Genomic DNA, 106,279 nt, shown 5'->3' on the forward strand with positions numbered 1-106,279 from the left:
TTCTCGCAACATCGTTCCGTCCTGCCGGACAGGAACGAGCTCCGAAATCCGCAACGACAACTTACAAGTGACCGTTACCACCCATTAAAAATGAAAAAATGAAAAAAATCCAGATTTTAGTACTACTTGTAATAACATTAACTGCTTGTAATACAAAGAAAGAGAATGTGATTATTAAAGGAACAGTGATAAATAAAGAAGATATTGAGCTTTTATATTCGGCAACCTTTAATGAGACTTTTAACAATTGGTTTAAAGATTCCGTAACAATTGATTCTTCTGGCCAATTCATTATCTCGCTTAAAATTAATAAACCACAAATGGTTAGCCTATTGAGTGAATCAAATTATAAGTTATTGATTATAGAACCTGGTAATGATTATGAAATCGAAATTGGAAATAAAAAAGAGCCCATAAAATTAATTCATAAAACTGAAGCACAGCTTTATTACGAAAAATTACCTCAAACGCATCCCAATGCTGGGGTAGGATTTTTCCCGAATAATCTCACAAATTATGATAGTATCTACAATAAATTAATAGAACTCCGGGACAAAGAACTCATTCATTTAAAGGAAAGAAATGTTTCAATGGATGTGTACAATTTAATCCGTGCTGATAGACATGTATACTATAATATTGCAATATCTTCCCTTGCTTCAAGAATAAATATTACTTCCTTCAGAAATAATGAAACAACTCCAAAGGAGGTTATGTTAATGTGGGGAAATGCTGTGGCCGATACATTACTGACTAACCCACTAAATAAACAAGCCAATTATTTTTATGAATTATTGGATATGGCATTTTGGTATAATTTATATACAAAACTTGACTATGACTCAATAAGTGTAATCAGAAAAGAAAAAAGAGAACAAGGACTTATTCATTCATATAATATTGAACTTGCGGAAAGACTTTTACCAAAGGAGATATTGGAGTATTATTCTGCGACATATATTCAATCACAAGCAGCACAAAAGATATTTGAGAAAGAACTTATAAACTTATCTGAGCAATTTAAAACTGATTTTCCAAACAGTAAATACATAAGTTACATTCGTCCAAGCATTGATAAAATTGCAAATTTTTATTTAAAAGTTGCAGCTGCTTCTAAAGAAGAATACAAATTTGTTGATAATTACAAAAACCTAAATTCTCTATCAGACTGTTTTATGCAGTTAAAAGGAAAGAAAATTTATGTAGACATTTGGTCAACATCTTGTGCACCTTGTAAAGAAGAATTTGAATACAATGAAAAATTAAAAGAAACATTAAATAATAAAGGAGTTGATATATTATATATTTCCTTGGATGGTGACCAAAATCAGGATAGATGGAAAGATATGATAAAATATTATAACCTAAGAGGAAATCATATTCGTGCAAATCAGAAACTAAAAACTGACTTGAGGGAGAAGTTAGGGAGTTTTGGAATTCCACGCTATTTAATCATTGATGAGCAAGGTAATATTATTAATAGAGATGCTCCACGCCCCTCTAACCTGAAAAAATTAGAGAAGCAGTTATAAATGAAAAACGGGTGGTAACAAAGTGCCTTATTTTATGGTGGGGTTTGTGCAAAATTTAGGGCATCTGCTCCGCAATCAAGTCAGCATCGGCCGACAGTGACGCGCTCCGCAAATCCACCACGAAAACAAGCACGTGACCGTTAGCCACAATATTAAAAAAACCTGAATCGAATGATATTTAAACTTAAAAAAAAGAAAATTCAAGAGTTAATTGAATCTTTTGGAAAAATAAAAGATGACTCATTCAATTTCAATTTGATTGAGAAGTATTTTAAAGCAAAAGACAATTCTGATTCATTTCAAACTCTATCTGACAGGACATGTAATGACTTGGATTTTCATGAATTATTTATGTTTCTTGACAGGACTGCTTCAAAGGTTGGGCAACAATATTTATTTCAAAGACTTAGGACAATCCCAAAATCAACAGAAAACGTAAATGAGAAATTAGTAGAACTTCTATCAAACTCGCCTGAATTAAGAACGTCAATACAACTAAAATTAGGACGACTTACAAATGATGACGCCTTTTTTATAACTACCCTTTTTCAGGATGAACACATGAAAAAACCAAAATGGTTCTTTATTACAAAATTGCTTTCATTCACAAGTTTACTCTCAATTATTCTAATTCCATTTAATCCGCAAATGGTATTTGTTCTGTCGGGAGTTTTTGTAGTTAATCTTGTAATTCATTTTTGGAATAAACGAAATTTATATCAGTACCTGGATTCAATTCCTCAATTACTCCGACTGATAAAAGTTGCACGCGAATTATTTTTTATCGAATCACTGAAAGTTCTGAATCCAAATCTTCCAAAATCGCTTGATATTACAATAAGCATTAAAAACAGGATGTCATTTTTCAGAATGGAATCAAAAATGGAGAATGACATTTCAGCTTTCTTTTGGGGATTTCTCGAACTCTTTAAAATCGCCTTTTTACTTGAGCCATTATTTCTTTTTGGAGTATTAAAACGTCTCGATTCCAAAAGAAAAGAAATTGAAGATATTTTCCGCTTTGTGGGCGAAATAGATTTTTTGATTTCAATAGCTTCACTAAGAAACGGTTTATCAACTTATTGCCAGCCAACAATTATTAATGAGTATAAAAAACTAATTGCACAAGACATTTATCATCCGCTTATATACGACTGCATTGAAAATAACCTAAAAGTCAACAAAAAATCCATCCTTTTGACAGGTTCAAATATGTCAGGAAAAACTTCATTTATTAGGACAATTGGTGTTAACACTATCACAGGATTAACATTAAATACCTGCTTTGCTAAAAGCTTTTCAATGCCAAAAATGAGGTTATTTTCTGCAATCAGAATCAGTGATGATTTAATGAATGACAAAAGTTATTATTTCGAGGAAGTTCTGACCATAAAAGAAATGATTGATAAAAGTGAAGATGATAAACCGAACTTATTTCTACTTGACGAAATTTTTAAGGGGACTAACACAATTGAAAGAATTTCGGCAGGAAAAGCGGTCCTTTCATCATTGACAAAAAATGAAAATATCGTTTTTGTCTCGACACACGACATTGAATTAGCGGAATTATTAAAATACGAATTCGACTTGTATCACTTCAGTGAAAAAGTGGATAATAATACGGTTGATTTCGACTATAAACTGAAGACTGGAAAACTAAAAACGAGGAATGCTATTCGAATACTCCAAATCAATAATTATCCTGATTTGATTGTAAACGAAGCAATTGAAATATCTAAAGAATTTGATAAAAATACTGTGGCTAACAAATTGTAAATTGCATTGCGGGGTCAGTGCGGTGCGTTGTCTCCGCTCCTTTCTTGACCGTCTTTGTCCTGCGGACACTGACGCTCTTCGAAATCCGCAACGACAACTTACAAGTGACCGTTACCGCCAATTGTAAAAAAAGACAAAGCAATTTAAAATGAGACTACTAAAATGACAATTGACCAGATACTTTTAATACTTGCATTAATTATAATTTTTGGACTGATTTTCGGTAGCGTATATTTTCTTCCAATATTAATGACAAAGTTGAGAAGCCATCAATATGGACTAAAGCTTGATTTTCGACAAAGCAAGATTCTCGCAAAAAATTATTGTGCACACAAAGACTTTTTAATTGGGACAAGAGAAATTTGGGAAATTTATCCAGTACAACTTGAGAGATTAGTGAGTTATTTTAATGCTGGAGGGAATATGAATAATTTAAAGATTGGAATTTCGGAAATGTTACTTAAAGAAAAAGAACCAGATATAACTATGTTGACTGCTTTAAGTTTGGCAAAACAAGACTTGAAAGTAGCAGTTGAGAAAGCAGAAAAGAACAATTGGAAATTTACATTTTAATATGAGCGTTTGGTCTATAATAATTGGAGTAGGATTTTTAGGTGCAGGTTTATACTCACTATTCAGAGTAATAACAAAAAAAGCATCTGAAAAAGACAGACTGGTTTTTTATAATCAAATTTTTCCATTCGAGCTTTTGTTTGGTAAAAAGCATGCTTACAATTCATTGGTGATTTTTACTTCAATAATTGAGATTGGCGCTGGACTTGCATTCTTGACTGGATTAATTTCATGGTAGTAATGACAAAATGGAAAATAAACAACAGGCGGTAACAAAGTACATATTGCAGGGCGGGGCTTGGTGGTACGCCAACTGCGGATTCTCGTTTCGCAGTTCCGTGTCCTTCGGACAGGAACGCTCTCCGAAATCCGCCCCGACAACATGTACCAACCGTTACCGCCAATTAATAAAAAGACTAAATAATGAAACTAAACAAATTCATTGGAACGAATATTCATGGTTATTTAAACTATGAAATTGATTTTAGAGAAGACATAACCTTTCTAATTGGTATAAATGGAACCGGAAAGACAAGTGTACTTAAACTTATTTTAGGGTTGATTTCTCCATCATATAACTATTTGAATCAAATTGAATTTGATGAAGTAGTTCTGGAGAGTACTGATTCAGTTCCAATTAAGTTAAGTGCAATTAAAGATTCAAATACAATAAAAATTCTGTTGTCGATTAATGGAGAGGATACAGATGGTATATTAACCAAATACAATATCAATATGCCAGATAGTAGCTTGAGTAGAGATGAGCACAGAGAGAAGCTAAATACTTACAAACAGTTATTTGAAGAAGAAGAAGTCTATGATAAGATTAAGAAATTAGCAACGCCTCTATTTCTTGGAATCGATAGACGTGTGTATGAAGGGCATAATATCGATAGGAATAGGAACTCTTTCATGTTGAGAAAGAAGATGAGTCAGTTCGCACTAAATGACCCATTAAATGTAAGTTTGATGGATGTACAAGGGCTTCTTTATGATTACTATAGAATTATTGCAGGAAAACAACCGACTATAAATGAAAAATTTAAAAATAAGATACTTGCACAAACATTTGAATTTATTGAGAATCAAGATGTCAAGCTACTAAATGACTTTAAAGAATTAAAAAAGAAAAGACAGGATACTTTAACAGCGATTGAAAACTTAAACGTTGGAGACTTTGAAGAGAAAATAAAATTATTCTTTGATAAAATGGAGAATGTCTTAAGAGAAATTCAAGATGTAGAAAAGCAAGATAAGAGTAAAGCAGTTGTAGAAGAAAGAATAGAGGTATTTCAAAAATGGTTTACAAATCAGCCTCAGCTTAAGCGTATTAATGAAATAATAATGTTTAGCCAGAGTTATCAAAATGAAATTGATGCCTTATTTGAGCCTGTTAATAAATTGAAATCATTGATAAATCATTTCTTCCTAGAAAGTAAGAAAAACATAGATATAGATGAACGAGGGGATATTAGTATAGTTTTTAAAAATGGTAACACTGTTGAACCATATCAATTATCATCAGGTGAAAAACAAATTATATCAATGCTAGCTCATTTAGTATTTTTTCAATTAAGATATGAAAAAGACGGAGGTATTTTTATCATTGATGAACCTGAACTATCACTTCACCTTGCCTGGCAAGAAATTTTTGTAAAAAGTTTGATGAAAGCCAGCCCTGAGACACAATTCATATTAGCAACTCATTCACCTGCAATCATTTCTGAGTTTGGAGGTAGTTATTGTGAAGACCTATTAAAATTGAATTAGAATGTTGAAATATAATTATAACACACTCAGTGTTCTAAGTAATTTTTTTAAATATCGTAATGATATTGATATTTTTACAGAAGATAAAATTGAGGATAAGGAATTCTATAAGCTGTTGTTCAATAGACTTGTTGGTGAAGAAATAAAAATAAATGACATTACTCCTTTGGGATGTAAAACCAATGTGCTGAGGAAATATGATGAATTAAAAAATGAAAATTCAAGAAGACGACTATTTATAGTAGATGGAGACTTAGAGTTAATCAATGGCGAAAATAGAAGTAATGACGAATCTCTTTTTGTTCTAAACGGGTATTGTATTGAAAATTTTATTATTTGTGAACAGGCAGCAATTGAGCTACTTTATCTAAGTAATTCGGAGGATAAGGAAGTTCTTAGAAGTCGCCTGTCCTTTTCAAATTGGTTAAAGTCACTTGAGCCTGCTCTAATTGATTTGTTTTTGCACCTTGCATTACTTCGAGTACTTGGAGGCGGTCCGAAACTTAAAAAAGCTTCGGATTTTTTAGTGCAGAAAAAAGGTAAACCAACGTTTGATTTAATAAAGCTTCAACATTACAGAGATACAATTATTGTTGATATTATTCTAATAATTAGAAATGCAGGTGAGGCTGACCCACTTTCAATTTATATTTCAGAATTGAATCGCCTAAGAGCAATTTGGACTAACAATACAACTACGTTGTTGCAAATTGTCTCAGGAAAGAATTATCTATTGCCTTTATTAAACTTTCATATAAAAGCTTGTATTAATAAAGGTAGTAGCTTATTTGATACAAAATCATTCAAAATGGTACTAGCTAGGTTTTGCAACTTAAATAGATTAGATGATTTACGTGCTGCAATATTAAAATAAGAGGCGGTAACACGTGCTCATAAATAATTGCCGTTTAGTAGGTTATTCAAGGTTTGTAGCCCACTTTAAGTTTAGTGTATCTTGACAGGGTCGTAACCTGCAATCGGCAACTATTCATAGCACCATACGTTACCAGCAAGGCAACAAGAGCATAATTTAGAAACATATATTTAATGGCAAAACTTAAACAAACGGATAAATTATTATTGGAAAGTCAATTTGAAATGAGTAATGGTTATGTGTTGGACTTTTCAAATCCTTCTTTTCAGCAATTTATATTTGATACATGCAAAATTGACATTTACAATTCAAAATATTCTACATATGGTGACTCAAAAGCTAAACGGTTAAGAGTTTTTTGGCAATTAGAAACTGACATGATAGTTGGCAAACTAACAAATGAAATGCTTGCATATTGGAGAGCGAAAAAGAAATTAAAAAATGAAGAGTTAACAAGAGAAGAAGCTTTATTATTCAATGATTGCCTAGCCATTGCCAATAAATTAAGAGGTGTATCTAGAACTAAGAAGAAATCTTCAGAATCATCAAAAGAAGATTTTCTCAGAAAGGAATTTAAAAGTCTGGAAATTGATAAACTAGGAATTGACAGTAATGTTATTGCAATTATCAAATCTAGGCTTGAAGAAATTAGAATAAGTTTAGAAAATAATTTATCTCTTTCCGCAGTGATTATGTGTGGGAGTGTTCTGGAAGGTATTTTATTAGGAACGGCTACATCAAAAATGAAAGAGTTTAATCAGTCAACGTCAAGTCCAATAAATAAGGAAACAGGTAAAGTAAAGCCATTTCATGAATGGTCTTTAAGTAACTTTATTGATGTATCATATAACCTTGGTTTAATAGGATTAGATGTTAAGAAATATAGCCATTCTTTGCGTGATTTTCGAAATTATATCCATCCTTACCAGCAGATGAGTAGTCAATTTTCTCCAGATATAAATACAGCAAAAATATCTTGGCAAGTATTACAAGCTGCAATAGATGATTTGATAAATAATCAAAAATAAAAATGCCCAGCTGGTAACAAAAGCTATATGTAATGCGGGGTACAGAGGGTAATTTAACCGCAGTTCTTCGCTGTAACAACGCCAATTCGTCTTTGACGATTTGGCTATAAGAACAAAAATATGAATAAACGAATTGGCTCAGTGGCAGCCTGACAATGAAGCGTTTCAAAGTCCCGCACTCCACATAGCCAAACCGTTATGCACAAGCATAAATGAAGAACCTAATAAATAAGTTATGATTGAAAACGAAGAACATAAAGGTTTTTGGTTTTTGCCTGAGAACATCGAAAATAAAGTTCCAGGAATTTTATATTTCGAAAAAAATAAGGAAATAAGATTAGAACTTATTGGTGGTTTTGAAACTAATGTTAAAGATGTACTTTTAAACATACTCGACAATAAAACAGTAGAAATAATACATGGAGTAAATAATAAAAATGAAAAAATAAGTTTACTTTTTTGCAATGGTCGGAGAAGTGTAAATTTTCCAAGTCCTTTTCAGACAACCAATTATTTCTGTCAATATTTTATAAAGGGTAAACATTTATTGGACATTCATGAATTGACTTTTAATAGGATTCAAGCAGACTTAAGCAATTTATATGATTGGTTACCTTCTGGAATGCTAAAAAATACAATTAGCCTTACCGAGGATAATAAACTATCTCAAACTACTGTCTCGTTGGACAAAAATGATTCATGGGAAAAGGACTTCGAAATTGGTTCTGATTATGAATTAAAAATATTTGGTTTTGGGAATTTTTCCGATAGTGGTGACAACTCAGAATACCACTTCTATCAAAATACTATTGTTGAAATTACTCACAAGACTTCAAGAAAATCATTCGCTGATTTATTAAATAAATTAGGACTATTTAGACAATTTTTATCTCTCGCAACACTTTCTTCAATTAACTACCGAGAATTAACTCTTTTCGATAATTCTGACTTCTATGAATATAAAAATGGTGATACAGAAACAAATCGTGTTTCTTTGTATTTCATTGAAGATAAGGAAATAACATCAAAAAATAAATCCTATCATTTTCTGTTTAGTTTTCAAGATATTGAACCTGTTTTTCCAAACATTATTAAAAAGTGGTACACTTCTAAAAAAAGCCTCGCACCAATTAGAACTCACTTAATTTCAAGCATAAAACCAAAAGTTAAATTTACCAGCCTTGATTTTTTAATAATCGTACAGTCCCTTGAAGGATATCACCGTAGATTTATTGACTGCAAGGATAAGACATTAAAAACCAGATTAGACGAACTAATCAAACTTTTTAATGGAGTAAACAAAATAAAAAACAAACCAATCAACTTAACACATGTAGTAAACTCTCGAAATTATTACTCACACTTTTTTGATAAAAACAAAAACGTTCTTGACGGGAAAGAATTATACTTTTTGACAAAACAACTACGAAATCTACTCATTTGTTGCGTGTTAAATCTAATTGGATTTGATGACAATTTGATAAATAGACTTTTAAACAAAAACGAAAAATTATAAAAAAGAAAATGCCAGTGCATAACACAGTACATATTGCAGGGCGGGGTTCGGTGGTACGCCAACTGCGGATTCTCGTTTCGCAGTTCCTTGTCCTTCGGCCAGGAACGCGCTCCGAAATCCGCCACTACGCATACACTCAACGTTAACCACCAATAAGCAATGCGTACACTGCCAACGAAATATTTTACGGACAGAAAGGATTGGCGGAAATGGCTGGAAGCCCATTTTGAGACGGAAGACGAAATTTGGTTGGAATATCCCTTAAAGAAGACGGGCCGAAAACGAATTTTGTACAATGACGCGGTGGAAGAAGCCTTGTGTTTTGGGTGGATTGACAGTACGGTTAAATCGCTGAACGAAGAGACTACGATTCAACGGTTTTGTAAGCGACGAAAGAACTCGTCGATTTCGCAACCCAACATGGAGCGCTTAAATTGGCTCTTTGAAAACAGGTTGATTCACGACTCTATTCGGCATGAGGTTTTAAAAATAATTCAACAGGAATTCGTGTTTCCCGAAGACATCCTCGCTCAGTTAAAAGCCGAGCCGCTGGTTTGGGAAAATTATCAAAACTTTTCGGAACCCTATAAGCGAATTCGAGTGGCGTATATCAACAGTGCCCGGAAAAGGCCCGAAGAATTTGAAAAGCGCCTGAACAACTTTATCGCCAAAACAAAAGAAAATAAGCAGATTAAAGGCTTTGGCGGAATTGAGAAATACTATTGAAAAATAAATGATTTGCTTTTTTTTGAAACGCGTTAAAATTTAAAACCATGGATTACACTTGGATTGGTATCTTTGTCGTTTATATTGTGCTGACTCATTTAATTGCAAAATACATTGGTGCAAAGCGAAAAATAGGCTATGGAAAATCCGTTTTTTGGTCATTGGTGCTCACTCCAATCCTGGGGCTGCCAATAGCCTTGATGAGTAAGCCCATTGATGCACCATAAACGGTACGAAACAAGCTGATGGGCGGCAGGCCTCCTGGTTTAACCCGTCAAGCCTTTCGGTCGCAGAGAAGTGTCCGATCGTTTGATGAGCATCGTGCTGCAACTAAAAATTTAGCGCAACAAGTCGACATTACTTATGCCCAATCAGAATTACATTTATTCGTTTAAATACGACATTCATAACAGTGAATTATGCAAGTTGGAATCCCGGCAGCTATTCAATCGGGAAGAAAACAATAATTGGCTGTTTTCGAGTGTTGAGGTTGATCCGTCGATCAGCCCATTCATTAAAAGCCGGCTGGAGATTATTTCCTCGTCCGAAGACTATTCCGTCCTGTTGAAAAACATCGAGAACGAAAATATTCAATGCGATGGGTTTAAGGCGGAGTACCTGATTCTGAATGGTGATTTGACCCAATATACCGAACGGCTTGAAAAATTGCGGGATGTTGGCTTGCGGATTGAAGGGGACCCCGATTACGTGACACCCTCGGTCATTTACGCGATCGGCTATTGTGAAAACACCTGGTACTTCGGGGTGTTGCTCAAACACAATTCGGACTGGTTTAAACACAAAAATAAACCGTGTTCGTTTAGCAGTGCGATCAATATGGACATTGCTAAAACGCTGGTCAGTATTGCTTCGAAGGGCGATCGGAGCAATCGCTTGTTGGATGCTTGTTGTGGCGTTGGTACGGTCATGTTGGAGGCCTGCATTTCAGGGTTCCAGATAGAAGGATGTGACATTAACTGGAAAGCGTGTAAAAGCACAAGGGAAAACCTGGCGCACTATAATTATACGGCGAAGGTGTACCGCTCAGACATTCAGGAGCTGGATAAGCCGTACGACACGGCAATCGTTGACCTTCCCTACAATTTGTACTCCTTTTCGAATGACGAAATCACCCTGAATATTCTGGAATCAGCCGCTAAATTAACCTCCCGGGTCGTAATTGTATCCACTTCGGATATTCAACCATTAATCCGGAAATCGGGACTGACAGTTTCAGATGGCTGCTCGGTTGGGAAAAAAGGGAAGAAGTTTGCACGGACAATCTGGGTTTGCGAGAAAATTAGTGCCAACTGAAACAAAAGCGAAAGAACCGCTATCGTAGCCCAAGGAGGGCGTGCACCTTGAAAAGCAGGAAAGGGAAAACGCCTTTGCGCCGGATGAGGATGCGCCCGGGGAGAGCCTTGAATGCTCAATTCCTTATTCTTGGCTTCAGCAGCCTTGTTTTTCTTGTGTTAACTTCCTGCAAAATGCTGTTGCTTAGGTGTCGGTTTTGGCGCTAACTTTCTTATCTTGTAGTCATGGATTTCAGTTTTGTACAATACATACAGCAGTTGCTTCAGCGCGATTTGCCGGGCGAGCAGGCACATCGGAAGCTGCTTCCGCCGGGCCGTAAACTGCGGGCTGGTTTTAAGGAGGTGCCGGAGGTGAAGTACAGCAGTGTATTGCTTTTGTTGTTTCCGCACGAAGGGCGTATTTACACCTGTTTAACCCGTCGCAATTCGAACATGAAAGATCATCCGGGGCAGGTCAGTTTCCCGGGGGGCAAAATTGAGGAAGGCGAAAGTCCGGAGCTGACGGCCATGCGCGAGGCGCAGGAAGAAGTGGGCGTTTCGCCGCTGGATGTGCGTTTGCTGGGCCGCTTGTCGGAGTTGTTTGTGCCGGTAAGCGGGTTTACCATTTTTCCGTATGTGGGCTGGCTCGACTACAAGCCCGATTTTGTGCTGAACCATGACGAAGCTGAAAAACTGATTTTACTGCCCATTCAGGATTTTGTGCAGGAAGAGCGGGTTGAGCATACCGAGCTGGACACCTTGCGTGGACGGCTTACGGTGCCATGCTACCCTTACGAAGGCGAAATTATTTGGGGGGCCACCGCCATGATTTTAGCCGAATTTTTTGAACTGCTTCGCGAAGGAAGCCTTACTCTGCAATGATGTTTCGGTAATCGCGGTAAGTTTCCAACACACGGTTCACATAGTTGTAGGGTTCTTCGCCCCGGCAATAGCCCCAGCGCACCACCGGATCCTTAAAAAATTTCGAGGCCGACTTATTCAGCAGGTAGTAGTCTACATTATCGTCCCAAATCTCCGGATCTTTATTGTATTTCTTGGCCAGCCGCTGGGCATCTTTCACGTGTCCCAAGCCGACATTGTAAGCAGCCAGCACAAACTTCACACGTTCGGTGGAGTCGGGCACTTCCGGCTTGAGGTTTTTATCGAGCCATTGTAAAATGCGCACGCCCACCCGGATGTTTTGCTCGGGTTCTTCAAATTCGTTCATGCGCACCAGGTCGGCCGATTCGGGCATGATTTGCATCAGTCCGTAAGCGCCGGCCCACGATTCGGCTTCGGGGTCAAACCGCGATTCGCGGTAGATGATGGCCGCCAGAAAACGCCAATCGAGCCCGGCTTGCTCGGCGCTGGCCTTAATCAGGTCGTCGAAAGGCGAAATGTTGCCTCCGCCAATGGAGTGGTAACTGCTGTTGACCATGCTGCTGGAGCGGCTGTTTTCAAAATACTTGTTGTAAAGTACGGCGTAGAGAGTCGTTTTCCGAAAGTGGCGAATCCAGTTGTTCAGGTAGTTCAGCCATTCTTCGGAGCCATTGCGGACGGCCCAGGCAATGTTTTGCGGAAAGCTGACCGGGGTGTCAATGTCAAGGTTCGGGTAAAAAGTCTGGTTGACTTTGGCCACATTTTCATCGCACACGGTGTAGTCAATTTCTCCGTTGGCAACCATCGAAACCAGTTGCTCCACTCCGTACACCGAGTCCTGAACAATGTTGATCTCTTCCCCAATCTCATCCGACAGGTTCACCAGGCGACGGTAGTAGGTGGTGTTTTTCTGAACGTAGATGGTTTTGCCGGCCAGGTCAAGCTGGTTACGAATCATGGAGTCTTCCAGGGCGTACTTAGGCAGGCTGCGCCAGTTGTCGGGTTTGCGCTGCACCAGCACTTGCCGGGTTTGCTCCAGCGGTAGGGTGAAGGAAATGGTTTCGTCCCGTTTTTTGGTGATGGTGAGGTTTTTGGCAACCAGATCGTATTGGCCGCTGTTCAGCCCGTCAAAGGTTTCTTCCAGGTTGTTACTGACTGAAATGTTCAGCTCCACATCCATGTCTTTGGCCAGCTGTTTCAGCAATTCATACTTAAAGCCCATGGGTTTTCCCCGGTAAATAAAGTAGTTGGTCGAGTTGTAATCCACCACGGCTTTCAGTTGTCCGGATTTCATAATCCGGGTCAGGTCATTTTTTCGTTGTTGGTCGTCTTGCAGGTCGGAATCTTTCTTGCTTTTGCAGGAAAAAAGAAGAGCAACGAGCAGAAACGAAACAAATTGAATGTATGTATGGGTTTTACTCATGCATTTGGTAAACTGCTGACTAATCGTAGAACGTCCAGGCTACTCCCAGCCTGAAAGTCCGTCGATAAAGTGGATGCTTCGGTGCCGCCCAAAAACCGCCATCTAAAAGCCCGGATGCGGCATTCAGCCATTGAAAAAAGACCCGGGTTCGTTTTAGTTTCAGGTTGACGTGTGCATCAACGAAGGGGAAGTTACCAATTTTATCTTGATTTTGCCAATAGAAACGTCCTGTTGCAGGATCATAGGCATCAGCATAGAACTCTGTATTGTAGCGCACATCGGCACCAATTTGAGTGTATAGGACTTTGGAAATAATGGTTTTGTAATTCAGACTGAAGTAACCACTGAAGTCCGGCAAATGAAGGTAACTTTCCTGGTTGCCTTTTTGCCACAGCAGTTGTCCGCGCAACAGCCAATGTTTGGATTCGATGGTTTTATTCAGGTAAGCCGATACAACGAGTAACTCCGATCCGCCTTGTGTGGGCAGGGCTTCGGCATTGTTGTAAATGTAGTTGCCAATCAAGGCATAATTGGCTCCCAGGGTCAGCTTGTATCTTTGCGAATTGATCTCTGCATTCAGGATCATTTCATTGATGTTGTCAAAGCGGTTGTTCCAGGCATAGTGGTTCGAGCTGAAGCGCTGTTCGAAATAATCGGGAACAATCGTGTTTAGTTCGCCCGACAAACGCAGGCTGGTCGTGTCTTTCCCAATGCGCATGGGTTTGTAAATAAAGGCGTTCAATTCGGTTTGCCCCGAGCGGTAACCCGTCAGGTAGAATTTCCCCTGCGCGCCCCACTTCCAGAACGTACCTTCATCGCGCGAGATGCCGCCACCTACAAAGGTGTTGCTGTGCTTGTACAGTTGCTGAATGGTGTCCACCGGCATTTTAATCCGGATGAGGTCGTGCCCGATATAGGCCCGTTTGGTGAAGGTGTACTTCCGGTCGGGGGCCTCGTAAAATTTTAGTTGAAAGGTATTGGTCAACCGGTTGTAGCGAATGGTGTCGCCGGTTCGTGTGGAATCGATGTAGGTATACCGGTAGAAATTCCGGTTCGAGTCTTCATCCTCGTCGTTGTAGGTTTTTTGGTTGCCTGAATATTCCACCTGGTAAAAGAAACCGGTGCGTGGAATAAATTCATCCATAATATTGCCCAGTGAATCTTCCACCTCGACGGTTTTTCCCAGCCGGTATTCCGTGTTCCAGTAGAAGTTGTTGTTGCGCAGCGATGATTTGGCCTGATCCAGGTTGACAATGTAAATGTCGGTTTCTTCAAACTCGTTTAAGTCCACATCTTCTTCAGCCAACCCTCCGTTTTCCTGGTTTTTGATTCGGTTGAACAGCAGGTTGAAATGCGAAACCCATTGGTCGGATTCGTAGCTGGAGTAAAGTCCAACGGTGTGAAATTTATTTTCCTGGTATTCGTAATGGCCGGTTGACTTGGCCTGATCAAAAAAGAAGGCGAAATTGAAGTCTTCATTTACATTTTGCGAATGAAAGGCATTGAAGCGGGTTTCATTCTTAATGTTTTTGTTGCCACTTTGGCTGTAGTCCAGCAGGGTGTAGGGCGTGGTGGTATTGAAGTAACGGATGTCCGTCGGAAACTTGGCATACAGGTCAAAGTTCCGGTAGAAGTAGAAATCCGAATCGCCCTCGCGCTTGAAAAAGTTATTCGACAGGTACGCGCCGCCTAAGTTCCCGGTAAAGGTATTGCTGATGCTTTGCTGGTAAATGGGATTGTACAGGTGAAAGAAATTCAAGACCGTATCCACTTCGGCAGCTTCCAGTAAAGCGCCGTTGTTTTTCAGCTTCCAGCTATGAATGTAGGACGGAATTTTTTGGTCATGGTCGTGCTCATCAACATCCATACTATCCGCGGGCTGCTGACTGGTGTCCATGTTGTATCCTCCAAAGTTTTGGAGTTCTCTTTGAGCGAAAAGTACGTTTATCGCGCTCAGTAAAATGACTATGGTTAACTGTATCTTCTGAAACATGTAGCGGCAAAGATAATTAAAAGTCAATGTTTGATTGAATTTTGCACTTAAAAAAGTTTATGGCAGTTCATTGGCTCTTAAAAGTTGCTTGTGCATTTTGCAATTGCCTATCGAAATAACAGGCGGAGATGCGATTTGTTGTGGTTGCTCGTTGGGCTTCGGATGAAAAAGACCTCCCTTTTTTGTCCGATGCTCACTGGTACTGTCGTGTTAAGGAACTATTTTTTATGGGGAATAATCCTACGGATGTGATTGCTGGCTTATGAAAAATTGATAACTTGAAAACCTTGGCAGGAGGGTATTGTTGTTATGTTCAGAGGGCGGAACCTACCGGGTGCAGAATTCAGGAACAGGGCTATGAAAGCCTTTTAACCAAAGTGCATCGATGAAGAAAAAACTGGAAAAACAAATTGAAGAAATTGCCGGAATTATCAGTCAGCTTGACCATCAGGACATTGACGTGGAGTCGTTGATGGAGTTGGATGACTTGCTCGAACTGCTGAGTAATAAGATTAAGTCCACCAAGCTGGGCTACCCGCTTACCCGCGAATCTCAAAACCTGGATTCAGTCAGGCATGAAGCCATCTTTATTTTCGACCGGAGCTATACGGTTTTTAGGTATACCGGTATTTTCGACCACCTGTTTTACCCAACCAGAAGTGGCTCTTTGCAATTGTTCGACCTACTGAAAGTGGAGCGGCAGGAGGTTTTCAAAGAGAAGGTTGACCGCTTGCTTTCCAGCAAGGAAAATCAGGAGTTTGAAACGATCATTAATTCTGCCCAGGGTATTCCTTTGGCGGCAAACATCAGCCTGGAGTTGCTTGCCGAAGCTGGCGGTGATGAGCTGATTATGGGGGGTGTTAATTTCTCGAACACCACCATGACCGACATTAAAAACTACCAGCAGATTGTGATTGAAAACCTGCCCGATATTGATGTTTACTTGTTTGATTCGGACTACCGCTATGTGCTGGCAGGCGGGCGTGAAAAAGAACGCTTTGGCTTGACCAATAGCTATTTTGCCGGCAAAACCTTGTTTGAAGCCTTTGATGAGAAGATTCACAAGCGCCTGTTCCCGTTTTACCACAAAGCCCTAAGTGGCGAGATGGGCGATGGCGAAATCCGGATTGAGGATCAGGTGTATTACATTTGGGCCACGCCGGTAAGGAATTTCAATGGTCAAGTGGTTGGGGGAACAGCTATTGTGCAGAATGTGACCAAGGACAAGGAAGTGGAAATGCGCCTGAAAAAAGCGAAGGACGACGCACAAAAAGCCGATCAGGCCAAGTCGGTATTTTTAGCCAATATGAGCCACGAAATCCGTACCCCGCTCAACGCCATCATCGGTTTTGCCGAACAACTCGGGAATACCGAACTCACCAAGCAGCAGGAAGATTTCATTCGCTTCATCAGCGACTCTTCCGAGCACCTGCTTTCGCTGGTCAATGAAATTCTGATCCTCTTTAAGCTGGGCATGGGAAAGGTGTATATTGAAAAAATTCCTTTCAACCTGACCAGCGAACTGAATGTGATCTACAACCTGTTCATCATTAAAGCCAATGAAAAGAAATTGCGCTTGTCGGTGCAGATTGACCCGCAAATTCCGGAGACCTTGATTGGTGACCCCTTTCGGCTGCGGCAGGTGATGATCAACCTGATGTCGAATGCGCTGAAATATACGGATGAAGGGGTGGTTGAACTTCGTTGCCTGTTGGTTGAAGAGGAGCCTGGTCGCGTAAAGTTGCGGTTTGAAGTGGAAGATACCGGCATGGGGATTTCGCGGGACTTGCAGCCGGTTATTTTTGAAGAGTTTACTCAGTCTTCCGCCAACCTGGACAAAAAACGCAAGGGAGCCGGCCTGGGGCTGACCATCTGCAAGAAGCTGATTGAGCTGATGAATGGTCAGATTCAGGTGAGCAGTGAACCCGGAGCGGGCAGTTTGTTTTCGGTGACCCTGCCTTTGCAAAAAGCACGGAAAGAGGACGAAGCCGAACGCGAGAGCCATTATTCGCTGCGGGATAATCAGCTGGAAGGCAAAAAAATTCTGTTTGCCGATGATGATGAGTATAACCTTTTGCTGGCCGAAACGGTCTTGTCAAACTGGAAGGCTGATTATGAGCTGGCCCGTAATGGCAAAGAAGCTGCAAGCTTGCTTCGCGCATCAGCCTACGATATTGTATTGCTCGACATTCATATGCCCCATAAAAATGGACTGGAGGTGGTGAGTGAAATCCGAAACGATGCCCGGAACCCGAATTTTGACACCAAAGCACTGGCTGTAACGGCCAATGTGCTGAAAAGTGATATTAACTTGTATATGGATCATGGATTTGATGGTTATGTGCTCAAGCCATTTAAGGAAACGGAGTTGTATAATAAGATCTGCAATATTTTGCAGCTAACCCGAAATGAGGCGCGTCCCCTGCAGGTCAATGCACCTGTGGATACTTTAAGCCCTTTGGAGGATAGGTTCAGTACGGATAGCCTGTGGCAAACGTCGAATGGCGATGAGGCATTTTTCAATAAAATGATTGATACATTCGAGAAGAATTCACACCGTTTTGCGGTCGGATTTGAGAAAGATCTGAATGAGCAAGCCTGGCAACGATTGGGTGAGAGTGCCCATCGGGCCATCCCTTCCTTCAAGTTTTTTGGGTTGAATCGATTGGTGAAACAACTGGAAGAACTGGAAGACCTGGCCTTGCGGGAGCAAGCCTATCAGAAACTTCCGGATAAAACCAAAGAGGTTATCAGTAAGTTGCAGGATGTGAAGCAGGAAGCCCGAAAGGCGCGTCGAAAATATTAAGCCAAATGCATAAAAAGACTATAAATAAGCAGAACCTATGAGTAAGATACTAATCATTGATGACGACACGTTTATTTGCGAAATTCTGAAAAAGCAACTGACAAGTAACGGCTACCAGGTGGAAACAGCCTTTTCAGGCAGAAAGGGGATGGAAGCGGTCAAGAGTAAAACCTTCGACTTGGTGCTTTGTGATTTTAGGTTGCCTGACACCGATGGGCTGGAATTGCTGCAACGCATCAAAGCGATTTCCCGATCCACCATCGTGATTATTATTACCGCTTATGCCGATGTTCGCCAGGCGGTGAAGCTGATGAAAATGGGAGCTGAAGATTACATCACCAAGCCTTTGCAGCACGAGGAGATTCTGGCTCTTGTCAAGCAAAAACTAACCGACGAGAAAAAGGAGAGCGCGCAGGCCGATGATCACATTTACACCGATGGTGACTTTGTGATGGGCAAGAGTGATAATATGCGTTCGGTCATTAACTTGTCGCGGCGTGTGGCACCAACCAATATGTCTGTGCTTATTCAAGGGGAAACCGGAACCGGCAAAGAGTATATTGCCCGGTTTATTCATCAGCACAGCAAGCGTAACAACAAGCCTTTTGTGGCACTCGACTGCGGGGCAATTCCGAAGGATCTGGCCAACAGCGAGCTGTTTGGGCATATCAAAGGATCGTTTACCGGCGCGGTTCGCGATAAGGAAGGGGTTTTTCAGCAGGCCAACGGTGGGACCCTTTTTCTGGATGAGATTGGGAATCTGACTTATGACATTCAGGTACGTTTGCTTCGTGTGCTGCAGGAACGTACCGTTTCGCGGGTGGGCGAAAACAAATCACAGAAGGTTGATGTGCGCATTATTACGGCTACCAACGATGATTTGTTGGATGAAGTGAGCCAGAACCGTTTTCGGGAAGATTTATACCACCGGGTGAATGAGTTTAAAATTAACCTGCCTTCGCTTCGGGAGCGGAGAGAAGATATTTTGTTTTTTGCCAATCACTTTCTGCAGGCCTCCAATGACGAGTTGGGCTTGCAGGTAGAACAAATAGCGCCGGATGCTGAGTTGATTTTGCAAAAATACCCGTGGCACGGGAACCTTCGGGAGTTGAAAAATGTGATTAAGCGGGCCACTTTGCTGTCAGGCGGTACGGAGATCACAAAAGACTGCCTGCCGCGCGATATTGTTTACCCATCGGAATCGGAAGTGAAGAGTGAAACGGTGGAAATTGGCGAATCCAAATTGAAAGATGCCTCGTCTGAGTTTGAGAAACAGCTTATTTTGCGAACCATTGAAGAGGCCGGGTACAATAAGTCGAAAGCAGCCCGACTGCTGAAAATTGATCGAAAAACATTGTACAACAAGATCAAGCAATACGGAATTGAGATTTAGTGTGCGCCTGATTCTTTGGAATGGATATTGAACATTGGGGGCATTGAGGAGGATGCAAAATGTGCCAATCAAATTTATTGAAGAAAATAGCCATTGTGGACGAGAATCAGGACTGTCTAGGCGTGAAAGGGGGAAGCCTGAGTCAGGAGACCTTGAAAAAACAGGTCCAATGTTTTTCAAAAGCAGCCGGCCTGTTAAGTTACCTGAAACAACTTAAGCAAGAAGGATTGTTTGAAAAATTCCCGGATTATGTGTTGATAGACATTCACTTGCCCGATATGGATGCCATAACGTTTTTGAATAGCTTTGAGGAGCTTGTTGCCAATATTGAAACGCCGGAAGTCTTTATCCTGTCAAGTTCAGGGAGCAAGAAAAGCCGGGACCTGGCCATGCAATATCCCTTTGTGAGTGCCTATTTGAAGAAACCGGTTTCGGCTGATTTAATTGAAGTGTTGATTGCCGGCAGAGGTGTGGATGATTCCCCTCATTAGTTTGTGGATATTTTTGCCCATTGATCCGCTCAGCCGATAGGCGTTGCAGCAAACTTTTTTTTTCGTTTAATTTTATAGCTGAAGTTGCTGTTTTTAGAATGAACCTCTCAAGTCGATTTAGTGGGCTGAGCTGTAAGCGCAGACAGAATCTCATTGAAGGAAGACTTGTAATATAAATTAAATACCACTGATCACGATGAATTTTCAACTGTCCGACAAATCATCATTGAGCTATGTGAGAGGGATTGTCATGATCCTTTTAGGAGTAGCGCTTTTGTTTTTTCCGGGTTTCACCTTGCTGTCCATTACCCGCTTTGTTGCCGCTTTCCTTTTGGTGAAAGGAGCCTTGTCGGGCCTTGTTTTGCTGCTTTCCAAAAACCGACCAAGACGCTCTTCTTTTGTGTTCGAGCTAATTTTTGATCTTGGTATCGGGCTCCTGATTTTGTATAACCCTAGTGGAACAATTTCATTCTTTGTTATTCTGCTGGCCATTTGGGCCTTATTGGGGGGATTGCTTATGGCTTTTTCGTTTACAAGCTTGCGAAGAGCCGGCATCACCAATTGGGGCTTATTTCTCAGCAGCGTCATTGCCTTGTCTTTTGGGTTGGTGCTTATCTTCGAACCTTTACGCAGCGGATTAACGCTGGCTACGGTTATTGGGGCTTTTGCCCTGGTGTATGGGGTAGTCAGTTTGCTTTCCAATCTTTCGCAAAAACACCTTCAATAGCCCTTGGTGTTCCTACCTGTTCTGTCGGTGGTCGAAAAATTTGCATCATTTTCTTCAGCTTCTCGGTGCTGAGATTTTGCTTCTGTTTACGAACCGGCTTACCAAGGTGTTTTCACTCACGTTAATCAGGTGCATTTCCGCAAGCCTGCACTTTGTAGGACAACTTCGAATAGAGGAATGGGCTGCCTGGCCTTCTCCTTAGGTTAATGAATTGATTTTCCCAAGGCTTAACTCTTGATAAGGTTTTTCCACAAGTTGTGGAACATATTCTACTTCTTTAAAGCCGTTTGTTTGATGGGAGATGTTTGTAAGCTCTTGTTATTCAGTAAATGGTGGGGTGAGGTTGTTGGCTGGGCCTTTTGGAATGGTTTTTTCTCTTTTGTAAGTAAATGCTGAAAAACAAAAATCATGAGGAATCTGAAGAAACGAATTGAGAATATGAATCTTTATTTGAATTCCAAGTCGTATTCAGCTAAAGATAAACAGACCATCCGCGGAAGCAATTCCCGAATGCGGTCCGGACGAATAACAACGACCCGTGATAATAACACAAATACGCGGACGTCGGATAAGTGGAAGACGTCTATTTAGATAACTTAATTATTAACCATTAAAAAATGAAGCCATGAGTAAAGCAACACGAAATGCCCTGTTGGGATTTGTTGCCGGTGCTGCCGCTGGAGCATTAGCCGGAGTTTTATTAGCCCCTGAAAAAGGTGAAAAAACAAGAAAGAAAATCCAGAAAAAAGTGAAGCGAGTATCTGAAGACATGACCGATGTGATCGGAGAAAAAGTTGACCATTTGAAAGATCAGGTTAATGAAATGATCGATCAGGTCAAGGAGAAAACAAACGAAGTGGAAGAGAAAGTTAAAAAAGAAGCCAAAGCGCAGGCAGATGCCGGTGGAAAGTAAGCTAATCATTAAAATTCTCTAATCTTATGAGCAAAAACCTATCAGATAATGTCAATGAACTGAGTGAAGTTACAAAGAAGTATGTTCAGACACGCATTGAGCTGTTGAAGCTTTCGGTGCTTAGCAAAGTAACCCAGGTTACAAGTTATTTTATCAGCACCCTAGTGTTGATTACGGGTGTAGCAATGGTGGTGTTTTTCTGCTTTGCTGCATTTGTTGCCTGGTATGGGCAGGTTTATCATGATTATCTGACAGGTTTGCTGCTTGTCATCGGAGTGCTTGTTGTGCTTGTTGTCCTGTTTGCCTTACTGAAAAAACAGTTGGTTACCTCGCTGGTTTTAAGAAAGTATTCCTCCTTGTTGTTTGACGATGAAGAAGAGGAGGTAGAATTATGAAGGACATCAGAAACATGCGTGAATTGAAACTGAAAAGACAGAACCTACGCTTTAAGTCGCGCTATTTGGAAGATAAATTGAAAGATCAATCCGGCGAGGCGATACAAGCCTTTACAGGGTATGTTAAGAACCTGGCTTTTGAAACAGGTTTAAAGATTGCCCTGCAGTTGTTTTTTCGACATCGAAAACATCAAAAAGAAGCGGATCCCGAATCAACGACAAAATAAAATAAGGGTTAGTTGTCATTTTACGATGATTGCCCTGCAACAATAGAACTCAAATCAAAAAGTCATGAAAACAAATTTATTGCTACTGGATACCTCAAAAAATATGGAACCCCTCATTTTTTCGGGCTTCAACTTAAGTAACCAGCAACAGCGAAAACTTAAAATAAGCTATGTGCTGGACTTTAATTGGATGGGAAGCGGTGCTTTTATTGAGCCAACAGGCTCTAATATTGATGCTAGCCTCCGCGTGGCCGAGAAAACATTGAGAAAAGATTTTGAACAAGCCCGAACAGAAATGCAAAGCATTGTGGCAAAATACCTGGAGCTTCACCCACAAAACGTTCCTTATGAGCTGGATGTGGTGGAGAATGACCGGTTGAGTGTTGTTAATAAAACGATAGAGGAAGAGAAAGATGTTTTGCTGCTAATGAGCAATTACAACAGCTATTCCGGACTGGACACCGGAGCAATCAACTATCCCAATATCATTGATAAAGTAGCTTGCCCGGTTTTAATTCTTCCCGACGATACTCCTACGGCGGGCATCAATACATACTTGTATGCTACAGCCTTTCACCCCGAAGATTTTAAGGCCATGCGCCACTTGAAAGAATTGACAGAAGGCCTGAGCCAACGCAGTCTGACCGTTTTTCACAACCTGGAATCCACCAATTTTGAATCGATTTTGAAATGGACCGGATTTAAAACCATGACCAAGGAAAGTATCGAGGGATTTCAATTGAACTTTGCCCATTCGCATGAGAAAAATGTACGCGAGGGATTGAAAAAATACCTGGAAGATGAAAAACCAGACGTCCTTGTGATCATGAAAGAAACAAAAGGCTTTTTAGCTGACCTGTTTTCTTCATCGGAAACACATTATGTGCTCACTCATTTTAAACGACCGGTATTGGTCTATCACGAAGAAAACCTGAAATAACGAATTCATTAAAAGCGAAAGAGGAAGACCATGGAAACAAAAGAAAAAACATTTGTAAGACTAGGATTTAACCAAAAAGATACCTCAGAACTGATCGAGCAAATCAATCGTTTAATCTCCAGTTACCATGTCCATTACCAGAAATTACGCAATTTTCATTGGAATGTAACCGGCAAAGACTTTTTTGATTTGCATGAGAAGTTCGAGGAATTATACGATTTTTCCAAAGTGAACATTGATGATTTGGCTGAGCGGGTGCGGGTATTTGGAGCCCACCCAACGGCAACCTTACAGGAATACCTGACCATTTCCAAAATTCAGGAACCCGAGGGAATTCCCGGCCCCGAAGAGATGGTTGGACAAATTCTGAGTGACTTCGAGATTTTGTTGTCGCAAATGATTAATGTCCTTGAAACGGCCAATGATTTGGGAGATGTGTCCACCATTGACTTGGTAAACTCAATGGTAAAGCAGACCGAAAAATATTTTTGGATGTTCACTTCCTGGATGGAAGACAAATAGTCGAATTTAAATTTTATTTATAGAAAGCTGTTGATTTTTCAACAGCTTTTTTATTGCCTGAAAACACCGACCGGCGCTGTTTCTAACCGTTAAATCCTAATTAAGAGTGAAAGTAAATAGCGATGAATTAATGACTTTTTAAGCAAAGGATCAAGGTTTATGACTATTTTTACAAACTTGGCCTCCCAAGGAAGTTTTCAACCGTGGTTTGTTAATTATTGACAAAATCGAGGGACTTCAAGGGTGTTTTGTTTTCTTTATATTTGTGACAAATAGCAATAAGTATGACTCCTAATTACGATGAAGGTTCGATAAGAACGCTTGATTGGCAGGAACATATCCGGAAGCGTCCCGGAATGTATATCGGAAAGCTGGGTGATGGAACTGCCTCTGACGATGGAATTTATGTGCTTCTAAAAGAAGTCATGGATAACTCAATTGATGAGTTTATGATGGGCTTTGGTAAGAGAATCGAAGTTCATGTTTCAAACGAGTTGGTAAGTGTACGCGATTTTGGACGTGGAATTCCTTTGGGCAAGCTGCTTGATGTTGCTTCGAAAATGAATACCGGGGCCAAATACGACTCGGAAGTTTTTAAAAAATCAGTTGGACTGAACGGAGTTGGTATAAAAGCGGTGAATGCCTTGTCGACCAGCTTTGTCATCAAGGCATTTCGGGAAGGACAGGTCAAAGAGATTGCTTTTTCAAGAGGACAGGTCGTTGAGGAGAAAGAACTGGGAACAACTGAGGAACCCAATGGAACAATGGTTTCCTTTGTGCCGGATGGAGATATTTTCAGAAGTTTCCGCTTCCAGAAGGACTATGTGGATAACATGATGAAGAATTACTCGTTCCTGAATGCCGGATTAACCATCTTGTGCAACGGAGAACGGTTTCAGTCAAAGAATGGACTGAAAGATCTTCTGGAAGAAAATCTGGATGCCGAGCCTCTTTACCCGGTTATTCATCTGAAAGGCGAAGATATTGAAGCGGCTCTTACCCATGGCAATCAATATGGCGAAGACTATTATTCGTTTGTAAACGGGCAGCATACCACGCAGGGAGGAACCCACTTGGTCGCTTTTCGTGAAGCCATTGTGAAAACGGTGCGTGATTTCTACAAAAAGGATTTTGATCCTTCCGATATCCGGGCATCCATCATTGCGGCCATCAGCATCAAGGTGGAAGAGCCTGTGTTTGAATCTCAAACCAAAACCAAATTAGGATCACGCGACATTGGCCCTGACGGCCCCAGCGTGCGTAACCATGTGGTCTCCTTTATTCAGAAGGAACTGGACAACTACCTGCATAAAAATCAGGAGGTGGCCGAGGTGTTGCTGCGACGAATTCAGGAGTCGGAGCGTGAGCGAAAGGCTATTTCCGGGATCAAAAAACTGGCCAAGCAACGGGCGAAAAAATCGAGCCTGCACAATAAAAAATTGCGCGACTGTCGAATTCATTACAACAAAAACCATGAGCGCAAAAGCGAATCATCGATTTTTATCACCGAGGGAGATTCGGCCAGTGGATCGATTACCAAGTCGCGCGATGTGAATACGCAAGCGGTGTTCAGTTTACGTGGAAAACCGCTGAACACCTATGGAATGACCAAAAAGGTGGTCTATGAAAATGAGGAATTTAACTTGTTGCAGGCTGCTCTGAATATTGAGGAGAGCATGGAAGATTTGCGCTACAACAAGGTTATTATCGCCACCGATGCCGATGTGGACGGTATGCATATTCGCTTGTTATTAATCACGTTCTTTTTGCAATTCTTCCCGGAGTTGGTCAAAAAAGGACACCTTTATATTTTTCAAACCCCCTTGTTTCGTGTTCGGAATAAGCAGAAAACCTTTTATTGCTATTCCGAAGAAGAGCGTTTGGCGGCCGTAAAAGCGGTGGGAGCCAAGCCAGAAATTACCCGATTCAAAGGATTGGGGGAAATATCACCCGATGAATTCAAGAAGTTTATTGGTCCGGATATTCGTCTGGAGCCCGTTCAAATGAAAAAACATGAATCTGTTTCGCAGATGCTTGATTTTTACATGGGGAAAAATACCCCGGACCGGCAGGAGTTTATCATCGATAACCTCTATGTGGAAAAAGACGAAGTGTAATTCATTCGCGTGATTGATTGAACCTAAAGTTTTACCTATAATAAAATCGTTGTGGCAGAAGAGGAAGTAAACAAAGATAGTCAGCAGGCTGATAAAAGTGATGGCATTACCTACTTGTCAGGGATGTACCAGGATTGGTTTCTTGATTATGCATCATATGTTATTTTAGAACGTGCAGTGCCTTATGTCAATGATGGATTGAAACCCGTTCAACGACGTATTTTGCACGCTATGCGCGAGATGGATGATGGACGGTACAATAAAGTGGCCAACATCATTGGGCAAACCATGCAATATCACCCACACGGTGATGCCTCTATCGGCGATGCTCTGGTTCAGCTGGGACAAAAAGATTTGCTGGTTGACAGCCAGGGAAACTGGGGAAATATTTTAACCGGCGATGGGGCAGCTGCTCCACGTTACATTGAGGCTCGTTTGTCAAAATTTGCCCTCGATGTAGTGTTCAATCCCAAAACGACCAACTGGAAATTGTCTTATGATGGGCGGAAGAAAGAGCCCATTACTCTGCCTGTTAAGTTCCCTTTGTTGTTAACCCAAGGTGTAGAAGGAATTGCAGTTGGGTTGGCATCGAAAATTCTTCCTCATAACTTCAATGAGCTTATTGATGCCTCGATCGCCTATTTGAAGGGAGAGGAATTTGAAATTTTTCCGGATTTTCCAACAGGCGGATCGGCCGATTTTTCGCGTTACAACGACGGACTTCGCGGAGGAGCTATAAAGGTGCGTGCCAAGATTGAGAAAGTGGACAACAAAACTTTGGCCATCACAGAACTGCCTTTTGGAAAGACCACTTCAAGCCTAATCGAATCGATTATTAAGGCCAACGATAAAAATAAAATCAAAGTAAAACGCATTGATGACAACACTTCTGATCGGGTGGAGATTCTGGTGCATCTTGGCGCCGGAGTATCTTCTGATAAGACCATCGATGCCTTGTATGCCTTTACTGATTGTGAGGTTTCCATTTCACCCAACGCGTGTATTATCGAAAATGATAAGCCGCTTTTCATTGGCGTGAGCGATATTTTGAAACGCAACACGAATCAAACGTTGGCTTTGCTTAAGCTGGAACTGGAGATCCGCAAGGGGGAGCTTGAAGAAGCCTGGCACTTTTCCTCTTTGGAGAAGATTTTTATTGAAGAACGCATTTACAAGGATAAAGAGTTTGAGCAGGCCGAAAATATGGACGAGGCGGTGGCTCATATTGATCATCGGCTGGAACCATGGAAGCCTAAGCTGAAGCGGGAGATAACGCGGGATGATATTCTGAGGTTGATGGAAATCCGCATGGCGCGTATCCTTAAATTCAATACGGATAAGGCCAACAATCATATTCAGTCGATTGAAGATGAAATTGAAGAAATCATCCGGAAAATTCAAAACATCGTTCCCTTTACGATTGAATATTTCCAACGGATAAAAGATAAGTACGGTAAGGAACGGGAGCGCAAAACGGAGATCCGAAGTTTTGAAAGCATCGAAGCCAGTAAGGTGGTTGTTGCCAACGAAAAACTCTATTTCGACCGGGAAGAAGGCTTTATGGGAACAAGTTTGCGCAAGGCCGAATACGTTTGTGATTGTTCCGATATGGACGATATTATTGTTTTCCGGAAAGATGGAACGTATTTCGTGACCAAAGTGTCGGAAAAAGCGTTTGTGGGCAAAAACATTCAGCACCTTGGCGTATTCAAAAGAAACGATAAACGGACGATTTACAATGTGGTTTATCGTGATGGACGACAAGGAACGTTCTACATGAAACGTTTTGCCGTTACCGGCATGACCCGTGATAAAGAATATGACCTGACTAAAGGAACAGCGGGCTCCCGAATTTGGTATTTCAGTGCCAACCCCAATGGCGAAGCCGAAGTGTTGCGGGTTACCCTGAAACATAAGGCACGCCTGAAAAAACTCAACTTTGAAGTGGACTTTGGCGAGTTGGCCATTAAAGGCCGTGGAGCCATGGGGAATATCCTGACGAAGAACGATGTGCACAAAATCAGCCTGAAGGAAAAAGGGGTTTCGACCCTTGGTGGACGGAAAATATGGTTTGACCCGGATGTGTTGAGGATTAATTCCGATTCAAGAGGTAAGTTCCTGGGCGAGTTCCAGGGGGAAGACAAGATTTTGGTTCTTTACAAGAACGGAGAGTATCAGTTGTATAACTTCGACTTGTCAAATCATTTTGATCCGGACATCCTGGTGATTGAGAAGTTTGACCATGCCAAGATATTATCGGTAGTGTATTACGATGCCCAGCAGGAATATTACTACGTTAAGCGTTTTGAAATAGACGAAACCATGGGACGACGCATCAGCTTTATAGGTGATCATCCCGACAGCAAGCTGGTTAGCTTAACTTGGGTGCATTATCCCCGTCTGGAGATTGAATTTGGCGGAAAAAATTCGGCGCGGGAAAATGAAATTATTGAGGTGGCCGAGTTTATTGGTGTAAAATCGTACAAAGCGCGAGGCAAGCGGTTGACTAATTACGAGGTTGAGAATATTACCGAGATTGAACCAGTTGTGAAGGATGAGGATGATAAGCCGGCTTCGGATATCGAACCGGAAGAAGTTTCGGACGATGTGCCTTTTGAAGTGAAGCCTACGGACGAAGAGGAAGAAGACGATAAAAATCAAATGTCACTGTTTTGATGAAAGTATTTTTGATCGGATATATGGGCTGTGGAAAATCAACCTTGGGGAGAAAGCTTTCGGAGCAGTTGAATATTCCGTTTGTTGATTTGGACAAGTATATTGAGGAAAAATACTTTAAGTCGATCCCACAGATTTTCGCAGAAGAGGGGGAGACGGCATTCCGAAAAAAGGAACAAAAAGCACTGATGGAAGTTGCCGATTTTGACCGGGTTATTGTTGCTACCGGAGGTGGGGCTCCCTGTTTTTTTGATAATATGGAGCTGATGAACCAAGCCGGGTTGTGTGTTTTTTTAGATGTGCCAACAGCAGCGTTGGCCGACCGGCTGAGTCAATCAAAAACAGAACGTCCGCTCATCAAAGGGAAATCCAATGAGGAGTTGCTGGCCTTTATCGAAAATGCGATGGCTGTTCGTCGGCCATTTTACGAAAAGGCAAAATGTATTTTAAAAGGAGATCAGATTTTACCAGAGCAAATTATTGCTGAAATAAAAAATTGAACGTGAGTCAACTTGAAATTTGTGCATTGGCGTCGGGAAGCAATGGAAATTGCTATTATGTGGGGAATGAAAAAGAAGCGGTTTTGGTTGATGCTGGCTTGTCGGCCAGGCAAATTCAACTTCGGTTGGAGCAGAAACAGATTGATCCTTCCAAGTTGAAGGCAGTTCTGATCACGCATGAGCATAGCGATCATTGTCGGGGTGCCCGCGTGTTGGGCAAGCGCATGGGGATTCCGGTGTACCTTACTAAAAAAACGTTTTTGGCCATGCGTAAGGCTGTCCGGCCTGAAACGCCCCGCTGGTTTGAACCCAATGAAGAATTTCAGGTTGGCGAGTTTTCCGTTTTACCCTTTTCCAAACAACACGATGCAGTGGAAGCTTGTTCTTTTCGGGTTTCCTATGCCGGCAAACATGTTGGTGTGATGACTGACATTGGAGAAGCCTGCGAACGTGTGAAAGCTGAGTTTGCCCGCTGTCATGCTGTTTTTCTGGAAAGTAACTACGATGACGATATGCTGATGAATGGCCCGTATCCTTATTACCTGAAACAGCGCGTGGCTTCTGATAGGGGACACTTGTCCAACGAACAGGCTTGTTTGTTATTGAAGGAGCATGCCGGGGAACAGTTGCATACCATCCTGCTGAGTCACCTTTCAGGCGAGAACAATACGCCGGAGAAGGCCTATGCGGTTTTTGAAAGCCTTAGCCAAACCTATCGGATTGAGTTAACCTCCAGGCACGCACCCACCGAAATAATTGCAATTTAGCTGTGTCTTTTTAGTTTTTTGATCTTCCGGTTTGCTTTGTAGAAGTATTCTGAAGAGCAATTGCCTATTGCTTATTTTTGGAAAATCATGGACGTACTAAATAAAAAAAGCCTGACCGAAGCCAGGCTTTTAATAATACAAGTAGTGATAAATATCGTTAATTGAAGGAGCTGACTTCGAAAAGTACCCGCTCCAATCGCAGAATTAGTCTACTTTAGTTACGTTCGTTGCAATTGGTCCTTTGTTTCCTTGACCAATTTCAAATTCTACAGTCTCGTCAGTGTCAAGACCAGCGTAGGCATCAGCTAAACCAGAACGGTGAACAAAGATGTCTTTGTTGTCCTCGGTCAGGATAAATCCAAAACCTTTGGTTGCGTCATACCATTTTACAGTACCTTTCATAATCAAGCTCCTAATTAGTAGTTTGATCTGAAGTTGTTGTCTCTACGGCCGTAACCGCCGCCACCGCCACGGTTGTTGCCACCACGGAAGCCACCGCCGCCACGGTTGTTGTCTCTCTTTTTCTCGATAGACTCATTAACAACCATAGAGCGTCCTTCTACTTCTGCACCGTTCAATTCTTCAATCGCTTTTTGAGCTTCTTCAGCATTAGCCATTTCAACGAATCCGAATCCTTTACTTCTACCAGTAAATTTGTCTGTGATTAACTTTACAGAAGTCAGCTCACCATACTCCTCAAAGATCTCACGCATATCATCTTCAGTAATTGCGTAATTGAGGTTTCCTACAAAAATGTTCATAATCAGTATTAAAATAAAAATGTGAATGGCAAATGTAGACTAATTTTGCTTTAAAAAAAATAAAATGGGGAAAATAAATGAATTATTTTCGATTTTCTTTTTGTTGATAATCAATATGAAAGCGGAATTAAATGCTGAAAAAGTTAATAACAAGGAGCATTTTTGCCTGAATGCGCTTGTTGTAGGCCGAAGGAAGGCCTTCGCGTGATTTTTTTTGAGGAATGGGAGGAGAACTGCTTGGCTTATTGAAATTGAGGTGCCCTAAAAAAAATGGCGTTTGAATGTGAAGCTTGAGAGGCGTAGCTAATTACGCAGTCGGCTCCAAAGTTGAAGGTGGTTTATTGTAGGGCTTCACCTCCCGTTTTTGGAGCCGACTGGTAATTGGTAACTTAATGTTGTTAGTTCTCCAGCAGGTTGTCGCTTATGGCCTGCAATGTTTTTTGCTTGAAGGCTGTAGGAACCAAAACGGAGATATTGTGACGGCTTCCACCGTAAGAAATCATACGAATTGGAATGCCTTCCAAGGCATTAAATACTTTTGATGCAAAACCACGCTCTTCACCAATGATGTCACCAACAATACAAATAATGGTTTGCTCTTCGTCAACCAAAACTTCACCATATTCTTTAAGCTCTTTCAGGATGTCTTTCAGTTTGCTGGTGTTGTCGATGGTCAGCGAAACGGCTACCTCTGATGTGGAGATCATGTCGATTGGCGTTTTGAAAAACTCGAAAATTTCAAAAATACTTTTCAGGAAACCATAAGCCATAAGCATACGGTCGGAACGAACTTTAATGGCTGTAATGCCGTCTTTGGCTGCCACCGCTTTAATGCCACTGCCGCTGGTTTCTGATGTGATTAGTGTGCCCGGATCACTTGGGTTCATGGTGTTTTTCAGGCGAACCGGAATGTTGTGCAACTTGGCCGGAAGAACAGTTTGCGGGTGCAGAATCTTGGCTCCGAAATAAGCCAGCTCGGCGGTTTCGTTAAACGATAGCTGTTCGATCTTTTTGGTGTTGCTAACATAGCGGGGGTCGTTGTTGTGAAACCCATCAATGTCGGTCCAGATTTGGATTTCTTCGGCATATAGAGCGGCCCCAATCAAGGATGCGGTGTAGTCTGATCCACCACGCTGCAGATTGTCGATTTCGTCTTTGTCGTTGCGGCAAATAAAACCTTGGGTAATGTAGTAGTCGGCATCGCCAACTTCTTTCATCACTTTTTCAATATTGACCGTAATGGCATGCAGATCGGCTGATTTTTCTGCATCGATTCGCATGAAGTCGAGCGCAGGCAAAAGCTTGGTGTTGTATCCGTTTTCAAGCATAAGCTGGGTGAACAGGCCGGTTGACATGAGTTCTCCTTGCGCCAGAATGGCTTGTTCGTTGGTCTGGTCAAATGCTCCGCTAGCTTCTTGACGAATCGTTTCGAAGCATTTTTTGATGATTTGCAGGCCTTCCTTTTTTCGGGCTTCTTCCTTGAAAAGATTGGAAACAACTTCCTTATATTGTAGTTCGAGCTTACCGATCTGAGCTCGTGCAACGTCCTTGTTTTTCTTGTGTAAGTAGTCAGAAATTTCAACTAAAGCATTGGTCGTTCCTGACATCGCGGACAGAACCACCAGCTTTTTTTTTCCATCAGTAATTAAGTTCATAACAGCGTTCATATTTTCAACGCTTCCAACTGATGTTCCTCCAAATTTTAAAACCTTCATAGTCTGATTTTTATTCATTAAAAGTTTTGTGTTTTGAAACACAAAGATTAAAATTTTTTTTCTCAAAATTTAGGTTTTAGACGAAAGTGGTGAATATTTATGCGCAAGAAATGAATAAATATTAATCGTCAGATTTTATGAAATAATACGTTTGGGGTGGATAGGAAGTTTTGTTTTTGATAGCTAGTGTTTTATGGGGCTTGTGACGGCATCTCTTGTTGTACATATTGTTGATTTAAGCGCAAAAAAAGACTGCTGATTAGGTGTTGTATAATAGTTAAGATTTTATGAAATTGTCATTAACTTTGTAATCAAAGACTTTTTGGTGGATATCCAGTCTCTTCTCAAGAGATTTATGTGCAGCTAGGGGTGGATGCACGGATGTCCACCTTTCTTTTTGTATAAAGGATCGAGATTTTTGACTTGCCTCTTTGTGCTAGAAATTACCGAAAATCGCGTGCTTCTCCGAGTTGAAGTAGATGGTGGAGTAGATGTGAAAACCATCGCGGTTGGTCGATAGTTTCCGCTCGACATAAAGTACCGGTTCCCCTTTTTTGATATTCAGCAGCTGGCTTATTTTATCATCTGCTTTAATGGCTTTTAGCTTTTGCTCGCCTCCTTTAATTTCAATCTGGTAGTGTCCTCTTAAAATGTCAAAGAGTGATTTGTTCTCAAATGTTCGGCTGGTAAAGCGCGGCAGGTTGATGTTGGGAATGTGGTTGATGTCGTAAAATACAGCTTGTTCATTCACAAAACGAAGTCGTTCCATGTAAATACATCCAAAGTCCTTTTCCGCTTCCGAAAGGTCAAAGTTGAAAGGCGTAGGCCAGGCTTTAATCGTGGGTTTTTGCAGAATTTGTGTCTGCAGGTATTGTTTCCCAATAGCCGATGATGTACCGGATATCGATAAAATACCAATGTCTTGAGGAGGCTTTTGGACAATGCTTCCTTTGCCTTGTTTCTTGTAAATGAAGCCATCCTGCACCAGGGCTTCCAGGGCATGGCGCACTGTTGGGCGTGTCATGTTGTGAACCGCGCACAGTTCATTTTCCGAAGGAAGTAAGCTGCCTTCTTCATAAACGCCGGAGAGAATATGCTTACGCAGAATTTCGTATAATTTTTTGTACTGCGGAATTCGGAGTTCTTGCACCATAGCTTGTTGAATGAAAATCAAAAGTAAGAAAAATATTTAAATTCTTAATTTCAACTTGTAATTACAAGTTGTATGATGTAAGTTTACAACCGTAAATTTGTCAAAGCCATGTGCTGTGGTAGTTGTGTATGGCTGTGAATGGACGAGAAATCGAACTTATGTATTAACAAGTGAAATAAACGTATATGGCTATTCCGGTAATTATGCCTCGCCAGGGGCAATCTGTAGAGACTTGCATCATCGGAGAATGGTACAAGCAGGTAGGCGATCAGGTGAAAGCAGGTGATTTGCTGTTTTCCTATGAAACGGACAAAGCTTCGTTTGAGGAAGAAGCGAAAGAGGACGGAGAACTTCTGGCTGTCTTTTTTGAAGAAGGCGACGAAGTTCCTGTATTGATTAATGTGGCTGTTTTGGGTCAACGTGGCGAAAGTGTGGATGAATTTCGTCCGGGGGGAGAACAACCTGTTGATGCTGCCGCCGAGGCAGAAACGGCTCCTGAAGTCGAAGCAATTCCGGATACCGAAGAAAAACCGGTGGTGTTAAGCGGGCAGCCTGAAGGCAACGTGAAAATCTCGCCCCGGGCCAAAGTGATGGCCGAGAAGCTGGGGGTTCCGTATGAACAGGTACAAGGCTCCGGGCCTTATGGTCGCATCATTGCGCAGGATATTGAAGGGGCTGCGGAGGCTTTGCCCAAGCTCACTCCCTTGGCTCAGGAAAAAGCAAAAGCTGAAGGCTTAACTCCTGCTGCTGAAACCACGGGATTGGGCGGTCGTGCAGCAGCTGAAAACCTGATTTCGTACAACCCGGTTTATGGGGATGACTTTGAAGTGAAAAAGCTGACCAATATTCGCAAGCTGATTGCTAAAGCCATGCATCAGTCGTTGCAGAATTCGGCCCAGCTCACCCACCACATGAGTGCCGATGCCCGTCAGATTATGGCACTGAGGAAATCCTTTAAAAAGAAACTGGAGGCTGGAGAAGTTTCTCAAAATATTACCATCAATGATATGGTTTGCTTTGCAGTGATTCAGGCGTTGAAAAAGTTCCCGCAGGTGAATACACATTTTATTGGCGACAGCATGCGCTGGTTTAAGAAAGTGCACCTTGGGCTGGCTGTAGACACCGAACGTGGTTTGATGGTGCCGGCCATTAAAAATGCCGACGACCTTTCCATTGAAGGGCTTTCGTCGCAACTGGCTACTGTAGCCGGGCAGTGCCGCAAAGGCAATGTTGATCCTGAGTTGCTGAAGCCTGAAGCGGCCAGCTTTACTGTTTCCAATTTGGGTAATTATGGGGTTGAGTTGTTTACGCCGGTTATTAATCTGCCACAGACGGCTATTTTGGGGGTCTGCACCATTGTTCCCCGTCCAAAGGATTTAGGCGACGGTGTGTATGGTTTTGTGCCGATGATGGGGCTTTCACTGACCTACGATCATCAGGCGCTGGATGGCGGCGAAGCCACCCTGTTCCTGAAAGAAATTAAAGAACAAATTGAAAACCTGACGCTGTGAGCTTTCCGGGAAGCCAGTAATCTGAAAATCTAAAACATGAGTAACAAATTTGATATAGCAATTTTAGGCGGTGGTCCCGCTGGATACGTTGCTGCCGAGCGCGCCGGTGCCAAAGGAATGCGCGTTGTAATTTTTGACAAAAGAGCTTTGGGTGGGGTGTGTCTGAATGAAGGATGCATCCCAACCAAAACGCTTCTGAATTCGGCTAAAGTTTTGGAGTATGCCCACGAGGCGGGCAAATATGGTATTGCCATTGAGTCGCCTGTCTCCATTGACTTCGGCAAAATCATGAAGCGCAAGGATAAAGTGGTGCGCAAGCTGGTTGCCGGTGTTGGCGCCAAGATGAAACATGCCAAAGCCGAAGTGGTGATGGCTGAAGCTGTCATCAAGGAAAAGCGTGGCGATGTAATTACCCTTGCGGCTGATGGAAAGGATTACCAGGCAACACGCCTTTTGATCTGCTCCGGCTCGGAAGCGGCTGTTCCTCCCATTCCGGGATTGGATCCAAACATTGTTACCACCAACCGCGAAATTCTGAAGTTGAAAACCCTGCCCCAAAGTTTGGTGATTATTGGCGGAGGGGTGATCGGAACGGAGTTTGCCGATTTCTTCAATGCCATGGGCACCAAGGTAACGGTTATTGAAATGTTGCCGGAAATCCTGACTGGGGTGGATGAAGATATTGCCGCTTTTGTGCGCAAGGAATTTACCAAGCGCGGGATTGATTATCATTTGAACGCGAAAGTGACTGAGCTGAAAGGCAAGGAAGTCATCTTTGAGAAAGACGGGCAGGTGCAATCGATCACCGGTGATGAGGTGTTGTTGTCGGTTGGGCGCAAAGCCAATGTGGATGGCATCGGACTTGAAAACATTGGGGTGGAGTTTACCCCCAGGGGAATTAAAATTGATCAGCATTGTCGTACCAATGTTCCCAATGTGTATGCTGCAGGTGATGTTACCGGTTTTTCGTTGCTGGCACACACGGCTAGTCGCGAAGGCGAAGTGGCCATCAACCACATGTTGGGACGTAAAGATGTCATGCGATACCAAGCCATTCCGGGCGTAGTTTATACCCACCCGGAAATAGCCGGCGTTGGCCTGACCGAGTCCGCTGCAAAGGCAAAAGGAATAGCGGTGGAGGTGCGCCAGTTGCCGATGGCTTATGCCGGACGTTTTGTGGCCGAGAATGAAGGGAAAGATGGATTCTGCAAGGTGATTGTGGGTAAAAAATACAAGGAAATTCTGGGAGTTCACCTGGTTGGAGGAGCCTGCTCCGAAATGATCTGGGGTGCCTGTGCCTTAATTGAAGCCCAGCTGCGTGTTCAGGATGTGGAGGAAATTGTGTTTCCGCACCCAACAGTCAGCGAAATCATTAAGGAAACGATATTCCAGTTTTAAAAAGTTCCAAATTTCATGTTTCAAATTCCAGGTTATGGCAACGGTTGAGCGTTTTGAAGATTTAAATGTTTGGAAGGCTGCACGTGAGTTTTGTAAGTTGATTCATCAGTTTACGTTAAGAAATGATTTCTGCAATGACTTCAAGCTGGTAAGTCAAATTCGGGCTTCGTCTGGTTCTGTAATGGATAATATTGCTGAAGGGTTTGAAAGGGATGGAAATAAAGAGTTTTGTCAATTTTTGTCTTTTTCAAAAGGTTCTTGTGGTGAAGCCCGTTCTCAGCTTTATCGTGCATTGGATGCCGGCTACATTTCAAAAGCCGATTTTGACCAGGCTTATGACCAGGCCATGGAGATCAGTAAGATGCTCAGCGGATTTATAGCCTATCTGAAAGAGACTGAGTTGAAAGGGCGAAAGTTCAAATAGTTGTTGAGTCTAATTTGGAACATGGAACTTTGAATTTGAAACTGTTTACAGGAAGCTCAATATCAGAATAACAAACTAACGAAAGAGTAAAGCAAATAGAATAAAACTGATTAAATATGCCTAAAGTACAATTTATTGATCCGCAAGATGTCAGGAAGGCGGGGGAGGTAAGCTTCCAGCCGATTCCTGTAAACCAATACAGCAAAAGTATTGAAGATGAGAAAGCCAATTTCTCGAAAGAAGATTTTCTGCGCATTTATCACGACATGGTTGTCATTCGTGAGTTTGAAACCATGCTCAACGAAATTAAAACCAAAGGGGAGTACAACAGTGTTCCTTATAACCATCCGGGGCCGGCTCACTTGTCTATTGGGCAGGAGGCTGCTGCTGTAGGAATGGCGTACACGCTGGGAGTTGAAGATTTTATCTTTGGTTCGCACCGTTCGCATGGCGAAATCCTGGCGAAAGGATTGTCGGCCATTCATCAACTGACTGATGAGCAGCTGATCGATGTGATGGAGAATCATTTCGATGGAAAAACATTTGCTCCGGTAAAAGCAAACTTCCAGGGAACCACCAAGGAATTGGCTGTTCGCTTTTTGATTTACGGAACACTGGCTGAGATTTTTGCCCGCGAAACTGGATTCAACCGGGGCTTGGGCGGATCGATGCACGCTTTCTTCACGCCATTTGGCGTTTATCCGAACAATGCCATCGTGGGAGGTTCGGGTGATATTGCCGTTGGTGCTGCACTTTTCAAAAAGGTGAACCGCAAAGAGGGCATTGTCGTTGCCAATATTGGTGATGCCTCCATGGCTTGTGGTCCTGTTTGGGAAGGATTGACTTTTGCGACCATGGATCAGTTCAATCAGTTGTGGGAAGGCGATATGAAAGGTGGCTTGCCGCTGATCATTAATATCATGAACAACCAATACGGTATGGGAGGACAAACCTGTGGCGAAACCATGGGCTATAAAGTAGCCGCGCGTATTGGTGCCGGCTTGAATGCCGACCAGATGCATGCCGAGCGTGTGGATGGTTACAACCCGCTGGCCGTAATTGATGCCTACAAGCGCAAGCGCGAGATACTGAAGGAAAAGCGTGGACCGGTTTTACTGGATGTGTTGACTTACCGCTTTAGTGGTCACTCGCCATCCGATGCTTCCTCGTACCGGTCTAAGGAGGAAATTGAAGCCTGGCAAGCTGTGGATTCTATCATCTGGTTTGGCAACGAACTGGTTGAGGCGGGTGTGGCTACAGCCGATGAGCTGGATGCGGTGAAAGCCAATACCACCGATCTGATCACCTGGGGCTTGAAATTGTCCATTGACGATACTGTTTCACCGCTGATGGATATGGAGAAATATCCGGAGTTGATTGGTGAAATGATGTTTTCCGATTCGCCGGCAGACAGCATGGAGCCGGGACGTGAGCCGGAAGTAAACCATCCGATGGAGGAAAACCCACGGGTGAAACAATTGAAAAACAAAGAGCGTTTTGCCTTCGATAAGGATGGCAAGCCGTTTTCTAAAATTAAACAATACGGTTTGCGCGATGGTTTATTCGAAGCCATTGTTGACCGCTTTTACAAAGACCCGACTCTGATTGCTTATGGAGAAGAAAATCGCGACTGGGGTGGTGCCTTTGCGGTGTATCGCGGATTGACCGAAGCGCTGCCTTATCATCGTTTGTTTAACTCACCCATTTCTGAAGCATCGATTGTGGGAACGGCTATTGGCTATGCCATGTGCGGCGGACGTGTGATTCCCGAAATCATGTATTGCGACTTCCTGGGCCGTGCCGGCGACGAGGTGTTTAACCAGTTGCCCAAGTGGCAGGCCATGAGTGGGAATGTGATTAAAATGCCGGTGGTGTTGCGTGTTTCTGTTGGTTCGAAGTATGGGGCCCAGCACTCACAGGACTGGACCGCTTTGCCCGCTCACATTCCGGGCTTGAAAGTGGTTTTTCCGGCCACGCCTTACGATGCCAAGGGTTTGATGAATACGGCCTTGCAAGGCACTGATCCGGTGATCTTCTTCGAGAGCCAGCGGATTTATGATATTGGCGAGCAGTTTCACGAAGGCGGCGTGCCCGAAGGCTACTACGAAATTCCGTTTGGTGAGCCCGATGTGAAGCGTGCAGGTAAAGATCTGACCATCCTGAGTATTGGAGCTACGCTATACCGGGCCTTGGAAGCAGCCGACCAGCTGCAGGAAAAATATGGTATGAGTGTTGAGGTGATTGATGCGCGTTCGTTGGTGCCATTCAACTATGAGCCGGTGATTGAATCGCTGAAAAAGACCGGACGCCTGGTGATTACCGGAGATGCTACCGCTCGTGGCTCGTTTATGAAGGAGATGGCTTCGACCATTACCGAGCTGGCCTTTGATGAGTTGGATGCTCCGCCGGTAGTGGTGGGCTCGCGCAACTGGATTACTCCGGCTTATGAGCTGGAAGATGCATTCTTCCCGCAAGCTGACTGGATCATTGATGCCATCCATGAAAAAATTGTTCCCCTTAAAGGGCATGTGGTGAAAAGTAACTTTACAACACCCGAGCAAATCCGAAGAAATAAATTAGGTATCTAGCCCTGTTGGGCTGTTGTTACTTATCATCTTCCTATGATAATTCTAAAAGTCTCATGCTTTTGATGGCATGAGACTTTTTTATTTATATGCAAACAAAATAGTTGAAAAATGGGTAGACTATTTTGTGTATCATAAGAATATTGAGTTCGAAAAAATAAATAAAAGGTTGAAATGAAGATCGTTGAAGATTGTCAGGAGCACTATTCTAAAATCATCAAGGTGGTTTCTGCAAAATACATTGGCGACTTTGTCGTAAGGATAAGTTTTGCTGATAGTCATGAGACGCTGGTTGATTTCAAATCTTTTATCATGAATGCCAGTCATCCATCTGTGAAAAAATATCAGAATGAAACCCTTTTTAAGAATTTTCATATTCTGGACGGAAACCTGAATTGGAACAATTACGACCTTATATTTCCTGTTGAGGACTTGTATAATGGCGATATTGGAGCATAGCCTGATTGGTTTCTTGCTGTCACTCGTTTTTCGATTTCTTTCTCCACATTTTTCTAACACCAGCCGCATGGGTTTTCAATCATTTTTCTAAATTCATTGCCGAAACAGGCACTTGAAAATTGATTGGCTATCTCCAGGATTTTGCTTCTAATTTTGAAGTTGTCTGCAAATCTGAGTATCTGAAAATCTAATGTCCAAAAACTATGAATGAATTAGCAGTAGGCACACGGGTTACGCACCCCGTATATGGCGAAGGAATTATTGCCCGGTCTCATTTAACGATTTATGAAATCTTTTTTGAGCGTGGAGGAAAGTCGGAAATGAGCAAGTATAACGAGGATCTGGAGGTGCTTGAAGCACCGGAGACCGAGCCTCGAACCGGCTTGTCGCTTGCTGATATTGAGGAGGTGATGAGCTTTGTGCTGGATAAGTACCAGGGGATTACACACACGGTGAAGCTGGGCGAAAAGTGGAAAGACGGCGTGATGGAGCTAAAGCCCGGAAACCGGGACTTGCAAACGAAAGAAATTCCCATCGACAACTTTTTCCATAAGATAGTCATGCTGCGTGACCGCTTGCGGGTGCTGGAGCAAAACATCAACAGCCATCCCAAGCTGGATGATGCCGATAAGGTGCATTTGCAGCAGTATATTACCCGCGCTTACGGTAGCCTGACCAGCTTCAATATTTTGTTTGCCGAAAAGCAGGATTACTTCAAAGGGCAGGGGAAATAAGTGCTGGGCTTGTGGGTAGGATGAAGCGGAATGAGCCTGCTTTGTTTGTTGCGCCATGTGATCTGTTTTATTAACTTGAGGCTTCATTTGCACCAATAAATAAACTTATGGCTGTTTTTCAACCGACCACCGAGCATTTGGATGCCTTGAAGGGCATTCCGTCCAGGCAGGTCAAACGTCCGGCAATACCCGTCCCAACTTGCCTGCAGGAGGCCCATGATTTATATGTGTGGAGCCAGGAAGACCGGGAGGAGTTGCTGGAGGTTGGTTTGTCGCCCGTCGTTTTTGATGAGCTCCTGCTTGGAATTGACTTGTTGAGTTATTACCAGGGAAAGTGGAAGAAGGAGCAGAAACAGGTGGATCCGCAGGCTAAAGCATTGCGGGAAAAACAGCAGGAGGCGCGGCATTTGCAGCAAAGTGTGGCGGCTAACATGCGTTTTGCTTTCAGGCGCCAGCCCGATTTGCTGAAAACGCTCAGGGCATCGGTCAAAAGAACGCCCTATTCGGCCTTGTACCAATCATTAAATGATTTGGCCGTGCTGGGCGAGGCACATTCCGGCCTGCTTTTAGCCATTGGCTTCAACTTTGATGGGTTGGCGCAAGCCCGGCAGCTGGCCAATGATTTACCGGCATGGCATGCTTCGGTTTCGCCCAGAACGAACCCTGCCAAAGAACTTCGCGACCGGGCCTATGCTTACCTGAAAAAGCGGGTGGATGAGTTACGCACCTGTGGTAAATATGTTTTTCGGCAGATGCCCTCCCGGCAACGGGGCTATGTCAGTCCGTTTATGCGCAGGAAGTTTCAGGCTGAACAACGAGCCAGAAGTAAGCAAAAAGAATAAGCAGAAGGTTAATTTACAAATGCAGCATGCTGTTTTAATGCTGCAGCATATTGTTTTGCTAGTGCAGAAGGCTTCTGTAACTATAAAAAGGCATGCTGCATAGTTATATTTAAATGCTGCATTTATAAATCAGCCTGCTGCAAGCTGTTTTCAGAAAAAGGAGGTTGGAGGATTTTAACAGTGACCAGCCGGTTTGTGTGCGGGAATGAGCTTCGCATAAAACCTTTTTGTTTGTTGCCAGTTATTATCAAAAGAATTGGAACTTTGTAAAAAATTAAATCGGATAGGATGACAACGTTAAACGAATTCATACACGACCTGCCTAAGGCGGAATTGCACTTGCACATTGAGGGGACGCTTGAGCCCGAATTGCTTTTTAAACTGGCCGAACGTAATCAGATTGAACTGAAGTACCCTTCGGTTGAGGCTTTGAAGCAGGCTTACAATTTTTCGAACCTGCAGGAGTTTTTGGATTTGTACTACGAAGGAGCCAACGTGTTATTGGAAGAACAGGACTTTTACGACCTCACCTGGGCTTACCTGTTGAAATGCAAAGCGCAGAACGTGGTGCACACCGAAATCTTTTTCGATCCACAAACACATACCGACCGTGGGGTGCTGTTTGCAACGGTCATTAATGGTATTAACCGGGCCTTACAGGATGCGAAGGAGAAGTTGGGCATTAGCAGTCAGTTGATCATGTGCTTTTTGCGCCACCTGGACGAGGCTTCGGCTTTTGAAACCCTCGAAGAAGCGCTCGACTATAAAGACCTGATTGTGGGGGTTGGGCTCGATTCATCCGAGAAAGGCAATCCGCCAGCGAAGTTTGAACGCGTGTTTGCCAAAGCTCGCGAGGAAGGCTTTCTGACTGTTGCTCATGCAGGCGAAGAAGGACCGGCAGCCAACGTGAAGGATGCCTTGGATTTGTTGAAGGTGATCCGGGTAGACCATGGGATTTCATCAATCAATGATCCTGAACTGGTGGCCGAACTTGCTCAAAAACAAATCCCGCTAACCGTGTGTCCGCTTTCAAACCTGGCCTTGAAGGCTGTGGATAAACTGCAGAACCATCCGCTGAAAAAACTGATGGATCAAGGCGTATTGGTGACCATCAATTCGGATGATCCGGCTTATTTTGGCGGATACATGAACGAAAACTACCAGGCTTCGGCCGAGGCTCTTGGGCTAACCAAAGCGGAACTGGTTCAGCTAACCAAAAATTCATTTGTGGCCAGCTTGCTCTCTGAGTCGGAAAAAGAAAGACACCTGGAGGCTATCGAACAGTATGCCGATGCAAATGCCTGATTAGCCTAAAGCTCTTTAGGTTTTTTGCGTCGCTGTTTCGGGTACAGGACACCCAAGGATGGGTTTGGTTACTTGTTTCGCTTTATTTGCAGTATCATTAAAACAAAGCAAAAGATGACGAGCGAATCAATTTTTAATCAATATCCTGAAGAGCGTAAACTGTTGGCTGAGACAGTAGATGTGAGCCAAAACATCCTTCAGGTAAACGGGCATTTTCATACGCCTTATTCATTCAGTGCTTTTTCAGAAATCATTCAGGTTTTTGAAATGGCTAAAAAGGAAGAGGTGAAAGTGTTAGGCATCAATGACTTTTATACCACGGATGGGTACACTGAATTCAACGAGCGGGCCAAGCAGTTCAATATCTTTCCTTTATTCAATATTGAATTCATGGCCTTGCAGAAGGATTTACAGGCTCAGGGTGTCCGCGTGAATGATCCCAACAACCCGGGGCGAACGTATTTTAGTGGCAAAGGACTCAAGTATCCGGTTGAGCTGAATGCCGAAATGGTGGAGCGCTTGCTGCGTGTGCAGGATGAGAGTAATCGCCAAACCGGTGAGATGATTGACAAGCTGAATGCGTGGTTGAAGGAATTGGGTGAAGATTTTGTTTTCTCGTTCCAAGCCATGCGTGAGCAGTACGCGAAAAACCTGTTGCGCGAGCGCCATATTGCCAAAGCGTTGCGTGAGGCGGCGGCTAAAAAATATATTTCAGAAGAAGACCAGAAAGCATTTTTTGAAAAGGTGTTTGGCGGAAAAGCGCCTAAATCGGCCATGTCGGATTTTGCCGGATTGGAAAATGAGATTCGTGGCAATCTGTTGAAAGCCGGAGGAAAAGCCTTTGTTCCGGAAGATGATAAAGCCTTCTTAAGTCTGGAGCAAGTCATTGAATTGATTGTTCAGGCCGGAGGGATCCCTTGTTATCCGGTTTTGCTGGATAATCCCAAAGGAGAATTTACCGATTTTGAAGGGGATTATGAGAAATTGTATGAAAGCCTGGTGGATAAGAAAGTGTATTCGCTGGAGCTGATTCCGGGACGGAACAAGCCGGAAATTCTGGAAGAATTTGTCAACTTCTTCAACGAGAAAGGCTTTGTGATTACCTTCGGTACCGAACACAATACGCCAGCTTTAGACCCGATTACCGTTTATGGTGGCGATGGCAATCCGCTCAGCGATAACCTGAAGCAAATTGGTTACGAAGGAGCTTGCATTATTGCTGCCCATCAGTATTTGCTGGCCAAAGGGAAGGAAGGCTTCCTGAATGCCTACGGAACAGCCAAATTGGATCGTCGGAAGGAATTCATTGCCATCGGTCATGCGGCCATTCAGCATTTTGTACACTAAAAATTAATCAGTACAGTTTTCAGTCGCAGGTTTGGGTGTATTTTGCATGCAATGGCCTATGCCTTTTGAAAGCTGGAATTTGAACCCCGGAAATTGATAACATGGAACAAGGAATAAAAGACCTCATCGAAGTATCCCGGTTTTATGGTCAGCAAAAGGATTATGTGTTGGCTGGCGGCGGAAATACTTCCTATAAAAATGATAAACACCTGTGGATAAAAGCCAGTGGTTTTGCTCTGGCTACGATTGACGAAGCAGGCTTTGCCAAGCTTGATCGGGCGCAGCTGGCCGAAATAAACACCAAAACGTATTCGGACAATGTGCTGCAGCGCGAGGCAGAAATTGTGAACGACCTGATGAAAAGCCGGGTGGAGCCCGAAAAGGGACAACGCCCTTCGGTGGAAACTTCGTTTCACAACCTGATTGACTTTTCGCTGGTAGTGCATACCCACTCCACCAAAGTGAATGGATTGATGTGTAGCCAGCAGGCTGCAGAGAAAACCGCCGAATTGTTTGGCGACAGCGTGCTTTACATCCCTTACGAAGATCCGGGTTATATTCTGTTCAAGGTGGTTGAAAAGGCCGTTTTGAATTACCGGAGAGAAAAAGGGAAGGAGCCTGCAATTATTTTCCTGCAAAACCACGGCGTATTTGTTGGTGGGAACACGGTAGAGGAAATCCACCAAAACTACAACTTTATTGAAGAAAAGCTGGATGCTGTTTATGGCGAGGAGCCGAAAAACGAGGCCTTGGAATTGTCCGCAGTGGCAGACCAGATTGTACCGGCCATTCGGATGATGGTATCAGGTGAAGGCCTGAAAACAGTTCGTTTGGTGAACAGCTCGTTGCTCAATAAATACCTGCAGAAGGAAAATCAGCAAGCCATCACTGCACCTTTCACGCCTGATGGAATTGTTTATGCGAATTCGGCTTTTGTGTATGTTGATTTTAAGGGGGATGTGGACGATTTCTTGAATACAGCAAAAGAAGAAATTACAAAATATACCGCCGAAAAAGGCAAAGCACCCAAAGTGATTTTTGCGGCAGGGCTGGGCGTTCTGGTCATGGCTGATCATGCCGAGGGAGCCGGGATTTTGGTGGATGTGGTAGCCGATCACTGCCGAATTGCTCAGTTTGCTGAGTCGTTTGGCGGGGCGCACCCGATGACACCGGCGCAAATTGCTTTTATTGAAAGCTGGGAAGTGGAGCAATATCGCTCTAAGATTTCGTTGGGAGGAACAACCGGACGCGCTGATCGAAAAGTGATTATTGTGACTGGTGGAGCCCAAGGATTTGGTGCCGGAATTGTAGAACACCTGATGGAGCATGGCGCCAATGTGGTGATTGCTGACTTGAATGCCGAAAAAGGGCAGGCCTTTGCCAATGCGCTGAATGCTGTTCAACGGAAAAATAAAGCGCTTTTCGTATCGGTTGATGTGGCCAATGCCGAATCGGTTGAAAACCTGGTTCGCCAAACGGTTATTCATTTTGGAGGGCTGGACACGTTTATCAGTAACGCCGGAATTCTTCGGGCTGGGGGCTTGGATGAAATGACTCCTGAAACTTTTGAGCTGATGACCAAAGTGAATTATTCAGCCTATTTCATTTGTTCCAAATATGCCTCGGCCGTCATGAAATTACAAAACCGCTTTAAGTCGGATCACTTTGCGGATATCATTCAAATTAATTCGAAATCGGGCCTGAAAGGAAGCAATAAAAACTTTGCATATGCCGGCGGTAAATTCGGAGGAATCGGCCTGACGCAGTCGTTTGCACTGGAACTGATGCCATTCAATATTAAGGTAAACTCCATTTGTCCCGGAAACTTTTTTGACGGGCCGCTATGGGCCGATCCCGAAAATGGTTTGTTTGTGCAATACCTGCGGGCCGGGAAAGTGCCGGGTGCGAAAACACTGGAAGATGTGAAGCAGTTTTACGAAGCCCAGGTTCCTGCCGGACGTGGATGTACGCCACTGGATGTGATGCGTGCCATTTTTTATGTGATGGAGCAGGAATACGAAACCGGGCAGGCTGTGCCGGTAACCGGCGGACAGAACATGTTGAATTAGGCGGTCTCTTTTTAAAGCGTTATCCTGAAAGTGTTTCAGAGACGTTTAGCTGGCAGATTCCGGAGAAGATCCGGAACAACTGGTGATCAATAAAATTTAAAAAACAGATTAATATGAAAACAAAAGCAGTTCGATTATACGGTAAAAAAGATTTGCGATTGGAAGCGTTTGATCTTCCCGCAATCAAAGAAGATGAGATTTTAGCCAAGGTTGTTTCTGATAGTATTTGCATGTCGTCGTACAAAGCGGCAACGCAAGGAACCGACCACAAACGGATTCCGAATGATGTGGCTGAAAAACCGATTATGCTTGGGCATGAGTTTGCCGGCGAGTTGGTGGAGGTTGGTGCCAAATGGCAACATAAATTCAAAGCCGGACAAAAATTCTCCATTCAGCCAGCCATCTATTATAAAGACGGTCCGGTAGGCGTGCTCAGTGCTCCGGGCTATTCTTACCAATACATTGGTGGTGATGCCACTTATGTTATTATTCCTAAAGATGTGCTGGAGCAGGATTGTTTGCTGGCTTATGATGGCCCTGGCTATTATCCGGCATCTCTGGCTGAGCCCTTAAGTTGTGTAATTGGTGCTATGCATGCCAATTACCATACTACACCGGGTTCGTATAAGCACGACATGGAAATAGTGGATGGTGGTAAGATGGCTATCCTGGCAGGCGTTGGTCCAATGGGACTGGCTGCCATTAATTATGCCGTGATGCGTGAAGACCGCAAGCCTTCTTTGTTGGTGGTTACCGATATTGACCAGGCACGACTGGACCGGGCAGCTTCCATCTATTCGCCAACATGGGCAAAATCGAAAGGTATTGAACTGGTTTATCTGAATACAAGCGGTGATGATCCGGTGGCTAAGTTGCGCGGACTAACAGAAGACGAAGGCTACAACGATGTATTTGTGTTTGCTCCCGTTCCGGCTGTGATTGAGCAGGGCGATGCGATTTTGGCTAACGATGGTTGTTTGAACTTCTTTGCCGGCCCAAGCAATGCTGACTTTACGGCGAAGATGAATTTCTACAACGTGCACTATGCATCAACACACATTGTAGGAACTTCCGGTGGAAACAATGATGACATGGTGGAGTCGCTTGAAATGTTTGGTAAAGGCCTTGATCCGGCTGGTTTGGTGACCCATATCGGGGGACTGAATGCGGTGATCGATACCACCTTGGATCTTCCAAATGTTCCCGGAGGAAAGAAATTGATTTATACGCACAAAGACATCCCATTGACAGCAATTAGTGAATTTGAAGAAAAAGGAAAATCTGATCCGCTATTTGCACAATTGCATGAGATTTGTGAGCGAAATAACGAACTTTGGTCCGTCGAAGCAGAAGAGTACCTGTTGGCAAATGCCAAAGACATTTAACACGGGGCATAATCTTCCGCTGACAATAAACGGACAGCTATTTGATAAACTATAAATAAACGAACTAACGCAGGAATCTCTTGAATGATGTAACTCTTTCAAGAGATCTTGCGTTTTTTTTGGTAAAAAAGAGACCTTATGATTTACATGGCAGACACGGCCGATCTTTCGGCATTGAAGGAGTTGTATGATTTTTTTCCATTGGAAGGTGTAACGACTAACCCTACCATCCTGAAGCAATCAGGAATGAAACTTTCGCAGGTGGTCGATGAAGTGGCCAAAATTGTTGGCAACGGAACTTTGCATATTCAGATGATGAGCACGAAATCGGATGACATTGTGCGGGAAGCGAAAAAGTATAAATCCTATTTTGGTCTGGGCGATAATTTTCACGCTAAGATTCCGGTATTCCCGGAGGGTTTTAAAGCCATGCGTATTTTGAAAGACAGTGGTATTCGGGTAACAGCTACAGCTATTTTTACACAGCAGCAAGCTTTGGTTGCCGCTAAGGCCGGAGCCGATTTTGTTGCTCCCTATGTGAGCCGTCTGGATAATATTTCGTCACACGGAATTGAGGTGGTGCGTGATATTGTGAAAAATATGAATGACTACAAGCTGAACACGAAAGTGTTGGCGGCAAGTTTTAAAACTGTTGACCAGATTCACCGGGTAAGCATGTGTGGTTCGCATTCGGCTACCATCGGACCCGATCTGTTGATGCAGTTGATTAAGCACCCGATGACCGACATCAGTGTTGATCAGTTTTTGATAGATGGAGCGGACTATTACGATATTGCGTATTAGTCGGGCAAAAATAATTGTTCGCAATAGATGCTGTTGAAAGCATTAATCGAAATTGAAGGGGCTCAGTGAGCCCCTTTTTCTGTAATTAAGGTTCTGCAATGACAGTTTGATCGCTTTCCGGATTTTAGAGGTCCCATTCTGTCAGGTTAGAATCTTTACTAAGACCTATAAGTCTTTTCCCCAATGATTTCCTTGTTGTATAAATCATGATCCAATTGGTATGGTGTCTAATAAAAATGATACTTTTGAGGTGTAGATTATAGGGACTACATATGTGTAAGGAGATCAATGGTGATTATCTTTTGTGGGAAAAGTTGAAGAAAGGGGATACTTCTGCATTTAATGAATTGTATGAACGGTATGCCGGAATACTTTTTTCGTTTGGAATGATTTACTCCAGCGATAAAGAGTATGTGAAGGACTGCATACATGATTTATTTTTTGAGCTTTTTAAGTATCGGAAAAATCTTTCAGAGACAAATAGTATTAGGAATTACTTGTTTAAGTCCTTGAAGAGAAAAGTGTGCTCAAAACAAAAAGGCCGGCTGCAATTAATATATACCGCTGAATCGCTGGAGAGAAATGAGGGTAATTCTGCTGGAAGTGAGGAGGATCCTTTGCAAGAGGATATTCAAAGGCTGCTTAAAGCCATTCAGAAATTACCCGAACGACAGCAGGAAGCATTGAACTTACGTTTTATCGTGGAACTGTCTTATCCTGAGGTTGCCAGTATTATGGATATTTCGCTCGAATCAGTTCGCACGTTGGTGTACCGTTCTGTGAAAACCTTGCGGGAAGATTTAAAAGGCAAGCAAGTAACGGTTTTGTTTTATTTAATGCGAAGCTATTCATCCAACGATATATAATGGACTAAACCTAAGATGACCAACAACACCTATAATAAGCGAGCAGAAGATATATTGACTGATGACAGGTTGCTGAATCAAGCAGATGGGCTTCGACCTATGCCGGGAATTGATGAGGCAGAATTGTCATTGGCAAAGAATATTCAGCAGGCGCTAAAAAGACAAAAAAAGGAGTTGGATGAGACGGAGCAGGAAATGCTTCAGACCCGATTGAATACCTCTATTCACCAATTCAACAGGAAGCAACGGATTATTCAACTTGCTTCGGTTGCTGCTGTTTTGTTAATGGTCTTTTTTGCAGTTACGCTATTGGACACCAGTCGCTCCCAGTTTTTACGGTTTGCTTCAAATTTCTCCGTTGAGCCCCAATTGGGTCAAACAAGACTTATTCTAGAGGAAGGGAATGATTTAGAAATCTCTGCAACAGAAGCGAGTATTCAATATTCCCCGGCAGATAATTCCATTCAGGTCAATTCTATTGAACAACAGACTACAACGCTTATTGAAGGCGAAAAGAATCTTCACACATTGCTTGTCCCTTTTGGAAAGCGAACAAAGATTACCCTTTCAGACGGCAGTATTGTTTGGGTGAATTCAGGCTCAAAATTGATTTACCCATCTCGCTTTGATGATGATAAACGAGAGGTTTATCTTGAGGGAGCAGCAATTTTCGATATCACTCACCGAGCAGATCAGCCTTTCTACGTTTATACTGATGATTTAGACGTTCGGGTTTTAGGAACCATGTTTGCTGTTAGTGCTTATCCGGATGATGAGAATGTTAATACAGTCCTGGAGCGTGGAAAGGTGGAGCTAAAATACAAAGGAACAAGGCTGATTGGTTATGAAAAAGACATTATTACTCCGGGAACAAAAGCAACTTACCTGCCCGAAGCAGGAACGATGACACAGACGCAGGTGAACACCCGCAATTATACGTCGTGGAAGGATGGTTATGTGTTTCTGGAGAAAAAGACCTTGGGCTATATTGTGAAAAAAATAGCGAGGTATTACAATGTTACTATTCATGTTGAAGATGAGCAGTTGGCTTCGGAAACTTTCTCGGGTATGTTGGACTTACGAAATAATGCCAGTCAAATACTTGAAATAATCTCGGAAGTCATTAATATTGACATTGAAAAAGACCATGACCAGATTGTAATCAAGCGAAAACAGAAATGGTAGCAGGAGAAAAACCTGAAATAGCCTTGGTCTGGGAACTTTAAAATATGAATGGGAATTTTTTCGGGTGATGAATACATGAGGTTTATAAAATATATTATTTTATTCATTTTTATCTGTTTGTGTACAGTTGGGAAAGCTCAAGATCAGAAGATGTCTATTCGTTTGAAAAAGACTTCCATGGGAGATGTGTTTGAGCTTATTCAAGAGCAGAGCGACTACATTTTCTTTTATAAGGATGATCAGGTTGATCTTGATGCCAAGGTCTCGGTTAACGCTGAAAACCAATCGATCGATTATATTCTGAACCAGGTTTTATCGGGTACCGATTTGAAGTATAAAATCTTTGACCGCCAAATCATTATTATTCCCAGACATGAATCCGGAGATGAGGGAAATATCTTTATGAAAATCCGGGTTGGAACAGGACAAAGAACAATTTTTGGAACTGTTTCCGATGAGGATGGAATTCCTATTCCCGGAGTCTCCATTATTGTAAAGGGAAAATACTTCGGCACTACCACCGATGATGACGGCAATTATTCGTTTGAAATACCGGAGGATTGTGAACACCTGGTTTTTCATTACATCGGCATGCAAACAAAAGAAGTTCCTTTAGGCGAGCGCGATGAACTTAACGTTACGCTTAGTTCGGAAGTGTTTGGTGTGAACGAAGTGATCGTATCTGCACTGGGGATCAGACGTGCTGAAAAATCGCTGACTTATGCCATGCAGACCATCAGTGGCGAGGAATTAACCAAAAGCCAGGAATACAACTACGTAAGTTTGCTTTCAGGAAAAATATCAGGCATTGAGATAACCAAGAGTGCTGCCGGAGCCGGAGGGTCTACCAAAGTTATTCTTCGGGGAAATAAATCCCTGAGTACCACCAGTGAGCCACTCTTTGTTATTGATGGAATTCCGATGGCTAATAATAAAGGTCGACAAATGGGCATGTTTGGAGGGAAAGACGGAGGCGATGGCTTGTCTCAGCTTAATGTTGATGATATTGAAAGTATCAGTATTCTGAAAGGAGCCAATGCTGCTGCACTGTATGGTAGTCAGGGGGCTAATGGAGTTGTTTTGGTAACTACCCGAAGTGGTCAGAAAGGTCGGTCGGAGGTTACCTTTAGCACAAGTTGTGGTGTTGAAAGTATTCTGGAATTGCCCGAACTTCAATACAAATATGGAAGCTCAGGAGGCGCCAAGGAAAGTTGGTCTTACACGCCTGGGAGTTATGATGATAATTTTGTACGCGATTTTTTCAAGCCAGGAATAAACCTGATCAATACCGTATCGGCAAGTGGTGGGAATGGCAAGTCAGTGGTGTATTTTTCGCTCTCGAACAATAATATTACCGGAATTATTCCGGAGAACGAATACAACAGGACTAACCTGACTTTAAAGCAATCGACTTCATTGCTTGAAGGGTTGCTGAACTTCAGTTCCAATGTCATGTTGTCCAATGAAGTTGTGAAAAATAAAAATGTTGCTGGTTACTATCTTAACCCGTTAACCGGACTCTATTTTTTTCCTCGCAATTTCAATTACCAGGATTATGCGGAGAATTACCAGGTTTTTAATCCGGTGAGAAATATGTATTTACAGAATTGGTTTGTGGAAGACCATTTTCAATCGAACCCCGAATGGATTATTCATAACCAGAGAAATGATGATCAGGTTCGGCGTGGAATAGTGAATGCCGCGCTTGATTTTCAATTTAGTCCAAGCTTAGCGCTTCAGACCCGCGGAAGCTATGATTTCGCGATACGCTCGCACGAACAAAAGAACAAAGCTGGTTCAAATGGGACCAATGTGCATCCGAATGGATCATGGGAGTATGAGAAATTTTCGGATGAATTAGTCTATGTTGATGCAATTCTTTCATACCATACTGAAGTAGGTAAGTTCAGGCTTGACGCTATGTTTGGGGGGAGCTATCAACAGCAGAAGTACGGTCTGGGGACGAGTGTCAATACCGGGCTTGATGGGTTAAAATATCCGAATGAGTTCTTTTATCAAAACATTGCTGATAATGTGATGGTCAATTCAATACTGCAAAGTAGTTTGATCAAGGAGGCTGTTTTTGGAACCTTGCAATTGTCGTATAAAGAAAAAATATTTGTGGAGCTGCTGGGGCGTAATGATTGGGCTTCAAGTTTGTATGGGACGGGGAATGACTCTTATTTTTATCCGTCAGCCGGCATTGCCGTATTGGTGAATGAGCTTGTGACCTTGCCTGAGGTTATAAGCTATGCCAAACTGAGGTCATCGTATGCCATGGTGGCCAATGAAGTTCCTTTCAACTCGGTAAGCCCGAACAATACCATTTCTCCGATTGGGATTGAAATCAATACGACCAAGCCCTTTACCAACTTAAAACCAGAGATGATTCGAAGTTTCGAGTTTGGAGGTGATTGGCGGTTTTTGGGTGGTCGGTTCGGAATTGACCTGACCTATTACAACATCAATAGCCGGGATCAGTTTATAGCCTTGCCGGCTCCTTATGGTTCAGGCTATACCGAGTATTTTGTGAATGCCGGGGAGGTTGTTAACTCCGGGCTGGAAATGTCGTTGAATAGCGAAATAATCAAAAGAAAGAATGTAGGATGGTTGTCGCGCCTGAACTATTCGCATAACCGGAATCGGATTGTGGCTCTGCATCCTAACCTGAAAAACCCCATCAGTTTGTCAGACAATGAAGGTTACCAGCTGATTATCCAGGAAGGTGGCTCGTTTGGTGATTTGTATGTTTACAAGTTTCAACGCGACGAGCAAGGACGCATCATGCTTGATAAAAATGGGAACATCACGAAATCGGGTCGTAAAGAGTACATCGGGAACTCAAATCCGGATTGGAGTTTGGGCTGGAATAATACTGTTAGCTATAAGAATCTTTCCTTTAGTTTTCTGTTTTCCGGGAAGTTTGGAGGAAAGGTAATCAGCCAAACGGAGGCCATGCTTGACGGATACGGGGTTAGCAAGCGAACTGCTGACGCCCGCGATAATGGAGGTGTTGCCATTGATGCTGTTGCTTATGATGGAAGTGTGATAACACGAATGGACCCCCAAAAGTATTACACTTACATTGGTGATCGCAATGGAATTAAAGAAGCTTATACTTACAATCGGACCAATATCCGACTCAGCCAGGTGAATCTTTCCTATGCGTTTGACTTAACTCATTCCCGTCTTAAAAAAGTAGCCTTTTCCCTGACAGGACAAAACCTGTTCTTTCTGTATAAAGATGCTCCGTTTGATCCGGAGGTTACTATGAATACAAAAAATACGGATCAGGCTTTGGATAATTTTAGCTTACCCATTACCCGGACGATTGGGGCTGCCGTAAAATTTACTTTTTAACTGAATCGAATTTTACCCAACTGGTAGCTCACTGGATTTTGGGTGGTGGTACCTTTTTCTGAAAAAATAATAATTTTCATATTGCCTTATTTACAGTGAGTTGGGATTGGAATGATGGAAGAAGTGAAAAAAAGTTTCTTCTGATCGTCTATATTTTTCAAAAACTGTTCTTATGGTTTTTGAATTAGCACCACGACAAAAGTAATGGCAGCTTTATGAGTAGGAAGAAACAGGATAGAGAGAAATTGATTGCAAAGGAAGGCGATGCAGAAAGAAGAAAAGCCGGCCCTGCTTATTTGTCGGGTGCTGATATTTTTCCGACAGATGAATTTAACGATGCGGAATCTCTTTTGAGCAGTCTTTCAAAATTTCGAAACGACTTACCCGAAGAAGAGAAGAGACTACTCGGAAGTCAAATCAATCAAAGTATTTATAAGTATCAGAAGCAAAGACGGTGGGGAAAGTTAGGAATTGCTGCATCGATCTTGCTTATTGTCGGTTTTGCGGCTACACTTCAAATCTTGCAAATGTCTGATTTTAGGGTCTATGTTAAAAATATAGCTCCTGTTGAAAAGAGCGCTTCAACCCGTTTGTTCCTTTCCGGAGAACAAGAGATTGTTATCGATACGGAAGAGTCAAAAATAGAATATACCCAAGCTGGTGATCAGGTTAAGATTGATGCCGTACAGGCGGTCGACCAGCAGTTAACAGACAAAAAAATGGCTTTTAACACCGTGGTTGTTCCTTATGGAAAACGCACCATGTTGCTTTTGTCTGACAGCAGCCGGGTTTGGCTGAATTCCGGTTCGCGTTTGGTTTATCCAGCCCGGTTCGAAACGGCGAAAAGAGAGGTTTATTTGGAAGGCGAAGCTGTTTTTGAGGTGAGTCACAATCCAGCTCAGCCATTTCATGTGATTACACAAAATCTGGAAGTAAAGGTTTTGGGGACTGTTTTTAACCTGACAGCTTATACAGACGAACAGACGACACAAACGGTGTTGGAAAGTGGCTCTGTTGAGTTGGAATTTGATGGAGATGAATTTTGGGGAAAATCACAAACGGTGATTGAACCCGGAACATTGGCTGTTTATGATTCACAAAACAAGCTTATGGAACAAAAGCAGGTCAACACCAAGAGCTATACCTCGTGGCGCGAAGGTTTTTTGTTTGTTGAACATCAGCCATTGAAAGATATTCTAAGAAAAGTAGCCCGGTACTATAATGCCGATATTCAAATTAAAGAACGAGACTTGGGAAATGAAACTTTCTCCGGGTATTTAGACCTTAGAAGTTCGGTGGATCAGGTATTGGAGGTTATTGCTGAGTTTATGGCGATTAAAGTGGAGACGAATAATGAGCAAATTATGATATCAAGAATATAAAAAAGCCGGAAAGTGCTGTAACACCGCCCGGCAAGAGTAAATAACATCGTGCAAACATTATTAACCCAAAACTTCAAATTTATGAAAAAAATGAAGCAAAGTGAACCCTCTGTTCCTTTGAGGACAGTTCGGAGCCGAAAATTTAAAATTCAGAGAATTTTCGTGCTGACGCTGTATGTATTAGGATGCTTTAGCTTGCTGGGAACAGCCAGTGTTAAGGCAGCTTCTCCTAATTCGGGTATGTTCCAAACGGAACAGGAGAAAAAAACAGTAAAAGGTGTTGTGACTGATAATGACGGAGAACCCATCCCAGGCGTGTCCGTATTGGTAAAAGGCACTACCGTTGGGCAAATTACCAATTACAATGGTGAGTTTGCGCTCGATATTCCCGTAGCTAACGATACGCTTGTATTTTCATTTGTTGGCTTAGTTACGGTTGAAGAAGTTGTTGGCAATCGTACTGAGGTTAATGTAACGATGGAAAGCGATGCTTTTGATGTCGATGAAGTGGTTGTAACAGCTTTGGGTATTCAGCGTGACAAAAAAACACTGACTTATGCTTCTCAACAGGTTTCAGGTGAAGAGTTGCTAAAGTCACGCGATATTAACTTCATGAACAGCCTGAGTGGAAAGACGGCAGGTCTTGAAATCAGAAAGAGTAGTTCCGGAGCCGGTGGTTCTACCCGTACCGTGTTGAGGGGGAGCCGTTCGGTGAGTGGGTTGACAGAACCGCTCTACGTTATTGATGGTATTCCCATGGTTAACCACAAAGGTGGACAACCAGGTATGTGGGGAGGAACAGACCAAGGTGATGGTTTGTCTCAGATTAACCCGGAAGATATTGAAAGCATCAATATTCTGAAAGGTTCCAATGCGGCGGTACTTTATGGTAGTCAGGGAGCAAACGGGGTAGTAATCATTACCACTAAAAAAGCCAAAGAAGGACGCGTGGATGTTACGTTTAGTTCTAGTTCTGTTTTCGAAAGCATTTTGGCGGCTCCTGAGTTGCAATTTGATTATGGAAGTGAATCTGGTGCGAAAGAAAGTTGGTCGTATACAAAAGGGAATTATGACAGCAACTATGTGGACGACTTTTTCCAAACAGGATATAACCTGGTGAACAACTTGTCAATCAATGGAGGAAATAATAAAACTTCGGTTTATTTCTCATATGGAAATACAGCCTCATCAGGTATTGTTCCGAATAATGATTACTCCAAACACAATGTCATGTTCAAGCAATCGACAAATTTGTTTAATGACAAAGTTCGGATTAGTTCCAATGTGATGTTGATTGCTGAAAAAACAAGCAACCGTAACACTGCTGGGTATTACCTAAACCCGCTAACTGGTTTGTATCTTTTCCCACGCGACAAGGATTTCCAATCGTATAAGGACAATTACGAGGTGTTTAATGCAGACCGGAATATGTATTTGCAAAACTGGTTTGTCGAAGATCACTTTCAGTCGAATCCTTATTGGGTAATTAACAAGGAACCTAAAAAAGACTTGGCTAAGCGTTTGATCTCGAGTGCAACAATTGAATATTTTATTACCGATAAATTGAAGTTCCAGGCTCGTGGAAACATTGATTACGCGGTGAAGTCCTACGAACAAAAGCATGCGGCAGGATCGAATCCAACCAACGTGTCTGCAAACGGCAGATGGCAGTACCAAAAGTATGAAGACAAGTCGGTTTATACCGATGGAATCTTTACTTATCAAAATGACTTCGGTGCATTTAATTTGGATGCAACCTTAGGTGCCAGTTACCAGGAAACCGTTTTGGGAGACGGAGTTGCTGTTGATAACGGAACCAACGATCTGCTTTACCCCAATGAATTTTTCTTCCAAAACTTGCCTTTCAATGTTCAGGTACGCTCAACTTACAGCGGGAAAGTGATTAAAGAGGGTGTTTTTGGTAACTTCCAGTTAGGTTTCAAAGAAATGTTGTTTCTGGACTTGTCCGGAAGAAATGACTGGGCTTCGACCTTGGCAGGAACCGGAAACGATTCCTATTTCTATCCGGCAGTGGGGCTTACCGGTATCATCAGCGAGATGGTAACATTACCTGATTTTATTAGCTTTGCTAAGGTTCGTGCTTCCAGCACAACGGTTGCCAACGAGGTTCCTTTTAACCGAATTCATCCTCAGCATACCATTAATAGTGGTGGAGGTGTTGACCGGAACACGCAACTACCATTTAGAACCTTGAAACCTGAAATGCAGACCAGTATGGAATTAGGTGCTGACTGGAGATTCTTTAATGGCCGATTTGGTTTTGATTTCACTTACTATCATGTAGATAGTAAAGATCAATTCATACCTCTTCCTGCTCCATCTGGCTCAGGGTACACCACTTATTTTATCAATGCGGGTAAAATTGTGAATAAAGGGGTGGAGTTAACGGTTAATACCATTCCTGTAAAAACCAGAAACTTCACCTGGAATTCAACTTTCAACTACAGCAAAAACAACAGTGAAGTGGAAGAACTGGTTCCTGAATTTGAAGATAAAAGGATTGACTTGGGAAGTTCTGAGGGGTATTCAACTTATCTGTTGGCCGGAGGTTCTTTCTATGATTTGTATGGGTATAAGTTTCAACGAAACGAACAAGGACAAATCATTCTGGATGAAAAAACAGGCAAACCTCAAAAAACAACTGAGCGCGAGTATTTGGGCAACCTGGAGCCAGATTGGAGTTTAGGCTGGAATAACAGCATGAGCTACAAAAACCTTTCGTTAAGCTTCCTGATTAATGCAAAAATTGGTGGGAAAGTTGTTAGCCAAACAGAATCGATGCTGGATGGATATGGTGTGAGCAAGCGTACTGGTGATGCTCGTGACAACGGTGGTGTTGTTGCCATCGATGCGATTCAGGGGACCACTCCTGTAACTGAGATTGATGCCAAGACTTACTATACAACAGTGGGTGACCGCAACGGTATTTTGGAGGCCTATGTGTATGATCGTACCAACATTCGGTTAAGCCAGTTGGCTTTAACTTATGACTTTGATATGACAAAACTTAGCTGGCCTTTCAAAGCAGCTTCTTTCTCTTTAGTTGGTCAAAACTTGTTCTTTATTTATAAAGATGCTCCTTATGATCCAGAACTGGCAATGAATACCGGATTAAACTCTCAATCGCTGGATAACTTTAACTTGCCTTCTACGAGAACGTATGGTTTTAATCTAAAAATTACATTTTAATAATTCGCGACTATGAAAAAGATATTTTTTACCATGATGCTTGCTCTTGCTTTGGGAGCTTGCACCGATCAATTTGAAGAAGCGAACACCAATCCTTATGAGATTAGCGGGGAGTCGCTGAAACAGGATTTCAACCATGTTGGGGCTTATTTTTCTTCTATGTTGGGGAATATTTTTGGACACCAGATTGAAGAAAACCTGGTTGCTGAGTCTTTTGCTGATTACATGGCAACACCAACTCCGTTTGTGAGTAACGTCAACAACACGACGTACTACATTCGTTGGAATACCTACTGGAACCGGATCTATAATAACTTGATGGCTCCATCAAAACAAGTGATTGAAATTGCTGAAGAGGATGGTTACGAGGTGTTTGCACAATGGGCACGCTTAGTTCGTATCCTTGGTGTATCACGCTTGACAACTTATCATGGTCCTGTGATTTACTCCAATTATGGTTCATCTGAATCAACGGTTTACTACGATAGCGAGCCTGAGCTATATGACACATTCTTTAGCGAATTGGATAAGATTCAGGAAGTGTTCCGGGCGAATGAGGATTATGTGGGGATGAAAAAGTTTGATGCCAGTTACAATGGAGATGTCCTCAAGTGGATGAAGCTGGTAAACTCCTTGCGTTTACGTTTGGCTATTCGTATTTCTAAAGCCGATCCTGTGCTGGCAAAAGCTGAAGGCGAAAAAGCAATTAGTGATCCTGCGGGTTTGATTTTAAGCAATGAGGATAATTTTACGATTTCGCTGTATGGCGGTAAATTGTATTTGGCCATTATTTGTTTCGAGTGGAATGATACCAGAATGTCTGCAGCGATGGAATCATTCTTGGTAGGCTTGAAAGACAACCGTATTGCTAAATATTTCCAACCCGCAACGGACGAATCGTTATATCCGGATCATCCTGAATATCCGTATAAAGGTATCCGTAATGGAGCTGAGTTGGTTGCCAAAGATGATCGTACTTCTTTCTCAATGATTAATGAGAGCTTTAAAACAATTACGAAGCGAAATTACCTGGAAGCGGCTGAAGTTTATTTTGATTTGGCTGAAGCGAGTTTGAGAGGTTGGGAAGGTGCCGGAGATGCCCAGGAAAACTATGAAAATGGTGTTCGAGCGTCTTTCGCAAACTGGGGAGCCGCTGGTGTTGACGAGTACCTGGCTGATGATACCAGTAAGCCAATCAACTACAATGATCCTAAAGCAACAGGTGATGTTAATGATTTTATTTCTCGGTCTACCGTTACTGTAAAGTGGAATGAAGCCGATTCTGATGAGCTGAAGCTGGAGAAAATTATTACACAAAAGTGGATTGCAGGATTCTTTAATCCCAATGAGCCTTGGGCTGATTTTCGAAGAACCGGCTATCCTAAAATTCCAACGGTGTATAAAAATGACAGCAGTTCTGACTGGGGAATTATTCCTGAGGGAGAATGGATCAAACGGATGCCATTTGTTGAAGCTGAAAGAACCGGAAATGTGGAAGGTATTGCTGATGCTACTCAAAAACTGGGTGGCCCGGATGCAATCAGTACACGTTTGTGGTGGGATACAGGTGGTCCTAACTTTTAAATATGTGTTTTTGAGATATTGTAATGTTTGACAATGAAGAGGTGCTCCACTATACAGGAGCACCTCTTTTTCTTTAATAAAGAACGTATGGATACGATTTAAATAGAAGGGGTTATTGCTTGAGTTTAGCTGTATTCTAACTTTTAGACCAAAGGACTTTTTTCGTCTAAAGTTCTTTAATTAGCTGATATACAGCATAAAAGCTTTTCGGAGAAATAAAAAATTTTATTTTTGCCAGTTACAACTAATCTTTAATTTGGATGAAAAGTACAACTTTACTATTTGTTGCATGTCTTTTAGGCATGCAATCGGTGTTTGCTGGGGGCTTGCTGACCAATGCTAATCAGAGTGCGCAATACATTCGAATGCTCTCCAGAAATGCTTCTACTGATCTGGATGCAGTATATTTCAATCCAGCTGGAGTGATGGAAATGCAGAATGGCTTTCATTTTGGTTTTCATAGTCAAACCCTCTACCAAACCCGAACCATTACCACCACGGCACCTTTGAATAACCAGGAATTTATTGGTGAGTTGGAAGTGCCGGTTTTTCCAAGTGCATTTGCGGTGTATAAAAAAGACAAGCTGGCTTTTTCGCTGGGCTTTGGTCCAAATGCCGGGGGAGGCTCGGTTGTTTTTGATGAAGGAATTCCTTCGTTTGAAGGAAGAATTGCGCAGATGGCTACAGGCTACGGAATGTTGGCTGATGTTTTTTCTGCTGCCAGTGGTGGTCAGATTCCAGGAGTGACGGGGTATGATAGCGACATTGCTTTCGAAGGCCAATCCGTTTTCTGGGGATTTCAGCTTGGAATGAGTACGAAAGTGAATGAAATGGTGTCGGTATATGGAGGTGTTCGGGTTTTGCCGTCGGTGAATACCTATTCGGGAACGATTGCCAACATTCAGGCTATAACGGCAGCCGGTGCCATGCCCGCTTCACAATATCAAGGTATGGTAAAGCCAGTGCTTGATGGTTTGATTGGTACACTGAATACCACGCAAAATAATCTAAAAACGGCAATTGGGGTTGGTGCTCTTGATGGGGATGCTGCTATTGAAGATCCACAATTACTTCAGGTTTTAGGGATGCTGGGTTCTGATGCCAGTACCTATGGTGAGGCTGTTGGTGTTTTAGAAGCAACAGAAGGGCAGTTAGCTCAGCTGAATAATTCAAATTTGCTGGATCAGGAGTTGGATACCAAACAAAAAGGAACTGGCTTTACGCCAATTTTTGGGGTAAACATTTCGCCTAATGACCGATTGAATATTGGCGCGAAATATGAATTCCAAACGGTATTGAAGCTGACCAATGAAACCAAAGTGGACGATACGGGCTTATTCCCGGACAAAGCAGAAACGCGTACGGATATTCCTGCCATCCTTATGGTGGGTCTGGACTACAAGTTGACTTCGAAGTTATCAAGCTCTGTGTCTTTCAATAATTATTTTGACAAAGGCGTTAACTGGGGGAGAACAATGTCAGGCGATGAACGCGTGATTGAAGATAACCTGTGGGAAGTATCGCTTGGGGTGCAGTACGATTTTTCAGATCGTTTTGCTTTGAGTGCCGGAGCCATGCAGTCAACCACTGGTGTTAGCGAGCAGTACCAAAGTGATTTCAGTTACAGCAATTCGTCCAATTCATTTGCGGCAGGCCTTCAGTGGAAAGCCACCAAGCAACTGACTCTGGATGCCGGAGTGCTTTATACGACTTACACAGATGAGGATAAGGCGTTTCCAACTTATACAGAAACCTATGACAAGGAAAACATTGCCATTGCCATAGGCTTGCAATACAGTCTTTTTAAATAGGCATATTCGACCAATTCAAAAATAAGAGAAGAGGCACCGGAAAAAGGTGTCTCTTTTTTTTGGCTTGAATAATGGCTATTTTTGGTGCTTATCAACTTAAATATAGATTTCAATCCTATGAAGAAATGGACCTTTATTCTTGGTCTGATGTTGCCATTGTGGAGCGTTAGCCAGTCGATTGATCAAAAGGACCTGGATAAAATCCGGTCAGGTTTTGTGAAAGATAATTATACGGTGGGCATGCAAAATGCACTTTCCTCCAATCCGATAACTGACTTGGCCTGGAGCCGGGAAAATGAGGGAACAACGGATCATTATTTTACTTACCGTGTTGAGGTGTCGGGAATTACCAATCAAAAGAAATCGGGGCGTTGCTGGCTGTTCACTTCATTGAATATTTTTCGTCCCATGGCGAGTGAGAAATTCAATACCCAATCGCTTGAGTTTTCTGAAAACTACCTTTATTTCTGGGACTTGTTTGAAAAGGCCAACTTATTTCTGAATAATATTGTTGCTACGGCTGATTTAGCCATTGATGATCAGAAAGTACGTTGGTACTTCCGGTCGCCGGTGGATGATGGAGGACAATGGATCAATTTTGTAAACCTGGCCAATAAATATGGTATGGTGCCGCGCGAAGCCATGGAAGAAACGTATTCCAGCGAAAACACCAGCTGGATGACCAAGTTGGTGAACCGCAAACTGCGTGAGCAAGCTTTGGCGCTGCGTGAAATGAAAGCGTCGGGAAAAAGTGACAAGGCCATTGAAAATGCCAAGGTTGACATGATGGCTGTCATTTACCGCATGCTGGCCTTGAACCTGGGCGAACCTCCTGTTGAGTTCGAATTCAGATACAAGGACAAAGAAGGGAAGTTGGTTGCAGCCCAAAACTATACGCCACAATCATTCATGAAAGCGGTGTTGGGCGATATTCAGCTGAATGATTATGTGATGTTAATGAATGATCCCACACGACCTTTCTGGAAGCATTATGAAATTGAGAATTACCGCAATGTGGAAGAGGGTGAAAACTGGCATTATGTCAATCTCCCCAACGAGGCGATTAAGGCATTTTGCATTGAATCGATTAAAAATAATGAAGCCATGTATGCCTCGTGCGATGTAGGCAAACAGCTACGGCGCGACTACGGCATTCTGGATGTGGATAACTTCAACTACGAAGCGGTTTACAATGTGCCTTTCCAGATGTCAAAAACAGAGCGGATTCAGAGTCGTGAAAGTGGTTCGAGCCACGGAATGGCTTTGATTGCAGTTGAGGTGGACAACGATGAACAGCCGCTGAAGTGGCAGTTTGAAAACAGCTGGGGCGCGCAGTCGGGCGAAAAGGGGTATCTGACTTTTACCGATCAGTGGTTTGACGAATACATGTTCCGCATTGTCGTGCATAAAAAATATGTAAGTCAGAAAGTCCTGGATGTCTACGGTGAAAGGGCAGAAATGCTACCACCATGGGATCCGATGTTCTAAGAAGCTGACAAAATTTGAAACGGGCAACATCGTGAGTGTGTTGCCCGTTTTTTTTGGATTAATTAAGAACGATTGTGAAAACTAGGTGTTGTTTGATTAATTAAAATGTTCCTCCGGGAATCCGGATTCGCCCCGCACTTCAATCAGCCATTCGGTGAGGATATCCGAAGCGGGGCTCGTGTTTTTTTGGTACCAGTCGCCACGTTGCTGCAGCAGGTATCGGGTTAGTATCGGACTATCCTTTTTAGCCAGGTAGATGGCGTAAATTTCCGCGCCGGCATCGGCCATCACCGATTTCCCTTCGCTAAGTCTTCCTTGGCGGGCTTTTAAAGCCAGTTGCTCCATTTTTTGAAGCGTATTTTCATTCAGGAGTGTGTCCCGAGCTGTAGCTTGCAACAGGTTGCTTTCAAAATCTTCAATCTTAATTAGGTCGTTTTCCGGCCAAATCCAGTTTTCCGGTTGATTATAGTCGTATAGGGTTCCCTGCTGATCGATGATGAAGCCCCTGTGCTGATAGCCCCAGGCGTGGTTCACATGGTCAAACTGAAAATAAATGGTAAAATCTTCTGGATTGTCCGGCACTTCCTCTTCGGTGCAGGAGGCTGCAAACAGAAAGGGGAAAAGTAGCAGGAGTAGTTTGACTTTATTCATGGCGCAACGGATTATTCACTTTTCCTAAAAACAACAAGGTGTTGGTATCTTTTTCGCGAATGGCGAAAACAAAAGGACGGTTGACATTGAAAACCGGCTCTGCCCCGATTGAAGTAACACCAACGGTTACGCTTGTTACGGCGGCTGCTTCTGTTCCTTTCTCATCTACCTTGATGTAGCTTTTGTGCTTTACCTCAGAAAGAAACAGGTCTGATCGGTTTGAGATGCCTGAAAAATCAGCAAGCATCGGCGAAAAAGCATCGGTCATTCCCAGTGTATTGAGGGCATCCTGCAAGCTTGTTTCAAAGGCGAATTCAAACTTCGGAAAGTATACCTTCAGGTTTCGTTGATGCAGGTTCCCAAGCAACTCATTTAACCCGGCAGAACCAAGCCCGGCAATCACCTCATTGGTTGAATGGTTCTTATTCGGAAGAAAGATCAGCATGCTGTATTTCTCTTTGCCATAAGGAAGCTCCAGCAGTTCAAACTGCTCAGTGCTGGCGTAATTCAGTGGCACTTCTTCCAGCATCATGCTTGGTACTTGCAGCTCGTTGCCACCTTCGGTGTAGAATGTCCGGTTTTCTGTTTGGTCTTTGTCGAAGCGGTATGTCCATTCCCCGTTAAAGTAAATGGCGTTGAGCAAATACATAACATCGTTGGGCGAAACGGAGTCGATAATTTTTTCAATCTTATTGCGGGTTTGGTCGTTTACCCACTCATTAACCTGTTTTTTGCTGGCTTCTGGCGCATTGAAATTTAGTGCTTCTACTTCGGCTTGGTAATACTCTTGATTGGTTGAAATGAAGTTGGAGTTTACCTGGAAGTCATCGCGATGATAAATGGCGTTGGCAATCGAAAGGTCAACTTTGGAGTCGTGGCTTTTTAGGGCTGCAACCAATTGTTGATACGCGTTATTGATTTCCTGAGACGAGAAACCGGCTTTGTGCAGAGTCTCTTCCATCTGTGATTTGGTATTCCCCTCAGCCCCGTTGTAGGTCATGGCTAAAGCCAGCGAAGTGCTGAGCGGTGAAAGCATCAGGTTTTTATCTTCCTCCAGGCTGGCATTGACAGCTTTGAAAAGCTCCAGTCCAAAGGCGTTATCTCCCTCAATAAGTTGTTGTGATTTTATATCAAGCTCGATGGTGTTTACAGCGCTGTCATCAACAGGCGTGTTGGTGCAAGACTGTGGGGACAAGCCGAGAAGAGCAATGCTTAAAAATAGACTAAGAGTTTTCATGACTCAATGATTTTGTACAAAGATGTCGTTCATGTAATCTTGATTGGTAAATCAGTGTAATGGTTGCGTCAAAAAACAGAGAAACTGAAAAATGAATAGGCTAACGCAACCTTTAGAGGCCTACTTGCATCTGCTAAGTGAAATCACCCATCATGCCTGTTTTTTAGGTGTACTTATAGAACAAACCAAAGAATGAATTGCTATTTGTGCAAGGATTCTGCTAATTTTGATCTTAAACCAATTGAAACGATTTTGAAAGATCTGAAGCAACTCATTATTGATAGTGCTGCAGGAAAAGCAAAAGCGCAGGCCGAGCTTTACCGGTATATGGCACCCAAGATGTATGGGGTTTGTCTTCGCTATTCGAAAGATGACACGGAAGCGGAAGATAACTTGCAGGAAGGTTTTTTGAAGGTCTTTGAAAAAATTGGTTCTTTTCGGCATGAAGGCTCGTTTGAGGGATGGGTGCGACGAATCATGGTAAATACTGCCTTGGAGCGTTATCGTAAAAACAATTTAATGCACCCAGTGGAAGATATGGGCGTGTATGATGGTCCGGAATTAAGTGACCAGGTGATCTCAGAGCTGTCGGCTCAGGATCTGATGAAGCTAATTCAGGAGTTGCCACCGCGCTACCGTATGGTGTTTAACCTTTATGCGTTTGATGGGATGAACCACAAGGAAATTGCCGATGAAATGAATATTTCGGTAGGGACCTCAAAGTCGAACCTGGCGCGTGCGCGGGGGATCTTAAAGGAGAAGGTTGTGAAGTATTTTGGTGAAATAGAAAATAATTATTCTGCATGACAAAGAATAATAATCAAATAGATGAACTGTTCCGTTCGAAGTTGGAGCATTTTGAACAAGAGCCACCGGCTTATGTTTGGAATCGAATTCAGGAACAGCAGGTGGGGGACAAACGTCGTGTACTATTTCGTTACCTAAAAGGAACGGGGATTGCAGCTGCCGTTTTGCTGGCTTTTTTCTTGGGTTGGCAAATGCAGCATCGTGATGGGGAATTAGCTCCGGTTTTATCAGACCGGCAGGTTCCGGTTAGTGAACAGGAAATGAGCACAGTTCCCGGAGACTCCGAAGGAGAAACCAAAACTGAGACAGGGATTGCCATTCCGCAGAAACCGGATGAAATAGTTTATGCGCAGGAAGTCGCTAAGTCGAATGTGCCGGCAGCCCAGCAAGCGGGAGGTGCAAAGAGAAACGAGTTGAATGCCACGGCTACTCCAGCGTTTGTTTCAGGGACTGCTTTGTTTGCCCAAGAGGATGCTCCGGCAACAGAAGCTTTAATCCGGTCCACTGAAGGTGCTAGCCCATTGCGCTTGTTGGATTTGCTTAAACTGGAATTGGACGATTCATTTGACCGGCAGACTGCCTTGGTGGAGATGAACAAAAAGCAGCGGGAAAACGCATCAGAACTGAACCTGCTGGATCAGTACCGGATGCAGGAGAATGCCCGGATGCTTGCGATGAATCAAGAGGCTGGCGACGAGCAAGGCTGGGCGCTGGGTGCGATGCTGACACCGGGAATGGCTGTTAATCAAAGTTCACAGAGCCAGAATTATTCCCGCAGTATGACTGTTGCCAATTCAAAAGATCATTTCCAGATGGGAGGAGGACTTGCCGTTGAGTACAAAACAAAGAAACGCTGGAGTATTCAGAGTGGTGTTTACTACAGCAAGCTGGAGCAAACATCTTCCAATCAGGTTTTTCAACCCGCAGGCATTTCTAACGATGTGGTTAGCGGAGAATCGGCGAAAGGGGACCCCGCTTATTTCAATACAACCGTTGCTGTCAGAGCGGGTGAGATGCTGATGAACACAGCTGCTGGAGTTATCTCTATCGATCGCCTGCCAACCAACGCCAAGCTGAGTAATGGTTTTGAGTCGTTTGCAGCCAGTGATGGAATTTTACTGACCGAGACCGAGTTTGAACAAAACTTTGAATACATCGAGATCCCTTTTCTTTTACGTTACCAGTTGATCGACGCTACTTTTGATCTACAGGTACTTGGTGGTTTCAGTACCAGCGTACTTGTGGGGAACAACGCTTACGCCAACAGCCAGTTCGGAAATGAACGTATCGGCGAAACCCGGGATATGAACCGTTTGAATTACAGCACCACTATTGGGCTAGGAGTGGGCTACGGAATTTCGAACAAAATTAGTTTGCACCTTGAGCCCCAGTTAAGGTATTTCTTAGGTTCGTTGAATAGCAATCCTGATGTTGATTTCAAACCCTACACCATTGGAGTGTCAACAGGGCTGAGCTACCAGTTTTAGTGCAATTCTGGACTTTTGTCTTCAAGTGTAGTCGGAACTGATTCAATTGACGCAATCATTTTTTGATTCGAATCAAAAGTTTAAAATTCATTCATCCAGGAAAAAGGCTCTTTTTGAAGGACTAAAATTGAGGAAAGACGTGGCCATAAACCGACAAACTTCAGCAGGCAGCTTAGAGGAAAATAGGTAAGCTGTCCGGCGAATAATCCAGCGCACAAATCCCCGTATCTTTTAAGCTTCCGGTTGTCATGTAGATAAACCATTGGAAAACCAACGAGCGATAGCGGAATTTTTATATTTTTGTGCCTTAATTCAGAATACGTTAAAAATCACATAACTAATGGAAATTCCAAGCAAGTATAATCCTGTTGAAGTAGAGGATAAGTGGTACCAGTATTGGTTGAAACAGAACTACTTTCACTCCGAACCCGATGAGCGTGAGCCTTACACCATTGTAGTTCCCCCACCAAATGTGACGGGAGTGCTGCATATGGGGCACATGCTAAACAATACGATTCAGGATATTCTGGTGCGCCGGGCGCGTATGCTCGGAAAAAATGCCTGCTGGGTGCCCGGAACAGACCACGCTTCCATTGCAACGGAAGCCAAAGTTGTGGCTAAACTGAAAGGCGAAGGAATTGCTAAGAAAGACTTGACGCGAGAGGAATTTCTGAAACATGCCTGGGATTGGACGGATAAGCATGGTGGAATCATCCTGGAGCAGCTGAAAAAGCTGGGTGCTTCCTGCGACTGGGAGCGTACCTGCTTTACCATGGATGAGGCGCGTTCCGAATCGGTAATTAAGGTTTTTGTCGACCTATACAACAAAGGGTTGGTTTACCGCGGCGTACGTATGGTTAACTGGGATCCTCAGGCTAAAACCGCTGTGTCCGATGAAGAGGTAATCTACAAGGAAGAGCAGTCGAAATTGTACTATGTCCGTTACCAGATTGAAGGCGAAGACGACTATGTGACCATTGCCACCACGCGTCCGGAAACAATTCTTGGAGACACCGCTGTGTGTGTGAACCCGGAAGATGAGCGTTTTAAGCACTTGAAAGGCAAACGCGTATTGGTGCCGCTTGTTAATCGCAGTGTTCCTGTGATTATGGACGACTACGTGGACATGGAATTTGGAACAGGTTGTTTGAAAATTACCCCGGCGCATGATATCAATGACTACGAAATTGGGATGCGTCACAACCTGGAAACCATCGATACCTTTAACGATGATGGCACACTGAGCGAAAAAGCACAGCTGCTGGTGGGGGTTGACCGTTTTGATGCGCGTAAGCAAATCATCCCCATGCTGGAAGACGCCGGCAATCTGGTTAAAGAGGAAGACTATAAAAACAAGGTTGGTTATTCGGAACGTACCGATGTTGTGATTGAGCCCAAACTGTCGGCCCAATGGTTTTTGGCGATGGAAAAACTGGCCAAGCCTGCTTTGGAAGCGGTGGAGTCTGACGATGTGGAATTTCACCCTAAGAAATTTAAAAACCTTTACCGCCACTGGATGGGCAATGTGAAGGACTGGTGTATCAGTCGTCAATTGTGGTGGGGGCATCAAATACCCGTGTATTACCTGGCTGATGGCAGCTTTGTGGTAGCCGAAACGGTTGAAAAAGCGCTGGAGGCAGCCAAGGAAAAAACAGGCAACGCTCAGCTGACAATGGCTGACCTGACTCAGGATGAAGACGTGCTTGACACTTGGGCTTCTTCCTGGTTGTGGCCGATCTCGGTGTTTGATGGTATCAACGATCCGAACAATAAGGATATTCAATATTATTATCCGACTGATGATTTGGTAACCGCGCCGGAAATTATCTTTTTCTGGGTGGCCCGAATGATTATTGCCGGCTACGAATACCGTCAGGATAAACCGTTCAAGAACGTTTACTTTACGGGAATTGTACGCGATAAGCTGCGTCGGAAAATGAGCAAGTCGCTTGGGAATTCACCTGACCCGCTTGACCTGATTAAGCAATATGGTGCCGATGGTGTCCGGGTGGGCATGCTGCTGTGTTCGCCTGCAGGAAACGACTTGCTGTTTGATGAGGCGCTGACGGAGCAGGGACGTAACTTCACGGCTAAAATCTGGAACTCTTTCCGCTTGATTAAAGGATGGGAGGTTGCCGGCTTTTTGAAACAGCCCGAGCATTCGCGCTTAGCCCTCGACTGGTTCAACCATAAATTGAACGAACAGATTGCAATAATTAATGATCACTTTGAAAAGTTTCGGATTTCGGATGCCTTGATGACGGTTTATACTACCATTCGCGATGATTTCTCATCGTGGTTGCTTGAAGTGGTGAAGCCGGCTTACCAACAACCGATTGATCAAAAGACTTATGAAGAGGTGTTGGAAGCATTGGATAAAGTGCTGCGGATACTGCATCCGTTTATGCCTTTTATTTCAGAAGAAATCTGGCAGTTGCTCCGCGAACGTCAGGACGGCGAAAGCATCATGATCAGCCAATGGCCGGAAGCCGGAGTGGTGGATGCCAGCGTGCTGAACGATTTTGAATCGGTAAAAGAAGCCATTGCCGGAATTCGGAATATTCGGAACAACAATAACCTGCCGATGAAAGATCAGCTGGAGCTGAAGATTCAGTCGGGCGATAAAGGTTATAACCAGCAGTATGATTCGGTGATTGCCAAAATGGCAAACTTATCGGCCATCAATCTGGTTAACGAAGAAGTGAAAGGCGCTGCTTCATTCCGGGTGTATTCATCCAGCTATTTTATTGATTTGGGTGATTTGATTGATGCCGAAGAAGAATTGAAGAAACTGGAAGAAGAACTGAAATATACCCAGGGCTTTTTAAATTCGGTGATGAAAAAACTCAGCAATGAGCGCTTTGTTAGTGGAGCGCCTGAAGCGGTTGTGGCCAAAGAAAAAGCCAAACAAGCCGATGCTGAGGCCAAGATAAAAGTTCTGCAGGAGCAAATTGCCAACCTGAAGTAGGTTTGCCGGCAGATACTAAATTGAATACATAAAAAACCGGCTGATTCATGAAGAATCAGCCGGTTTTTTTATATCGCTAGTTGAACGGAGTTAGTTCCCCATTTCTGACATAAACTTAATGCGCATCAGACGAATGTCTTCCTCGGTGTATTCATCTTCGCCCAGCTCTTCAATGGCTGCCTCGATGGAGTCTTCCTCGGCTTCGCGGAAATAGTCAAACACTTCTTCCTGATGGTCTTCATCCATTACATCGTTGATATAATAGTCAATGTTGATTTTCGTTCCTGAATTGACAATGGCTTCCAGTTCGGTTATCAAGTCTTTCAACTCAAGTCCTTTGGATTCGGCAATGTCATCCAGCGAAAGTTTGCGGTCAATGCTTTGGATGATGTAAACTTTCATTTTTGACTTATTGGCGACCATTTTTACCACCATGTCTTGAGGGCGCTCTATTTCATTGTCCTCGACATAGCTCTTGATCATGGCGACAAATTCTTTACCGTAGCGCCGGGCTTTTCCTTCGCCCACTCCCTGAATGAATTTCATTTCTTCCAAGGTAATCGGATACTGGATGGACATATCAGCCAACGACGGATCCTGGAAAATTACGAAAGGAGGAAGCTTGTGTTTTTTTGCCACCTTTTTCCGCAAATCTTTCAGCATGGCAAACAAGGCCGGATCGCCACCGGAGCCTCCTGATGGTCCCGAACCCGATGCAGATGCTTCTTCTTCCAGTTCATCGTAGTTGTGGTTGCGTACAAGCATGAACGATTCGGGTTTCTCCATAAACTGGCGTCCCTTTTCATTAATCTTCAGCAAGCCATAATTCTCGATATCCTTGTTGATTAAGCCGGCAATCATGCTCTGGCGAAAAACGGCATTCCAGAAACGGTCGCTGTGGTCGTCGCCCGAGCCAAATGTTTTTAGTTGATCGTGCTTGAATGATTTGACAGCTGCGGACATTCGTCCGGTCAGGATGTCTGAAATGTGATCGGCTTTGTATTTCTCATGCACCTCGTCAATTACTCTCAGGGCACGAACCACTTCATCGCTGGCTTCCACCTGCTCTTTTGGGTTCAGGCAGTTGTCGCAATTGCCGCAAGGCTCTTCCAGGTTTTCGCCGAAATAGTTTAGCAGCATAATTCGCCGGCAAATGGCTGTTTCAGCATAGGAAGCTGTATCGAGCAGCAGTTGGCGACCAATTTCCTGTTCGGCCACTGGCTTGCCCTGCATGAACTTTTCAAGTTTCTGAATATCCTTATACGAATAAAAGGCAATGCACTGTCCTTCGCCGCCATCGCGTCCGGCTCGTCCGGTTTCCTGGTAATAGCCTTCCAGGCTCTTGGGAATATCATAATGCATAACAAACCGAACATCTGGCTTGTCAATACCCATCCCAAAAGCGATGGTTGCAACAATGACATCCACTTCTTCCATCAGAAATTTATCCTGATTCCCGGAACGGGTAGCGGAGTCCATGCCAGCGTGGTAGGCCAGGGCTTTGATGCCGTTAACCTGCAGCGCTTCGGCCAGTTCTTCCACTCGTTTGCGGCTTAGGCAATAGATGATGCCCGACTTTCCTTCATTTTCCTTGATAAACCGAATGATTTGAGTTTCCGGTTTGATTTTGGGCTTGACCGCGTAGTAAAGATTTGGCCTGTTAAAGGAGGCCTTGAACACGCGCGCATCCAGCATGCCCAGGTTTTTCTGGATGTCATGTTGTACTTTGGCCGTGGCGGTAGCCGTCAACGCCATAATTGGAGCCGCCCCGATGTCCAGGACAATGGGGCGAATTCGTCGATACTCGGGCCTAAAGTCGTGACCCCACTCAGAGATACAGTGTGCTTCATCAATGGCATAAAAAGAGATATTGACTTTGGCTAAAAAATCAATATTGTCCTGTTTGGTCAATGACTCCGGAGCGACATACAACAGTTTTGTCTTTCCGGCAAGCACATCATCTTTCACATTTTGAATAGCCACTTTGGTTAATGAAGAATTTAAAAAGTGGGCAATTCCATCGTCCGTACCAAAACTTCGGATTGAATCAACCTGATTCTTCATTAGTGCTATCAGTGGTGATATAACAATAGCAGTCCCTTCCATTATTAACGCAGGCAACTGATAGCACAATGACTTTCCTCCCCCCGTAGGCATCAGCACAAAAGAATCCTTCCCATCAAGAACACTTTTGATGACCTCTTCCTGCTGACCCTTAAACCGATCAAAACCAAAATACTTTTGGAGTTGCTCGGTTAATGATAGCTCATTCTTCATAAAAGCCTGAATTTGTTTACGTTAAACCTTTTTCTTTTTACAATCGCAGAATCTAAGATAGATAAAATATGCTTCATTTCGCAATGATTTTTTTAAATAACGCCAAGTTGAAAGAGCGTGAGTAGTATTCTGTTGGTATTTAGTTGGTTGTAGTCCTTGAGACTGCCCGAAGCATGTGTAGGCTGGAGAAGTGATTGAAAGCAATCATAAATCATTCTTTTTGCGCTTTCTATTCGTTAATCACTCAATTTGAAAGTCTGAGGTTGTCAGGTTGATGGCTGGAAGGAGTGTGTCAAAATTTGGGATTTTCTTTTTGTCAGGTAAAAATTAAGACCTCACACAAAAGCTTAATCCGTAATATAAACTATATTTGTCGTGATTTTTAAACAGCTAATTTTAAATCTTTTTTCTGAACCAAATTGCCGATAATGACTGAGACAAAATATTCTGAGAATCAAAAATCCAATAAGAAAAAGAGCAAAAAAGACCCACAGGAAGAAATGTCGTTTCTTGAACATCTGGAAGAATTAAGGTGGCATTTGATCCGTGCTTTTCTGGCCATTGTCCTGTTTGCGGTCTTAGCTTTTATCAACAAAGATTTTATTTTCGACACGGTGATTTTCAATCCGAAAACAGCCGATTTTTGGACCAATCGGATGTTTGCCAAGCTGGCAGAACTTACTGGAACCGATTCGCTTCGAATTAACAATACCGAGCTGCAGCTGATTAGTATAAAAATGGCCGACAACTTCATGACCCACGTGATGACCTCGATCATTGCCGGCTTGATTGTTTCGTCGCCTTATGTTTTTTATGAGATCTGGCGGTTTATAAGCCCGGCGTTGTATGACAAGGAACGCCGTCATTCAGGTGGTGCTGTTATTTATATGTCCGTTTTGTTTATTCTCGGCGTATTGTTTGGCTATTATTTAATTGTTCCGCTTTCCATTCACTTTTTAGGGTCTTATTCCATATCGAGTGAAGTGATCAACCAGATCAATATGCGGTCGTATATCGGTACGGTGACCTCGATCAGTCTGGCCAGCGGGGTTATTTTTGAATTACCTATCTTTGTTTATTTCCTGAGTAAGATTGGGATTTTAACTCCTGAATTGATGAAAAACTACCGGAGACATGCTTACGTGGCGCTGTTGCTGTTGTCAGCAATCATCACGCCTCCGGATGTGTTCAGTCAGATTATGGTTTGTATTCCTTTGGCTTTCCTGTATGAAATAGGTATCATTATTTCGCGCCGGGTGAACAAAAAAGCAGAGGAAAACCTGGAATCGATATAGTAGAATTACACAACAAGCGATAAGCGAATAGATATTATGAAATTACGGGGCGAGAACATTGTCAAGAAGTACCGAAAAAGAACTGTTGTAAAAGGAGTTTCCATTGAGGTAAACCAAGGGGAGATCGTTGGATTGCTTGGGCCCAATGGGGCCGGAAAAACAACCTCTTTTTATATGATTGTTGGCTTGATTCAACCGCTTTCGGGGAAAGTGTTTTTGGACGACCGCGATATTACCAAACTTCCGGTATACAAGCGTGCTCAGCTGGGCATTGGGTATCTGGCGCAGGAAGCATCCGTCTTTCGGCAACTGAGTATTGAAGATAACTTGCGGGCAGTGCTCGAAATGACTAGCTATTCGAAAAGTTATCAAAAGGAAAAGATGGAATCGCTGCTGGAAGAGTTTCGATTGCAGCATATCCGGAAAAGTAAAGGCTTTCAATTGTCCGGAGGGGAGCGTCGCCGTACGGAGATTGCACGGGCCTTGGCCATTGACCCGAAATTTATTTTACTTGATGAGCCCTTTGCAGGGGTAGACCCCATTGCCGTGGAAGATATTCAGGAAATTGTGATGACCCTGAAAGAAAAAAATATTGGGGTATTAATTACCGACCACAACGTGCACGAAACCCTGTCGATTACCGATCGTTCTTACCTATTGTTCGAAGGATCAATTATGAAGGCTGGCTCCGCCGAAGACCTGGCCAATGATGAAGATGTGCGACGGGTTTACCTGGGACAGAACTTCACCTTGCGGTAATGGAAAAAACAAGCCATTTTTTTTCAAGAAAACTTTTAAAACTGTTTGGCGAATAAAAAAAATAACATACATTTGCACCGCAATTAGCGGGCGTGGCGGAATTGGTAGACGCGCTAGACTTAGGATCTAGTGTCTTTGACGTGGGGGTTCGAGTCCCTTCGCCCGCACCAAACAACAAAAATAACCGTAGTGCTTGATTGAAAAAAATCTGAGCATGCGGTTTTTATTGATTTATAGGCTTTAGTTTAACTTGACAATAAGAGTTAACTATTTGGTTACTTGAACTTTTTCCAAAATCATAAGCGGATTTATATGAATATTACAAAAGAGAACATCAACGAGCTAAATGCGATTATTACTGTTAAAATTGAAAAAAGCGATTACGAAGCAACAGTAAACGAAAAACTAAAAGAATATCGTAAAAAAGCCAACATGCCTGGATTCAGACCAGGGAAAGTACCTGCCGGTTTGGTTAAAAAGATGTACGGAAAAGCAATTCTGGCTGAAGAGGTAAATAAGATGTTGTCAAATAACTTGTCAAAATTCATTGTTGACGAGAAATTGAATATTCTTGGAGAGCCCCTTCCAAACGAAGAAAAAACACCTGAGTTCTCTTGGGAAACAGCTGAAGATTTCGAATTTGCTTTTGATGTAGCCGTTGCTCCTGAAGTTGAAGTGAAATTCGATAAGCGCAAAAAATACCCTTACTACCAGATCGAAGTAGATGATAAAATGATCGATCAGCAGGTAGATTCATATACCGGACGTTTTGGAGAAAATGAAACGGTTGATGCCGTTGAAGAAAAAGATACTATCCGCGGAAACTTTGTGCAGTTGGATGCCGAAGGAAATGAGCTGGAAGATGGTATCAAAGCCGAGCAAGTAATCATCGCAGTTGATGTGATGAAAGACGAAGAGGTTAAACAAGCCATTCAAGGTAAAAAAGTAGGCGATACAATTGTGTTCGATCCAATCAAAGTTTATGAAAATAAACACGAAGTGGGTCATATGCTGAATATCTCGCACGAAGAAGCTGAAAACATCGAAGGAGACTTCAAATTCACCATTTCAGAAATTCTGCGATTCAAAAAAGCCGAAATCAACGAAGACTTGTTCAAAAAAGCCTTTGGTGAAGAAACTGAAATCAAAACGGAAGAAGATTTCCGTAACAAGCTGAAAGCTGATATCGAAGAGCAACTGAAATATTCAAGCGACTACAAATTCAACATCGACAGCCGTGACATTTTGGTTGAAAAAATCGACATTGAATTGCCGGAAGAATTCCTGAAACGTTGGTTGAAAGAAACAAACAACGAGTTGACTGACGAGCAGATCGAAGCTGATTTCGATAATTTCATGAAAGACCTTCGCTGGCAGTTGATTAAAGATCGCATTGCAAAAGATAACGAAGTAGACATTAAGCCTGAGGAAGTGAAAGCAATGGCTAAAGAAGTTGCAGCTATGCAATTCCGTCAGTACGGTATGTTCAGCATGCCAGACGAGCAATTGAGTGCTTATGCCGATCAGATTCTTCAAAACGAAGAAGAAAGACGTCGCATCACAACCAAAGTACAGGAGGATAAAATCATGGCCATCATCAAGGAAAACGTTAACCTGGATGAGAAACCAATCAGCCATGACAAGTTTAACGAATTACTCGAAAAATAATTCGACTGCTGCTTAGGCAAATAGCATAATTTTATAACTTTGTAAACTCCGTTTTTGGCTTTCAATGGCACTCTGTGTCGAAAGCATTGCGAAACCGGAGTTTACAAAGTTTTTTTTTAACCAGAATTTAAAGAGATGAACGATAAAAAAGAATTTCATAAATATGCCCAGGGGCACATGGGGATTAGTAGCTTGAACATGCATCGTTACGACTCGCTGTTCACCAACAGTCTGACGCCCTACATCATCGAAGAAAGACAATTGAACGTTGCTTCAATGGATGTGTTCTCCCGCTTGATGATGGACCGGATCATCTTTTTAGGAACACCGATTGATGATTACATCGCCAATATCATCCAGGCTCAGTTACTGTTTTTAGAGTCGACTGATCCAAGCAAGGACATTCAGATCTATTTCAACAGTCCTGGAGGTTCTGTTCATGCCGGACTCGGCATTTACGATACCATGCAATATATATCACCGGACATTGCGACGATTTGTACCGGTATGGCTGCTTCGATGGGAGCCGTATTGCTGACTGCCGGAACCAAAGGCAAACGCTCAGCATTGAAACACTCACGGATCATGATTCACCAACCCATGGGTGGTGCACAAGGACAAGCGTCTGATATCGAGATCACAGCGCGTGAGATTATGAAGTTGAAGAAAGAACTATACGATATCATTGCCAAACATTCAGAAAACCCCTACGAGCAAGTAGAGAAAGACGCTGATCGCGACTACTGGATGACCTCGGAAGAGGCCAAAGAGTATGGCATGATTGACGATATTTTAATCAGGAATAAATAAGCATAGCAACAGAGGAGTAGATCATGGATAAATGTTCTTTTTGCGGAAAAGAGAAGAAAGATACTAACTTGTTGATTGCCGGGATGGATGGTCATATTTGCGACCACTGCATTGAACAAGCTTATGCTATTATTGAGGAAGAGCTGAAACACGACAGTGAATTTGACCTCGCAGGGTTGAAGCTGTTGAAGCCAAAAGAAATTAAGGATTTTCTCGATCAATACGTAATTGGACAGGATCAGGCCAAACGGACCTTAGCTGTTGCGGTGTATAACCACTACAAACGCTTGACCCAAAAGGTGACCAGTGATGAGACTGAGATTGAAAAATCAAACATCATTCTGGTAGGACAAACCGGTACCGGTAAAACCTTGCTGGCCCGCACCATTGCAAAAATGTTGCATGTCCCGTTCACCATCGTTGACGCGACGGTATTAACCGAAGCCGGCTACGTGGGTGAAGATATTGAAAGTTTGTTGACCCGTTTGCTGCAGGCAGCCGACTACAACGTAGAGGCAGCCGAGCGTGGTATTGTCTTTATTGATGAGCTGGATAAAATTGCCCGTAAAGGTGATAACCCTTCCATTACCCGCGACGTGTCGGGCGAAGGTGTTCAGCAAGGTTTGCTGAAATTGCTTGAAGGTGCCATTGTGAACGTTCCACCGCAGGGAGGACGTAAGCATCCGGAGCAGAAAATGATTCCGGTCAACACCAAGAACATCCTGTTTGTATGTGGTGGTGCTTTTGATGGCATTGAAAAGAAAATTGCCAAACGCCTGAATACCTCGGTGGTTGGTTTTGGCGCGCAAAAGCTGGTGGACAACCTGGACCGCGACAACATGTTGCAGTACATTGCTCCTCAGGATTTGAAAAGCTTTGGCTTGATTCCTGAAATCATTGGCCGTCTGCCCGTGTTGGCCTACTTGGAACCACTGGATCGCAAGGCGCTGCGCAACATTTTGACAGAGCCCCGAAACTCAATTATCAAGCAATACATTAAGCTGTTTAAGCTGGACGACATTGACTTGACGTTTGAAGAGGATGCCTTGGAATTCATTGTCGATAAAGCGGTGGAATTCAGTTTGGGAGCCCGCGGATTGCGCTCAATTTGTGAAAGTATCATGATTGATGCCATGTTCGACAGTCCTTCCGATGGAATTAAAAGCCTTGTGATTACCCGGGAGTATGCGGAGGGAAAACTTGATCCCGCTCATGCCCACCGTTTAAAGGCAAGCTAAAGAGTGATTCATAAAACCTAATCAGGTAAAACCATGAGCATGCGATTACATAAAATGCAATCCAACAATGGTCATGTGTTTGTGCCTTTTTCAAGATATAGCCGGACATGTTCCGGCTTTTTTTGTCTTACTTTTTCCATACTCTTTCCTCATGATACGATTCAAGGATGTGTCTCTCAGGCTTGGAAATAAGCAGTTGCTGAAAAACTTCAACCTTCGTATTGCCAAGGGCGATAAGGTATTGCTGGCAGCTCAGTCCGGAAGTGGAAAAACCAGTTTGCTGCGGCTGATTCTGGGCTTTATTGATTCCGATTCCGGTCAGCTGTTTTATAAGAAGAAAGCGATCAGCCCGGAAAGTATTCAAAAGATTCGCAGCCAGATGGCCTACTTGAGCCAGGATGTTGATTTTCCCAATGGAAAGGTGCGCGATGTTTTTCAGGAAATCTTTCAATTCGACTCGAATAAGCATGTTGCCTATTCCGAAGAAAAGTTGCTGGAGAAGTTACGGGCTTTTGACTTGCCCGAAGCACTGCTGACTAAAAATACCAGCATCATCTCGGGAGGCGAGCGGCAGCGGTTGGGCTGGGCGCTGATCCAACTGCTCGACCGTCCTGTTCTGTTGCTTGATGAGCCTACTTCGGCCATGGACGAAAAGCAAAAGCAGCGGTTCATCGACTATGTTGCCCAAACCCGGAAGACCGTCATCTGTGTCAGCCATGACCCGGCCTGGCAAATTCCCGAAATGAAAGTAATCACGAATTTAATCACATGAACGCGGCCACCATACCCATTAGCGGATTGGTGTTTGGCTTGCTGCTGATTGCACCAAGCATCCTGCTGATCTGGTGGTTTAAGCTGGGAATAAACAAGCAGCTGTTGGTTTCGGTGGTTCGCATGTTGGTGCAGCTTAGCTTTGTTGCCCTTTACCTGAAATACATTTTTTTACTCGACCATATTCTGGTTAATCTGGCTTACATCCTACTGATGGTTTTGTTTGCCGCCCACTCGGGTATTCGAAGTTCTTCGTTGCGGCTGAAAAAGCTGTTGGTGCCTACTTTTATCGCCATGTTGCTGCCTACTTTGCTTACCTTGCTTTATTTCAACTGGGCCATTGTGCAGCTCGAGCATATTTTTCAGGCCGATGTGCTGATTCCTGTGGCGGGCCTGATGCTGGGCAATACGCTCAAGTCAAACATTGTGGCCTTAAAGACCTTTTTCAACAGCATTCGAAAAGAAGAGAAAACCTACTGTTTCTTACTGGGCAACGGTGCTTCGAAACAGGAGGCTGCCCGCCCTTTTATGAAAGAAGCGATTCGCATGGCGATGGCTCCCAACCTGGCGACCATGGCTACGGTGGGGCTGGTGTCGCTTCCTGGTGTTATGACCGGACAGATCCTTGGTGGTTCCGATCCGGTGCTGGCTGTGAAATACCAGATTATGGTGATGGTGATTATCTTTTTCAACAGCCTGCTCAGTAATATTCTGCAACTGTTCTTTGCCATCCGGCAGGGATTTACTAAAAGCGATCAGCTGGATAAAAGCCTGCTGGATCAAGGCTAACGCAAACCAGCCCCAATAAAAGAACAATTCGCCTCTAAACCATCCGCAGCGCTTCCTGTTTTAAACTACTGTACTATAAAAACAGGAACATCATGAAATTCCATAAACCATTATTGCTGATTGTGGCGCTTGTAATCAGCCTCAGTATTTCGGCCCAACAAACTGGGCTGAAAGCCCTTGGTATCAACCTCGAAAACTACGCGTACCCTTTTGATGTGAATTACCTCAGCATCGAAAGCCAAAACGAAAGCTACCAAATGGCCTTTATGGACGTAAGGCCGGCTAACCCTAATGGTCAAGCCATTTTGCTGCTTCACGGCAAGAACTTTAATGGTGCGTACTGGCGCGAAACTGCAACTGTTTTGGCCGGAGAACAGGGTTTTCGTGTGATTATTCCCGACCAGATTGGTTTTGGAAAATCGTCAAAACCGGAACATTACCAGTACACGTTTCAGCAACTGGCTGCCAACACCAAGGCCTTGCTCGACGATCTGGGGATTGAAAAAATTAGTGTACTCGGACACTCCATGGGCGGCATGCTGGCTACCCGTTTCGCACTGATGTACCCGGAACAAACCGACAAGTTGATTTTGGCCAATCCCATCGGACTGGAAGACTGGAAGCTGAAAGTGCCTTACCAGCCAGTACAATGGTGGTATGCCTACGAGCTGGGAAAAACCTATGAAGGGATCCGGAAATACCAGTTGGAGAGTTACTACGATAACAACTGGCAACCCAAATACGACGAGTGGGTCAACCTGCTGGCCGGCTGGACGCTGAACATCGATTATCCGCGTATTGCGTGGAATGCAGCCCTGACTTATGACATGATTTTTACGCAACCGGTATGCTATGAGTTTAAGCACATTGAATCACCCACCTTGCTAATTATTGGCCAACGCGACCGGACAGCGCTTGGAAAGCCACTGGTGAGTGATGACGTAAGGGCAACCATGGGCAACTATCCCGAACTGGGCCGACGCACCCAACAGCAAATCCCCAATGCCCGTTTGATTGAACTGGACAATGTGGGACACTTGCCCCACATTGAAGCCTTTGACCGGTTTATCGGGCCACTGGTGGAGTTTCTAAAGGAATAAGCTGACTTCAGAAATATACGATAGCGAAATCAAGTCGAAAACATTGGGTACGCTTGTTACTTCCCTCCGGACAGGAGAAATTTTTAATACTTGTCAAATTTTATTTTAACAGGTATCATTTTATAATTTGATACGTATTAAAATAAAAACTAACAATTGTTAATAACTTTTTAACGCCTGAAATTATGAGCGTAAAGTATTGTTTGATTCGGCAGGCGAGCCCTGGAGTAAAAGGCGGAGGTGCCTATAAATATTATGCGAGGGCTTGTGATCGGGAGAAAGTGAGTTTGAATCAAGTGGCAGATATGCTGGCCAGCCGGTCAACGCTAAGCCGGGCCGATATCATTGCCAACCTGGTTGGTTTGGTTGATCTGATTCCTCAATTGTTGTTGGATAATCGTACGGTTGAATTGGGCGAGCTGGGAACTTTCAGCTTGAACCTGAAGAGCCATGCCTTGGATGAGCCTCGAACCGATGACTTTCGGTTAATCAAATCGGCAAACATTAGTTTCAGGCCAAGCCCGTACTTAAAGGACGCTGTAAAATTTCCGGAGTATTCCAAGTCGGCCAGGAGTGCTTATTAGCCTAAGTTTTCTGACAAAAAAGAAAGGAATCCCTGGTTAGAGATTCCCTTTTCTTTCTGAAATGTTTATTGTTTTTGGCGTATTTCGATTGTGTTTTATGGAAGAATCACTTTGTCGATGACGTGAATCACTCCGTTGGTGGCTTGTACGTTCAGCAGTCCGCTAACCAGACCCGACTCACGCTCGTTGGCATCGGTAATGGTTAGTGTGGAAAGATCCAGTTCAAACGTTCCGTTTTTAGTCGTTACTGTTCCGGACTCCAGGTCGCTTGAGTACACGCGGCCATCAACCACATGGTAAAGCAATACGTCGGTTAAGAGTTCTACCGGAATGTCATCCAGACTGTTGAAATCGGGACCCAGCTCCTCCAATAAGTCGGCAAAGGCCTGGTTGGTTGGCGCAAAGATGGTAAATGGGCCTCCTTCAGCTAAGGTGCTCACCAAATCAGCTTTTTGAACGGCAGCAACCAGGATGGAGAACTCTGGATCGTAGCTCAGGGCGGTTTCAACCAGGTTCATGCTTGGCGGAAGCAGCACTTTGTCGATGGCGTGAATTACCCCGTTGGTTGCTTTCACATCGGCAATGGCCACATTGGCGTCGTTGATCATTACCCCACCGGAAAGGTCAACTTCAACGGCTGATCCGCTCAAGGTAGGCACAAAGCCATTGGCCAAATCAGTGGAATAAACACTTCCGTCAACCACATGATACAGTAAAATCGGAGTTAACTGATCGGCAGTCAGGTCGGCTACACCACCTACGCCAAGCTCAGCAAACAAGGCTTCAAATGCGGCATTGGTAGGAGCAAACACGGTGAATGGTCCACCTTCGGCCAGGGTGGTTGCCAGGTCGGCTTTCACCACAGCATCCACCAGAATCGAGAACTCAGGATTGAAGCTAATCGCCGTGCTGACCAAATCAGTCGGAGGCAATAATACTTTGTCGATGGCGTGAATAACACCATTGGTTGCTTGTTGATCAGCAATGATCACATTGGCATCATTGATCATGACACCGCTGGAAAGGTCTACTTCAACAGTTTCGCCATTCAGCGTGGGTACTGATCCGGCTTCCAAATCGAAGGAGAACACACTTCCGTCAACCACGTGGTAAAGTAAAATCGGAGTCAATTGCTCAGCTGTCAGGTCGGCTACGCCACCTACGCCAAGCTCAGCAAACAACGCTTCGAAAGCAGCATTGGTTGGGGCAAATACGGTGAAAGGTCCACCTTCGGCCAGGGTGGTTGCCAGGTCGGCTTTCACCACAGCATCTACCAGTATGGAGAATTCAGGAGCAAAGCTTATCGCCTTATCCACCAGGTCCATGGAAGGAGGTAGTAATACTTTATCAACAATGTGAATAACTCCGTTTTTGGCTGGTAGGTCATGCAGCTCAACCGATGCCTCGTCAATCATCACTCCATTGGATTTGTCCACGGTGATGTAGGCACCGTTGGCAGTTTCAACCAAACCATTTGACAAGTCGCCGGCTAGTACACGGCCTGCAACGGCATGGTAAAGAAGGATTGGACTCAGTTGCTCGGCTGTCAGTGCATCAATTCCATTGACTCCGAGTGCTGAGAATAACTCTTCAAACGCCTGATCAGTTGGAGCAAAGACGGTTAAATTGCTTTCGGCTATTGTACCTGCCAGACCAGCTTTTCCGATAGCGGCAATCAGGGTGTTAAATTTTGGATTCTGGGCAATAAGCATTTGACGCTTCGAATCGGAAATTTGACCGGAATAGGTGGCCGGGTCATCAGTAATCTGTTGCAGGGATGCGGCAATATCAACAGGAGAAGTGATTTCTGGCATGACCGGATCATCGTCATCATTACAACTTACAAATGTTAGTGATAGAACAAGCGCAAAAACCAGGGAAAAAAACCTGGATAGATTCAATTTTGTGTTTTCAAGTGTTTTCATCGTCGTTAAGTTTTTGAATTCAATCTTATAAACGGATCGCAAGCTAAAAGTGTTTATGTATTTTGCGCAGGGATTAAACAAATGTGATTTTAAAAATCTTACACTCCTTTGTTTGTAGTATTTGTAGAAGGGATAACTTGTTTGTTAATAAATGTTAATGAATTATTGATGTTGGATTGTAGGTAAGCTTTTAATTCCGAATTCACCAGATGGTATTAGTTGTTGTTTGTTGATCTTCAGTATAATGGAGGTTGATTTTGTCGTTTTTGAAAAAAAATGAGGTGTTTAATGCTTTGTTGAACCGGAAAAGACATTGTAGTGAACAACGGTTGGTGTAAGGCATTCTCTCGGGAGGAATTCTGTGTTTCCCAGTAAGTCGTCTATTTAAAATATTCCCGGAATATTTTTTTTCTAGAGGACTCGTTCTAACTTTAGCTGCCGGTTAGCTGTTGAAAGAACTGAAAATAGTGTTTAAAGAGATTATTGGCATATGACAAGTGCAAATGAAATTGAGAATATTGAGCTGTCGTTTTTAAAGCTCAGTGATTATGAAGAGTTGAAACAAGCCTTGATTGAGTCGTATCCGGAAATGCCCGACTCTTATTGGCTGAAACCGCATCTGAAGACTTTAATCAACCGCTTTCCGGAGGGACAGGTAGTGGTGAAAGTCAATGGCCAAATTGCGGGATGTGCCTTCTCCATCATTGTTGATTCAACGAAGTTCGGCAGTCAGCATACCTACAGGAAAATTACCGGAAACTATACGTTTAATACCCATAATCCGGAAGGCGATTTGCTCTATGGAATTGAGGTTTTCATTCGTCCTGAGTTTCGTGGTTTAAGGCTTGGCCGGCGTTTATACGATTACCGGAAAGAACTTTGTGAGCGATTAAACCTGAAAGGCGTTGCTTTTGGCGGGCGAATTCCCAATTACCATAAATACGCTGACCAAATGTCTCCCAAGGAATACATTGCCAAAGTCAGGCGTAAGGAGATTGAGGATCCCGTGTTCAATTTTCAGATTTCGAATGACTTTTATCCGTCAAAAATCCTAAAGAACTACCTGGAAGGAGATGAGGCTTCCAACGATTATGCTGTTCTGCTCAAATGGGACAATATTTATTACGAAGAAGAAAGCCGGAAGCCGGTAATCAACAAAAAGATTGTGCGACTGGGATTGATTCAGTGGCAAATGCGTCCTTATAAAAACCTGGATGATGTGATGAATCAGGCAGAATATTTTGTAGATGCGGTTTCGGGATATCGCTCTGATTTTGCCTTATTTCCCGAGTTTTTTATGGCTCCTTTGATGGCCGAAAATAACCATTTAAGCGAGCCGGAAGCCATCCGTGAGCTAGCTAAGCATACCGATGAAATTATTCGACGGTTTTCTGAGTTGGCCATTTCGTACAATATTAACATCATTACGGGTAGCATGCCTGAAATGGTAAATGACCGCTTATACAATGTCGGCTATGTTTGCAAACGCGATGGTTCGGTTGATCGGTTTGAAAAGCTGCATGTAACGCCTGATGAAGCTAAGGTTTGGGGGATGCAGGGCGGATCGGAGCTTAAAGCGATTGAAACGGACTGTGGAAAAATTGGCGTACTGATTTGCTACGATGTAGAGTTCCCCGAATTGGGCCGTTTGCTGGCCGATGAAGGGGTTGATATTTTGTTTGTTCCTTTTTTGACGGATACCCAGAATGGCTATTCACGCGTGCGCAACTGTGCGATGGCCCGTGCAATCGAGAATGAGTGCTACGTGGCGATTGCTGGTGGCGTTGGGAATCTTCCCAAGGTGCACAACATGGATATTCAGTATGCGCAGTCGATGGTTTTTACGCCCTGTGATTTTTCCTTCCCCATGAATGGAATAAAGGCAGAAGCAACTCCCAACACCGAGATGATTGTAATAGCCGATGTGGATATTGACCTGCTTCGGGAATTAAATCAGTTTGGAAGTGTGCGGAACTTGAAAGACCGGCGTAGTGATATTTTTCAGGTTAAACGAAGCTAGTTGGCAGGAGCTGTTCTCTTACTTTTAAAAAAGTCACTATTATGATAGTTCCTCAGTAAAACTGATTCGGTATTTTTTTTGAGCGGTTTGACCTTGTGTTAGAATAGGGGTAAATGCCAGGAAGAATATGAGAATTTGCTTTCAATAACACATGCTTGGAGGTGTTGATTTAGTAAAAGAAAGATATAAACAAATTCCTTATTTCGCTTGCTGTATCTGATTTGTTGGCTGTAAGTGCCAGAAAAAGAATCTTCTCACGCAACCTTTTTTTATCAACAAACATCTTAAAGCCAAACAAACACCAAAATAAACTTATGAAACAACTAGTCTGTTTGCTTGCTTTTTTATTGGCAATGGGGACGGCTCATGCTCAAAAAAAAGAAGTGATCTACCTAAAAAATGGGACCGTGCAGAAAGGACAGCAGATCCCGGTTGATGATGAAAAAGTGGTTGTCCGTTCGGGCAAGGATACCTGGGTTTTCCAGACATCAGAAATCGACTCTGTAAGTTCAAAATTCTCCTCGACGATTTTAAGCGGTCAGAAATCTTACTTCATCAAAACGACCGGCGGTTTGCTTATCGGAAGTTCATCCAACGATAAATCAAAGCCCTTTTCATTCGACGCATCTTTCAACTTAAAAGTGTTACCGAACTGGTATGCTGGCGTGGGGGCTGGTGTCGATTTTTTGGAGGAGTCGTACTTGCCTGTTTTTGGGAACCTGGAGTACCATTTTCGTGAGTCGATGTTTACCCCTTTTGTTGGAGTTCAGGCGGGTTATCTTTTCCCGCTCGACGATAATATCATGGTGGGCTCTAATTATTACTACGATATTATGCCTTGGTCAAGCTCTTATTACGCTGCTCAAAAGTTGGATTGTCAAGGTGGATTTATACTTAGTCCTAGCTTCGGCATGGTGAATCAACTCAATGAAAACCTGGCCTTGATGATGTCATTTGGGTATCGTTTTCACCAAGTGAGTTTTGAGGGTGGAAAAGACGAGTATAAGTTGGAGCGGGAGTATAATCGCCTGACGATACGGATAGGTATTCTGTTTAACTAGTAAATTGAGAGAAATGAATACAAAATGGATATACAGTTGCCTGTTGTTTGTTGCGGTAGTGTTTGCAGGCTGCGAAGATAAAATTGTTGAAACTTATTTGGGAAACTCGCCGGTTTACATGAGCTATGCCGATTTGCGCAATGCTGTAAAAATGGAAAGTGCCCGGGATATTGAAAACCCGGGGAAGATCTATTTCAAAGATAACTACATCTTTATTAATGAGGTGATGAAAGGAGTTCATGTGGTCGATGTGTCAGACCCTGCAAGTCCAAATTCTGTTGGATTTATTGCAATTCCCGGGAATGTGGACATTGTAATCAAAGAGAATGTTTTGTATGCCGATAGCTATATTGATTTGGTCGCTGTGGATGTGGCTGATTTAGCCTTGGTGAAGGAAGTGGGACGCGTTGAAGATATTTTCCCATACATGTTGCCTGAGTACGATTCGGAATACCGTTTGGGAGAGGTGGATGATGAATTGGGCGTTGTTGTAGATTGGGAAATAAAGAAGGTTAAGCGCGAAATTGAGCGGAACTATTACCCCATCTATTATTACGATAGTTTCTCTGATCGTTTGGAAACAGGCGGTAGCTTTTTGACGAACTCCGGTGTTGGCGGAGGCAGTGGAACCACCTTTGGTGTTGGGGGATCAATGGCTCGCTTTGGCCTGTACAAGGATTATCTTTATACGGTGGATAATAGTACCCTGTACACGTTCCAGATTGCCGATCTGGAGAATCCGCAGGAATTAGGCTCGAACAACATTGGGTGGAATGTTGAAACGATGTTTATTTATAACGATCATTTGTTTTTTGGAACAACCACAGGCATGTTGATATACAGCCTGGAGATTGAGCAGAGCCCCAAATATGTTAGTCGATATCAGCATATTACAAGTTGCGATCCAGTAGTGGTGCAGGATGATTTAGCTTATGTAACACTGCATGATGGCGGTGCTTGCGGACGTTCAGTCAACCGGCTGGATGTTATTCGAATGAATGATGATTACTCGCAGCTAACACCTATTGCCACTTATTCCATGGCCAACCCGCACGGTTTGGGGATTGATGGTGACGTGCTGTTTATTTGTGATGGAGATGCTGGCTTAAAAGTTCTTGATGCATCGGATCCTCTACAGATTGGGTATCACTTATTGGCCGAATTTGAGGATATCAACACCTATGATGTAATTCCTTTGAATGACTACCTCTTTATGGTTGGTGACGGCGGATTTTACCTATACGATTATTCCGATCTTCAAAATATTACCTTGCTTTCGTCAATTCCCATTTCTATGGCAGGTAATTAATTTCAGTTAATTCAGTTTGAAATCCGGCTTTGTCATTGGGCCGGATTTCTTTTTTTACTGTATTTCTTATTGCCGGAATATTGGCAGGAGCTGGTTAAATCGGGTTCCAGCCCTGAGCCTGCAGCGCGATGGCTGTTCCGGTACCGGTAATCATGTTGGTTCCGCCACTGGCTTCGGTAATGTGCCCAATGACGGTAATGTCCGGATCATTCTTTATTTTGTCATGATCGGCCAGGGGAATGGTAAACAGCAACTCATAGTCTTCGCCACCATTCAGGGCAGCCACAAGGGGGTTGATGCTTAGCTCTTCAGCAAATTTCTTGGTTTGAAAATCCAGCGGAACTTTCTCTTCGTAAATGCTGCAGCCCACATTGGATTTTTTGCAGATGTGCATAATTTCAGACGACAAGCCATCCGAAATGTCAATCATGGCCGTTGGTTTAACACCCAGTCTTTTCAGGGCGCTAATGACATCGGCACGGGCTTCGGGCTTAAGCTGGCGCTCCAGAATGTAATCGTAGCCTTCCAGTTTGGGCTGCTCTTTCGGGTTTACTTTGAACACTTCATTTTCACGCTCCAGTAGTTGAAGGCCCATGTAAGCTCCTCCCAAGTCGCCTGAAACACAAATCAAATCGTTCAGCTGAGCACCGCTGCGGTAAACCACATCCTCGGCGTTGGCTTCGCCAATGGCAGTTATGCTGATGGTCAGCCCGGTTAGCGAGCTGGTGGTGTCGCCACCCACCAAATCGACGCCATATTTTTCGCAGGCCAGATGAATACCGGCATACAACTCATCAATCGCTTCCACCGAAAATTTACTGGAAATAGCCAGTGAAACGGTAATTTGACGAGGTTGGGCATTCATGGCAAAAACATCGGATAAATTAACCACCACTGCTTTGTAGCCTAGATGCTTGAGAGGGACATACATCAGGTTGAAGTGAATGCCCTCCGTCAGGAGATCAGTCGTTACAACAATTTGTTTGTCATCAAAGCGAAGTACGGCAGCATCATCTCCAACGCCTTTGATCGTGCTCTTGTGTTGAATTTGGACGGCTTGAGTCAGTCGGTCAATGAGTCCAAATTCGCCGAGAGTAGAGAGTGCTGTTTGATTTTTAGTATTATCCATTTTTTAAATATCAGACCTTAAGGTGTGGATTTAAGTGTTTTCGCCTGCAAAAATAGCTTTACTTCCTTATCTTTGCAATTATTTTTAAACAGTCTATTTTAAAGTTTGTTATTACAAGCGGAAAAAGTAACGTATAAAAGTGGGATAATGGAAGAACAAGACAAGATATTACATGAGGTAACCTCGCAAGAATATAAATTTGGATTTGTCTCTGATTTTGAGTCAGAATCAATTCCCAAAGGCTTAAATGAAGATGTTATTCGGGTGATTTCGGCTAAAAAGAATGAACCTGAGTTTATGCTGCAGTTTCGGTTGGATGCCTATCGTAAGTGGCTGGAAATGCCCATGCCGGATTGGGCTTATCTGAAGATTCCACCCATTGACTTTCAGGATATCATTTACTATTCAGCCCCTAAAACAAAACCGCAGTATGAGAGTCTGGATGAAGTAGATCCGGATTTGATCGAAACCTTCAACAAGCTTGGAATTCCACTGGAGGAGCAGAAGGTGTTGGCTGGCGTGGCTGTTGACGCGGTCATTGACAGTGTGTCGGTTAAAACGACCTTTAAGGAAACCCTGGCAGAGAAAGGCATTATCTTTTGCTCTTTCAGCGAGGCCGTGCAGGAACATCCTGACTTGATCAAAAAATACTTGGGAATGGCTGTTCCCACCTCTGATAACTTTTTTGCCGCTTTAAACTCAGCTGTCTTCTCCGATGGTTCTTTCTGCTATATTCCCAAAGGAGTTCGTTGCCCCATGGAGTTGTCTACTTACTTTCGGATCAATGCAGCCGGAACCGGCCAGTTTGAGCGGACTTTGATTGTGGCTGAAGACGAAAGCTACGTAAGCTACTTGGAAGGATGTACCGCGCCCATGCGGGATGAAAATCAATTGCACGCTGCCGTGGTTGAGATCATTGCGCTGGATCGGGCCGAAGTAAAATACTCAACGGTTCAAAACTGGTATCCGGGAAATAAAGAAGGAAAAGGTGGTGTTTACAACTTTGTAACCAAGCGGGGAATTTGCCGCGGTGTTTCTTCAAAAATTAGCTGGACACAGGTGGAAACCGGTTCGGCCATTACCTGGAAATACCCAAGCTGTATTTTGATGGGCGACAACTCCGTTGGAGAGTTTAATTCCGTCGCCGTTACAAACAATCACCAGCAGGCCGACACCGGAACGAAGATGGTTCATATCGGGAAAAACACGAAAAGTACTATCATTTCCAAAGGTATTTCAGCCGGCGTAAGCAATAACGCGTATCGCGGCTTGGTGAAAGTACTGCCCGGAGCCGTTAATTCACGAAATTTTTCACAGTGCGACAGCTTGTTGTTAGGATCAACTTGTGGAGCGCACACGTTCCCCTACATCGAAGTGGGAAACAAATCATCGGTGGTGGAACATGAGGCAACCACTTCCAAAATTGGCGAAGACCAGATTTTCTATTGCAACCAGCGGGGAATTTCAACCGAGGACGCGATTGGAATGATTGTGAACGGTTATGCCAAGGAAGTGTTGAACAAGCTGCCGATGGAATTTGCCGTAGAGGCCCAAAAGCTGCTGGCCATCAGTTTAGAAGGAAGTGTTGGATAATAGAATGTATATATAAATCATAGATTTTGAGTGAGTTTTTTGCCTGGCAATCACTTGCCTGATCCGATTTCAATCCCTCAAAAGCAGAAGAGGGAAAAGCACACAGATACCACGGAAGCTTGCAAATGAAACTCATAGCTCGAAACGCGAAACTTAGAATAACATGCTAACAATAAAAAATTTAAGAGTTGCTATTGAAGGAAAGGAAATCCTGAAAGGAATCAACCTTGAAATTAAAGCAGGCGAAGTACATGCCATCATGGGACCCAACGGTTCAGGAAAAAGTACCCTGGGTAATGTTTTGGCAGGAAAAGAAGAATACGAGATACTGGATGGCGAGGTGATCTATGAAGGACAAGATTTGTTGGATCTTTCAGCGGAAGACCGTGCCCGTATGGGGGTCTTTTTGGGCTTTCAGTATCCGGTAGAAATTCCGGGTGTACCGATGGTCAACTTCATCAAAACCTCAGTAAATGAAATGCGCAAATTTAAAGGTCTGGAGCCTTTAACTGCCGGTGAGTTTCTGAAACTGATGCGGGAGAAAAAAGAACTTGTTCATCTGGACTCTCAGTTAACCAACCGTTCGGTGAATGAAGGTTTTTCCGGCGGGGAGAAAAAGAAAAATGAAATTTTCCAGATGGCCATGCTGGAACCCAAACTAGCCATTTTGGATGAAACAGACTCCGGTCTGGATATCGATGCGCTTCGGATTGTTTCTGATGGTGTAAATGCCTTGAAACACCCTGAGCGTTCAACCATTGTGATTACTCACTACCAGCGCCTGTTAGACTATATTGTTCCGGATTTTGTGCATGTTTTGTACCAGGGACAGATTGTAAAATCAGCCGGCAAAGAATTGGCCTTGGAGTTGGAAGAAAAAGGGTACGACTGGTTAAAAAATCATAGTTTATGACATTGACAGCAAATAAAGTCGCGTTAAGCGAAAAATATACCGAGCTTTTTCATGCAAACCGCAGCCTGCTGGATGAAGGTTCATCCGACTTGCTCAACCGGATGCGTGACATTGCAATTAAACGTTTTGAAAAGGTGGGAATTCCCGGCTTCAAAAACGAAAATTACAAATACACCAACCTTGAGCGGATCTTTGGAAAGTCATTCCGGCACCTGCTGGAGTACCAACCGGTGGATGTGGATCTGAATGAAGCCTTCCGTTGCGATGTTCCGCAGTTAGATACCGATGTGGTTCTGTTGGTTAATGGTTGGTACTATGCGAAGAATCAACCATTAAACAACTTGCCTAAAGGGGTGGTTGTAGGAAGTTTGAAGCAGGTTGCCAATGAACAGCCCGAACTGGTAAAGGACTACTTGAACCGTCAGGCAGGCCTGAGCGATGACCCGATTGTGGCCTTAAATACGGCTTTTGCGCAGGACGGTTTTTTCATGTACGTTCCTGATCAGGTGGTGGTCGAAAAGCCTATTCAGGTGATTAACCTGATGCGGGCTGAAGAACCTGTTTTTGCTACGCAGCGCAACCTGATTATTGCCGGAAAAAACAGCCAGGCTAAAGTGATCTTTTGCGATCATACGATGAATCCGGTGGATTTTCTGACCAACAGTGTCACGGAAGTTTTTGTCGGTCAGGATGCCGTTCTGGATATCTATACCATTCAAAACCAAAACAATCAGGCCAATTCGGTGAACTCTTCCTTTTTCAGACAAGAAGCCAATTCGAACTTGCTAAGCAGCGTAGCTACTTTGCATGGCGGACTGATTCGGAACAATTTGAAGGTTGAGATGGCTGGTGAACATGCAGAAGCCAACTTGTATGGCATGTCCTTCACCGACAAAAATCAGCATGTTGATAATTTCACCAACATCGAACATGCGGTACCCAATTGTTTGAGTAACCAGGTGTATAAGAATGTGTTGGACGAGGACTCCGTAGGTGCTTTTACCGGACGGATTCACGTGGTGCGCGATGCTCAAAAAACCAACGCTTTCCAAAGAAACAACAATGTGTTGTTGACCGACTCGGCCAAAATGAATACCAAGCCGCAGCTGATTATTGATGCGGATGATGTAAAATGTAGTCATGGTGCCACCATTGGGCAGATTGATGAAGAGGCCCTGTTTTACCTGCGTGCCCGCTGTATTGGAGAAGCCGATGCCCGCATGATGCTGATGAATGCCTTTGCTCATGAGGTGGTTCAGAACATCCGGGTGGAACCGCTTCGTGACCGGATTGATGAGCTGGTCGAAAAGCGACTTCGCGGAGAACTGGCCCGTTGCCACGCTTGCGATAAAAATTAACAAGATACCATCAAAGCCTCACTAGTGTGAGGCTTTTTTTTGGCTTCTAAACTTTCAGCGGTAAAGCCAATGGAAATGAAAAATTGGAATATGTTGTCCCATAAAGCCTAGAGAAATCGAACTCTCAGCGTTGTTTGGCTTTAGCCACATGCGATATCCCTGGGAAAAGCCGGGGAACGGAGCAGCTGGCTGTAAACTTCAAAAGTTTAATCAAAAACATTAGTTTTGTACTTCTGTTAGTGTATTGAGAACACCGATACAAGGATGGCTCAATTTCCATTAAATTCAAAAACAATCATGACACTCGATATTGCCCGCATACGGAAAGATTTTCCAATATTAGACCAACAGGTTTATAATAAACCACTCGTTTACCTGGATAGTGCCGCTTCTTCGCAAAAAGCGCTGTCGGTTTTAAAAAAGGAGGAGCAGTTGCATCTGGAGTATTATGGCAATATTCACCGGGGGGCACATTTTATGGCGGACCAGGCCACCAATGATTTTGAGGCTGTTCGCGACCTGACGAAAGACTTGCTTGGAGCCAATTCGCGCGAGGAAATTATTTTTACCAAAGGCACCACGGAGAGCATTAATCTGGTGGCTTTTTCGTTTGGCGAAGCCTTTGTCAATGCGGGTGACGAAATCATTGTTTCGGAAATGGAACACCATGCCAACATTGTTCCCTGGCAGTTGATGGCCGCGCGAAAAGGGGCTAAAATTGTTGTTTTGCCTTTTGATGACCATGGCCGATTGGAGATTGAAAAGCTGGACGAACTGATGACTTCCAAAACCAAGCTGATTGCTGTAGCTCATGTTGCCAATACGCTGGGAACCATTAATCCGGTGAAGCAAATTATTGCGAAGGCACATCAGGCGGGCGTAAAGGTATTGGTTGACGGTGCGCAGGCCATTTCGCATTTGAAGGTGGATGTGCAAGACCTGGATGCTGATTTTTATGTATTCTCAGCCCACAAAATGTATGGCCCCAACGGGGTAGGCGTTTTATACGGGAAAAAGGAGCTGCTGAACCAAATGCCACCCTACCAGAGTGGGGGTGAAATGATTTCGGAAGTGACTTTTCAAAAAACTTCGTTTAACGAGTTGCCCTATAAGTTTGAGGCCGGAACCCCTAACATTACTGGTGTTATTGCTTTTGGAGAGGCCATTCGCTACTTGCAAAGTTTGGCGATGGACGAAGTAGCTGCTTACGAGCACCAGCTGCTGGAGTATGCCACGCAAAAGATGAACGAAATTCCCGGGATGCTGATTTTCGGCACGCAGAAGGAAAAGTCAGGCGTGATTACTTTTAATATTGAAGGTATCCATCCGTTTGACTTGGGCACCATGCTGGACAAGATGGGCATTGCTGTTCGCACTGGCCGCTTGTGTGCCGATCCGGTGATGGATCATTTTCAGCAGCCGGCAACCATTCGGGTTTCATTTGCCGTGTACAATACGTTGGAGGAAATTGACCAGTTTATCGAGGCGCTCAAAAAGCTGGTCGCCATGCTGAGTTAGAAGTTGGCTTGCAGGCAGGAGGTTGACCGTAAAAAAACAAAAACAGGAATCCTTTCGAATCCCTGTTTTCTTCTTTCCCCTTTTCATCAACTTCTCGATCTCAGCTAAACGCTATATTTTCTTACTATGTGGGGTATTATAGATTGGTTTTTTTGAATTAAGCGGTGGCTTGCCGGATAACAGAAACCAGCTGATCCGCCTGCATAACGCCGCTTCCGGTCCATTTGCGTTGTCCGTTCTGAAAAATCATCAGTGTAGGAACATTGCGAATTTGAAACTTCATGGCAATTTCCTGATTCTTATCCACATCAATTTTTAAAATACGAACCTGTTCTCCCAGCTGCTCTTTAACCTGTTTCAGTATGGGAGCCATCATTTTACACGGGCCACACCATTCGGCTGAAAAATCGATCAGCACCGGCGTGTTTCCCTGAATAATCTGATTAAACTTTTCCATCGTCTGCTGTTTTTTTCTCTTTCTTTTTTAAATCACTAATCAGAAAGCCCATCAATCCTCCGTACAAAGAGCTGGTGTGCCAGTTGGCCTGGATGGGGCAGGTGCCCGAATTACAGCCAATGTAGTGCCAATATAAAAAGCCGGCAAAAGCGCCGATGAGCGTTCCGGCAATGCGCCATTTATGTTTGAGGAAAAATTGTTTCATGGTACTCTGATTTTTTAGCAAAGAAATAGGATTGCCTGCTTTCAGCAAGTGACTTGGGTCACATAAGCCAGTTCCCTAAGCGTTGAGCTTAATTAACGGGGAGAAGTCCAGTTCATTTCGGCTGATTTTAACCAGCCCTTGTTGTTCCATCTTTTTCAGTAGCCGCGAAATCACTTCGCGCGAGCTGTTCAGCTGGTAGGCAATGTCCTGGTGTTTGCCGATGTATCGTTTTTCACCGGTCGCCTCAAAGCGGGTCATAAAAAAGCGTCGCAGTCGTTGGTCCAAATTCTGAAAGGCGATGGCATCAATGGTATCGAGCAGCTCGTCAAAGCGTTTGCGGTAGGCGTACATCACATACGACTTCCACTCGGGAAAGCGTACCATCCACTGGTCGAGCAATTCAACCGGAATGCGAATAATCAGGCTGTCCTGCTCAGCAATGGCACTGATGTTGCTTTGCTGCTGGCCCATGCAGCAGGTAAGTGCCATGGAGCATACCTCGCCCGGATTCAGAAAGTAAAGGAGTAACTCGCGGCCGTCGGCTTCCTGGCGGATTACCCGCAGGCTTCCTTCCAGAATTAGTGGAAAGGACTTGATGAATTGCCCTTCGCGCAAAATCTCTTCTCCGGCATGTAGTTCCTGAACAACCCCATGTTGTTCAATTTCCTGCAGGAGCTCGCTTTCAAAAAACGGGAAGCGCTTGGATAATATGTGTTGAATGTTGGGCATGAATACGCATAAAAATAGCAAGAATAATGAAAAAATCGCCTGCAAAAGGCGATCGAAAGACCGAGTTATGCTGAGCGTGCTTCAGAAGCCTTCAGCTACTGTCTTCCTGTCTTTTTAGCAGGCGATTTTTTTTAGTTGAGCTTAATAGTTTGTCGCTTCAATTTCGAAATATTCTTGCTCATGCTCGCAGGCAGGACATTTTTTGGGTGGACGTTGTGATTCGTGCAACAAGCCACAAACCCGGCATTTCCAGATTACTTTGTCCTCGCGCTCAAACACCCTACCTTCTTCCAGGTTTTCGTAAAGCTTGCGGTAGCGCTCTTCGTGGTGCTTCTCAATTTTAGCAATGGTTTTGAAAACCACAGCAATTTGCTTGAATCCTTCCTCTTCGGCAATACGGGCAAACTCAGGGTACAAGTCAGTCCACTCCTCGTTTTCACCATCAGCTGCTGCTTTCAGGTTTTCCAGAGTCGATCCGATAACACCGGCCGGATAGCTGGCTGTAATTTCAACCATGCCACCTTCCAAAAAGCGGAAGAAGCGTTTGGCATGTGCTTGTTCGTTAATGGCAGTTTCTTCAAAAATGGCAGCAATTTGCTGCAAGCCTTCTTTGCGCGCTTGCTTGGCGAAAAACTCATAACGGTTTTTGGCTTGCGACTCACCGGCAAAGGCCTTTAGTAAGTTTTTTTCCGTTTGTGTTCCTACAATTGAATTCATTTTCTGATGTATTTAAAGATTTATAGTGATTGATTTTTGGGAGGTTTGAAGATAATCAATTGGTTTGTAAATTGAAGATTCACCGGGATATTTAGAATGATTCAAAAAACTGCAACTGATCCCGGATTTTTTTGGAAGAAACGGTAAGAGTTGAGCGCTAATTTGTTATGTGTTTCTTAAAAAAATTACGACCTTTGCAGCCTTAAAAGCTAAAGCTCATGACCATAGAAAATATACAACAAGAGATTGTGGAGGAATTCTCAATTTATGAAGACTGGATGGATAAATACAGTTACCTCATTGAGTTGGGAAATGATTTGAAGGACCTGGACCCAAAACAAAAAAATGATCAGCATCTGATTAAAGGATGCCAGTCGCGGGTTTGGCTAGTACCCGAGTTTAAGGATGGTAAAATCTATTTTGAAGGGGAAAGTGATGCGGTGATTGTAAAAGGCTTGGTAGCCCTTTTGTTGCGCGTGGTTTCGGGGCGCACACCCCAGGAACTGATGGAGAGCGATTTGCACTTTGTGGATGACATTGGTCTGAAGCAACATTTGTCGCCAACACGCTCCAACGGATTGGTGGCCATGATCAAACAAATTAAGTTATATGCTGTTGCTTATAACAGAATTTCAAGCTAAGGAGGACACGCTATGGATGCCAGAATAGATTTGATAATTGAGAACTTAAAAGAAGTTTATGACCCGGAGATTCCGGTAAACATATACGATTTAGGCCTAATTTATAACATCGATGTGGATGAAAATAACAAGGCCAATGTGATTATGACCCTGACTGCTCCGGGCTGTCCGGTGGCCGATATGCTGGTGGAAGATACCCGGCAGGCTGCTTTGTCGGTTGAGGGAGTGGAAGATGCGCATGTGGAGCTCACCTTTGAACCGCCATGGGACAAATCGATGATGAGTGAAGAAGCCCGTTTGGAACTGGGATTCTTTTAAGAAAAGGTTTTCGGTACCAACCAAAATAAGATGCAAGGGTTGAGCTTTAGTTAGCTGAACCCTTTTTTTGTCGCCAAGGCGCTGAATTTGAAGTTATGAACAAATTGTTGATAACCTCTACAAGCAACATGTGGCAAGCGATGCGGAGTGTTTTTGTGGTAGAGCAGGCAGGAGATATTAACCAAGGGCAGGCTACCCAGCTTTGTTCCTGATAACCTTCGATTTAAAGATAAAGAGTTTCAATTTAGCGTACTTGTTTATAGATTTAAGCCTTGTATGAGCACAGCACAAAAAATATTTTCAGAAAAAATAAAAGCCAAAGCCCTCGAACTTGGGTTTCTGGATTGTGGGATTTCCAGGGCTGAGCAACTGGACGAGGAGAGATCCCGGCTGGAACGCTGGCTGCATGAGGGCATGCATGGCGAAATGGGCTATATGGCGCGGCATGTGGATATGCGCCTGGACCCGCGCCTGATTGTGGAGGGGGCCCAGTCGGTGATTTCCGTTTTGCTGAATTACTTTCCCGGCACCCAACAACAGGAAGATGATGCGCCGGTGCTTTCGAAGTACGCTTATGGCAAAGACTATCATTTTGTGCTGAAAGACAAGCTGAATGCCTTGATGAACTTTATTCAGGAAGAACTGGCGCCTTGCAACGGACGTCCGTTTGTGGATTCGGCTCCGGTGCTGGATAAGGCGTGGGCTGCCAAAGCCGGACTGGGCTGGGTAGGCAAGCACACTAACCTGATTTCGGTGGAGCATGGCAGCTTCTTTTTTATTGGAGAGCTGATTGTCGACCTGGAGCTGGAACCCGACACGCGTCAGGTGCGTGACCACTGTGGTACTTGTACTCGTTGTATCGATGCTTGTCCTACGCAGGCAATTGTGGCTCCGCGGGTGGTGGATGCCCGGCGCTGTATTTCCTATCAAACCATTGAGCTGAAAGGAGAACTGGATGAAACGCTGAAAGGGCAATTCAAGGATCGGGTGTTTGGCTGCGATATTTGCCAGGATGTGTGTCCCTGGAACCTGAAATCAGAGGCCCATCAGGAGCCGGATTTTGAGCCTCATCCGCAACTGTTGTCACTTACCCGCCAGGATTGGCAGGAGATGGAGCGTCCGATGTTTAACGAGTTGTTTCGAAAATCAGCCGTTAAGCGCACCAAGTTTGAAGGGCTGAAACGAAACCTGCGCTTTATTGAACAGGCTGCTGATTCAAAGGAAAGCCATTCCTCCGAAGAATAAACCCACACAAAAAAAACGATGCTCGGTGATCCAACGGATTTGAAAATGAACTACATTTGAACAAGTTCGCGTAAGCAGGCGGGAGTAGCTCAGTGGTAGAGCATCAGCTTCCCAAGCTGAGGGCCGCGGGTTCGATCCCCGTTTCCCGCTCATTAGTATCCTACAGCAGGGTTTCCAGTGTTTTGAAAACAGGAAGCAGCGATTTTCCTTTCTCCGATAAATGGTATTCAATGTGCAGGGGTTTCTCCCGGACAACCACTTTCTCCAGTATTTCCCCGCTTTCAAGTTCGCGCAATGCCACCGCAATGGATTGCTTATTCGCGCCTTCCAACTGGCGTAAAAGGGCATTGAAACGAACAGGACCTTCAGCGGCCAATCGAAAAATCTGGGGTTTCCACTTGCCCGAAAGCTGTTTCAACAGGCCCTCAGCCGGGCAATTCCCATCCGTGTTACAGGCGTTTGTAGTAGTCATATTTTTCTGACTTATTGACTGGTATCTTTAAAAAAATCATTTTTGCAGCTGTAAGATTCATCAGCTGATAAAACCTATAAAAACGAACAGAACGCCTAATTGTTCGGGTGTTGGAAATTTGAAATAGTCACTTAAATGAAGCCTTTTACAGGCATTAAAATCAAAAATGATATGGAAGAAAAAAGGAATAATCCGCTGGTTTGTGATCCCGTGCTTGGAGTATGTGGCCTGCCGGAGGAACCCCTGCAAAGCAGCCAGACCAATCGTTTGGCCGGCAAGAAGCCGGTAAAAATCATCTGCTTTTCCGATCCGATTTGCTCTTTTTGCTGGGGCATTGAACCGCAGTTGCGGAAACTGATGCTGGAGTATGGCGATGAGGTGGAACTGGAGTACCGCATGGGAGGCTTGCTGCCCGACTGGAACTACAACCGTGGCGGAATAAGTAAGCCGTCGGATGTGGCTCACCACTGGGACGAACTGAGCAGCTATTTCGACATGCCTATTGATGGAGACATTTGGCTGGAAGATCCGTTGCATTCGTCTTTTCCGCCGTCGGTTGCTTTTAAGGCTGCACAGTTACAGGATGAAACCAGGGCCCTTCAGTTTTTAAGACGGTTGCGGGAGATGGTTTTTGTGCAAAAGAAAAACATTGCCCGGTGGGAAACGATGGCTGTTGCCGCTCAGCAAAGCGGGCTGGATGTGGACCAGCTTCAGGCCGATGTGGACGGGCAGGGGGAAAAGCTGTTTGCCCGGGATCGGGAGTTGGCCCGCGAGCTTGGTGTTAAGGGCTTTCCTACGCTGTTGATTTCCGGTGAAGGCAAAGAGCAGCATGTGATTATCGGGTTTAAGCCCTATGAAATGTTTGAAAAGGCCGTTGTCGACAGTCATCCGGAAGCGGTGAAAAAGGACTACGATCAATCGTGGAACGCTTTGTTCGATCAGTTTCCGACCCTGACCACCCGCGAGTTTACTGAACTAAGCGGACAAAGCAGGGAGGCCAGCGAAGCGCTGTTGCAGCAACTGGCCGACCAGCAGGAGTTGGAAAAAACGGCCATTAAAAGTGGTGTGTTGTGGACTCGAAAGCAAGCCTGAAACAGCAAAAGAACAAGAGAAGTTTGCAAAAAGATAAAGAGCTTTTGCCGAAAAGATAAGGAGAAGTTCCTGAAAAGATAAAGTACTTTTTCCGAAGAGATAAGGAGAAGTTTCCGAAAAGATAAAGTACTTTTTCTGAAAAGATAAGGAGAAGTTTCCCAAAAGAACTTGATCTTTTGGGAAACTCCCTGTGTCCGGTTTTCCGGATTAAGGTTCAGGTGCTTGCTGACTTATTTCAATTGCTCGCCCAGCAGGCCTACTTTAGTCAGCCATTTTTCGCGATAGCTGGCACTGCTGTCTTTAACCGGTCCAATGTAGCTTACCTTAACGGGCTTAATTCCGCAGAACTCCAGGGTGCCTTTTTTGAATTGGTTAATGGCTGGCCTTTTCATAAACAGGTAATCGTACCATTGGGGAGAATCTGCTGTCAGAATGATCCGGGCGCTTTTCCCTTTTAGCAGCCTCTGGGGCAGGGGCTTCCCTTTCACGGGCTGAAAGGTTATTCCCGGAAGAAAAAGCCGGTCGATAAATCCTTTGAGGAGTGCCGGGTAGCCGGACCACCACATCGGGAAAACCCAAACAAGATGATCGGCGGCTTTTATTTTTGCCAGGGCTTCGGTTAAATCTGGCTCCAGCTCGGTTCGTTTGCGGTAACCAAACTTCAGGTTGGGGTTGAAGTCCAAATCCGAAATATGAATCAGCGAGATTACGGCCTTGGTTTTGCGGGCCCCTTCCAGGTAGGCTTCTGCCAGGGCATGGTTGTAGCTTTCTTTGTCGGGATGCCCGTTGATGATTAAAACGTGTTTCATGGCGATGTCTTATTTTTCTGACAAAGAAAGGGGCGAAACCAATGCCGGCGAAGGACATTTGTCTAATTCGACAAGGACTTTCTGATTCGGCTCAAGTGCCGCTGGGTAATGCCCAAGTAAGATGCCAGGTAGTTGAGCGGGATGAGCTGCAACAGTTCCGGCTGGTTGTTAAGCAAGTCTTCATAGCGCTTTTCGGCCGTTTCTTTTTGCAGAATGAAGATGCGCTTTTCCAGTTTGATGTATTGCTCCTCAGCAATAAGCTTGAGTAGCTTCACCCAGTTGGGGCTGGACGCTTCCAGCTTTAAAAGGGCTGTTCGGGAGATGGAGTACAGCTCCACATCAGTGAGCGCCTGGATGTTTTCGGCCGTTTCAGCCTGAGACAACAACGAAGAATAGGCCGTAAGGAACGCGTTGGAAAAGGTAAAACAGTAGGTGATCTCTTCGCCGGACGAGGAGTGGTAGTAGGACCGGAATACGCCTTGACGCACAAAAGCCACTTCCTTGCAAATCTTCCCTTCGCGGATAAAATACTCACCTTTCTTCAGGTGCTTGCAGGTAACCTGGCGTTCAAATGAATCAATTTCTTCCTTTGTCAGCAAATTAAACGACTGGAGGTACTCTTTCATGCGGCTGTTGGGCTATTTTTTTTTCGAATCTACGTATAAGCGGGCAAATAAGAAGAATCGGTGAATGGGATTTTTCAACAAAAGGCCAGAGACAATCAACAGGGAGAGGCGGTTTTTGAGGGTGTGAAGCCATGAAAACGAGCTGACCAATGGCAACTTAAAGTTTAAATTAAGATCGCTCCCGGTGGGTAAACAGCTTGCCGGAAAGCCCTTCTTTTTCAGAAATAACACTATTTTTGCGCTTTCAAAAAAAATCAAAACAATGGGAACTAAAACCGAAAGAATCATAGGAACTCCGTTTTCTGCAACAGCAACCAAAGCCTTGATGCTTGGCTCGGGTGAATTGGGAAAAGAAGTGGTTATTGAATTTCAGCGCTATGGCCTGGAAGTGATTGCCGTGGACAGCTACGAAAATGCGCCGGCCATGCAGGTCGCCGACCGCTCGTATGTTGCCTCCATGCTGGATGGCGAGAAGCTGGCCGAAATTATTCGCAGCGAAAAACCCAATTACATCATTCCTGAAGTGGAGGCCATTGCCACCGACACGCTGATTGAGCTGGAAAAGGAAGGGTTCAACGTCATTCCCACAGCCAATGCGACCAAGCTGACCATGAACCGCGAAGGAATCCGGACGCTGGCAGCTGAAAAACTGGGCCTTTCAACTTCGCCTTACCGTTTTGCAGGAAGCAAGGACGAGTTTGATGCGGCGGTTGAAGCCATTGGCTTTCCTTGTGTGGTAAAACCCATCATGAGCTCGTCGGGCAAAGGACAGAGCGTGGTTAAAAGTGCCGCCGACATAGATCAAGCGTGGAACTATGCGTTGGAAGGAGGCCGAGGAAAAAGCGACCGCGTGATTGTGGAAGGTTTTGTTGATTTCGATTACGAAATTACCCTGTTGACCATCAGTCATGTGGATGGCGTTTCGTTTTGCGAACCCATTGGACACCGCCAGGAAGGTGGCGACTACCAGGAATCGTGGCAACCGCAGGTGATGACCGATAAAGCCCTGAGCGAAGCCCAACGCATTGCCAAGGCTGTTGTGGAAGCACTGGGAGGCTATGGCCTGTTTGGTGTTGAATTCTTCATTAAAAATGACCAGGTCTATTTCAGCGAGCTGTCGCCACGCCCACACGATACCGGCATGGTGACCATGATTTCGCAGGATTTAAGCGAATTTGCCCTGCACGCAAGAGCCGTGCTTGGCTTACCCATTCCAAACATTCATTTTCATGGTCCGTCAGCCAGCAGCGTCATCATGGTTAAAGGCGAGTCGACCCAAGTGGCTTTTGGCAACCTGGGCGAAGTGCTTAAAGAAACCGATACGCAGGTGCGCCTTTTCGGAAAGCCCGGAGTTCAGGGCGAGCGCCGCATGGGAGTTTGTCTGGCCCGTGCCAACTCGGTTGACGAAGCCCGCGAGAAAGCCAATCGCGCCAGCGCTTCTGTCGTTGTGAAATTGTAAATGCATTTTCAAAATACCTAAGCAAGCAGATCCGGTTTCGGGTCTGCTTTTTTTAGCGGTCAGCTGGTTGGATCGCTTGGCAGATTCCTGTTTTAGCCCGCACTTCCTGCCATTCCTGGTGTTTGTCCGGGCATTGTTTCAAGCCATGAAATCATATAACTTTGCGAAAAAAGTATGAAGCTACTCCGTATAACTCTTTTCATAGCGATCAGTATTCTGTTTAGCAATTGCTCGCTTTTAAAGTTTAGTATTGAAACTGACGCCGAGCCTTTAACGACCCGCCAGTTAACCACCCGTATTTTGGTCCGCAATTTTGTGGAGGAAATTGGCGACGACATTGAGAAAACAGCCGACTCCATCATTGCCGAAACGGCTCATGCACCCTTGTACCAAATCAATGCCATTCGGTGGAAAATGAATGCAGGAACAGCTTACACCAAGGCGGGCTATCAAACCATTCCGGAGAGTTCCTTAACCGATGTGTGGGTGTTGAGCCTGCAGTGGAAGCAATTGATGGACACGCAGGCCGATTCCTTGCTCGGAGACTACGGCTACCGGGCCCGTGGAACCACCCAACGGATTGCTCATAAAATGGATGAAATGGCGCGGAAAATTAACGATGGCGCCGACTACCGGAAGCTCAAAGCATTTGCGGAAAGCTACGCGATGGCTCATCCCTTGCCGGGCTTCTCTACCCAAGCCCCCAAAACCTTGAAACCGCTGCTCGACCACTTGGAACTTCCCGATACGGCTTACACACGAACGATTGGAACCCAGGCCGAAGTTTGGGCCGATTTTGGCGATCGCCTGGTGCGCTACCAAAACCAGCTGGGCAATACCCTGGAATGGGAAAAAGACCGCATGTCGATTTGGTGGGAGCAAGGTGATCTTGACGAGAAACTGCTGGCGCGGGCCGACAGTCTGGCGCTTTTGCTCGACAACCTGGCCACCATAGCGGAAGAGTCGCCCGAGATGATGGGAATTATTGCCGTGCGGATGAGTGAGGAATTGTCGCCCCTGGTGTTTTCCATGAACGCCACCCTGACCAATGCCCTGCAAGAGTTGGACGGACAACGCGACTCCCTGCAGATTTATTTCGATGAACAGCGGGCCATCCTGACCAAAGAGTTGGAACAAACCGGCAACAGCATGATTGAAACAGCCACCGACGGCCTGGTGAAACTAATCCGCCAGGTGATTGTGTATGTCATTTTGTTGGTGTGTGTCTTGTTTGGCGTTCCCTTTGCCCTGGGATACAGCCTGGGCCGTATGCGCCTGCGACAGAAAAAAGATAAAGAATCCGGCAGTCAATAGGCTTTGCCCTGCTGGTGTTTATAGACGTCTAGCTGAGTTTGAACAGGTAATGGCTTAATCGTTATGGTACTACAACGTCGCCCCGTGTCGAGCAAAGGCATTATTCATTGATTCGGTCTAAGGCGTAATAAATCACACCGTTGCTTTCTTTTTCTGATAGAATCATTTGATTCGAAGTGATTTGTTCAATTTTCAGAGACATGGATTGAAACAGAGGACGATTCAAATCATTTTTTTCAATCAGCGCCCAGTTGCCGTTTTTCTCTACCAGTAAGGAGTCTGTTTTTAAATGAATTTGATTGTTTTTAGGATCAAGGATCATTTCACCTTTATGCTTTCGTCCATGCTCTAACGAGTTTTTAGAAATGGTCATACAATATTGCCCGTCATTTTTAAATTGATAGCTCGTAGCAAGCGATAAGGTCTTCGCATTTGTAAGTAACTGTTCGGGTACATTTTTCATAGTGACCCTCATATCCGAAATTTTCCATTCACCGATCATTTGATGAGAGATATCGTCAGAACAAGAGACGAATAAATAAGAAATCAGAATTAAAATCAATTTTAAGCGTGTTTTCATTTTAATTGATAATGGATTGGTTTGTTGTTTACTAGTCCTGGAGCCCGCCCGTGCATACCACTGTAATCGCTATAAAGTATACTAAATACTTTGAATTGTTTTTATTTTCTGAATTGGCTTAGTTTTCCTCAAAGAATTCAATTACAGTAATAGGCAGTAAGTAAATCTCTGATGTTGTATGGGTTGTCATATATAGAACACTGGCATCTCTTATGTTTGTTGAAATCTTGCACGGATTTCTCAATCCGTCTTTTGCACATAGTTGTGGCGAGTTTTGGACAAAATGAGTTCTACAGGTCATTGGTCGAACAGGATAGATTGAACAAAGGTTGTCAACTAAAAAAGGACATGGTATCTTATCCTTTACAATTTGTTCTCGAAATGCAGGATAATCGTTGTTCATTGCCAACTCAGTTTTATTTTGTGTTTGTTTATCAAAGTAATCTAACCAATTATTTAGGTTACTTTTTATTTTAGAGAATAGTGCTCTTGAAATACTGTCTTTTATATATTTACCAATCAATACTCTTTCCATTGAAAATACTTCTATTGATTGATGGCAACAATATGAACATCCCTTTTGGCAACAATTTTCAAAATAATTTACTTTTTCATCGATCTGCGAATAGAAAGAAGAAATGAAACTTATTTTTCGCTGATCATCGTTTGTTGTCATAGGTGTATTTGTCGTTGCTGGTTGTTAAGTAGGCTATAACGTCTGTGTATATTTACCAGGTACATATATCCCGCTATTATTCGGATTGCTTTTTTTGTTTTGTCGAAAAACTTTTTAGGGCTGGCTCACAAATTAGAGGGGAGCGCTTATTCGTGTTCATATTCTTTCGTTTAGGTCATTTTAGGTTCGCTGATCAAGTTACAAAACTTTACTAAATGTATGTGTCGGTAAGCGTACTTTGTTTTCGTTCTAAATAGTTGACAATCTTTTGTGAATACGGCCTTCCCGCCAATTGAACCCAAGGAATGAGCAAGTGGCGGGTTGAGTTTGCCAGCCGGGTTTGAGAAATTGCCAATGGGGCCCTTATTCCGGCCAATTAAATCAAAATAATAGCCAGTTGGAGTGGTAATTTCCCCGATTAAATTTGAAAAAATGCCA

The 106,279-nt window shown here is 43.6% G+C and carries 90 protein-coding genes and 2 tRNA genes; 71 read left to right on the forward strand and 21 right to left on the reverse strand.

Features of this window, described 5'->3' with window-relative positions:
- Nucleotides 1-98 precede the first annotated feature (98 nt).
- The 11 genes from ACRD6K_RS17555 (at nt 99) to ACRD6K_RS17605 (ending at nt 11,969) form a co-directional block, all read left to right on the forward strand.
- Nucleotides 99-1,532 (forward strand): redoxin family protein, encoded by a 1,434-nt coding sequence (locus ACRD6K_RS17555; protein ID WP_430974335.1) that lies wholly within the window; start codon nt 99-101, stop codon nt 1,530-1,532.
- A gap of 171 nt (nt 1,533-1,703) precedes the next feature.
- Complete coding sequence (locus ACRD6K_RS17560) at nt 1,704-3,308, forward strand: MutS-related protein (protein WP_430974336.1); 1,605 nt, start codon at nt 1,704-1,706, stop codon at nt 3,306-3,308.
- A 162-nt stretch (nt 3,309-3,470) separates the two neighbouring features.
- Complete coding sequence (locus ACRD6K_RS17565) at nt 3,471-3,881, forward strand: hypothetical protein (protein ID WP_430974337.1); 411 nt, start codon at nt 3,471-3,473, stop codon at nt 3,879-3,881.
- A gap of 423 nt (nt 3,882-4,304) precedes the next feature.
- The gene (locus ACRD6K_RS17570; RefSeq protein ID WP_430974339.1) at nt 4,305-5,651 is read left to right on the forward strand and encodes an AAA family ATPase; all 1,347 of its coding nucleotides are present in this window, start codon (nt 4,305-4,307) and stop codon (nt 5,649-5,651) included.
- Between the two features lies 1 nt (nt 5,652).
- The gene (locus ACRD6K_RS17575; protein ID WP_430974340.1) at nt 5,653-6,525 is read left to right on the forward strand and encodes a DUF4435 domain-containing protein; all 873 of its coding nucleotides are present in this window, start codon (nt 5,653-5,655) and stop codon (nt 6,523-6,525) included.
- A gap of 173 nt (nt 6,526-6,698) precedes the next feature.
- Nucleotides 6,699-7,553: a hypothetical protein gene (locus tag ACRD6K_RS17580; RefSeq protein WP_133466396.1), complete on the forward strand. Its 855-nt coding sequence runs from the start codon at nt 6,699-6,701 to the stop codon at nt 7,551-7,553.
- A 235-nt stretch (nt 7,554-7,788) separates the two neighbouring features.
- Complete coding sequence (locus ACRD6K_RS17585) at nt 7,789-9,069, forward strand: ApeA N-terminal domain 1-containing protein (RefSeq protein WP_430974341.1); 1,281 nt, start codon at nt 7,789-7,791, stop codon at nt 9,067-9,069.
- 159 nt (nt 9,070-9,228) lie between these two features.
- Nucleotides 9,229-9,795, forward strand: a complete 567-nt coding sequence (locus ACRD6K_RS17590; protein WP_430974343.1) for a YdeI/OmpD-associated family protein — start codon at nt 9,229-9,231, stop codon at nt 9,793-9,795.
- A 47-nt stretch (nt 9,796-9,842) separates the two neighbouring features.
- Nucleotides 9,843-10,022, forward strand: a complete 180-nt coding sequence (locus ACRD6K_RS17595; RefSeq protein WP_299582840.1) for a hypothetical protein — start codon at nt 9,843-9,845, stop codon at nt 10,020-10,022.
- A gap of 136 nt (nt 10,023-10,158) precedes the next feature.
- On the forward strand, nt 10,159-11,109 hold the full coding sequence (locus tag ACRD6K_RS17600) for a TRM11 family SAM-dependent methyltransferase (RefSeq protein WP_430974344.1): 951 nt from the start codon (nt 10,159-10,161) through the stop codon (nt 11,107-11,109).
- Nucleotides 11,110-11,333: 224 nt separating this feature from the next.
- Nucleotides 11,334-11,969 (forward strand): NUDIX hydrolase, encoded by a 636-nt coding sequence (locus ACRD6K_RS17605; RefSeq protein ID WP_430974345.1) that lies wholly within the window; start codon nt 11,334-11,336, stop codon nt 11,967-11,969.
- Here ACRD6K_RS17605 and ACRD6K_RS17610 read toward each other — a convergent pair.
- Together ACRD6K_RS17610 and ACRD6K_RS17615 are read right to left on the reverse strand one after the other, a co-directional pair.
- On the reverse strand, nt 11,956-13,389 hold the full coding sequence (locus ACRD6K_RS17610; RefSeq protein WP_430974346.1) for an MltF family protein: 1,434 nt from the start codon (nt 13,387-13,389) through the stop codon (nt 11,956-11,958). The genes ACRD6K_RS17605 and ACRD6K_RS17610 overlap by 14 nt on opposite strands.
- A 19-nt stretch (nt 13,390-13,408) precedes the next feature.
- The gene (locus tag ACRD6K_RS17615) at nt 13,409-15,382 is read right to left on the reverse strand and encodes a putative porin (RefSeq protein WP_299582828.1); all 1,974 of its coding nucleotides are present in this window, start codon (nt 15,380-15,382) and stop codon (nt 13,409-13,411) included.
- A 385-nt stretch (nt 15,383-15,767) separates the two neighbouring features.
- Between ACRD6K_RS17615 and ACRD6K_RS17620 the strand changes: the two genes are divergently transcribed.
- From ACRD6K_RS17620 to ACRD6K_RS17680, 13 genes are all read left to right on the forward strand, one after another.
- Nucleotides 15,768-18,188, forward strand: coding sequence for an ATP-binding protein (locus tag ACRD6K_RS17620; RefSeq protein WP_430974347.1), 2,421 nt, complete (start codon nt 15,768-15,770; stop codon nt 18,186-18,188).
- A gap of 37 nt (nt 18,189-18,225) precedes the next feature.
- On the forward strand, nt 18,226-19,581 hold the full coding sequence (locus tag ACRD6K_RS17625; protein ID WP_299582822.1) for a sigma-54-dependent transcriptional regulator: 1,356 nt from the start codon (nt 18,226-18,228) through the stop codon (nt 19,579-19,581).
- A 77-nt stretch (nt 19,582-19,658) separates the two neighbouring features.
- Nucleotides 19,659-20,072 carry a response regulator gene (locus tag ACRD6K_RS17630; RefSeq protein WP_299582819.1) on the forward strand — a complete coding sequence of 138 codons (414 nt, stop codon included), beginning with the start codon at nt 19,659-19,661 and terminating at the stop codon, nt 20,070-20,072.
- Between the two features lie 196 nt (nt 20,073-20,268).
- Nucleotides 20,269-20,799, forward strand: a complete 531-nt coding sequence (locus ACRD6K_RS17635) for an HdeD family acid-resistance protein (RefSeq protein WP_299582816.1) — start codon at nt 20,269-20,271, stop codon at nt 20,797-20,799.
- Between the two features lie 625 nt (nt 20,800-21,424).
- Complete coding sequence (locus ACRD6K_RS17640) at nt 21,425-21,712, forward strand: YtxH domain-containing protein (RefSeq protein ID WP_299582813.1); 288 nt, start codon at nt 21,425-21,427, stop codon at nt 21,710-21,712.
- Nucleotides 21,713-21,738: 26 nt separating this feature from the next.
- Nucleotides 21,739-22,107, forward strand: a complete 369-nt coding sequence (locus tag ACRD6K_RS17645; RefSeq protein ID WP_299582809.1) for a phage holin family protein — start codon at nt 21,739-21,741, stop codon at nt 22,105-22,107.
- Nucleotides 22,104-22,334, forward strand: coding sequence for a hypothetical protein (locus tag ACRD6K_RS17650; RefSeq protein ID WP_299582806.1), 231 nt, complete (start codon nt 22,104-22,106; stop codon nt 22,332-22,334). Before ACRD6K_RS17645 ends, ACRD6K_RS17650 begins: the two co-directional genes overlap by 4 nt.
- A 64-nt stretch (nt 22,335-22,398) precedes the next feature.
- A complete protein-coding gene (locus ACRD6K_RS17655) occupies nt 22,399-23,274 on the forward strand; it encodes a universal stress protein (RefSeq protein WP_430974348.1) in 876 nt (291 codons plus the stop codon).
- A gap of 30 nt (nt 23,275-23,304) precedes the next feature.
- Nucleotides 23,305-23,796, forward strand: a complete 492-nt coding sequence (locus tag ACRD6K_RS17660; protein ID WP_299582800.1) for a Dps family protein — start codon at nt 23,305-23,307, stop codon at nt 23,794-23,796.
- 284 nt (nt 23,797-24,080) lie between these two features.
- The gene (locus ACRD6K_RS17665) at nt 24,081-25,913 is read left to right on the forward strand and encodes a DNA topoisomerase IV subunit B (RefSeq protein WP_299582797.1); all 1,833 of its coding nucleotides are present in this window, start codon (nt 24,081-24,083) and stop codon (nt 25,911-25,913) included.
- Between the two features lie 51 nt (nt 25,914-25,964).
- Nucleotides 25,965-28,589 (forward strand): DNA gyrase/topoisomerase IV subunit A, encoded by a 2,625-nt coding sequence (locus ACRD6K_RS17670; RefSeq protein WP_430974349.1) that lies wholly within the window; start codon nt 25,965-25,967, stop codon nt 28,587-28,589.
- Nucleotides 28,589-29,089: a shikimate kinase gene (locus ACRD6K_RS17675; RefSeq protein WP_299582791.1), complete on the forward strand. Its 501-nt coding sequence runs from the start codon at nt 28,589-28,591 to the stop codon at nt 29,087-29,089. Before ACRD6K_RS17670 ends, ACRD6K_RS17675 begins: the two co-directional genes overlap by 1 nt.
- A 2-nt stretch (nt 29,090-29,091) precedes the next feature.
- Nucleotides 29,092-29,856, forward strand: a complete 765-nt coding sequence (locus ACRD6K_RS17680) for an MBL fold metallo-hydrolase (RefSeq protein WP_299582788.1) — start codon at nt 29,092-29,094, stop codon at nt 29,854-29,856.
- Nucleotides 29,857-30,060: 204 nt separating this feature from the next.
- On the opposite strand, the gene ACRD6K_RS17685 is transcribed toward ACRD6K_RS17680, so the two are convergent.
- The 4 genes from ACRD6K_RS17685 to ACRD6K_RS17700 all read right to left on the reverse strand — a co-directional run bounded on the left by ACRD6K_RS17685 (nt 30,061) and on the right by ACRD6K_RS17700 (nt 33,485).
- A complete protein-coding gene (locus ACRD6K_RS17685; protein ID WP_299582785.1) occupies nt 30,061-30,258 on the reverse strand; it encodes a cold-shock protein in 198 nt (65 codons plus the stop codon).
- Nucleotides 30,259-30,272: 14 nt separating this feature from the next.
- Nucleotides 30,273-30,617, reverse strand: a complete 345-nt coding sequence (gene rbp / locus ACRD6K_RS17690; protein WP_299582782.1) for an RNA-binding regulator — start codon at nt 30,615-30,617, stop codon at nt 30,273-30,275.
- Nucleotides 30,618-31,015: 398 nt separating this feature from the next.
- Nucleotides 31,016-32,332 (reverse strand): aspartate kinase, encoded by a 1,317-nt coding sequence (locus ACRD6K_RS17695; protein ID WP_299582779.1) that lies wholly within the window; start codon nt 32,330-32,332, stop codon nt 31,016-31,018.
- A 436-nt stretch (nt 32,333-32,768) separates the two neighbouring features.
- Nucleotides 32,769-33,485, reverse strand: coding sequence for a GntR family transcriptional regulator (locus ACRD6K_RS17700; RefSeq protein ID WP_430974350.1), 717 nt, complete (start codon nt 33,483-33,485; stop codon nt 32,769-32,771).
- Nucleotides 33,486-33,670: 185 nt separating this feature from the next.
- On the opposite strand from ACRD6K_RS17700, the gene ACRD6K_RS17705 reads away from it, so the two are divergent.
- From ACRD6K_RS17705 to ACRD6K_RS17800, 20 genes are all read left to right on the forward strand, one after another.
- Entirely contained in the window at nt 33,671-34,996 is a 1,326-nt protein-coding gene (locus ACRD6K_RS17705) for a dihydrolipoamide acetyltransferase family protein (protein WP_430974351.1), read from the forward strand.
- A 36-nt stretch (nt 34,997-35,032) separates the two neighbouring features.
- On the forward strand, nt 35,033-36,394 hold the full coding sequence (lpdA, locus tag ACRD6K_RS17710) for a dihydrolipoyl dehydrogenase (RefSeq protein WP_430974353.1): 1,362 nt from the start codon (nt 35,033-35,035) through the stop codon (nt 36,392-36,394).
- A 34-nt stretch (nt 36,395-36,428) separates the two neighbouring features.
- Nucleotides 36,429-36,818: a four helix bundle protein gene (locus ACRD6K_RS17715; RefSeq protein ID WP_430974354.1), complete on the forward strand. Its 390-nt coding sequence runs from the start codon at nt 36,429-36,431 to the stop codon at nt 36,816-36,818.
- Between the two features lie 116 nt (nt 36,819-36,934).
- Nucleotides 36,935-39,406 (forward strand): alpha-ketoacid dehydrogenase subunit alpha/beta, encoded by a 2,472-nt coding sequence (locus tag ACRD6K_RS17720; protein WP_430974355.1) that lies wholly within the window; start codon nt 36,935-36,937, stop codon nt 39,404-39,406.
- A gap of 171 nt (nt 39,407-39,577) precedes the next feature.
- The gene (locus ACRD6K_RS17725) at nt 39,578-39,862 is read left to right on the forward strand and encodes a DUF2442 domain-containing protein (RefSeq protein WP_430974356.1); all 285 of its coding nucleotides are present in this window, start codon (nt 39,578-39,580) and stop codon (nt 39,860-39,862) included.
- Between the two features lie 203 nt (nt 39,863-40,065).
- Complete coding sequence (locus tag ACRD6K_RS17730; protein WP_299582763.1) at nt 40,066-40,596, forward strand: hypothetical protein; 531 nt, start codon at nt 40,066-40,068, stop codon at nt 40,594-40,596.
- 107 nt (nt 40,597-40,703) lie between these two features.
- The gene (locus ACRD6K_RS17735; RefSeq protein ID WP_430974357.1) at nt 40,704-41,438 is read left to right on the forward strand and encodes a hypothetical protein; all 735 of its coding nucleotides are present in this window, start codon (nt 40,704-40,706) and stop codon (nt 41,436-41,438) included.
- Nucleotides 41,439-41,726: 288 nt separating this feature from the next.
- The gene (locus ACRD6K_RS17740; RefSeq protein WP_430974358.1) at nt 41,727-42,743 is read left to right on the forward strand and encodes an adenosine deaminase; all 1,017 of its coding nucleotides are present in this window, start codon (nt 41,727-41,729) and stop codon (nt 42,741-42,743) included.
- Between the two features lie 114 nt (nt 42,744-42,857).
- Complete coding sequence (locus ACRD6K_RS17745; RefSeq protein WP_430974359.1) at nt 42,858-44,090, forward strand: PHP domain-containing protein; 1,233 nt, start codon at nt 42,858-42,860, stop codon at nt 44,088-44,090.
- 101 nt (nt 44,091-44,191) lie between these two features.
- On the forward strand, nt 44,192-46,159 hold the full coding sequence (locus ACRD6K_RS17750) for an SDR family NAD(P)-dependent oxidoreductase (RefSeq protein ID WP_430974360.1): 1,968 nt from the start codon (nt 44,192-44,194) through the stop codon (nt 46,157-46,159).
- Nucleotides 46,160-46,272: 113 nt separating this feature from the next.
- A complete protein-coding gene (locus tag ACRD6K_RS17755) occupies nt 46,273-47,544 on the forward strand; it encodes a zinc-binding dehydrogenase (protein WP_299582748.1) in 1,272 nt (423 codons plus the stop codon).
- Between the two features lie 138 nt (nt 47,545-47,682).
- Nucleotides 47,683-48,348, forward strand: a complete 666-nt coding sequence (locus tag ACRD6K_RS17760; protein WP_430974361.1) for a transaldolase family protein — start codon at nt 47,683-47,685, stop codon at nt 48,346-48,348.
- 272 nt (nt 48,349-48,620) lie between these two features.
- Entirely contained in the window at nt 48,621-49,214 is a 594-nt protein-coding gene (locus ACRD6K_RS17765; protein ID WP_430974362.1) for an RNA polymerase sigma factor, read from the forward strand.
- Nucleotides 49,215-49,229: 15 nt separating this feature from the next.
- Nucleotides 49,230-50,399, forward strand: a complete 1,170-nt coding sequence (locus ACRD6K_RS17770) for a FecR family protein (protein WP_430974363.1) — start codon at nt 49,230-49,232, stop codon at nt 50,397-50,399.
- 48 nt (nt 50,400-50,447) lie between these two features.
- Nucleotides 50,448-53,759 carry a SusC/RagA family TonB-linked outer membrane protein gene (locus ACRD6K_RS17775; protein WP_430974364.1) on the forward strand — a complete coding sequence of 1,104 codons (3,312 nt, stop codon included), beginning with the start codon at nt 50,448-50,450 and terminating at the stop codon, nt 53,757-53,759.
- A gap of 215 nt (nt 53,760-53,974) precedes the next feature.
- Nucleotides 53,975-55,141, forward strand: a complete 1,167-nt coding sequence (locus ACRD6K_RS17780; protein ID WP_430974365.1) for a FecR family protein — start codon at nt 53,975-53,977, stop codon at nt 55,139-55,141.
- Nucleotides 55,142-55,222: 81 nt separating this feature from the next.
- Nucleotides 55,223-58,351 (forward strand): SusC/RagA family TonB-linked outer membrane protein, encoded by a 3,129-nt coding sequence (locus tag ACRD6K_RS17785; RefSeq protein WP_430974366.1) that lies wholly within the window; start codon nt 55,223-55,225, stop codon nt 58,349-58,351.
- Between the two features lie 12 nt (nt 58,352-58,363).
- Nucleotides 58,364-59,935, forward strand: a complete 1,572-nt coding sequence (locus ACRD6K_RS17790; protein WP_430974367.1) for a SusD/RagB family nutrient-binding outer membrane lipoprotein — start codon at nt 58,364-58,366, stop codon at nt 59,933-59,935.
- A 260-nt stretch (nt 59,936-60,195) separates the two neighbouring features.
- On the forward strand, nt 60,196-61,746 hold the full coding sequence (locus ACRD6K_RS17795; RefSeq protein ID WP_430974368.1) for an OmpP1/FadL family transporter: 1,551 nt from the start codon (nt 60,196-60,198) through the stop codon (nt 61,744-61,746).
- Nucleotides 61,747-61,863: 117 nt separating this feature from the next.
- The gene (locus ACRD6K_RS17800) at nt 61,864-63,234 is read left to right on the forward strand and encodes a C1 family peptidase (protein ID WP_430974369.1); all 1,371 of its coding nucleotides are present in this window, start codon (nt 61,864-61,866) and stop codon (nt 63,232-63,234) included.
- A gap of 96 nt (nt 63,235-63,330) precedes the next feature.
- Here the strand turns inward: ACRD6K_RS17800 and ACRD6K_RS17805 are convergent, their stop codons facing one another.
- On the reverse strand, nt 63,331-63,885 hold the full coding sequence (locus ACRD6K_RS17805; RefSeq protein WP_430974370.1) for a hypothetical protein: 555 nt from the start codon (nt 63,883-63,885) through the stop codon (nt 63,331-63,333).
- Nucleotides 63,878-65,122 (reverse strand): serpin family protein, encoded by a 1,245-nt coding sequence (locus ACRD6K_RS17810; protein WP_430974371.1) that lies wholly within the window; start codon nt 65,120-65,122, stop codon nt 63,878-63,880. The genes ACRD6K_RS17805 and ACRD6K_RS17810 overlap by 8 nt, the downstream gene beginning before the upstream one ends.
- 192 nt (nt 65,123-65,314) lie before the next feature.
- On the opposite strand from ACRD6K_RS17810, the gene ACRD6K_RS17815 reads away from it, so the two are divergent.
- The 3 genes from ACRD6K_RS17815 to ACRD6K_RS17825 all read left to right on the forward strand — a co-directional run bounded on the left by ACRD6K_RS17815 (nt 65,315) and on the right by ACRD6K_RS17825 (nt 70,384).
- Nucleotides 65,315-65,929: an RNA polymerase sigma factor gene (locus tag ACRD6K_RS17815; protein ID WP_299582712.1), complete on the forward strand. Its 615-nt coding sequence runs from the start codon at nt 65,315-65,317 to the stop codon at nt 65,927-65,929.
- Complete coding sequence (locus ACRD6K_RS17820) at nt 65,926-67,416, forward strand: outer membrane beta-barrel protein (protein WP_430974372.1); 1,491 nt, start codon at nt 65,926-65,928, stop codon at nt 67,414-67,416. The genes ACRD6K_RS17815 and ACRD6K_RS17820 overlap by 4 nt, the downstream gene beginning before the upstream one ends.
- Nucleotides 67,417-67,756: 340 nt before the next feature.
- Complete coding sequence (locus ACRD6K_RS17825) at nt 67,757-70,384, forward strand: valine--tRNA ligase (protein ID WP_430974373.1); 2,628 nt, start codon at nt 67,757-67,759, stop codon at nt 70,382-70,384.
- A gap of 90 nt (nt 70,385-70,474) precedes the next feature.
- Here the strand turns inward: ACRD6K_RS17825 and recQ are convergent, their stop codons facing one another.
- Nucleotides 70,475-72,661: a DNA helicase RecQ gene (gene recQ, locus ACRD6K_RS17830; protein WP_430974374.1), complete on the reverse strand. Its 2,187-nt coding sequence runs from the start codon at nt 72,659-72,661 to the stop codon at nt 70,475-70,477.
- Between the two features lie 428 nt (nt 72,662-73,089).
- Here recQ and tatC point away from each other — a divergent pair, with 428 nt between their 5' ends.
- The 10 genes from tatC (at nt 73,090) to ACRD6K_RS17880 (ending at nt 81,675) form a co-directional block, all read left to right on the forward strand.
- Nucleotides 73,090-73,956, forward strand: a complete 867-nt coding sequence (tatC, locus tag ACRD6K_RS17835; RefSeq protein ID WP_299582698.1) for a twin-arginine translocase subunit TatC — start codon at nt 73,090-73,092, stop codon at nt 73,954-73,956.
- A 36-nt stretch (nt 73,957-73,992) separates the two neighbouring features.
- Entirely contained in the window at nt 73,993-74,715 is a 723-nt protein-coding gene (gene lptB / locus ACRD6K_RS17840; protein WP_299582695.1) for an LPS export ABC transporter ATP-binding protein, read from the forward strand.
- Nucleotides 74,716-74,801: 86 nt separating this feature from the next.
- Nucleotides 74,802-74,885 (forward strand) — tRNA-Leu (locus ACRD6K_RS17845).
- 142 nt (nt 74,886-75,027) lie between these two features.
- Nucleotides 75,028-76,383, forward strand: coding sequence for a trigger factor (gene tig / locus ACRD6K_RS17850; protein ID WP_299582692.1), 1,356 nt, complete (start codon nt 75,028-75,030; stop codon nt 76,381-76,383).
- 135 nt (nt 76,384-76,518) lie between these two features.
- A complete protein-coding gene (gene clpP, locus ACRD6K_RS17855) occupies nt 76,519-77,193 on the forward strand; it encodes an ATP-dependent Clp endopeptidase proteolytic subunit ClpP (protein ID WP_299582689.1) in 675 nt (224 codons plus the stop codon).
- Nucleotides 77,194-77,216: 23 nt separating this feature from the next.
- Nucleotides 77,217-78,431, forward strand: a complete 1,215-nt coding sequence (gene clpX / locus ACRD6K_RS17860; RefSeq protein ID WP_430974375.1) for an ATP-dependent Clp protease ATP-binding subunit ClpX — start codon at nt 77,217-77,219, stop codon at nt 78,429-78,431.
- Nucleotides 78,432-78,582: 151 nt separating this feature from the next.
- A complete protein-coding gene (locus tag ACRD6K_RS17865) occupies nt 78,583-79,203 on the forward strand; it encodes an ABC transporter ATP-binding protein (protein WP_299582683.1) in 621 nt (206 codons plus the stop codon).
- Nucleotides 79,200-79,991: an ABC transporter permease gene (locus ACRD6K_RS17870; RefSeq protein ID WP_430974376.1), complete on the forward strand. Its 792-nt coding sequence runs from the start codon at nt 79,200-79,202 to the stop codon at nt 79,989-79,991. Before ACRD6K_RS17865 ends, ACRD6K_RS17870 begins: the two co-directional genes overlap by 4 nt.
- Nucleotides 79,992-80,083: 92 nt before the next feature.
- Nucleotides 80,084-81,091, forward strand: a complete 1,008-nt coding sequence (locus ACRD6K_RS17875; RefSeq protein ID WP_430974377.1) for an alpha/beta fold hydrolase — start codon at nt 80,084-80,086, stop codon at nt 81,089-81,091.
- A 185-nt stretch (nt 81,092-81,276) separates the two neighbouring features.
- On the forward strand, nt 81,277-81,675 hold the full coding sequence (locus ACRD6K_RS17880; RefSeq protein ID WP_430974378.1) for an HU family DNA-binding protein: 399 nt from the start codon (nt 81,277-81,279) through the stop codon (nt 81,673-81,675).
- A gap of 95 nt (nt 81,676-81,770) precedes the next feature.
- Here the strand turns inward: ACRD6K_RS17880 and ACRD6K_RS17885 are convergent, their stop codons facing one another.
- On the reverse strand, nt 81,771-83,600 hold the full coding sequence (locus ACRD6K_RS17885) for a fasciclin domain-containing protein (protein ID WP_430974379.1): 1,830 nt from the start codon (nt 83,598-83,600) through the stop codon (nt 81,771-81,773).
- A gap of 490 nt (nt 83,601-84,090) precedes the next feature.
- On the opposite strand from ACRD6K_RS17885, the gene ACRD6K_RS17890 reads away from it, so the two are divergent.
- The 3 genes from ACRD6K_RS17890 (at nt 84,091) to ACRD6K_RS17900 (ending at nt 87,990) form a co-directional block, all read left to right on the forward strand.
- Nucleotides 84,091-85,620: a bifunctional GNAT family N-acetyltransferase/carbon-nitrogen hydrolase family protein gene (locus ACRD6K_RS17890; RefSeq protein ID WP_299582666.1), complete on the forward strand. Its 1,530-nt coding sequence runs from the start codon at nt 84,091-84,093 to the stop codon at nt 85,618-85,620.
- A gap of 314 nt (nt 85,621-85,934) precedes the next feature.
- Nucleotides 85,935-86,681 carry a hypothetical protein gene (locus ACRD6K_RS17895; protein ID WP_430974380.1) on the forward strand — a complete coding sequence of 249 codons (747 nt, stop codon included), beginning with the start codon at nt 85,935-85,937 and terminating at the stop codon, nt 86,679-86,681.
- A gap of 13 nt (nt 86,682-86,694) precedes the next feature.
- Entirely contained in the window at nt 86,695-87,990 is a 1,296-nt protein-coding gene (locus ACRD6K_RS17900) for an LVIVD repeat-containing protein (RefSeq protein ID WP_430974381.1), read from the forward strand.
- Nucleotides 87,991-88,084: 94 nt separating this feature from the next.
- On the opposite strand, the gene thiL is transcribed toward ACRD6K_RS17900, so the two are convergent.
- Entirely contained in the window at nt 88,085-89,119 is a 1,035-nt protein-coding gene (gene thiL / locus ACRD6K_RS17905) for a thiamine-phosphate kinase (RefSeq protein WP_430974382.1), read from the reverse strand.
- A gap of 147 nt (nt 89,120-89,266) precedes the next feature.
- Between thiL and sufB the strand changes: the two genes are divergently transcribed.
- From sufB to ACRD6K_RS17925, 4 genes are all read left to right on the forward strand, one after another.
- On the forward strand, nt 89,267-90,712 hold the full coding sequence (gene sufB, locus ACRD6K_RS17910) for a Fe-S cluster assembly protein SufB (protein ID WP_299582654.1): 1,446 nt from the start codon (nt 89,267-89,269) through the stop codon (nt 90,710-90,712).
- Between the two features lie 163 nt (nt 90,713-90,875).
- On the forward strand, nt 90,876-91,625 hold the full coding sequence (gene sufC / locus ACRD6K_RS17915; protein WP_299582651.1) for a Fe-S cluster assembly ATPase SufC: 750 nt from the start codon (nt 90,876-90,878) through the stop codon (nt 91,623-91,625).
- Nucleotides 91,622-92,983 (forward strand): Fe-S cluster assembly protein SufD, encoded by a 1,362-nt coding sequence (gene sufD, locus ACRD6K_RS17920; protein ID WP_430974383.1) that lies wholly within the window; start codon nt 91,622-91,624, stop codon nt 92,981-92,983. Before sufC ends, sufD begins: the two co-directional genes overlap by 4 nt.
- Nucleotides 92,984-93,280: 297 nt before the next feature.
- Nucleotides 93,281-94,501: an aminotransferase class V-fold PLP-dependent enzyme gene (locus ACRD6K_RS17925; protein ID WP_430974384.1), complete on the forward strand. Its 1,221-nt coding sequence runs from the start codon at nt 93,281-93,283 to the stop codon at nt 94,499-94,501.
- A 157-nt stretch (nt 94,502-94,658) separates the two neighbouring features.
- On the opposite strand, the gene trxA is transcribed toward ACRD6K_RS17925, so the two are convergent.
- The 4 genes from trxA to rbr form a co-directional block, all read right to left on the reverse strand.
- Entirely contained in the window at nt 94,659-94,958 is a 300-nt protein-coding gene (gene trxA, locus ACRD6K_RS17930; RefSeq protein WP_299582642.1) for a thioredoxin, read from the reverse strand.
- Entirely contained in the window at nt 94,945-95,163 is a 219-nt protein-coding gene (locus ACRD6K_RS17935) for a DUF6132 family protein (protein WP_299582639.1), read from the reverse strand. The genes trxA and ACRD6K_RS17935 overlap by 14 nt, the downstream gene beginning before the upstream one ends.
- Nucleotides 95,164-95,238: 75 nt before the next feature.
- Nucleotides 95,239-95,892, reverse strand: a complete 654-nt coding sequence (locus ACRD6K_RS17940; protein ID WP_299582636.1) for a Crp/Fnr family transcriptional regulator — start codon at nt 95,890-95,892, stop codon at nt 95,239-95,241.
- A 141-nt stretch (nt 95,893-96,033) separates the two neighbouring features.
- Nucleotides 96,034-96,609 carry a rubrerythrin gene (rbr, locus tag ACRD6K_RS17945; RefSeq protein ID WP_430974385.1) on the reverse strand — a complete coding sequence of 192 codons (576 nt, stop codon included), beginning with the start codon at nt 96,607-96,609 and terminating at the stop codon, nt 96,034-96,036.
- Between the two features lie 218 nt (nt 96,610-96,827).
- On the opposite strand from rbr, the gene ACRD6K_RS17950 reads away from it, so the two are divergent.
- The 4 genes from ACRD6K_RS17950 (at nt 96,828) to ACRD6K_RS17965 (ending at nt 98,963) form a co-directional block, all read left to right on the forward strand.
- Nucleotides 96,828-97,250: a SufE family protein gene (locus ACRD6K_RS17950; protein WP_299582630.1), complete on the forward strand. Its 423-nt coding sequence runs from the start codon at nt 96,828-96,830 to the stop codon at nt 97,248-97,250.
- 12 nt (nt 97,251-97,262) lie between these two features.
- A complete protein-coding gene (locus tag ACRD6K_RS17955) occupies nt 97,263-97,568 on the forward strand; it encodes a metal-sulfur cluster assembly factor (RefSeq protein WP_430974386.1) in 306 nt (101 codons plus the stop codon).
- Nucleotides 97,569-97,844: 276 nt separating this feature from the next.
- Complete coding sequence (gene queG, locus ACRD6K_RS17960) at nt 97,845-98,813, forward strand: tRNA epoxyqueuosine(34) reductase QueG (RefSeq protein ID WP_430974387.1); 969 nt, start codon at nt 97,845-97,847, stop codon at nt 98,811-98,813.
- Between the two features lie 78 nt (nt 98,814-98,891).
- A tRNA-Gly gene (locus tag ACRD6K_RS17965) sits at nt 98,892-98,963 on the forward strand.
- A 10-nt stretch (nt 98,964-98,973) separates the two neighbouring features.
- Here the strand turns inward: ACRD6K_RS17965 and ACRD6K_RS17970 are convergent.
- Nucleotides 98,974-99,285 (reverse strand): winged helix-turn-helix transcriptional regulator, encoded by a 312-nt coding sequence (locus ACRD6K_RS17970; RefSeq protein WP_299582620.1) that lies wholly within the window; start codon nt 99,283-99,285, stop codon nt 98,974-98,976.
- A gap of 135 nt (nt 99,286-99,420) precedes the next feature.
- On the opposite strand from ACRD6K_RS17970, the gene ACRD6K_RS17975 reads away from it, so the two are divergent.
- Complete coding sequence (locus ACRD6K_RS17975) at nt 99,421-100,377, forward strand: DsbA family protein (RefSeq protein WP_430974388.1); 957 nt, start codon at nt 99,421-99,423, stop codon at nt 100,375-100,377.
- A 230-nt stretch (nt 100,378-100,607) separates the two neighbouring features.
- Here the strand turns inward: ACRD6K_RS17975 and ACRD6K_RS17980 are convergent, their stop codons facing one another.
- Both ACRD6K_RS17980 and ACRD6K_RS17985 read right to left on the reverse strand, forming a co-directional pair.
- Nucleotides 100,608-101,186: an NAD(P)H-dependent oxidoreductase gene (locus ACRD6K_RS17980; protein ID WP_430974389.1), complete on the reverse strand. Its 579-nt coding sequence runs from the start codon at nt 101,184-101,186 to the stop codon at nt 100,608-100,610.
- A gap of 62 nt (nt 101,187-101,248) precedes the next feature.
- A complete protein-coding gene (locus ACRD6K_RS17985) occupies nt 101,249-101,812 on the reverse strand; it encodes a Crp/Fnr family transcriptional regulator (protein WP_430974390.1) in 564 nt (187 codons plus the stop codon).
- A gap of 262 nt (nt 101,813-102,074) precedes the next feature.
- Between ACRD6K_RS17985 and purT the strand changes: the two genes are divergently transcribed.
- Entirely contained in the window at nt 102,075-103,271 is a 1,197-nt protein-coding gene (gene purT / locus ACRD6K_RS17990; RefSeq protein WP_430974391.1) for a formate-dependent phosphoribosylglycinamide formyltransferase, read from the forward strand.
- Between the two features lie 174 nt (nt 103,272-103,445).
- Nucleotides 103,446-104,585 (forward strand): hypothetical protein, encoded by a 1,140-nt coding sequence (locus tag ACRD6K_RS17995; RefSeq protein ID WP_430974392.1) that lies wholly within the window; start codon nt 103,446-103,448, stop codon nt 104,583-104,585.
- 100 nt (nt 104,586-104,685) lie between these two features.
- Here the strand turns inward: ACRD6K_RS17995 and ACRD6K_RS18000 are convergent, their stop codons facing one another.
- The 3 genes from ACRD6K_RS18000 to ACRD6K_RS18010 all read right to left on the reverse strand — a co-directional run.
- Complete coding sequence (locus ACRD6K_RS18000) at nt 104,686-105,165, reverse strand: hypothetical protein (protein WP_430974393.1); 480 nt, start codon at nt 105,163-105,165, stop codon at nt 104,686-104,688.
- A 118-nt stretch (nt 105,166-105,283) separates the two neighbouring features.
- Nucleotides 105,284-105,841, reverse strand: a complete 558-nt coding sequence (locus ACRD6K_RS18005; protein WP_299582599.1) for a YkgJ family cysteine cluster protein — start codon at nt 105,839-105,841, stop codon at nt 105,284-105,286.
- 170 nt (nt 105,842-106,011) lie between these two features.
- Nucleotides 106,012-106,279, reverse strand: a 268-nt coding sequence (locus tag ACRD6K_RS18010) for a hypothetical protein (protein ID WP_430974394.1), incomplete at its 5' end; no start/stop codon positions are given.

The sequence above is a fragment of the Sunxiuqinia rutila genome, from assembly GCF_050589705.1.
In the GTDB taxonomy this organism is placed as follows: Bacteria; Bacteroidota; Bacteroidia; order Bacteroidales; family Prolixibacteraceae; genus Sunxiuqinia; species Sunxiuqinia rutila.

What these genes read in the sequence shown, in the direction of transcription:
- ACRD6K_RS17865 (WP_299582683.1), top strand. Translation starts at nt 78,583, where the DNA reads ATGATACGATTCAAGGATGTGTCTCTCAGGCTTGGAAATAAGCAGTTG.
- ACRD6K_RS17940 (WP_299582636.1), bottom strand. Translation starts at nt 95,892, where the DNA reads ATGCCCAACATTCAACACATATTATCCAAGCGCTTCCCGTTTTTTGAA.
- ACRD6K_RS17725 (WP_430974356.1), top strand. Translation starts at nt 39,578, where the DNA reads ATGAAGATCGTTGAAGATTGTCAGGAGCACTATTCTAAAATCATCAAG.
- ACRD6K_RS17875 (WP_430974377.1), top strand. Translation starts at nt 80,084, where the DNA reads ATGAAATTCCATAAACCATTATTGCTGATTGTGGCGCTTGTAATCAGC.
- ACRD6K_RS17745 (WP_430974359.1), top strand. Translation starts at nt 42,858, where the DNA reads ATGACGAGCGAATCAATTTTTAATCAATATCCTGAAGAGCGTAAACTG.
- queG (WP_430974387.1), top strand. Translation starts at nt 97,845, where the DNA reads ATGAGCACAGCACAAAAAATATTTTCAGAAAAAATAAAAGCCAAAGCC.
- ACRD6K_RS17870 (WP_430974376.1), top strand. Translation starts at nt 79,200, where the DNA reads ATGAACGCGGCCACCATACCCATTAGCGGATTGGTGTTTGGCTTGCTG.
- ACRD6K_RS17700 (WP_430974350.1), bottom strand. Translation starts at nt 33,485, where the DNA reads ATGGTGCAAGAACTCCGAATTCCGCAGTACAAAAAATTATACGAAATT.
- ACRD6K_RS17715 (WP_430974354.1), top strand. Translation starts at nt 36,429, where the DNA reads ATGGCAACGGTTGAGCGTTTTGAAGATTTAAATGTTTGGAAGGCTGCA.
- ACRD6K_RS17770 (WP_430974363.1), top strand. Translation starts at nt 49,230, where the DNA reads ATGACCAACAACACCTATAATAAGCGAGCAGAAGATATATTGACTGAT.
- ACRD6K_RS17880 (WP_430974378.1), top strand. Translation starts at nt 81,277, where the DNA reads ATGAGCGTAAAGTATTGTTTGATTCGGCAGGCGAGCCCTGGAGTAAAA.
- purT (WP_430974391.1), top strand. Translation starts at nt 102,075, where the DNA reads ATGGGAACTAAAACCGAAAGAATCATAGGAACTCCGTTTTCTGCAACA.
- ACRD6K_RS17890 (WP_299582666.1), top strand. Translation starts at nt 84,091, where the DNA reads ATGACAAGTGCAAATGAAATTGAGAATATTGAGCTGTCGTTTTTAAAG.
- ACRD6K_RS17730 (WP_299582763.1), top strand. Translation starts at nt 40,066, where the DNA reads ATGAATGAATTAGCAGTAGGCACACGGGTTACGCACCCCGTATATGGC.
- ACRD6K_RS17970 (WP_299582620.1), bottom strand. Translation starts at nt 99,285, where the DNA reads ATGACTACTACAAACGCCTGTAACACGGATGGGAATTGCCCGGCTGAG.
- tig (WP_299582692.1), top strand. Translation starts at nt 75,028, where the DNA reads ATGAATATTACAAAAGAGAACATCAACGAGCTAAATGCGATTATTACT.
- ACRD6K_RS17895 (WP_430974380.1), top strand. Translation starts at nt 85,935, where the DNA reads ATGAAACAACTAGTCTGTTTGCTTGCTTTTTTATTGGCAATGGGGACG.
- ACRD6K_RS17775 (WP_430974364.1), top strand. Translation starts at nt 50,448, where the DNA reads ATGGGAATTTTTTCGGGTGATGAATACATGAGGTTTATAAAATATATT.
- ACRD6K_RS17720 (WP_430974355.1), top strand. Translation starts at nt 36,935, where the DNA reads ATGCCTAAAGTACAATTTATTGATCCGCAAGATGTCAGGAAGGCGGGG.
- rbr (WP_430974385.1), bottom strand. Translation starts at nt 96,609, where the DNA reads ATGAATTCAATTGTAGGAACACAAACGGAAAAAAACTTACTAAAGGCC.
- trxA (WP_299582642.1), bottom strand. Translation starts at nt 94,958, where the DNA reads ATGGAAAAGTTTAATCAGATTATTCAGGGAAACACGCCGGTGCTGATC.
- ACRD6K_RS17625 (WP_299582822.1), top strand. Translation starts at nt 18,226, where the DNA reads ATGAGTAAGATACTAATCATTGATGACGACACGTTTATTTGCGAAATT.
- recQ (WP_430974374.1), bottom strand. Translation starts at nt 72,661, where the DNA reads ATGAAGAATGAGCTATCATTAACCGAGCAACTCCAAAAGTATTTTGGT.
- ACRD6K_RS17995 (WP_430974392.1), top strand. Translation starts at nt 103,446, where the DNA reads ATGAAGCTACTCCGTATAACTCTTTTCATAGCGATCAGTATTCTGTTT.
- ACRD6K_RS17695 (WP_299582779.1), bottom strand. Translation starts at nt 32,332, where the DNA reads ATGAAGGTTTTAAAATTTGGAGGAACATCAGTTGGAAGCGTTGAAAAT.
- ACRD6K_RS17780 (WP_430974365.1), top strand. Translation starts at nt 53,975, where the DNA reads ATGAGTAGGAAGAAACAGGATAGAGAGAAATTGATTGCAAAGGAAGGC.
- ACRD6K_RS17590 (WP_430974343.1), top strand. Translation starts at nt 9,229, where the DNA reads ATGCGTACACTGCCAACGAAATATTTTACGGACAGAAAGGATTGGCGG.
- ACRD6K_RS17660 (WP_299582800.1), top strand. Translation starts at nt 23,305, where the DNA reads ATGGAAACAAAAGAAAAAACATTTGTAAGACTAGGATTTAACCAAAAA.
- ACRD6K_RS17975 (WP_430974388.1), top strand. Translation starts at nt 99,421, where the DNA reads ATGAAGCCTTTTACAGGCATTAAAATCAAAAATGATATGGAAGAAAAA.
- ACRD6K_RS17805 (WP_430974370.1), bottom strand. Translation starts at nt 63,885, where the DNA reads ATGAATAAAGTCAAACTACTCCTGCTACTTTTCCCCTTTCTGTTTGCA.
- ACRD6K_RS17820 (WP_430974372.1), top strand. Translation starts at nt 65,926, where the DNA reads ATGACAAAGAATAATAATCAAATAGATGAACTGTTCCGTTCGAAGTTG.
- ACRD6K_RS18005 (WP_299582599.1), bottom strand. Translation starts at nt 105,841, where the DNA reads ATGACAACAAACGATGATCAGCGAAAAATAAGTTTCATTTCTTCTTTC.
- ACRD6K_RS17555 (WP_430974335.1), top strand. Translation starts at nt 99, where the DNA reads ATGAAAAAAATCCAGATTTTAGTACTACTTGTAATAACATTAACTGCT.
- ACRD6K_RS17570 (WP_430974339.1), top strand. Translation starts at nt 4,305, where the DNA reads ATGAAACTAAACAAATTCATTGGAACGAATATTCATGGTTATTTAAAC.
- ACRD6K_RS17790 (WP_430974367.1), top strand. Translation starts at nt 58,364, where the DNA reads ATGAAAAAGATATTTTTTACCATGATGCTTGCTCTTGCTTTGGGAGCT.
- clpP (WP_299582689.1), top strand. Translation starts at nt 76,519, where the DNA reads ATGAACGATAAAAAAGAATTTCATAAATATGCCCAGGGGCACATGGGG.
- sufD (WP_430974383.1), top strand. Translation starts at nt 91,622, where the DNA reads ATGACATTGACAGCAAATAAAGTCGCGTTAAGCGAAAAATATACCGAG.
- ACRD6K_RS17985 (WP_430974390.1), bottom strand. Translation starts at nt 101,812, where the DNA reads ATGAAAGAGTACCTCCAGTCGTTTAATTTGCTGACAAAGGAAGAAATT.
- ACRD6K_RS17565 (WP_430974337.1), top strand. Translation starts at nt 3,471, where the DNA reads ATGACAATTGACCAGATACTTTTAATACTTGCATTAATTATAATTTTT.
- ACRD6K_RS17815 (WP_299582712.1), top strand. Translation starts at nt 65,315, where the DNA reads ATGAATTGCTATTTGTGCAAGGATTCTGCTAATTTTGATCTTAAACCA.
- ACRD6K_RS17575 (WP_430974340.1), top strand. Translation starts at nt 5,653, where the DNA reads ATGTTGAAATATAATTATAACACACTCAGTGTTCTAAGTAATTTTTTT.
- rbp (WP_299582782.1), bottom strand. Translation starts at nt 30,617, where the DNA reads ATGAACATTTTTGTAGGAAACCTCAATTACGCAATTACTGAAGATGAT.
- ACRD6K_RS17650 (WP_299582806.1), top strand. Translation starts at nt 22,104, where the DNA reads ATGAAGGACATCAGAAACATGCGTGAATTGAAACTGAAAAGACAGAAC.
- lptB (WP_299582695.1), top strand. Translation starts at nt 73,993, where the DNA reads ATGAAATTACGGGGCGAGAACATTGTCAAGAAGTACCGAAAAAGAACT.
- ACRD6K_RS17645 (WP_299582809.1), top strand. Translation starts at nt 21,739, where the DNA reads ATGAGCAAAAACCTATCAGATAATGTCAATGAACTGAGTGAAGTTACA.
- ACRD6K_RS18000 (WP_430974393.1), bottom strand. Translation starts at nt 105,165, where the DNA reads ATGAAAACACGCTTAAAATTGATTTTAATTCTGATTTCTTATTTATTC.
- sufB (WP_299582654.1), top strand. Translation starts at nt 89,267, where the DNA reads ATGGAAGAACAAGACAAGATATTACATGAGGTAACCTCGCAAGAATAT.
- ACRD6K_RS17595 (WP_299582840.1), top strand. Translation starts at nt 9,843, where the DNA reads ATGGATTACACTTGGATTGGTATCTTTGTCGTTTATATTGTGCTGACT.
- ACRD6K_RS17605 (WP_430974345.1), top strand. Translation starts at nt 11,334, where the DNA reads ATGGATTTCAGTTTTGTACAATACATACAGCAGTTGCTTCAGCGCGAT.
- clpX (WP_430974375.1), top strand. Translation starts at nt 77,217, where the DNA reads ATGGATAAATGTTCTTTTTGCGGAAAAGAGAAGAAAGATACTAACTTG.
- ACRD6K_RS17900 (WP_430974381.1), top strand. Translation starts at nt 86,695, where the DNA reads ATGAATACAAAATGGATATACAGTTGCCTGTTGTTTGTTGCGGTAGTG.
- ACRD6K_RS17935 (WP_299582639.1), bottom strand. Translation starts at nt 95,163, where the DNA reads ATGAAACAATTTTTCCTCAAACATAAATGGCGCATTGCCGGAACGCTC.
- ACRD6K_RS17795 (WP_430974368.1), top strand. Translation starts at nt 60,196, where the DNA reads ATGAAAAGTACAACTTTACTATTTGTTGCATGTCTTTTAGGCATGCAA.
- ACRD6K_RS17785 (WP_430974366.1), top strand. Translation starts at nt 55,223, where the DNA reads ATGAAAAAAATGAAGCAAAGTGAACCCTCTGTTCCTTTGAGGACAGTT.
- sufC (WP_299582651.1), top strand. Translation starts at nt 90,876, where the DNA reads ATGCTAACAATAAAAAATTTAAGAGTTGCTATTGAAGGAAAGGAAATC.
- ACRD6K_RS17750 (WP_430974360.1), top strand. Translation starts at nt 44,192, where the DNA reads ATGGAACAAGGAATAAAAGACCTCATCGAAGTATCCCGGTTTTATGGT.
- ACRD6K_RS17760 (WP_430974361.1), top strand. Translation starts at nt 47,683, where the DNA reads ATGATTTACATGGCAGACACGGCCGATCTTTCGGCATTGAAGGAGTTG.
- ACRD6K_RS17560 (WP_430974336.1), top strand. Translation starts at nt 1,704, where the DNA reads ATGATATTTAAACTTAAAAAAAAGAAAATTCAAGAGTTAATTGAATCT.
- ACRD6K_RS17810 (WP_430974371.1), bottom strand. Translation starts at nt 65,122, where the DNA reads ATGAAAACTCTTAGTCTATTTTTAAGCATTGCTCTTCTCGGCTTGTCC.
- ACRD6K_RS17925 (WP_430974384.1), top strand. Translation starts at nt 93,281, where the DNA reads ATGACACTCGATATTGCCCGCATACGGAAAGATTTTCCAATATTAGAC.
- ACRD6K_RS17980 (WP_430974389.1), bottom strand. Translation starts at nt 101,186, where the DNA reads ATGAAACACGTTTTAATCATCAACGGGCATCCCGACAAAGAAAGCTAC.
- ACRD6K_RS17675 (WP_299582791.1), top strand. Translation starts at nt 28,589, where the DNA reads ATGAAAGTATTTTTGATCGGATATATGGGCTGTGGAAAATCAACCTTG.
- ACRD6K_RS17620 (WP_430974347.1), top strand. Translation starts at nt 15,768, where the DNA reads ATGAAGAAAAAACTGGAAAAACAAATTGAAGAAATTGCCGGAATTATC.
- ACRD6K_RS17800 (WP_430974369.1), top strand. Translation starts at nt 61,864, where the DNA reads ATGAAGAAATGGACCTTTATTCTTGGTCTGATGTTGCCATTGTGGAGC.
- ACRD6K_RS17585 (WP_430974341.1), top strand. Translation starts at nt 7,789, where the DNA reads ATGATTGAAAACGAAGAACATAAAGGTTTTTGGTTTTTGCCTGAGAAC.
- ACRD6K_RS17600 (WP_430974344.1), top strand. Translation starts at nt 10,159, where the DNA reads ATGCCCAATCAGAATTACATTTATTCGTTTAAATACGACATTCATAAC.
- tatC (WP_299582698.1), top strand. Translation starts at nt 73,090, where the DNA reads ATGACTGAGACAAAATATTCTGAGAATCAAAAATCCAATAAGAAAAAG.
- ACRD6K_RS17635 (WP_299582816.1), top strand. Translation starts at nt 20,269, where the DNA reads ATGAATTTTCAACTGTCCGACAAATCATCATTGAGCTATGTGAGAGGG.
- ACRD6K_RS17615 (WP_299582828.1), bottom strand. Translation starts at nt 15,382, where the DNA reads ATGTTTCAGAAGATACAGTTAACCATAGTCATTTTACTGAGCGCGATA.
- thiL (WP_430974382.1), bottom strand. Translation starts at nt 89,119, where the DNA reads ATGGATAATACTAAAAATCAAACAGCACTCTCTACTCTCGGCGAATTT.
- ACRD6K_RS17765 (WP_430974362.1), top strand. Translation starts at nt 48,621, where the DNA reads ATGTGTAAGGAGATCAATGGTGATTATCTTTTGTGGGAAAAGTTGAAG.
- ACRD6K_RS17665 (WP_299582797.1), top strand. Translation starts at nt 24,081, where the DNA reads ATGACTCCTAATTACGATGAAGGTTCGATAAGAACGCTTGATTGGCAG.
- ACRD6K_RS17955 (WP_430974386.1), top strand. Translation starts at nt 97,263, where the DNA reads ATGGATGCCAGAATAGATTTGATAATTGAGAACTTAAAAGAAGTTTAT.
- ACRD6K_RS17610 (WP_430974346.1), bottom strand. Translation starts at nt 13,389, where the DNA reads ATGAGTAAAACCCATACATACATTCAATTTGTTTCGTTTCTGCTCGTT.
- lpdA (WP_430974353.1), top strand. Translation starts at nt 35,033, where the DNA reads ATGAGTAACAAATTTGATATAGCAATTTTAGGCGGTGGTCCCGCTGGA.
- ACRD6K_RS17885 (WP_430974379.1), bottom strand. Translation starts at nt 83,600, where the DNA reads ATGAAAACACTTGAAAACACAAAATTGAATCTATCCAGGTTTTTTTCC.
- ACRD6K_RS17825 (WP_430974373.1), top strand. Translation starts at nt 67,757, where the DNA reads ATGGAAATTCCAAGCAAGTATAATCCTGTTGAAGTAGAGGATAAGTGG.
- ACRD6K_RS17705 (WP_430974351.1), top strand. Translation starts at nt 33,671, where the DNA reads ATGGCTATTCCGGTAATTATGCCTCGCCAGGGGCAATCTGTAGAGACT.
- ACRD6K_RS17685 (WP_299582785.1), bottom strand. Translation starts at nt 30,258, where the DNA reads ATGAAAGGTACTGTAAAATGGTATGACGCAACCAAAGGTTTTGGATTT.
- ACRD6K_RS17755 (WP_299582748.1), top strand. Translation starts at nt 46,273, where the DNA reads ATGAAAACAAAAGCAGTTCGATTATACGGTAAAAAAGATTTGCGATTG.
- ACRD6K_RS17740 (WP_430974358.1), top strand. Translation starts at nt 41,727, where the DNA reads ATGACAACGTTAAACGAATTCATACACGACCTGCCTAAGGCGGAATTG.
- ACRD6K_RS17735 (WP_430974357.1), top strand. Translation starts at nt 40,704, where the DNA reads ATGGCTGTTTTTCAACCGACCACCGAGCATTTGGATGCCTTGAAGGGC.
- ACRD6K_RS17580 (WP_133466396.1), top strand. Translation starts at nt 6,699, where the DNA reads ATGGCAAAACTTAAACAAACGGATAAATTATTATTGGAAAGTCAATTT.
- ACRD6K_RS17655 (WP_430974348.1), top strand. Translation starts at nt 22,399, where the DNA reads ATGAAAACAAATTTATTGCTACTGGATACCTCAAAAAATATGGAACCC.
- ACRD6K_RS17640 (WP_299582813.1), top strand. Translation starts at nt 21,425, where the DNA reads ATGAGTAAAGCAACACGAAATGCCCTGTTGGGATTTGTTGCCGGTGCT.
- ACRD6K_RS17950 (WP_299582630.1), top strand. Translation starts at nt 96,828, where the DNA reads ATGACCATAGAAAATATACAACAAGAGATTGTGGAGGAATTCTCAATT.